103 protein-coding genes, 1 other RNA gene and 1 riboswitch (1 of these 105 running past the window's edge) are annotated in these 115343 nt (G+C 35.0%); of the genes, 67 read left to right on the top strand and 37 right to left on the bottom strand.

Annotated elements, in window-relative coordinates:
* Nucleotides 1-418: the 3' portion of a GNAT family N-acetyltransferase gene (locus LACWKB10_RS04635; protein ID WP_034979478.1), read on the top strand. 5 nt of this gene lie to the left of the window's left edge; only the last 418 of its 423 coding nucleotides appear in the window; its start codon lies off the left edge, out of view; its stop codon occupies nucleotides 416-418.
* Nucleotides 419-503: 85 nt separating this feature from the next.
* Here LACWKB10_RS04635 and LACWKB10_RS04630 read toward each other — a convergent pair whose 3' ends face one another.
* From LACWKB10_RS04630 to def, 4 genes are all read right to left on the bottom strand, one after another.
* The gene (locus LACWKB10_RS04630) at nucleotides 504-1454 is read right to left on the bottom strand and encodes a diacylglycerol kinase family protein (protein WP_034979347.1); all 951 of its coding nucleotides are present in this window, start codon (nucleotides 1452-1454) and stop codon (nucleotides 504-506) included.
* Between the two features lie 44 nt (nucleotides 1455-1498).
* A complete protein-coding gene (gene rnjA, locus LACWKB10_RS04625) occupies nucleotides 1499-3178 on the bottom strand; it encodes a ribonuclease J1 (protein WP_034979344.1) in 1680 nt (559 codons plus the stop codon).
* Nucleotides 3179-3183: 5 nt separating this feature from the next.
* The gene (locus LACWKB10_RS04620; protein WP_034979341.1) at nucleotides 3184-3408 is read right to left on the bottom strand and encodes a DNA-dependent RNA polymerase subunit epsilon; all 225 of its coding nucleotides are present in this window, start codon (nucleotides 3406-3408) and stop codon (nucleotides 3184-3186) included.
* Nucleotides 3409-3585: 177 nt separating this feature from the next.
* Entirely contained in the window at nucleotides 3586-4140 is a 555-nt protein-coding gene (def, locus tag LACWKB10_RS04615) for a peptide deformylase (RefSeq protein WP_034979338.1), read from the bottom strand.
* Between the two features lie 254 nt (nucleotides 4141-4394).
* Between def and typA the strand changes: the two genes are divergently transcribed.
* The 9 genes from typA to holA all read left to right on the top strand — a co-directional run bounded on the left by typA (nucleotide 4395) and on the right by holA (nucleotide 13969).
* Nucleotides 4395-6236 (top strand): translational GTPase TypA, encoded by a 1842-nt coding sequence (gene typA / locus LACWKB10_RS04610; protein WP_034979335.1) that lies wholly within the window; start codon nucleotides 4395-4397, stop codon nucleotides 6234-6236.
* Nucleotides 6237-6337: 101 nt separating this feature from the next.
* Complete coding sequence (locus LACWKB10_RS04605) at nucleotides 6338-7525, top strand: FtsW/RodA/SpoVE family cell cycle protein (protein ID WP_034979333.1); 1188 nt, start codon at nucleotides 6338-6340, stop codon at nucleotides 7523-7525.
* Nucleotides 7515-7856, top strand: coding sequence for a YlbG family protein (locus LACWKB10_RS04600; protein ID WP_034979330.1), 342 nt, complete (start codon nucleotides 7515-7517; stop codon nucleotides 7854-7856). The genes LACWKB10_RS04605 and LACWKB10_RS04600 overlap by 11 nt, the downstream gene beginning before the upstream one ends.
* Nucleotides 7853-8404 carry a 16S rRNA (guanine(966)-N(2))-methyltransferase RsmD gene (rsmD, locus tag LACWKB10_RS04595; RefSeq protein WP_034979327.1) on the top strand — a complete coding sequence of 184 codons (552 nt, stop codon included), beginning with the start codon at nucleotides 7853-7855 and terminating at the stop codon, nucleotides 8402-8404. Before LACWKB10_RS04600 ends, rsmD begins: the two co-directional genes overlap by 4 nt.
* Nucleotides 8404-8898 carry a pantetheine-phosphate adenylyltransferase gene (gene coaD / locus LACWKB10_RS04590; RefSeq protein ID WP_034979324.1) on the top strand — a complete coding sequence of 165 codons (495 nt, stop codon included), beginning with the start codon at nucleotides 8404-8406 and terminating at the stop codon, nucleotides 8896-8898. The genes rsmD and coaD overlap by 1 nt, the downstream gene beginning before the upstream one ends.
* A complete protein-coding gene (locus LACWKB10_RS04585; RefSeq protein WP_034979321.1) occupies nucleotides 8891-9937 on the top strand; it encodes a SepM family pheromone-processing serine protease in 1047 nt (348 codons plus the stop codon). The genes coaD and LACWKB10_RS04585 overlap by 8 nt, the downstream gene beginning before the upstream one ends.
* Before the next feature lie 66 nt (nucleotides 9938-10003).
* Complete coding sequence (locus LACWKB10_RS04580; protein ID WP_034979318.1) at nucleotides 10004-10729, top strand: helix-hairpin-helix domain-containing protein; 726 nt, start codon at nucleotides 10004-10006, stop codon at nucleotides 10727-10729.
* Entirely contained in the window at nucleotides 10683-12986 is a 2304-nt protein-coding gene (locus LACWKB10_RS04575) for a DNA internalization-related competence protein ComEC/Rec2 (RefSeq protein ID WP_369792484.1), read from the top strand. Before LACWKB10_RS04580 ends, LACWKB10_RS04575 begins: the two co-directional genes overlap by 47 nt.
* A complete protein-coding gene (gene holA / locus LACWKB10_RS04570) occupies nucleotides 12983-13969 on the top strand; it encodes a DNA polymerase III subunit delta (protein ID WP_034979312.1) in 987 nt (328 codons plus the stop codon). Before LACWKB10_RS04575 ends, holA begins: the two co-directional genes overlap by 4 nt.
* A gap of 70 nt (nucleotides 13970-14039) precedes the next feature.
* On the opposite strand, the gene rpsT is transcribed toward holA, so the two are convergent.
* A complete protein-coding gene (gene rpsT, locus LACWKB10_RS04565) occupies nucleotides 14040-14291 on the bottom strand; it encodes a 30S ribosomal protein S20 (RefSeq protein ID WP_034979307.1) in 252 nt (83 codons plus the stop codon).
* Nucleotides 14292-14491: 200 nt separating this feature from the next.
* Between rpsT and rpsO the strand changes: the two genes are divergently transcribed.
* The 7 genes from rpsO to yihA all read left to right on the top strand — a co-directional run bounded on the left by rpsO (nucleotide 14492) and on the right by yihA (nucleotide 22356).
* On the top strand, nucleotides 14492-14761 hold the full coding sequence (gene rpsO, locus LACWKB10_RS04560; RefSeq protein ID WP_034979304.1) for a 30S ribosomal protein S15: 270 nt from the start codon (nucleotides 14492-14494) through the stop codon (nucleotides 14759-14761).
* Nucleotides 14762-14920: 159 nt separating this feature from the next.
* Nucleotides 14921-16702, top strand: coding sequence for a ribonuclease J (locus tag LACWKB10_RS04555; protein ID WP_081945342.1), 1782 nt, complete (start codon nucleotides 14921-14923; stop codon nucleotides 16700-16702).
* Nucleotides 16703-16704: 2 nt separating this feature from the next.
* Entirely contained in the window at nucleotides 16705-17538 is an 834-nt protein-coding gene (locus LACWKB10_RS04550) for a tetratricopeptide repeat protein (RefSeq protein WP_034979301.1), read from the top strand.
* Between the two features lie 185 nt (nucleotides 17539-17723).
* Nucleotides 17724-18914 carry an elongation factor Tu gene (gene tuf, locus LACWKB10_RS04545; RefSeq protein ID WP_034979299.1) on the top strand — a complete coding sequence of 397 codons (1191 nt, stop codon included), beginning with the start codon at nucleotides 17724-17726 and terminating at the stop codon, nucleotides 18912-18914.
* Between the two features lie 143 nt (nucleotides 18915-19057).
* Entirely contained in the window at nucleotides 19058-20383 is a 1326-nt protein-coding gene (tig, locus tag LACWKB10_RS04540; RefSeq protein ID WP_034979295.1) for a trigger factor, read from the top strand.
* A gap of 121 nt (nucleotides 20384-20504) precedes the next feature.
* The gene (clpX, locus tag LACWKB10_RS04535) at nucleotides 20505-21782 is read left to right on the top strand and encodes an ATP-dependent Clp protease ATP-binding subunit ClpX (RefSeq protein WP_034979292.1); all 1278 of its coding nucleotides are present in this window, start codon (nucleotides 20505-20507) and stop codon (nucleotides 21780-21782) included.
* On the top strand, nucleotides 21772-22356 hold the full coding sequence (gene yihA, locus LACWKB10_RS04530; protein WP_034979289.1) for a ribosome biogenesis GTP-binding protein YihA/YsxC: 585 nt from the start codon (nucleotides 21772-21774) through the stop codon (nucleotides 22354-22356). Before clpX ends, yihA begins: the two co-directional genes overlap by 11 nt.
* Before the next feature lie 38 nt (nucleotides 22357-22394).
* Here yihA and LACWKB10_RS10340 read toward each other — a convergent pair whose 3' ends face one another.
* Nucleotides 22395-22523: an SPJ_0845 family protein gene (locus LACWKB10_RS10340; protein WP_255358038.1), complete on the bottom strand. Its 129-nt coding sequence runs from the start codon at nucleotides 22521-22523 to the stop codon at nucleotides 22395-22397.
* Between the two features lie 212 nt (nucleotides 22524-22735).
* Here LACWKB10_RS10340 and uvrC point away from each other — a divergent pair, with 212 nt between their 5' ends.
* The 8 genes from uvrC to LACWKB10_RS04490 all read left to right on the top strand — a co-directional run bounded on the left by uvrC (nucleotide 22736) and on the right by LACWKB10_RS04490 (nucleotide 31758).
* Complete coding sequence (gene uvrC / locus LACWKB10_RS04525; protein ID WP_034979286.1) at nucleotides 22736-24538, top strand: excinuclease ABC subunit UvrC; 1803 nt, start codon at nucleotides 22736-22738, stop codon at nucleotides 24536-24538.
* 77 nt (nucleotides 24539-24615) lie between these two features.
* The gene (gene obgE, locus LACWKB10_RS04520) at nucleotides 24616-25920 is read left to right on the top strand and encodes a GTPase ObgE (protein ID WP_034979284.1); all 1305 of its coding nucleotides are present in this window, start codon (nucleotides 24616-24618) and stop codon (nucleotides 25918-25920) included.
* Nucleotides 25921-25941: 21 nt separating this feature from the next.
* Nucleotides 25942-27861: an acyltransferase family protein gene (locus LACWKB10_RS04515; RefSeq protein WP_034979282.1), complete on the top strand. Its 1920-nt coding sequence runs from the start codon at nucleotides 25942-25944 to the stop codon at nucleotides 27859-27861.
* 11 nt (nucleotides 27862-27872) lie between these two features.
* On the top strand, nucleotides 27873-28814 hold the full coding sequence (gene rnz / locus LACWKB10_RS04510) for a ribonuclease Z (RefSeq protein WP_034979280.1): 942 nt from the start codon (nucleotides 27873-27875) through the stop codon (nucleotides 28812-28814).
* Nucleotides 28807-29601, top strand: a complete 795-nt coding sequence (locus LACWKB10_RS04505; RefSeq protein ID WP_034979278.1) for an SDR family oxidoreductase — start codon at nucleotides 28807-28809, stop codon at nucleotides 29599-29601. Before rnz ends, LACWKB10_RS04505 begins: the two co-directional genes overlap by 8 nt.
* Before the next feature lie 8 nt (nucleotides 29602-29609).
* Entirely contained in the window at nucleotides 29610-29831 is a 222-nt protein-coding gene (locus LACWKB10_RS04500) for a lipopolysaccharide assembly protein LapA domain-containing protein (RefSeq protein ID WP_034979276.1), read from the top strand.
* A 109-nt stretch (nucleotides 29832-29940) separates the two neighbouring features.
* On the top strand, nucleotides 29941-30132 hold the full coding sequence (rpmF, locus tag LACWKB10_RS04495; RefSeq protein WP_034979275.1) for a 50S ribosomal protein L32: 192 nt from the start codon (nucleotides 29941-29943) through the stop codon (nucleotides 30130-30132).
* Between the two features lie 78 nt (nucleotides 30133-30210).
* Nucleotides 30211-31758 (top strand): bifunctional UDP-sugar hydrolase/5'-nucleotidase, encoded by a 1548-nt coding sequence (locus LACWKB10_RS04490; protein WP_034979273.1) that lies wholly within the window; start codon nucleotides 30211-30213, stop codon nucleotides 31756-31758.
* 37 nt (nucleotides 31759-31795) lie between these two features.
* On the opposite strand, the gene LACWKB10_RS04485 is transcribed toward LACWKB10_RS04490, so the two are convergent.
* The gene (locus tag LACWKB10_RS04485; RefSeq protein ID WP_034979269.1) at nucleotides 31796-32002 is read right to left on the bottom strand and encodes a YjzD family protein; all 207 of its coding nucleotides are present in this window, start codon (nucleotides 32000-32002) and stop codon (nucleotides 31796-31798) included.
* 106 nt (nucleotides 32003-32108) lie between these two features.
* On the opposite strand from LACWKB10_RS04485, the gene LACWKB10_RS04480 reads away from it, so the two are divergent.
* The 16 genes from LACWKB10_RS04480 (at nucleotide 32109) to LACWKB10_RS04405 (ending at nucleotide 49217) form a co-directional block, all read left to right on the top strand.
* Nucleotides 32109-35249 (top strand): DNA polymerase III subunit alpha, encoded by a 3141-nt coding sequence (locus LACWKB10_RS04480; RefSeq protein WP_034979267.1) that lies wholly within the window; start codon nucleotides 32109-32111, stop codon nucleotides 35247-35249.
* A 164-nt stretch (nucleotides 35250-35413) separates the two neighbouring features.
* Entirely contained in the window at nucleotides 35414-36373 is a 960-nt protein-coding gene (pfkA, locus tag LACWKB10_RS04475; protein WP_034979264.1) for a 6-phosphofructokinase, read from the top strand.
* Between the two features lie 29 nt (nucleotides 36374-36402).
* A complete protein-coding gene (pyk, locus tag LACWKB10_RS04470; protein WP_034979262.1) occupies nucleotides 36403-38172 on the top strand; it encodes a pyruvate kinase in 1770 nt (589 codons plus the stop codon).
* A 162-nt stretch (nucleotides 38173-38334) separates the two neighbouring features.
* Complete coding sequence (locus LACWKB10_RS04465) at nucleotides 38335-39222, top strand: S1 RNA-binding domain-containing protein (RefSeq protein WP_034979260.1); 888 nt, start codon at nucleotides 38335-38337, stop codon at nucleotides 39220-39222.
* Nucleotides 39215-40114 carry a site-specific tyrosine recombinase XerD gene (xerD, locus tag LACWKB10_RS04460; protein WP_034979258.1) on the top strand — a complete coding sequence of 300 codons (900 nt, stop codon included), beginning with the start codon at nucleotides 39215-39217 and terminating at the stop codon, nucleotides 40112-40114. Before LACWKB10_RS04465 ends, xerD begins: the two co-directional genes overlap by 8 nt.
* 9 nt (nucleotides 40115-40123) lie before the next feature.
* Nucleotides 40124-40483, top strand: coding sequence for a hypothetical protein (locus tag LACWKB10_RS04455; protein ID WP_034979255.1), 360 nt, complete (start codon nucleotides 40124-40126; stop codon nucleotides 40481-40483).
* Nucleotides 40480-41217: a ScpA family protein gene (locus LACWKB10_RS04450; protein ID WP_034979251.1), complete on the top strand. Its 738-nt coding sequence runs from the start codon at nucleotides 40480-40482 to the stop codon at nucleotides 41215-41217. Before LACWKB10_RS04455 ends, LACWKB10_RS04450 begins: the two co-directional genes overlap by 4 nt.
* Nucleotides 41207-41815 carry an SMC-Scp complex subunit ScpB gene (scpB, locus tag LACWKB10_RS04445; protein ID WP_034979248.1) on the top strand — a complete coding sequence of 203 codons (609 nt, stop codon included), beginning with the start codon at nucleotides 41207-41209 and terminating at the stop codon, nucleotides 41813-41815. The genes LACWKB10_RS04450 and scpB overlap by 11 nt, the downstream gene beginning before the upstream one ends.
* On the top strand, nucleotides 41815-42534 hold the full coding sequence (locus LACWKB10_RS04440; RefSeq protein WP_034979244.1) for a pseudouridine synthase: 720 nt from the start codon (nucleotides 41815-41817) through the stop codon (nucleotides 42532-42534). Before scpB ends, LACWKB10_RS04440 begins: the two co-directional genes overlap by 1 nt.
* Before the next feature lie 29 nt (nucleotides 42535-42563).
* Nucleotides 42564-42678, top strand: a riboswitch (FMN riboswitch).
* Between the two features lie 82 nt (nucleotides 42679-42760).
* Nucleotides 42761-43447: an ECF transporter S component gene (locus LACWKB10_RS04435; RefSeq protein WP_034979471.1), complete on the top strand. Its 687-nt coding sequence runs from the start codon at nucleotides 42761-42763 to the stop codon at nucleotides 43445-43447.
* A gap of 104 nt (nucleotides 43448-43551) precedes the next feature.
* On the top strand, nucleotides 43552-44019 hold the full coding sequence (locus LACWKB10_RS04430; RefSeq protein WP_034979241.1) for a LysM domain-containing protein: 468 nt from the start codon (nucleotides 43552-43554) through the stop codon (nucleotides 44017-44019).
* 39 nt (nucleotides 44020-44058) lie between these two features.
* Entirely contained in the window at nucleotides 44059-44733 is a 675-nt protein-coding gene (cmk, locus tag LACWKB10_RS04425; protein ID WP_034979238.1) for a (d)CMP kinase, read from the top strand.
* Nucleotides 44734-44805: 72 nt separating this feature from the next.
* The gene (rpsA, locus tag LACWKB10_RS04420; RefSeq protein ID WP_034979236.1) at nucleotides 44806-46011 is read left to right on the top strand and encodes a 30S ribosomal protein S1; all 1206 of its coding nucleotides are present in this window, start codon (nucleotides 44806-44808) and stop codon (nucleotides 46009-46011) included.
* Between the two features lie 60 nt (nucleotides 46012-46071).
* Nucleotides 46072-47382 carry a ribosome biogenesis GTPase Der gene (gene der / locus LACWKB10_RS04415; protein ID WP_034979233.1) on the top strand — a complete coding sequence of 437 codons (1311 nt, stop codon included), beginning with the start codon at nucleotides 46072-46074 and terminating at the stop codon, nucleotides 47380-47382.
* A 184-nt stretch (nucleotides 47383-47566) separates the two neighbouring features.
* Nucleotides 47567-47842, top strand: coding sequence for an HU family DNA-binding protein (locus LACWKB10_RS04410; RefSeq protein WP_034979230.1), 276 nt, complete (start codon nucleotides 47567-47569; stop codon nucleotides 47840-47842).
* Nucleotides 47843-47963: 121 nt separating this feature from the next.
* Nucleotides 47964-49217 carry a tetratricopeptide repeat protein gene (locus LACWKB10_RS04405; protein ID WP_034979227.1) on the top strand — a complete coding sequence of 418 codons (1254 nt, stop codon included), beginning with the start codon at nucleotides 47964-47966 and terminating at the stop codon, nucleotides 49215-49217.
* Between the two features lie 147 nt (nucleotides 49218-49364).
* Here the strand turns inward: LACWKB10_RS04405 and LACWKB10_RS04400 are convergent, their stop codons facing one another.
* Nucleotides 49365-50252: a YitT family protein gene (locus tag LACWKB10_RS04400; protein WP_034979223.1), complete on the bottom strand. Its 888-nt coding sequence runs from the start codon at nucleotides 50250-50252 to the stop codon at nucleotides 49365-49367.
* Nucleotides 50253-50339: 87 nt separating this feature from the next.
* On the opposite strand from LACWKB10_RS04400, the gene LACWKB10_RS04395 reads away from it, so the two are divergent.
* Nucleotides 50340-51539 (top strand): CCA tRNA nucleotidyltransferase, encoded by a 1200-nt coding sequence (locus LACWKB10_RS04395; protein WP_034979220.1) that lies wholly within the window; start codon nucleotides 50340-50342, stop codon nucleotides 51537-51539.
* Between the two features lies 1 nt (nucleotide 51540).
* Here the strand turns inward: LACWKB10_RS04395 and LACWKB10_RS04390 are convergent, their stop codons facing one another.
* A complete protein-coding gene (locus LACWKB10_RS04390) occupies nucleotides 51541-52206 on the bottom strand; it encodes a hemolysin III family protein (protein ID WP_034979468.1) in 666 nt (221 codons plus the stop codon).
* Between the two features lie 121 nt (nucleotides 52207-52327).
* Here LACWKB10_RS04390 and LACWKB10_RS04385 point away from each other — a divergent pair, with 121 nt between their 5' ends.
* The 11 genes from LACWKB10_RS04385 to LACWKB10_RS04335 all read left to right on the top strand — a co-directional run bounded on the left by LACWKB10_RS04385 (nucleotide 52328) and on the right by LACWKB10_RS04335 (nucleotide 63336).
* The gene (locus tag LACWKB10_RS04385) at nucleotides 52328-53188 is read left to right on the top strand and encodes a DegV family protein (protein WP_034979218.1); all 861 of its coding nucleotides are present in this window, start codon (nucleotides 52328-52330) and stop codon (nucleotides 53186-53188) included.
* A gap of 3 nt (nucleotides 53189-53191) precedes the next feature.
* Nucleotides 53192-53422, top strand: coding sequence for a YozE family protein (locus LACWKB10_RS04380; RefSeq protein ID WP_034979215.1), 231 nt, complete (start codon nucleotides 53192-53194; stop codon nucleotides 53420-53422).
* A gap of 51 nt (nucleotides 53423-53473) precedes the next feature.
* Nucleotides 53474-54313 carry a ribosome biogenesis GTPase YlqF gene (gene ylqF, locus LACWKB10_RS04375; RefSeq protein ID WP_034979213.1) on the top strand — a complete coding sequence of 280 codons (840 nt, stop codon included), beginning with the start codon at nucleotides 53474-53476 and terminating at the stop codon, nucleotides 54311-54313.
* Nucleotides 54310-55065: a ribonuclease HII gene (locus LACWKB10_RS04370; protein WP_034979210.1), complete on the top strand. Its 756-nt coding sequence runs from the start codon at nucleotides 54310-54312 to the stop codon at nucleotides 55063-55065. The genes ylqF and LACWKB10_RS04370 overlap by 4 nt, the downstream gene beginning before the upstream one ends.
* A 44-nt stretch (nucleotides 55066-55109) precedes the next feature.
* Entirely contained in the window at nucleotides 55110-55961 is an 852-nt protein-coding gene (dprA, locus tag LACWKB10_RS04365) for a DNA-processing protein DprA (RefSeq protein WP_034979209.1), read from the top strand.
* 59 nt (nucleotides 55962-56020) lie between these two features.
* Nucleotides 56021-58132, top strand: coding sequence for a type I DNA topoisomerase (topA, locus tag LACWKB10_RS04360; protein WP_034979206.1), 2112 nt, complete (start codon nucleotides 56021-56023; stop codon nucleotides 58130-58132).
* Nucleotides 58133-58227: 95 nt separating this feature from the next.
* The gene (gene trmFO, locus LACWKB10_RS04355; RefSeq protein WP_034979203.1) at nucleotides 58228-59544 is read left to right on the top strand and encodes a methylenetetrahydrofolate--tRNA-(uracil(54)-C(5))-methyltransferase (FADH(2)-oxidizing) TrmFO; all 1317 of its coding nucleotides are present in this window, start codon (nucleotides 58228-58230) and stop codon (nucleotides 59542-59544) included.
* A 1-nt stretch (nucleotide 59545) separates the two neighbouring features.
* The gene (gene xerC, locus LACWKB10_RS04350) at nucleotides 59546-60475 is read left to right on the top strand and encodes a tyrosine recombinase XerC (RefSeq protein WP_034979201.1); all 930 of its coding nucleotides are present in this window, start codon (nucleotides 59546-59548) and stop codon (nucleotides 60473-60475) included.
* Complete coding sequence (hslV, locus tag LACWKB10_RS04345; protein ID WP_034979198.1) at nucleotides 60472-60996, top strand: HslVU peptidase proteolytic subunit; 525 nt, start codon at nucleotides 60472-60474, stop codon at nucleotides 60994-60996. Before xerC ends, hslV begins: the two co-directional genes overlap by 4 nt.
* A 21-nt stretch (nucleotides 60997-61017) precedes the next feature.
* Nucleotides 61018-62427 carry an ATP-dependent protease ATPase subunit HslU gene (gene hslU / locus LACWKB10_RS04340; protein WP_034979196.1) on the top strand — a complete coding sequence of 470 codons (1410 nt, stop codon included), beginning with the start codon at nucleotides 61018-61020 and terminating at the stop codon, nucleotides 62425-62427.
* Between the two features lie 18 nt (nucleotides 62428-62445).
* Entirely contained in the window at nucleotides 62446-63336 is an 891-nt protein-coding gene (locus tag LACWKB10_RS04335; RefSeq protein WP_034979193.1) for an aldose 1-epimerase family protein, read from the top strand.
* A gap of 160 nt (nucleotides 63337-63496) precedes the next feature.
* Here LACWKB10_RS04335 and plsY read toward each other — a convergent pair whose 3' ends face one another.
* The gene (plsY, locus tag LACWKB10_RS04330; RefSeq protein ID WP_034979190.1) at nucleotides 63497-64132 is read right to left on the bottom strand and encodes a glycerol-3-phosphate 1-O-acyltransferase PlsY; all 636 of its coding nucleotides are present in this window, start codon (nucleotides 64130-64132) and stop codon (nucleotides 63497-63499) included.
* A gap of 96 nt (nucleotides 64133-64228) precedes the next feature.
* Here plsY and parE point away from each other — a divergent pair, with 96 nt between their 5' ends.
* From parE to LACWKB10_RS04310, 4 genes are all read left to right on the top strand, one after another.
* On the top strand, nucleotides 64229-66187 hold the full coding sequence (gene parE / locus LACWKB10_RS04325) for a DNA topoisomerase IV subunit B (protein WP_034979187.1): 1959 nt from the start codon (nucleotides 64229-64231) through the stop codon (nucleotides 66185-66187).
* Between the two features lie 15 nt (nucleotides 66188-66202).
* A complete protein-coding gene (gene parC, locus LACWKB10_RS04320) occupies nucleotides 66203-68656 on the top strand; it encodes a DNA topoisomerase IV subunit A (protein ID WP_034979184.1) in 2454 nt (817 codons plus the stop codon).
* Nucleotides 68657-68796: 140 nt separating this feature from the next.
* Complete coding sequence (locus LACWKB10_RS04315; protein WP_034979181.1) at nucleotides 68797-69732, top strand: LysR family transcriptional regulator; 936 nt, start codon at nucleotides 68797-68799, stop codon at nucleotides 69730-69732.
* A 128-nt stretch (nucleotides 69733-69860) separates the two neighbouring features.
* Complete coding sequence (locus tag LACWKB10_RS04310; RefSeq protein WP_034979178.1) at nucleotides 69861-70790, top strand: manganese-dependent inorganic pyrophosphatase; 930 nt, start codon at nucleotides 69861-69863, stop codon at nucleotides 70788-70790.
* Between the two features lie 41 nt (nucleotides 70791-70831).
* Here the strand turns inward: LACWKB10_RS04310 and LACWKB10_RS04305 are convergent, their stop codons facing one another.
* Entirely contained in the window at nucleotides 70832-71191 is a 360-nt protein-coding gene (locus LACWKB10_RS04305; RefSeq protein ID WP_034979176.1) for a helix-turn-helix domain-containing protein, read from the bottom strand.
* Between the two features lie 1392 nt (nucleotides 71192-72583).
* Between LACWKB10_RS04305 and xerS the strand changes: the two genes are divergently transcribed.
* Complete coding sequence (gene xerS / locus LACWKB10_RS04300; protein ID WP_034979173.1) at nucleotides 72584-73672, top strand: tyrosine recombinase XerS; 1089 nt, start codon at nucleotides 72584-72586, stop codon at nucleotides 73670-73672.
* A 14-nt stretch (nucleotides 73673-73686) separates the two neighbouring features.
* On the opposite strand, the gene LACWKB10_RS04295 is transcribed toward xerS, so the two are convergent.
* From LACWKB10_RS04295 to LACWKB10_RS04285, 3 genes are all read right to left on the bottom strand, one after another.
* Complete coding sequence (locus LACWKB10_RS04295; protein ID WP_034979171.1) at nucleotides 73687-74325, bottom strand: NUDIX hydrolase N-terminal domain-containing protein; 639 nt, start codon at nucleotides 74323-74325, stop codon at nucleotides 73687-73689.
* A gap of 52 nt (nucleotides 74326-74377) precedes the next feature.
* The gene (locus tag LACWKB10_RS04290) at nucleotides 74378-75256 is read right to left on the bottom strand and encodes a DegV family protein (RefSeq protein ID WP_034979168.1); all 879 of its coding nucleotides are present in this window, start codon (nucleotides 75254-75256) and stop codon (nucleotides 74378-74380) included.
* Nucleotides 75257-75331: 75 nt separating this feature from the next.
* Complete coding sequence (locus LACWKB10_RS04285; protein ID WP_034979165.1) at nucleotides 75332-75745, bottom strand: MarR family winged helix-turn-helix transcriptional regulator; 414 nt, start codon at nucleotides 75743-75745, stop codon at nucleotides 75332-75334.
* Between the two features lie 356 nt (nucleotides 75746-76101).
* On the opposite strand from LACWKB10_RS04285, the gene LACWKB10_RS04280 reads away from it, so the two are divergent.
* Nucleotides 76102-77790: an NFACT family protein gene (locus LACWKB10_RS04280; protein ID WP_034979162.1), complete on the top strand. Its 1689-nt coding sequence runs from the start codon at nucleotides 76102-76104 to the stop codon at nucleotides 77788-77790.
* A gap of 46 nt (nucleotides 77791-77836) precedes the next feature.
* Here the strand turns inward: LACWKB10_RS04280 and LACWKB10_RS04275 are convergent, their stop codons facing one another.
* From LACWKB10_RS04275 to LACWKB10_RS04230, 11 genes are all read right to left on the bottom strand, one after another.
* Nucleotides 77837-81013, bottom strand: a complete 3177-nt coding sequence (locus tag LACWKB10_RS04275) for a carbamoyl phosphate synthase large subunit (protein ID WP_034979159.1) — start codon at nucleotides 81011-81013, stop codon at nucleotides 77837-77839.
* A gap of 2 nt (nucleotides 81014-81015) precedes the next feature.
* Nucleotides 81016-82071: a carbamoyl phosphate synthase small subunit gene (locus tag LACWKB10_RS04270; RefSeq protein ID WP_034979157.1), complete on the bottom strand. Its 1056-nt coding sequence runs from the start codon at nucleotides 82069-82071 to the stop codon at nucleotides 81016-81018.
* Nucleotides 82072-82983, bottom strand: a complete 912-nt coding sequence (locus LACWKB10_RS04265) for an RluA family pseudouridine synthase (RefSeq protein WP_034979466.1) — start codon at nucleotides 82981-82983, stop codon at nucleotides 82072-82074.
* The gene (lspA, locus tag LACWKB10_RS04260) at nucleotides 82976-83440 is read right to left on the bottom strand and encodes a signal peptidase II (RefSeq protein ID WP_034979154.1); all 465 of its coding nucleotides are present in this window, start codon (nucleotides 83438-83440) and stop codon (nucleotides 82976-82978) included. The genes LACWKB10_RS04265 and lspA overlap by 8 nt, the downstream gene beginning before the upstream one ends.
* An 8-nt stretch (nucleotides 83441-83448) precedes the next feature.
* Nucleotides 83449-85125, bottom strand: a complete 1677-nt coding sequence (locus LACWKB10_RS04255) for a formate--tetrahydrofolate ligase (RefSeq protein WP_034979152.1) — start codon at nucleotides 85123-85125, stop codon at nucleotides 83449-83451.
* Between the two features lie 216 nt (nucleotides 85126-85341).
* Nucleotides 85342-85674 carry a hypothetical protein gene (locus LACWKB10_RS04250; RefSeq protein ID WP_034979149.1) on the bottom strand — a complete coding sequence of 111 codons (333 nt, stop codon included), beginning with the start codon at nucleotides 85672-85674 and terminating at the stop codon, nucleotides 85342-85344.
* A gap of 11 nt (nucleotides 85675-85685) precedes the next feature.
* Nucleotides 85686-86915, bottom strand: coding sequence for a metallophosphoesterase (locus tag LACWKB10_RS04245; RefSeq protein WP_034979146.1), 1230 nt, complete (start codon nucleotides 86913-86915; stop codon nucleotides 85686-85688).
* Nucleotides 86912-88036, bottom strand: a complete 1125-nt coding sequence (locus LACWKB10_RS04240) for a class I SAM-dependent RNA methyltransferase (RefSeq protein WP_034979143.1) — start codon at nucleotides 88034-88036, stop codon at nucleotides 86912-86914. Before LACWKB10_RS04240 ends, LACWKB10_RS04245 begins: the two co-directional genes overlap by 4 nt.
* A 68-nt stretch (nucleotides 88037-88104) precedes the next feature.
* Nucleotides 88105-88474, bottom strand: an RNA gene (gene rnpB / locus LACWKB10_RS09975) — RNase P RNA component class B.
* Between the two features lie 26 nt (nucleotides 88475-88500).
* Complete coding sequence (locus LACWKB10_RS04235; RefSeq protein ID WP_034979140.1) at nucleotides 88501-88941, bottom strand: DivIVA domain-containing protein; 441 nt, start codon at nucleotides 88939-88941, stop codon at nucleotides 88501-88503.
* A 91-nt stretch (nucleotides 88942-89032) separates the two neighbouring features.
* Nucleotides 89033-89599, bottom strand: coding sequence for a DUF1273 domain-containing protein (locus tag LACWKB10_RS04230; RefSeq protein WP_034979137.1), 567 nt, complete (start codon nucleotides 89597-89599; stop codon nucleotides 89033-89035).
* Nucleotides 89600-89668: 69 nt separating this feature from the next.
* On the opposite strand from LACWKB10_RS04230, the gene recU reads away from it, so the two are divergent.
* On the top strand, nucleotides 89669-90301 hold the full coding sequence (gene recU / locus LACWKB10_RS04225; RefSeq protein WP_034979134.1) for a Holliday junction resolvase RecU: 633 nt from the start codon (nucleotides 89669-89671) through the stop codon (nucleotides 90299-90301).
* On the top strand, nucleotides 90291-92657 hold the full coding sequence (locus LACWKB10_RS04220; protein ID WP_052060283.1) for a transglycosylase domain-containing protein: 2367 nt from the start codon (nucleotides 90291-90293) through the stop codon (nucleotides 92655-92657). Before recU ends, LACWKB10_RS04220 begins: the two co-directional genes overlap by 11 nt.
* Before the next feature lie 33 nt (nucleotides 92658-92690).
* Here LACWKB10_RS04220 and LACWKB10_RS04215 read toward each other — a convergent pair whose 3' ends face one another.
* The 8 genes from LACWKB10_RS04215 to LACWKB10_RS04180 form a co-directional block, all read right to left on the bottom strand.
* On the bottom strand, nucleotides 92691-92900 hold the full coding sequence (locus LACWKB10_RS04215; protein WP_046332109.1) for a DUF3923 family protein: 210 nt from the start codon (nucleotides 92898-92900) through the stop codon (nucleotides 92691-92693).
* Nucleotides 92901-92963: 63 nt separating this feature from the next.
* Complete coding sequence (gene nth, locus LACWKB10_RS04210; protein ID WP_034979130.1) at nucleotides 92964-93593, bottom strand: endonuclease III; 630 nt, start codon at nucleotides 93591-93593, stop codon at nucleotides 92964-92966.
* Nucleotides 93594-94235 carry a DnaD domain protein gene (locus LACWKB10_RS04205; RefSeq protein ID WP_034979127.1) on the bottom strand — a complete coding sequence of 214 codons (642 nt, stop codon included), beginning with the start codon at nucleotides 94233-94235 and terminating at the stop codon, nucleotides 93594-93596.
* A gap of 74 nt (nucleotides 94236-94309) precedes the next feature.
* The gene (gene asnS, locus LACWKB10_RS04200; RefSeq protein WP_034979125.1) at nucleotides 94310-95608 is read right to left on the bottom strand and encodes an asparagine--tRNA ligase; all 1299 of its coding nucleotides are present in this window, start codon (nucleotides 95606-95608) and stop codon (nucleotides 94310-94312) included.
* A gap of 67 nt (nucleotides 95609-95675) precedes the next feature.
* Nucleotides 95676-96158 (bottom strand): hypothetical protein, encoded by a 483-nt coding sequence (locus tag LACWKB10_RS04195; RefSeq protein WP_034979122.1) that lies wholly within the window; start codon nucleotides 96156-96158, stop codon nucleotides 95676-95678.
* Nucleotides 96145-98934, bottom strand: coding sequence for a helicase C-terminal domain-containing protein (locus tag LACWKB10_RS04190; protein ID WP_034979119.1), 2790 nt, complete (start codon nucleotides 98932-98934; stop codon nucleotides 96145-96147). Before LACWKB10_RS04190 ends, LACWKB10_RS04195 begins: the two co-directional genes overlap by 14 nt.
* Nucleotides 98935-98956: 22 nt before the next feature.
* On the bottom strand, nucleotides 98957-102604 hold the full coding sequence (addA, locus tag LACWKB10_RS04185; RefSeq protein ID WP_034979117.1) for a helicase-exonuclease AddAB subunit AddA: 3648 nt from the start codon (nucleotides 102602-102604) through the stop codon (nucleotides 98957-98959).
* A gap of 2 nt (nucleotides 102605-102606) precedes the next feature.
* The gene (locus LACWKB10_RS04180; RefSeq protein ID WP_034979114.1) at nucleotides 102607-106080 is read right to left on the bottom strand and encodes a PD-(D/E)XK nuclease family protein; all 3474 of its coding nucleotides are present in this window, start codon (nucleotides 106078-106080) and stop codon (nucleotides 102607-102609) included.
* Between the two features lie 75 nt (nucleotides 106081-106155).
* Between LACWKB10_RS04180 and mvk the strand changes: the two genes are divergently transcribed.
* Genes mvk through fni form a run of 4 tightly spaced genes read left to right on the top strand, consistent with a single transcriptional unit; the run spans nucleotide 106156 to nucleotide 110182 of the window.
* Nucleotides 106156-107064 carry a mevalonate kinase gene (mvk, locus tag LACWKB10_RS04175; RefSeq protein ID WP_034979111.1) on the top strand — a complete coding sequence of 303 codons (909 nt, stop codon included), beginning with the start codon at nucleotides 106156-106158 and terminating at the stop codon, nucleotides 107062-107064.
* Nucleotides 107065-107069: 5 nt separating this feature from the next.
* Nucleotides 107070-108029 carry a diphosphomevalonate decarboxylase gene (gene mvaD / locus LACWKB10_RS04170; RefSeq protein ID WP_034979108.1) on the top strand — a complete coding sequence of 320 codons (960 nt, stop codon included), beginning with the start codon at nucleotides 107070-107072 and terminating at the stop codon, nucleotides 108027-108029.
* A gap of 36 nt (nucleotides 108030-108065) precedes the next feature.
* Nucleotides 108066-109148, top strand: a complete 1083-nt coding sequence (locus LACWKB10_RS04165) for a phosphomevalonate kinase (protein WP_034979105.1) — start codon at nucleotides 108066-108068, stop codon at nucleotides 109146-109148.
* Between the two features lie 17 nt (nucleotides 109149-109165).
* Complete coding sequence (gene fni / locus LACWKB10_RS04160) at nucleotides 109166-110182, top strand: type 2 isopentenyl-diphosphate Delta-isomerase (RefSeq protein ID WP_034979102.1); 1017 nt, start codon at nucleotides 109166-109168, stop codon at nucleotides 110180-110182.
* 58 nt (nucleotides 110183-110240) lie between these two features.
* Here the strand turns inward: fni and LACWKB10_RS04155 are convergent, their stop codons facing one another.
* Genes LACWKB10_RS04155 through LACWKB10_RS04140 form a run of 4 tightly spaced genes read right to left on the bottom strand, consistent with a single transcriptional unit; the run spans nucleotide 110241 to nucleotide 114123 of the window.
* Nucleotides 110241-111026, bottom strand: a complete 786-nt coding sequence (locus tag LACWKB10_RS04155) for a Cof-type HAD-IIB family hydrolase (RefSeq protein WP_034979098.1) — start codon at nucleotides 111024-111026, stop codon at nucleotides 110241-110243.
* Between the two features lie 14 nt (nucleotides 111027-111040).
* Nucleotides 111041-112423 (bottom strand): RsmF rRNA methyltransferase first C-terminal domain-containing protein, encoded by a 1383-nt coding sequence (locus LACWKB10_RS04150; RefSeq protein WP_034979094.1) that lies wholly within the window; start codon nucleotides 112421-112423, stop codon nucleotides 111041-111043.
* Nucleotides 112407-113381, bottom strand: a complete 975-nt coding sequence (locus tag LACWKB10_RS04145; protein WP_034979091.1) for a hypothetical protein — start codon at nucleotides 113379-113381, stop codon at nucleotides 112407-112409. The genes LACWKB10_RS04150 and LACWKB10_RS04145 overlap by 17 nt, the downstream gene beginning before the upstream one ends.
* Nucleotides 113371-114123, bottom strand: coding sequence for a hypothetical protein (locus LACWKB10_RS04140; RefSeq protein ID WP_034979090.1), 753 nt, complete (start codon nucleotides 114121-114123; stop codon nucleotides 113371-113373). Before LACWKB10_RS04140 ends, LACWKB10_RS04145 begins: the two co-directional genes overlap by 11 nt.
* Before the next feature lie 85 nt (nucleotides 114124-114208).
* On the opposite strand from LACWKB10_RS04140, the gene lepB reads away from it, so the two are divergent.
* A complete protein-coding gene (lepB, locus tag LACWKB10_RS04135) occupies nucleotides 114209-114787 on the top strand; it encodes a signal peptidase I (RefSeq protein ID WP_034979074.1) in 579 nt (192 codons plus the stop codon).
* A gap of 56 nt (nucleotides 114788-114843) precedes the next feature.
* On the top strand, nucleotides 114844-115035 hold the full coding sequence (locus tag LACWKB10_RS04130) for an LBP_cg2779 family protein (RefSeq protein ID WP_034979071.1): 192 nt from the start codon (nucleotides 114844-114846) through the stop codon (nucleotides 115033-115035).
* Nucleotides 115036-115343 lie beyond the last annotated feature (308 nt).

Below are 115343 nucleotides of genomic sequence, written 5' to 3'. Positions count from 1 at the left end.
TTTGCAAAAAAGAGTTAATTTGCAAGCAGTCTATGACCATGATAAATTTATTGGGTTAATTTTTTGGACATATGCCGAAAAGATTATTTATATTGGTTATTTGGCTGTTGACCCAGTTTGGCGTGGAATGGGCTACGGCAGTCAAATTCTAAATTCGATGAAACAACGTTATTCTGAAAAAGCAATAGTTTTAGATATTGAGCCAGTTATTAAAACAGCAAAGAATTATTCTCAAAGATTTAACAGGTTATCATTTTACAAGCACAATGGCTTTAGACTAACTAAAAGTAATTTGGTTGATGAGGGTGGACATTACTCGATACTGAGTTCTGATGGAAGCTTTAAAAAGCGTAATTTAAGTCAATTACTGCAGCAAATGAGTTTCAATTGCTATAAGTTTAAAATTGTTTCCAGATAAGATATAAAAAAGCAAACACTTATTTTGGTATTAATCCCAAAATAAGTGTTTGCTTTTTATTTGTAAAATATTACATTTAAAAGCTTTAACGCAATAAGTTAAAACATGAGACAGAAAACTCAATATTAAAATAATTTCTTTTTATCTCTTCGCCATCAACTTGAGCGAATTCTTTTTTTGCAGTAGTAACTTTAATTTTGTCGGCTTCAAAATAGTGAAACTGTGGATCATTAACGTGTGATCCGTTTTTAAGAAGATTGATAAATAACTTTACTAGTTTTGCCAGGCTAAATTTTTCTACTACAACAGTATCAATTTTGTGACTGTCTATTTTAGCACTGGGTAGAAGAGGAAGACCGCCACCCAAGTATGGATGATTAGTAGTAGTAACCATAAAAGCATCATCAAAATGAATTTTGTGACCTTCTCGTTCAATTTCAACACCAAATGTGTCCTGTTTCGTAACAGTTGCTAGAATATTATAACCGTATATTAGTTTTCCTTCGTTAAGCCGATTTAATATTTTTTTAAGTTTAGATATATTACTATTGTGATTTACAAATGCATCAAAACCGATACCAAAACTATTTGCAAAATAATATTTTTTATCAATAGAGATATTTGGAAAAATAAAAGAACCGCAATCAATTAAATCTGGTTTAAAACCTTTTTTGAAATGCTCTAAAAGAATTTTGGGATCATCAGTTAAACTAGCTGCACGAGCGAAATCATTGCCAGTTCCAGCCGGTAAATAGGCAATAGGTGTATCTGGATTGCTTGACCACTTAATACCGTTAAGAACCTCATTGAGCGATCCGTCACCGCCAATAACTAAAAGAACTTCGTTTGGCAAATGTCTTTGATTACCATAATCCTGTGCTATACGAATTGCTTCTCCTGCATAATTGCTTTTTTTAAGGTCAAAATTAATATTTTCTTTAATGAGTATAGATTTTGTTTGCTCAAGAACTTTTTTACCATGACCATTACCAGCTACTTCATTAACTAAAAGATGTATTTTTAATTTATTATTCATATATACTATTCATTATATAAAAAGCCCTCAAGAAGGGCTTTTGTTTATTTTTTCTCAACTATCATTGGTAAAATCATCGGCCGTCTTTTAGTTTTAGAATACAGGAAATCAGAAAGATTAGCAATAATTGCATTGCGAATTACGCTGTCTTTAGGGTGATCCACTTTGTTCATTTCCGATTTTATAATATGATAAATATGTTTCTGAGCCTGATTGATTAGTTCAGTAGATTCGCGCATATAGACAAATCCCCGACTTAAGACATCAGGCCCTGCTAAGACGCGCTTGTGCTTGTAATCGACTGTAGCGACAACGACAACAAGTCCATCTTCAGATAAAACCTGGCGATCATGAACAACTACATTACCAACATCAGCAGTACCTGAAGTGTCAACATAAACATCGCCCGCAGGAATGTGACCGGCTATTCTTGATCCTTCAGGACCAAAACAAACTACTTCGCCGTTTTCAAGGACAAAAGTATTTTCTGCGGGAACACCGGCTGCCTGTGCTAATTCAGTATGAATTACTTGCATCCGGTATTCGCCGTGAACAGGAATCATGTACTTGGGTTTGGTCAAACGAACCATCATTTTAAGTTCTTCCTGACCACCATGTCCAGATGTATGGACGTTATTTATTCTGCCATGAACGACATTGGCGCCGCCCTCCATTAATTTATTAATCAAATGGTTGACGCTTAAGGTATTTCCTGGAATCGGGTTAGAGGAGAAAATTACTGTATCTCCTGGTTGCAGACTTATTTGTCGGTGAGTGCCGTTAGCTATTCGAGATAAAGCCGCCAGCGGTTCACCTTGGGAACCAGTACATAAAATCATGACTTCTTCTGCCGGGGTATGGTTAATTTCGTTAGCATCAACGATCAAACCATCAGGAACATTTAAGTAACCTAAGTCAATCCCATTTTGCACGCCATTTTCCATGCTCCGTCCAAAAATGGCAACTTTACGTCCAGTATCTTTGGCTGCCTGAATAGCGGTTGAAACACGGTAAAGATTAGAGGCAAATGTGGCGAATATTATTCGACCATGAATTCCTGTAATAATGTCATGTAGCGATTTGGCTACAAAACGTTCGGACTTGGTAAATTGCGTTACTTCAGCATTAGTTGAATCCGATAGCAGTGCCAAAACTCCTTCATTGCCCAATTTAGCCATTTTTTGAAAATCCGGAGCGGGTTGGTTCATTACAGGCGTTAAATCAAATTTAAAATCTCCTGTAAATACTACTGCACCAAGTGGGGTATGTACGGCTATACCTAAAGTGTCAGGAATCGAGTGAGTCGTTCTGAAGAAAGTAACGGTCAACTTTTTAAATTTAAGAACTGTGTCTTCGTGTTCTTCATGTAATTCTGTAGTCCTCAGAATGCCGTGTTCTTCAAGTTTTCCTTTGATTAAAGCAAGTGCAAAAGGTGTGGCATATACCGGTATTTCCGGAATCTTTTCAAGTAAGAAGGGGATCCCGCCAATGTGGTCTTCGTGTCCGTGACTAACAACTAGAGCTTTAATTTTTTTGCGATTTTTTATTAAATAAGAATAATCAGAAATCACATAATTAATACCAAGAAGGTCATCCTCCGGGAACTTTATTCCACAATCCATGATGATGATCTCGTCTTGATATTGTACACAGTACATATTTTTGCCAATTTCGTGCAACCCCCCGATTGCAACTACAGCAACTTCATTATTTTTAATACGCACAGAGACTACTTCTTACTCTCAAAAGTGGTTAATTTAAAATCGGCGTGCTCTTTTTCGTAAGTTAACGAATTGCCAGCCAATTCTTGGATGAGTTCAATATTATAGGGGGTATTTTCCTCAACCATTGTTCTTGCGGCCACCATGTTGTCGGCCTCAAGATAAAGAGTTTGGGTTGTTTCCCGTCTAGGATTAACAACCTTGTCTTTTTGATACAAAACTTTGTAGATCATATTTGTATTCTCCTTATTCAGTTAATAAAACGTTCTAATTTTGGATAACATAAAGTATCCAATAGCTAGTAAAATTCTACCATACATGCAAAAACAAGTATAGAATCAAGTTTTGACGGCTTTATTAAAAAAACCGTCAAAGCAATAAAATGACGGCTAAAAATCTTTTTAATTAAATTAATAAATGACTATAGTATCTTCAGCTAATTTAAATGGATCTTGCTTGTTGATACGGTCATAAAAAAGATGTCCCCGTAAATGTTCGATTTCATGGGATGCAACAATTGCTGGGTAGTCTTTTAAGTGAATAGTTTTTTCTTCTCCAGCTACAGTATAGTAATGAATTTTTAATTTATCAGGACGAGGCACATAACCATCTATTACCTTGTCTACACTCAGGCATCCTTCACCTTCACTTAAGCAAGCTTGTCTCACGGATTCGGATAAAATTTCAGGATTGACAAAAGTTTCCTTAAAAACAATATCGCCCTTGTCATTTGGTACCAGTAACGAGGCCATTTGAACGCTTTCACCAACCTGTGGGGCAGCTAGACCTACGCCAGCACGCAATTGATGTTTTTCTGCAATTTTTGGATCTTGCGAATTAACTAGATATTCCATCATTTCTTTAGCCAAATTTTGATAGTGTTCGCTTAACGGAAAAGTTAGTGGTTTAGCTACTTTGCGCAATACTGGGTTACCGTCACGGGTAATATCTTTCATTAAAATCAATTAAATTCACTCTTTCATAAAAGTTTATAGTTATATTTGTAACATAAAATAAACTAATTTGTCTGCTTTTTATTCTATACTAAATTTTTAATTTGAAAAAGAGGGATAAACGTTGACCCTTAAACAGTTAGGTGGTAAAATCAATGAGCGTAAATATACAGATATGAAACACTTCGATCAGCATGTTTTTGACGTGCCGCCGAAACTGTGACCACGTCACAGTTTTTTTATTGAGGAGTGGAGGAGGAATACTTTTGTCAGAAAAAAGAAGAAACGATATTAGAAATATAGCTATCATAGCGCACGTTGACCATGGTAAAACTACTTTGGTTAACCAATTGTTGAAACAATCCGACACTCTCCCTGAACACATGGCTTTGGAAGATCGTGCAATGGATTCAAATGATATTGAACGTGAGCGTGGTATAACTATTTTATCTAAAAACACTGCGGTTAAATATGGTGATACTACTATTAATATTTTGGACACTCCGGGACATGCCGATTTCGGTGGCGAAGTTGAGAGAATCATGCATATGGTCGATGGTGCTTTATTATTGGTTGATGCTTATGAAGGCACTATGCCACAAACTCGTTTCGTACTTAAAAAGGCATTAGAAGCCGGAGTGAAGCCAATTGTAGTCATCAATAAAATTGATCGTCCTGGCGCACGTCCTAAAGAGGTTCTTGACGAAGTTCTCGAATTATTTATTGAATTAGGAGCAAACGATGAGCAGCTTGACTTCCCAGTTGTTTACGCTTCAGCTTTAAATGGTACTTCTTCTTATGATCCTGATCCGTCAAAACAGGAAGAAACTATGAATCCTATTTTTGACACGATTATTAAATCTATTCCTGCACCAATTGATAATTCTGATGATCCTTTGCAATTTCAAATTACAATGCTTGACTGGGATGACTATGTTGGCCGTATAGGTGTTGGTCGTATTTATCGTGGACGAGTTAAAGTTGGCGATAATATCACTGTTATGAAACGTGATGGTTCTACTCAGAACTTTAGAGTTACTAAACTGTTCGGTTTCTTTGGGTTGAAGCGTAATGAAATCACAGAAGCTAAAGCAGGCGATATTATTGCTATTAGCGGAATTAACGATATTTTTGTTGGTGAAACTATTGCTTCGGCTGAAAATCCAGAGGCTTTACCTCTTCTTAAGATTGATCCACCTACACTGCAAATGGATTTTGTCGCTAATGACTCACCATTTTCCGGTCGTGAAGGTGACAAAGTAACACCAAAGAAATTGGAAGATCGTTTAATTAAGCAAACCCGGACTGATGTTTCACTACGTGTTGAACCTACTGATCAGTTAAATGCTTGGACAGTTTCGGGTCGTGGTGAACTTCACCTTTCAATTTTGGTTGAAGAAATGCGTCGTGAAGGTTTTGAATTGCAATTATCAAGACCAAAGGTTATCTACCGTGAAATTGATGGTAAAATGTGCGAACCATTTGAAGCCGTTCAAGTAGATACCCCTGATGAATACGTTGGTTCTGTCATTGATTCACTTTCTCAGAGAAAAGGAGAGATGAAGAATATGGCATCCACAGGTAACAATCAAACTCGGCTTGACTTTTTAGTTCCTTCACGTGGACTTATTGGTTATAACAATGAATTTATGTCCCAAACTGGAGGATACGGCATTATGAACCATAGTTTTGATTCGTATAAACCCGTTGTTAAGAATTGGGAACCGGGTCGTCAAAATGGTGCTTTAGTTTCCATTAGTCAGGGCAAATCAACCACGTATTCTTTGCAAACAGTTGAGCAACGTGGTGAATTGTTTATTGGTGCAGGTGTTGAAGTTTATGAGGGAATGATTGTAGGTCAGTCATCGAGAGATCGTGATATTGCCGTTAACGTTATCAAAGGTAAAAACTTAACCAATACACGTGCTGCTGGGAAAGATCACGCTGCTGCAATTAGAACTCCTAAGACTTTGACCCTTGAAGAAGCCATTGAATTCTTAAATGATGATGAATATTGTGAAGTAACTCCTGATTCAATCAGATTAAGAAAGAAAATTTTAAATACTTCTGAGAGACAAAAAGCCGATAAAAGACGTAATAAGAAATAAATAATTTTTTTAAGAAGGGCACTCACTGATGAAGTGGTGCTCTTTTTGTTTTATAATGCTTATAATAAAGGTTAATTTATTACAGAAGGAGAGGTAGGCTTGTGCGGCAAAAACTTCACCATTTAAATTACAATATTTTTTTGCCCTATATCTTGTTAGTGGTCTTTGGAATAGTGATGGTCTATTCTGCTAGCTCAGATATCTTGCTTGTGAATGGGTTTAATCCGGCAGTTTACGGTATTCGGCAAGCCTTGTACGCTTTTTTTGCCGTTTTTATTTTTGGCACTCTCTGTTTTTTTTTAAAACTCGATATTTTCAAAAGCCGTAAGTTTGTTGTTTGGTTTCTGGGGATCAGCATTTTATTACTTTTTTATCTGATTTGCTTGAAAATTTTCAAGGGCTCCGCTGCTGCCGTCAATGGTTCGGTGGGTTGGATTGATTTAAAAGTAATAAAGATACAGCCTCTGGAAATTGCCAAATTATCCCTAATAATTTATTTAGCTTATTTTTTAGATCGACATGATGGGTCTTTTAAAAAAGGGCAAATTATTCAAAACCTATCCAGACCAGCAATTTTAGCTGCCTTTATGATGTTTTTGGTAATTCTCGAACCTGATTTTGGTGGTACAGCAGTTTTGGCAATGATTGTCATTGTTATGTTTTCAGTTTCTGGTGTGCCAGCGAAAAATGCAGTTTTATGTCTTATTGGAATTGCAGTAGGTGTATACCTGCTCGTTTTCCTGATTATTAAATGGAATCCTGAATTTTTGCAAAATAAGTACCAATACCGTCGTTTTCTTTCTTTCCTTCATCCGTTTGAATTGGAGCAAAAAGGCGGAGCACAACTGGTTAATTCATATTATGCTATTCATAATGGTGGCTTATTTGGTGTTGGGCTGGGCAATAGTATGCAAAAAAGAGGGTATCTGCCTGAACCTTACACAGACTTCATTTTAGCAGTAATTGCAGAAGAAATAGGGGTTATTGGTGCTCTAGTTGTGATAGGTCTAATTTTTTATTTAATATGGAGTATCATGGAAGTTGGTATTCATGCCAGTTCACAATTTAATGCCTTAGTCTGCTTTGGAGTGGCTACAATTATTTTTACACAGACAGTTTTTAATGTGGGTGCAGTGCTTGGATTATTGCCTATAACAGGGGTCACGCTACCATTTATTTCTTACGGTGGATCATCTTTAATAATTTTGTCGGCAGCTATTGGCATCGTTTTGAATATTTCAGCAAATGAACGAATTAAAAATGAAGAAAGGTTTGCAAATGAGCATTGAACGGGATTTAGCAAATAAAAATATTATTCAAAGACAGAGTCTTATTGTTTTTTTAAATTCAATTAGTGATCAGTACAAATTGAGACGATATGGCGATATTGTTTATTTTTCAAAGAAATTTGCCTACTGTATTATGTATGTAAATAAAAAAGAAATTGAACAAGTTTGCCACGACTTGAATTCACTTGATTTTGTCGAAAAAGTAGAAAAATCAAATTGGAATCAAATTGATCTGTCCAGTGACCATATTGAGAATCAAATTAGAGATTTAGCCAAAAAAGCCGAAAAAAAATTACAGGAACGTCAGGAAGATACAGAACAAATATTATGAGAATTATTTCCGGAAAATACGCCAAACGCAATTTATTTACGTTGAAAAGCCAGAAAACAAGACCAACTAGTGATAAGGTTAAAGAATCGCTCTTTAATTCATTAGGTCAATTTTTTAATGGTGGTGAAGTTTTAGATTTATACGGGGGAAGTGGCGCACTGGCAATTGAGGCTGTTTCTCGGGGATGCTCTCACGCAGCAATAGTAGACATTAATTATCAGGCTGTTAACATTATTCATAAAAACGTTGCTTTGACAAAAGAGCCTGAACTTTTTTCAGTATATAAAATGTCTAGCAATGCAGCTTTAAGTAAATTTGCCGAAGAAAAACAAAAATTTGATCTTGTTTTCTTAGATCCACCTTATGCTAAACAAAAAATTACAGATGATATGGCAAAAATGGTTGACCTAGAACTGTTAAACAGTGATGCAGTAGTGGTGGCTGAAACTAATGATCAAACAAATTTAAAAACAAGTAGTAGCTTTCAGCTAATTAAGGAAAAACATTTAGGTAAAACTATTGTTCGTTTTTATCGAAAGGAATATTAATGAGTGTCGCAATATTTCCAGGAAGTTTTGATCCCATTACAAATGGTCACGTTGATATAATTAATCAGGCTGCTGCGATATTTGATAAAGTTTACGTAGTGGTGATGGTTAATACGGCTAAAAAATATCTTTTCACAAATGAAGAAAGAGAAGACTTGATTAATGATGCTGTTAAAGATCTGAAAAATGTTCAAGTATTGCTAAAGCCTAACCAGCTTACTATTAACGTTGCACGCGATTTGGGTGCAAATACAATTGTGCGTGGCGTAAGAAATACTACAGATTTTTTATTTGAACAGCAGATTGCAGAAATGAATAAAAAAATGGCAAATGATATAAGTACCGTCTTGCTTTTTACTGAGCCAGAAAATAGTTTTGTTGCGTCAAGTATTATAAAAGAAATTGCACAATTTAATGGTAATTTTGCCAGCTTTTTGCCGACTAAAGCAGCACAGGCTTTAAAAGAAAAAATAGGTTATAACAAACATGAATAATGAAAAGAAACCACTCCAGAAGTTTTCAAAAGTTCGAAAATGGCTATTTATTATTTTGACATTTTTTCTGGTTTTTATTGGCTTAAACTGGCCAACCAATTATTATATTGAAATGCCAGGCAGTGCTGTTTCAATTGGCCAATTTGTAAAAAGTAAGGTTAAACCACCAAGTAACTTTTATTTAGTGACTGTTAGTGAAACGAGTCAGCCGGCAACAGTATGGGAATATCTTTTTAGTTTTACCCAAAAACATGCTAGTCGTATACCAAAAAATGAATTGTTAGGTGGATCAAGCAGTAGTCAATACCAAGAATTACAAAATTGGTATATGCAAACTAGTCAACAAAATGCTATATATTATGCGGCCAAAAAGGCAGGACTAAAACCTAAACTTCACTATAAAGGTGTTTACGTTATGCAGGTACTAAAGGGTTCAAGCTTTAAAGGCAAATTGCAAATCGGGGATACAGTTTTAGGTGCTGATGGTCATAAATTTCACTCAACAGAAGAAATGATCAGTTATTTTCAAAAAAAGCAGTTAGGTTCTAAAACTGTAATTAATGTTGTGCGAGAACAGAAAAAAATCAATTTTAAAGGAAAAATTGTCAAGGTCAAAGGTACAGGCAAACCCGGCATCGGAATACAGTTGGTGGAGCATGTACAGGTCGAAACTAAGCCAAAAGTTACAATTAATGCTGGTGCAATAGGAGGACCATCTGCCGGGTTAATGTTCTCTTTGACAAGTTATGAAGTTTTTTCCGGCAAGCATTTAGCTGAAGGTCATAAAATTGCCGGAACTGGGACAATTAGTCCGTCAGGAAAAGTAGGTATGATTGGTGGTGTTGATAAAAAAGTTGTGGCTGCTGACAAAGCTGGAGCTGAGGTCTTTTTTGCACCTACTGATACGACAGGAATGAAAAAAAGTGCAAGTAATTATTTGGTTGCTAAAAAAACTGCCAAGCAGATAGGAACAAAAATGAAAATTGTTCCTGTACGCACATTTGATGATGCACTCCATTATTTACAAGAAAAATATTAATAGATATTAATAAAAGTCCAAAAGTTTTTGGGCTTTTTTGCGTACTTAAAAATAGGAGTTGAGAAAATGGATTGGGAAAAAATAAAAACTTTTATTGATGAGCACAAAAAGTATTTTTTCATTGGATTGGCGTGTCTAATGGCAGTTTTTTTAATTGAGCTTAAGAAGTCAGGATCCAACGAAAATTTAAGTGATTTCGATGATGAAAACACTGAGTTTTTGCAAAGTAAAAAAGACAACACTGACAACTTGACTGGTAAAACGAACTCAAATGAAATAAAAACAGAAGAAATTGCTGCAGATAAGCCTAAAAATGTCACGTGTGACATTTCAGGTGCGGTTAATTATCAAGGAGTATACACACTAAAAAATGGAGCACGATTGAATGAGCTGATTGCCGCAGCAGGAGGTATTAAAGGCAATGCTCAGCTAAAAAGGGTTAACCGGGCTTTGATATTGAAAGATCAGGATAAGATTCATATTCCTTATAAAGGAGAAAAAATAAAGGCAGAGCAAGTGGTGGAATCGGTTTCATCTAATTCATCTGACTCGGTTTCTAGTGAATTTAATAGCAACAATAGTGGTCAAACGACTGTAGGCAATAAAGTAAACATCAATACTGCAAATGCACAACAACTACAACAGCTTAATGGTATTGGAGAGAAAAAAGCACAGCAAATTATTGCTTATCGTCAAAAGAGTGGCCAATTTAAATCCATAGAAGAACTGAAGCAGGTATCTGGAATTGGAGAAAAAACATTTGTGGCACTTAAAGACCAATTGGAAGTTTGATGTCTTAAAACCAGGTTTCCTTCTTGTATTAGCATTATTACTGATTGATTTAAGTTTTTTATACTATCAATGTGATACCTTAATTCAAAAGTTATGTTCTTTTTTAATAGCCGCTTATCTCTCATATTTGCTTTTTTATAAGTTTAATTCTTTAAGATGGTTTTCTCTTGTAATACTTTTTATAGCATTTTTTGCAACTTGCTTCGATAAAAAGCAAACTGACTTTGTAATCAGTCCAAGATCTCAAATAGTTTTTTACCCTGATCAAATTGATATTTTTGACGATTGGTTCACAGTTGATGGTCAAGTAGAAAAAGGCAAAGTAAAAGTTTCTGGGAGAATAAACTCAAGACAGATACAACAAATAAAATCAGGGTACAGAGTTAAACTTTATTGTTTATCTGGTGATGTAAATCCGATTGAACCGGCTTCTAACTATGGACAATTTGACTTGCAAAAATTTTATCGATATAAAAATATTTCTCAAGAAGTTAAACTAACAAGCTATAGAATTAAAATTGACAAGAGTGGCATTTGGAACTATTTGCATTTTTTGCGATTCCATTTTAAAAAATTTTTTCAGCAAATGCCACCAATTTTATCTTTTTTTAGTAGTGAACTGATCCTAGGTGAAAATCCAAGTCGAAGATTTCAAACAATTCTGAATAATTATCGTGACCTTGGCGTAATTCATATTTTGAGTATTTCTGGTCTGCATGTTGGTATTTATACCTTACTAATCAGTAAATTTTGTTATTTTTTAAAATTAACAGAGGGCGAGACATTTGTTTTTTGTTTGATTATTTTGCTTGTAGGGATTTTTCTCAGTAATAGTCAAGTTGGTTTTATCAGAGCAAGTTTGACCTATATTTTGGGTCAACTCTTCTCTATAAATAAATTGCAAATTAACAAAAGTGATTTACTTGGACTTACTGCAATCTTGCATTTAATAATCAATCCTCGTTTAATGATGAGTACTGGCGCAGTTCTAAGCTATATTTTAGCCCTGGGTTTAGAAATGACTAATCACATGACTAAATTTAAGCAGTCATTTTCTTTAAATAATCTCTTACTGCCATTGCTTTTATTTTACTTTTTTCAATTTAATATACTAACTGTTTTTTTTAATCTGTTAATTGTGCCATATTTCAACTGGGTAGTAATGCCTTTAACCTTTTTAAACTTGTTGATCTTTAGAATTAATCCAAAATGCAGTATTTTATTTGAAAGGATACTTGAACTTGGAGAAAAGCAAATTGCACAAATTTCTAACAGTAAAATCGGCCTTTTAACATTTGGCAAAATAAACTGGTGGCAATGTCTTTTTTTATTAATTCTGACGTCTATTATATTGATTTGGATAAATGAAAAACCAAACTGTAAAAAAATGATAAAAAGATTTATAGTATGTCTTTTATTTATATATGGATTAGTTTTTTTGACAATTCATTTCCCACTTCAAGGTCAAGTAACTTTCATTGACGTTGGCCAAGGAGACAGCATTTTTATTTCTACTCCGATTTTTAGAAAAGTTTATTTAATAGATGTCGGCGGAAAACTTAATTTTAATGGCAAAAAAATAAATCCGCAGGTTAACAAAATTACTCTCCCATTTTTGAAAGCACAGGGTATAAGCAAAATTAACGGGATATTTATTACACACCAAGATGCAGATCATGTAGGTGATTTGAAGCCACTTTTGAATCAAATCAAAGTAGAAAAATTATATGTGGCACGAGGACTAATTCAAAATCCTTCTTTTCAAAAAAGAATCACTGGAAAAATCAAGAAAGACCAAATTGTACAATTGTTAGCAGGGAATGAAGTTAATGATTCTCAACTATCTTTTCAGACTGTTTATCCTTTTAAGCCAGGCATAGGAAAAAATGAAGATTCTCTTTCTTTAACATTTAAACTGGCCGGCAAAAGATGGCTTTTTACTGGCGATTTAGGTCAAGAAGGTGAGTTGGAGATCATGAATCAGTATCATTTGCATGTTAATTACTTCAAGCTAGGTCATCATGGTAGTCGTACTGCTTCAAATAAAGAATTCCTAAAAGCTTTACATCCAGAAAGAGTTTTTATTTCTGCTGGTCGCAGAAATCGCTTTGGTCATCCCCATCCTGAGACCATAGAAACTTTGCAGACTCAACATATTCCGTGGGCATCGACACAAGACTGTGGTATGATTACTTGGACTTATGGTGCTTTTGTAAAGCCTAAATTCAAAAGATTTTTACCGGTGATTAAGAAATGACATTACTTTCATTATTTAAAGACTCTAATAAGAAAACTGCTCATACTCTGATTAATGGCGCTGACGCTTTCTTAAACGAATATATTGCTGATTCATATATTCATGAGGAAGAATTGTCAGAATATGAGAAAATTTCTGTTGATTGCGATTCAGAAGGGTTAGATGAATTAATTGCTGATCTCACTGAATCGAGTCTTTTCAGTCAGAAAAAGGTAATAACAATTAAAAATCCATTTTTTCTAACAGCAAAAGTCCCTAAGAAATTTCAAAAGCAAATTTCAAAACTGCAAAATATTTTTGAGAATATTACGCAACTGGATGATATTTTAGTAATTGTTTCTTCATATGAAAAAATTGATCGGCGAAAGAAAATAACAAAGCTCATTACGAATCATTTTAATGTTGTTGAAACTGAAATTCGACCCTATGAATTGAGTAAATTTATCAGAAATTTGATTTCTATGGAGGGGTATCAAATTACTAGCTCTGCTTTAAATCTTTTATTAGAACGCAGCGATCAAGTGGTAGATACTGTTTTGAGTAATTATAATAAGTTGAAAATGATTACGGATAACAGAAAAATTACAACTGAATTAGTTGAAAAAAATGTTGATTTGTCATTAGCACAAAATATTTTTGCCATATTGGATTCAGCGTTAAATGGCAATTACCAGGAAGCTTTGGCAAGACTAAGTAATCAATTGCACAATTGCAACAATCCAATACAGATTCTTGCCGTATTTGAAAATCAGTTAGAAATGAGTTTGATTGTTAAGGTTCTTAAAGAGAGAGGACGCAGTGAACCTGAAATTGTAAAAACGCTGGGTGTTCATCCATACCGAGTTAAATTAGCTCTAAAAAATAGAGTATCGCCAGATAAGATAGCAAGATTATTAAAGCAGGCAATTAAGTTGGATTTTAATTATAAGAGTGGTCAATACAGAGAAGACAATTTCTTAAAACTTTTTATTCTCAGTGTTTGAATTTTGGTAGAAATAAAAAGACAGAAATGATTTCATTTCTGTCTTTTTATTTATTAATCAAGCAAGATCGTTATTTTGCAAGTTTTGCTAAACGGCTTTTATCACGGTTAGCTTTATTCTTATGAATAAGACCTTTAGAAGCAGCTTTATCTAATGCACGAGCAGCAGCTACGTGTAATTCGGAGGCATTTTCAGCACCGGCAGCTTGAGCAGTCTTAAACTTTTTAACTGCAGTCCTTAACTGATTCATTTGAGCAGCATTACGCTTTCTTGTAGCATCTTGAGTCTTAACACGCTTAATAGCTGATTTGATTTGTGGCATAAATTTCACCTCCATTGATCGTAATTCTACTTTATAGATTATACTGAAAGATAAATGCAGATGCAAGATAAATAATACTTGCTTTTTAAAAAATTTGTCTGTATTATACTATTGTTGTGAACCGTTAACGCTGTTTGCGCGCTCACACCTGACGGTTAACGTTGTTAACGGCAATTATTCTAGTGAAAGGTGAAAATAATATGGCAATTTCAAAAGCAGAAAAAGATGAAATAATTCAAAAATTTGCGACTCACGAGGGTGATACAGGTTCAACTGAGGTTCAGGTAGCTATCTTGACTACAGATATTAACAACCTGACTGAACATATGCGGAATCATTCACATGACCATCATTCATATGTTGGCTTGTTGAAGAAAATAGGTCACCGTCGTAACTTACTTCGTTATTTACAAAATAAGGATATTAATCGTTATCGTGAATTAATCAAGAAGTTAGGTTTGCGTCGTTAATTAGTTGAAATGTCAGAAAAGCTGATTCAATTAGGAATCGGCTTTTTTATTTTTGTCAAAATACCATTTTATGCTAGAATAAAAAAAGATACTTTTTACGTTGTGATCATATGATCCATAAATAACAACTGAATAGCAAATTAAGGAAAAGGAAATATAATGACTGATCAAGTTAAAATTATGATTTTGAGCGGCGTTCGTGAACAAGGAAAAGACATGTTCGCTGTTCAAGTTAATGATGAAATTTTTGTTCTTGATGCTGGTCTTAAATATCCTGACAGCACATTGTTTGGAATTGATCTGGTTATTCCAGATTTAGACTTTTTTGAGCAATATGCTGATCAGGTTGTCGGCATCTTTTTAACACATGGACATGCAGACTCTATAGGAGCTTTGCCGTATATTTTGAGAAAGTATGATATACCAGTTTTTGGGTCACAGCTCACAATAGAACTGGCAAAAATAACAGTTAAACGGGAAAATAAGCGCTGTAAAAACACTCTTTTTCATGTTATTGATGCTGAAACAGAGATTGATTTTAAAAATGCTAATATATCATTTTTCCCGACTACTCATTCTATTCCAGATTCGCTGGGAATAGATGTGCATACTCCTGCAGGAGAAGTTGTTTATACCGGAGATTTTAAGTTTGATCCTTCTGCAGCCCCTAAGTACCGTACGGATTTAGACCGTTTAGCAGAAATTGGACAAAAGAAAGTTTTAGCACTTTTAAGTGACTCTTCAAATGCTGAAGCATCTTTGCCCAATGTTGCCGAGCAGGAGATTGGGGACTATGTAACAAATGTTTTTCGGAATGCCAAGGGCAGAGTAATCGTCGCTGCCAAAGCATCTAATCTGATTAGAATTCAGGAAGTCTTAAATGCCGCTCATAAAACTGGCAGACGCGTTTTGCTGACGGGCAGAGATTTAGCTAAAATAGTCCGTACTGCCATGAATCTTGGTTATTTGAATGTTCCTAAAGGCTTGTTGATGCGTGTTAAAGATTTAAAAGAAACTCCTGATGAAAAAACGGTTATTCTTGAAACCGGCCAAATGGGTGAGCCTTTAAACTCTTTACAAAAAATGGCAAAAAAACGTCACAGTATGATAACGATTCATAAGGGAGACTTGGTTTTTATTGCTACAACGCCTTCTCATTCAGTAGAGACTATTGTGGCTCAAACAAGTGATATGGTTTATCGTGCTGGTGGTACTGTAATTCAACTAGGTAAAGCAAAACATACCAGTGGACATGCGACGGGCCGTGATTTACAACTGCTTATTGACATTATAAAGCCACAATTTTTAATTCCAGTAATAGGTGAATATCGGTTACTGGAAATTCACAAAGATTTGGCAATCAGAGCTGGACTTAAAAAAGATGATATTTTTATCACTAAAAATGGTGATTGCTTAAGCTATGATTTTAATCAAAAACGACTTTATTTGACGGATCCTGTTCCTGGAGAGGACACAATGATTGATGGGTCTGGAATTGGTGATGTGGGCAATATTGTTTTACGCGATCGCGAAGTTTTGTCCGATGATGGCATCTTTATTGCAGTAGTTACTATTGATCGTCGCAAGAAAAAAATTGTTGCTCAACCGCAGGTTACAAGCAGAGGATTTGTATATATTAAGGCAAATCAGCAGTTAATGCGTGACAGCATTGAGCTTATTAAAAAGACAATAACTAATAATTTCGAACACAAAAAATTTGACTGGACTGAAATTAAACAGGATGTTCGTAATGACTTGGAAAAATTTCTTTACCGCAAAACCAATAGACGCCCGGTAGTTTTGCCAGTTGTAATGGAAGTTAACCAAAACAGACATCGAGCAATGCAAAAAAGAAATAGCAAAAATGATATGCCAAAAAAGGAAACTCATCACCCAGTTGATGTTAATAAGACCGGTCAAAGAATTATCAAGAAAGATTAACTATGACTTCACTCAGTCAAAAAAATTTAATTAATCTGGCAAAAAGAAATGAAGCAAATGGTGATTTGGCTCAGGCTATTCAAAATTTAGAAGAAGCTCTAAGGGATGGTCACAGCGACGAGGTTGTTCTTAATTTATGTGAGCTATATATTAAGAACAAGCAGAGTTATTCTGCTTATGAATTAATTAAAGAAGAAAAGGATCTTTTCACTAATTCTAAAATTTTTGCTGAATATAGTAAAATTCTTAAAAAAAACAATTTTTTTATTGAAGCCTTAGAAATTAAGAATGTCACTAAATATGAATTGTCAGATTCGGTAGAACCTGTTAGTTCAGAATTGCAACAAAAAATAATGGTTGCTTTTAGGAAAAAATCCAAACCGACAAAATATGACTATGAGCAGCTATTTAAACTCGACTTATCGAATTTTAAAAATTTTGCACAAAGCTTATTGATCGATCCGAGTTTAAATTTCGCAGTTCGCCTAGTTTTATGTGAGGATTTGTTTCGTCTTGGTCTCAGCAGTAAATTTAAAGTGCTAGTATTAGGGCAGAAAGAGGAATTTATTCCAAAGAAAATCAATTTGCTTGAAAAGGATCCGGTTTATCGTGAAGTGGTTTCAGGCATTGGCTCACGATACTACCATAGGCCTAGTCAAATTCCAGCTGTATTAGGTGAAGTTAATTTGATTTTAGGAAGTCTTTATCCTAAACTAAATAAGTATGTTGATGATCCCGACAGTTTTGCCAGTGATATTGCTTCTTATATTGATAATCATGATGGCAGAAGCAATCAGAAGCTGTTTGAGAAAATCGATAATAATATATCCGAATAAAATTGGATAAAATGCCTTTACTTTTTCAAAGTATTTAGTATAATAGCAAAGGACGTTTTCATTAGGCATGGCTCTATGCATTAAAATACTAGGCATTTGCCAATGAAAGTAGTACAATATTCAACAGAGAACTATCCGTTACTTACTCAACGGACTTCTTGCAAATTTACAGGAGGGTCATTTTAATGGCAGAAAAAGAACATTACGTAAGAACAAAGCCACACGTAAACATTGGTACTATCGGTCACGTTGACCATGGTAAGACCACTTTAACGGCGGCTATTACTAAAGTTTTATCAGAAAAGGGCTTGGCTAAAGCAGAGGATTACTCAGAGATCGATGCAGCCCCAGAGGAAAAGGAACGTGGTATTACTATTAATACCGCTCACGTAGAGTACGAAACTGAAAATCGTCACTACGCTCACATGGATGCCCCAGGTCACGCCGACTACATTAAGAACATGATTACCGGTGCTGCCCAAATGGATGGAGCTATCTTGGTTGTTGCCGCAACTGATGGTCCTATGCCACAAACTCGTGAACACATTTTACTTGCTCGTCAAGTTGGTGTTAACTACATCGTTGTTTTCTTGAACAAGACTGATTTAGTTGACGACCCAGAATTGATTGACTTAGTTGAGATGGAAGTTCGTGACTTGTTAACTGAATACGATTACCCTGGTGATGATATTCCAGTTATCCGTGGTTCAGCTTTGAAAGCTTTACAAGGAGACAAGGAACAAGAAGAAGTTATCATGAAGTTGATGGACACAGTTGATGAATATATTCCAACTCCTGAACGTCAAACTGATAAACCATTCTTGATGCCAGTTGAAGATGTCTTCACAATCACAGGTCGTGGTACCGTTGCTTCAGGTCGTATTGATCGTGGTACAGTTAAGATTGGTGATGAAGTTGAAATTGTCGGCTTGGTAGATAAAGTTCTTAAATCAGTTGTTACTGGTTTGGAAATGTTCCACAAGACTTTGGACACAGGTGAAGCCGGAGATAACGTTGGTGTGTTACTTCGTGGTATTGACCGTGATCAAGTCGTTCGTGGACAAGTTTTAGCTGCACCTGGCTCAATTCAGACTCACCACGAATTTAAAGGACAAGTTTACGTTTTGAAGAAAGAGGAAGGCGGACGTCATACCCCATTCTTCTCAGACTACCGTCCACAATTCTATTTCCACACTACTGATATTACTGGTGAAATTGAATTACCAGAAGGTACTGAGATGGTTATGCCTGGTGATAACACAGAGTTTACTGTTAAATTAATTAAACCAGCAGCCATTGAAAAGGGTACTAAGTTCACTATCCGTGAAGGTGGTCGTACTGTTGGTGCTGGTCAAGTTACTGAAATTCTTGATTAGTTCGTTAAAAACAGTTTAAAAAGATGTACTTCTTCATAGAAGTACATCTTTTTTTGCCTAAGTTTGTTTTTTGCGACCGTTTAATGTAAGATAATTTAGTATGTAAAGATGCAATTTAACTTGACATTGGAGGTATTTAATTAATGTCTGTAAAATGGAATAAAACCGATAAAACTACCGGTGAACTTACTTTTGATATTCCCCAAGCTGATGTAAAGCGTGGGCTAGATCAAGCATTTAGAAGGGTAAAGAACAGCTTACGTGTTCCTGGCTTTAGAAAAGGACATGTTTCTCGTGTGATCTTTGATCAATATTATGGTGAAGAATCATTATATGAAAATGCATTGAATATTGTTCTACCAGATGCGTATGAAGCAGCAATTAAGGAAGCTGATATTGCGGCTGTGGGTCAACCACAAATTTTGCCGGTTTCAATGGAAAAGGGTAAAGATTGGCAAATGAAAGCCACTGTTACTGTTCAACCTGAGGTAAAACTTGGCGAATATAAGGGAGTTGAAGTTCCTAAACAAAACACTCGTGTATATGCCAAAGATGTTGATGCCAAATTAAAAGAAGAGCGTGAAAAGAACGCTGAGTTAGTACTGAAGAAGAGTGCTGCAGCTAAAGGTGACACAGTTACCATTGATTATAAAGGAACAGTAGATGGGAAGGCCTTTGATGGTGGTTCAGCGGATGATTATTCACTTGAATTAGGTTCTAATACATTTATTCCTGGCTTTGAAGACCAATTAATAGGTCACAAGGCAGGAGACGATGTAGACGTAGTCGTAACTTTTCCGGAAGATTATGGTGCAAAAGATTTAGCAGGTAAGGAAGCTCATTTTGCTACCAAAATTCATGAAGTTAAATCGAAGCAGCTACCTAAATTAGATGATGAATTTGCTAAAGATGTTGATGATTCCGTTGATACTCTTGATGATTTAAAAGAAAAGATTAAGAGGGATCTTAAGGCGAAGAAAGAAGAAGCTGCACAAGACGAAATTGAGCAAGCCGCAATTGAAAGTGCTGTTGCCAATGCTACTATTGATGATATTCCGGATGCTATGATTCAGGAAGACATTAATACTCAAATGAATCAATATCTGGGTAATATGCAACGTCAAGGAATCAGTCCTGAGACATATTACAAGATAACTAATACTACAGAAGATCAATTACGCTCACAATTTGCTAAGGATGCTGAAGAGAGAGTTAAAACTAACCTGGTACTTGAAGCAATTGTCAAAAAAGAAGGCATTAAAGCTACCAAAGAAGAAATTGACAAAGAGATAAAAGACTTAGCTAGTGAATATAATATGGATGAAAAAACTGTCCGTAACACTCTGACTGATGACATGCTTTCACATGACATTAATGTCCGTAAGGCTATTAATATTGTCGCTGACAACGCAAAACAAGTTTCTAAATCTAAGACTAAAAAAGACGAAAAAAAGTCTGACAAAAAGTAGAGTTTTAAATTCTGAGTAAAAAGGTGGTGTTGTACTGCCTTTTTATTTTTACAAGCATATAATTCATATACCACCCGTATTTTATGCTAATCTTAGACTTGTAGATACAAGGAGGAATAGAATGGCTTCACAATTTACGGATCAAGAGGTAATTAAATGTTCCTTTTGTGATAAAACACAAGACCAAGTTAAAAAGATGATTGCTGGCAACGGGGTTTATATTTGTAATGAGTGTGTAGATCTGTCAAAAAGAATTATTGACGATGAGTTAAAATCTGATTCTTTAAAAAAGGCACAGGATTTGCCTAAGCCAATGGAAATCAAAAAGCAACTTGATCAGTATGTTATTGGTCAAGAGCGAGCAAAGAAGATTTTGTCAGTTGCAGTTTATAATCATTATAAACGTGTTACGCAAATGGATGTAGATTCTTCAACTGAGTTGCAAAAATCAAATATTGCTCTGATTGGCCCAACAGGTTCAGGTAAAACATACTTGGCTCAAACTTTGGCCCGCATTTTAGATGTGCCATTTGCGATAGCTGATGCAACTACCTTAACTGAGGCAGGATATGTTGGAGAAGATGTTGAAAACATTTTACTTAAACTGTTACAAAATGCAGATTACGACATAGAACGTGCAGAGCGAGGAATCATTTACATTGATGAAATAGATAAAATATCTAAAAAATCTGAAAATGTTTCAATTACCAGGGATGTTTCTGGAGAAGGCGTTCAGCAGTCATTATTAAAAATTTTGGAAGGTACTATTGCTTCCGTTCCACCGCAAGGTGGTCGTAAACACCCTCAGCAAGAATTAATACAGATAGATACCACCAACATTTTGTTTATAGTTGGTGGAGCTTTTGATGGTATCGAACAAATTGTCAAAAGCCGTTTAGGTAAAAAAGTAATTGGTTTTAGTGCTGAAAACGAGCTTAATAAAGTGCAAGATGATTCTTGGACTAAGCATTTAACGACAGGAGATTTGGTCAAGTTTGGGCTGATTCCAGAGTTTATTGGTCGTATTCCTATCATTGCTACCTTAGATAAGTTAGATAGAAATGATTTAGTTAGAATTTTAACCGAACCTAAGAACGCGCTGGTAAAGCAATATAAAAAATTGATGTCGCTTGATCAGGTTAACTTAGAATTTACCCCAGATGCTTTAAAAGCCATTGCAGATTTAGCCATCGAACGAAATATGGGAGCACGTGGCTTGCGGACAATAATTGAAAATGCGATGATGGGCATCATGTATAAAACTCCTAGTGAGCCTGATATTGAAAACGTTAAAGTTACTGAAGATGTCATTGAAAAAAATGGCGAACCAAAGGTAACAAGACGTAAAGAGGATGATCAGGAAAATAATGAAGAAATAAAGGCAGCTAATGATCATTAATGATAGTTCGTATGCAATCAGTGCTGTACGCGAGGATCAATATCCAACTGATAATTTGCCCGAAGTAGCACTTTCTGGTCGCTCTAATGTGGGCAAGTCGAGTTTAATAAATACATTATTGAATCGCAAAAACTTGGCGCGAACCTCTGCACAACCAGGAAAAACGCAAACCCTTAATTTCTATCTAGTAAATCATGCTTTTTATTTAGTAGATGTACCAGGGTATGGCTACGCCAAAGTTTCACAAAAAAAACGTGAACAGTTTGGTACTATGATTCAAGATTATCTTGAAACCAGGGCAAACTTACAAGGACTAATTATACTAGTGGATGGTAGACATGAGCCTACTAAAAATGATATAGCTATGTATAATTATGCATTATATCTTAATATACCTATTTTGGTAGTTTGTACTAAAATTGATAAAGTTAAGAAAAGTCAGCAAAACCAAGTGCTTGCTATATTGAAACGAAAACTTGATTTAAATCATGATAATGTTGATGTTCTTACTTTTAGTTCTGTCCAAAAGTTACATGTTCAGGAAGTATGGCAATGGATTGAACAAAATCTGTAAATTTGCAAGAAAAAATGGTTCTCCAATGAGAACCATTTTTAATTGTCTTTATCTTTCACTACTTTATCCTTGGTTTTAGCAAATTTTTTCTTTTTGTCATCAGGGACAGTAGCAAATTTGTCAAATAGTTTTTCTAATTCGTCTTGTTTTTTAAAAGTCAAACCCATAATAATTTTTCCTTTCTGATTTTATTATAATAAAAAATAAAACTTCAAGCCAGAAAATACAATAATTTGTTGGCTTTAAATAAATATAATTATGTAAAATTATTATTTTGTAATTTTAACTTTTTAAAAATCAAGTGATAACTAAGCAAAAGCAAATTTAAAACTATGAATTGTATGTTAAAATATGATAGCGAATTTGGGGGAGTGATTTTTTGGCAACTCAGCTGATTGAAAATAAATTAAAACTTTTACCAGCTAAACCAGGCTGTTACTTAATGAAAGATGTGAACGGCAAGGTTATTTATGTTGGCAAGTCGAAAAATCTCAGGAGTCGAGTACGTTCCTATTTCAAAAGTACCCAAGTTGGCAGAAGAGCTGAATTAGTTGAAGATATTCGAGATTATGATATCATCACCGTTTCAACTGATAAAGAAGCTTTTTTGCTTGAAGTTACACTTATTAAAAAATATCAGCCATATTACAATGTGCAGTTAAAACAAGGAACGGGCTATCCATATATTGAAATTACTAATGAACGTGATCCACAAACCAAATTAACCAGTATCATTAGAAAAGATGGTGGTTATTATTTTGGACCTTATCCTAATGTTTATGCTGCACAGGCTACCCTTAAGTTTATTCAAAAAGTTTTTCCTCTGAGGCGCTGCCATGGCAAGCAGGGTAGACCTTGTTTGTATTATCATATGGGACAATGCTTAGGAGCATGTTTTAAAACGGTCCCTAAGTCAGTCTATGAAGCTCAAATAAAAAAGATTAAGAGTTTTTTAAATGGTGATATAGGCTGGGTAAAAAAAGATCTTAACGAAAAAATGACAGTTGCATCTAAAAACCTTGAGTTTGAGCGGGCAGCTGAAATTCGTGATCAGCTTAATTACATTGAAGAAACCGTTGAAAAGCAAAAAATCATCTCGAATGACAATACTCAGCGTGATATATTTAATTTTTATGTTGATAAATCATGGATAGCTATTCAAATTTTCTTTTTACGGCAAGCAAAATTGCTTAGAAGTGAGACTAGAATGTATCCACTGACAGATACTAATGATCCAGAGGATACTTTTGCATCCTTTATTGTTCAATTTTACGGGCAAAAGAATAGAATACTGCCAAAAGAAGTTTTAATACCTGCCAAAATTGACAATGAGGCACTGAGTGAAGTTTTGCATGTGCCTGTGAGAACACCAAAAAGAGGTCAAAAACGTTCTTTATTAAATATGGCAAAAGACAATGCAAAGCTCAAACTTGATGAGAAGTTTCGGTTATTAGAATTAGGAAATAGAAAAACAAAGGGTGCACAGAAAGAAATTTTTGATTCCTTAGGTTTGCCTTATGGTCATGTTATTGAAAGTTTTGACCATTCCCATATTCAAGGAGCTGATCCGGTTTCAGCTTTGGTCGTTTTTAAAGATGGTGAACCAGATAAAAACTCTTATCGTAAGTATAAACTAAAGGGTGAAGTTGAGCATCAGAATGGTGGCGATGAGGTTCGTAATACCCGTGAAGTTGTTCGTAGAAGATATAGCAGACTACTTAAGGAACATAAACCAATGCCAGATCTAATTTTGATGGATGGTGGTCAAATTCAAGTAGATGCTTGTGAAGATATTTTACGCAATGAGCTGAACCTTAATATTCCAGTAGCTGGTATGGTCAAGGATAATAAACACAGAACCAACCACCTTTTATATGGAGATCCAATTAATGGTGTTCCATTGAAACTAATACCGTTGAATCCAAAATCTCAAGGTTTCTATTTAATGACGAGAATTCAAGATGAAGTACACCGCTTTGCAATTACCTTTCATAGAAGGACTCATGCTAAAAATGCTTTATCAAGCAAGCTAGATTCAATTAAAGGGATCGGACCAAAAAGCAGAAATAAGCTTTTACGAAAATTTGGCTCTTTGAAAAAAATTAAAGAGGCCTCAATTGATGAATTACGTTCTGCAGGTTTGACCTTGCCTCAGGCTCAGACAGTTAAGTTGACCTTGTAAATATTGGTTTTTACCACAATAGTCCAAACTTTTTGTGGTATAGTAATATAGTTAAGAAAGACGGAAGGAGAATCTATATGCCTACATTTGTCGATCAAACTAAGATTGAAGTCCAAGCTGGTAAAGGCGGAGACGGCATGGTCGCTTTCCGCCATGAAAAATATGTCCCTAATGGTGGTCCTGCCGGTGGCGATGGTGGACGAGGCGGCAGTATTATATTTGTTGCTGATAGCGGCTTGAGAACATTAATGGACTTTCGGTATCGCCGTAAATTCAAGGCAGAAAATGGTGAAGATGGTCGCATAAAATCTCAATATGGTCGAGGAGCTAAGGATTTATATCTTAAAGTTCCAATAGGGACGACTGTATATGACTTTGATACCAATGAAGAAATTGGTGATCTAACTGAAAATAAACAAGAATTGGTTGTAGCACATGGCGGTAAAGGTGGACGAGGCAATATTCACTTTGCAACGAGTGTTAATACCGCACCTGAAATTGCTGAAAATGGTGAACCTGGTGAAGACCGAGTATTACGACTAGAACTAAAGGTTTTAGCAGATGTTGGTCTTGTGGGTTTTCCTTCCGTTGGTAAGTCAACATTGTTATCAGTTGTCACGAAAGCCAAGCCCAAGATAGCTGCTTATTCTTTTACGACTTTAACGCCAAATTTGGGTATGGTTATTTTACCCGATGGTCGTGACTTTTCAATGGCTGATTTGCCTGGTTTGATTGAGGGAGCAAGTCATGGCGTAGGTCTTGGTATACAATTTTTACGTCATATTGAAAGAACAAAGGTGATTTTGCATTTGGTGGCGATGGATCCTGCTAATGGCCGGGATGCGCTTCGAGATTACCAGACAATTCGTCAAGAACTGTTAACTTATGATAAAAATCTAAAAGATAGAAAAGAAATAATTGTCGCAACTCAAATGGATATTTCCGGTGCAAATGAAAAATTAAAACAATTCAAGAAAGATTTGAAAACGGAAAAAATCCAAGCGCCTGTTTATGCTATTTCAAGTGTGACACATGAAGGAATTGAACAATTGATGCAGCATACTGCAACCGTAGTTGAGCAAGTAGAAAAAGAACGAGCATTGCAGAAGCCTGAACCTGTTCAAGAAGTAAAAGAGTATAAATATCAGGCAAATCAAAAGAATGATTTTACTATCACCAAACTAGAAGATCATGTTTTTGAGATTAAAGGTGAAAACCTGGAAAGATTAGTGGAGCGAACCAATCTTGATTATCAGGATGGTGTTATGAGATTAGCTCGAAAGCTTAAGAATCTGGGAGTGGATGATGCTCTACGTAAAAAAGGAGCCGTTGACGGCGATGATGTAATAATTGGCTCATTCAACTTTGAATTTGTCCAATAATAAATAGAAAAGTTTTGAAACATGACAAAAAATCGATATATCACAGGATATTCTGGACTTAGAGCTTTGGCAGTAATTGGAGTGATTCTTTATCACTTCGATCCTAATACTTTTGTTGGTGGATATCTTGGCGTACCGATTTTTTTTGTTTTGTCAGGTTACCTGGTTACATGCCAAATACTCAAGGCGTATGATGAAAATGGGTTTTATAATACAAAAAAGTTTTATTGGAGTAGAATTAAAAAAATATATCCGCCATTAATTGCAGTATTGTGGGTTTCTGCAGCGTATATAGTTTTATTTCAGCGGAATTTACTTGCCAAACTAAGTCAAATAGTTGTGGCAAACTTGCTTAATATCTATAATTTTTGGCAAATTTTAAATGGGCAGAGCTACTTTGAACGTTTTGCCGCTAACGAATCTCCATTTGTCCATTTATGGACAATGTCAATTAACGGGCAATTTTATATACTGTGGCCATTAGTTATTTTCCTATTAGTAAAATATGGCAAAAAGAGAAAAAATATTTTTAGCATTTTACTAATTTTATCAGTACTTTCAGCAATTGAAATGGCAATAATGTTTACCACTGGTGTTGATATTAATCGTATTTATTATGGTACGGATACTAGATTTTTTTCTTTAGGCTTAGGGGCTGCACTGGCTGTCATTTGGCCATTGAATAAATTGAAAAGCAATATCAAACACAATGATTCCATTCTATTAGACATTATTGGTCTGATTTCTTTTTGTGGATTGATATTTTTATTTCTTTCTCCAATAATGAATGCAGAGAGTGCATTTTCCTATGTGGGCGGTATGTTTTTGTTCACATTGTGTACAACGATATTAGTCGGTGCGATCGCTCACCCGGGGAGCCACTGGAATAAATGGTTAACTAATCCTGTTTTTAATTGGATTGGCTCAAGAAGTTATGAAATTTATCTTTACCAGTTTCCAGTAATGATTTTTTTTGAAGATAAAGTTTCCAATATGGCAGATCACGTTTTGCTTTATCGCTTTATTGAACTAATTTTGATAGTCATTTTAAGTGAGTTTGCATACAGAGCTGTGGAAAAACCATTGGGCAAAATAACTTTACAAAAAGCAAAAAATTATTTGCAGCAACTTCGCGATAAGAATTCAAAAAATTATTTTCAAAAAGTGAAGGCTATTCTTATAGGCTTGATTTTTTTAACTGGTAGCATTGCAATTTTAATTTCTCCTGCTGCACAGGCCCAAAATTTCAATCAAAGTCAATTGGCACGCAGAATTAGAGCAAATCGTAAACAACAAAAAAAAGATAATAATGCTTTAATCAAGGAATACCAAAAAATTAGTCCCAGAGAACAAAAAAAGGCTAAACTTATAAAAGAAGCTAAACAAGCAGCGAAGAAACATCCAATAAAAAAATCTTTTGAGCAATTTGGTATTTCACAAATTGAGATTCAATTGGCACGTAAAATTGATTTAACGGCTATTGGCGATTCAGTTATGGCCGGTTCTAGCAATGATTTAAAAGATTTGATGCCTAAGGCTGTGATTGATGCGGCTATTTCACGTCAACTGAATGTTTCGTTCGATTTATTAAAACATTATCAGAATGAGAAAGTTTTAGGAAAGAATGTATTAATAGGTTTGGGTACTAATGGTCCATTTAAAATGTCTGATATAGATAATTTAATGAAGCAGTTAGGACATAAAAGACAGGTATTTTGGATAAACACATATGTACCGGCGAAGCCTTGGCAAAATGATGTTAATAATTTATTAAATGAGGCAGCGAAAAAATATCATAATTTTATGGTGATTAATTGGTACTCATATGCAAAGAATCATCCAAATTGGTTTTATGAAGATAAAACTCATCCAACACCAATAGGATCAAAGCACTACAGCGCTTTAATTGTTAAAAAAATAGTTGAAAATGCTAAGTATTAGATAGGTAGAGTATGGAGTTACAATTTTTAGGAACTGGAGCAGGACAACCTTCAAAGAAACGTAATGTATCAAGCATCGCTTTAAAAATGCTTGATGAAATCAATGAAATTTGGTTATTTGATGTGGGAGAAGCCACACAGCATCAAATTTTACGAACAAATATTAGATTGCGTAAAGTTACAAAAATATTTATTTCCCACAATCATGGTGATCATATTTTCGGCTTGCCAGGATTACTGGCAACACGGTCATTTCAAGGAGATGTGGGTCCAATTACTATATACGGACCGGCTGGCTTAGAGCAGTTTGTTAGGACAGCTTTAAAAATTTCACGAACAAAAATTAGCTATCCTATTAAATTCGTTGTCTTAGAAGATGGTGGATTAATTTTTAATGGGAATGGTTTTAAGGTATACGCAGAAAAATTGGCTCATAGAGTACCTAGTTTTGGTTATCGAGTAGTCGAGGATGACCGACCGGGAGAACTTTTAATGGACAAATTAGCGCAATATAGTGTACCTAATGGGCCATTACTTGGTAAACTTAAAAATGGTGAAAAAATCGTTCTAGATAATGGTACTATATTAGATGGTAATGACTTTTTGGGTCCTAACAAAAAAGGCAGAATTATTACTATTATTTATGATACGCGTGCAACTCCTGCAATAGCACAATTAGCACAGAATGCGGATGTTTTGGTACATGAATCTACTTTTGCCGGTAATGAGGCAGATTTAGCTCATTCATATTATCATTCTACAGCAGTTGAAGCAGCAAAGATTGCGCGTGATAATAATGTTAAGCGTTTATATTTAAATCATATTTCTGCTAGATATTTAGGTGCTAAAGCCAAAAAATTGGAAAACCAGGCACAGAAAATATTTGCGAATACTAGATTAGCTAATGATTTCGATCGAATTGTAATTCCTATGAAAGGAGAAAAAGATGAGTGATTCTCTAAGAAATAAAGTTGTCGTAATAACAGGTGCTTCAAGTGGAATAGGTCATTCTATTGCACTGGAAAGTGCTGGCAGGGGAGCAACAGTTATTTTGATAGCCAGAAATAAAGCAAAGTTAGAAAAGGTAGCGTCTGAGGCGCACGAACTTTCGGGGGCCAACTCTTACATAATAGTGGCTGATATGAGTCAAAGTGATCAGATAGATGCTGCTTTTACTAAAATTATTAATTTAACTAAGCATGTTGACTATTTAGTTAATTGCGCAGGTTTTGGCAAATTTGAAAACTTTGTAGAATCAAACCGTCGTGAAGTTACAGCCATGTTTCAAGTTAATGTTTTAGGATTAATGTATTTTAGCCGCTTAGTTGGTCGACTAATGATGGAACAAAAATCTGGGCAAATTATTAATATTGGTTCAATTGCAGGTAAAGTTCCTACTGTAAAATCTGCAGCTTACAGTGCATCAAAAGCAGCTGTTATTCAATTTTCGAATGTTTTGCGTTTGGAACTAAAACCATTTGGAGTTAAGGTCATGACGGTTAATCCCGGACCGGTTTATACAAATTTCTTTAATATTGCTGATAAGAGTGGGCATTATGCTGAAAGCGTACAAAAATTTGTCCTGGATCCGGATGATGTTGCCTGGCAAGTGGTTCATTTCTTTGGTAGTAATAAACGTGAGCTCAATTTACCAGTTAGTTTAGCAATTTTGGCTAAATTATATAACCTGTTCCCAACGATAGGTGATGAATTATCGCTGAAGTTTGCCTCAAGAAAGTAGTGCAGAGTATGAAAAGTAAAACAAAACAGATTAAGCTCATCTTTACATTGATTTTAACCTTACTGGCTGTAATTTTCGTTGTTTTAAATACGAATAATGTCGCCATTAATTTTGGCTTATTTCAGTTCAAATTGCCTTTGATCATTATTTTAGTATTGATGATAATCATCGGAGTTCTAATTGGTTATTTTTGGGGTTCTTATGGTCATAATCAAGACAAGAATAACTAATATAGCTTGATTTATTTGGGATACAATAGTATCATTAACAAACGTGAAGTATTTTGGGTACTTTTAAGTAACCTAAAATCGTAATTCTACAAAAAAGGAGATCAGTTAAATGGCAGTTCCTAAAAGACATACTTCTAAGCAAAAGAAACGTTCACGTCGTGGTCATATTAAGTTAACTGTACCAGCAATGCATTATGATGCAACCACTGGTGAATATCGCTTAAGCCACCGCGTTTCACCTAAAGGATATTACAAGGGTCGTCAAGTTGTTAGTCAAACTAACTCAAATGACAATCAATAATTAAAAGACACCAAAAACGGGTGTCTTTTTTATTTTAAAAATTAGGCAATTCCCCATCTAGGAAGAGGAAAAGGTGAAATGAAACTCGTATTCTTACATTCAAGTGATATTCATGGCTTTATTTTTCCCACGGACTATCAAGAAAAAAATAGTTATGCTGCTCCTTTTGGATTAAGCAGACTGAGTAGCATAATAAAACAGCAGCGAGATAAATATGGTGCTGAAAATGTAATTGTGACTGATTCAGGTGACTTTCTTCAGGGCTCGCCTTTAGCGGCTTATGTACATGAGTCGAATAGTGATGCCAATTTAAAAGCATTTGCAGATTGCTATAATCTCATCGAGTATGATGTCAGATGTTTAGGTAATCATGACTTTAATTTTGGATTAAGCTATTTAAAAAAATATTTAGCTTATAGTAAGGCTACTTTTTTAAATAGCAATATATTAGCTGAAAAAAATGATTTGCCGGCCTTTGGACAAGATTATATCATTATCAATAAAAACGGTATAAAGGTGGGAATTATTGGTATTACTACACAACGGGTACCGTTTTGGGAGCCAGCAGACCACGTTGAGGGATTAAAATTTAAATCTGCTTTTGAGCAGGTTAAGCAAATAACAGCTTTTTTAAGGCCTAAAGTCGATGTCTTGGCTGTCCTTTATCATGGCGGTTTTGAAGCAGATCTTCACAATGGAACACGCAAGGAGCCACAAACAGGAGAAAATGAAGGATATCGTATTTTACAGGAAATTCCTGATATTGATGTAATGCTGACAGGGCATCAGCATCGAAGACTAAATATCGTAGACCATGAAACTGCCATTGTACAACCAGGTTATCGCGGAGAATCTATTGGTAAAATAGTGTTGGATATCGACCAGCGAAGCAAGGAAATAAAAGCAATGTCTCCTGAATTGATTGACGCTCAAAACTATGAATCTGATTGTGAAATTACTGCTTCCAGTTTGTCACTGGAACAGAAGGCACAAAAATGGCTTGACCAACCAATTGCTTATTTAGATGAACCTGCTCTTATTTTAAATGCAGATGAAGCTAGAATTAAGGGTTCACCGTTTATTAATTTATTGCAGGATATGCAACTGTATTTTACAAAGGCTGATGTCTCAGCAACAGCTTTGATGAGTGAAACAGCTCAAGGATTTAATAAAAATGTTTCAATGCGTGATATTTTGCTAAATTATCCTTTTGCTAATCAATTATGTATAGTTAAAGTAACCGGGAAAGAACTACGCAATATTGTCGAATATTCACTAAAATTTTTAATTAAGGATAAAAGGGGCAAAATTATGTTTGACCCTCAGTATCGCAATCAGCTTTTTAACTTTGATGTTTTTTACCCGCTTAATTATGAAGCGGATGTTCTGAGACCTGTTGGGAGTCGCTTAACTAAGTTTGAATTAAACGGGCAACCAATTTTAGAGCAAAAAAAGTATCGTTTGGCCGTTAATAATTATCGTGCTATGGGCGGTGGCTTCTACCCTGATTACAATATTAACAAGATTGAAAAAATTCTGGATAAAGATTATGTGGAAATGTTCAAAGAATTTTTGACTAAAAATCATCCACAGATTAATTTGTCACACAATTATAGTTTCAAGTAAATAAAAAAGTCATTAGGTGAGAGCTAATGACTTTTTTTTACTTAAGTTTAGAATACTTACTTTTGTCTTTATGAGAATGTGCCGTGATTGTGGGGATAATGGCTGCAAATAACAGACCAAAAATCAAACCAACAATAGCAGCTTCACTTAGATTAAAAACATGTTGGGTTAGAGGAGCGGCAATAAAACCTACAATTAACATGTAAACAACGCTCCAGCAAATAGTTACGATATAACGACCCATAGCGTTTCCTTCTTTCATACCCTAGAATTTTAACAAATATTATGCAGGTTTTCAATCCAAAAGATAGCTTTTTGGTATACTTATTTATATGGAAGGTGAACTGAATATGAAATACGCTGCATTGCAAAACCTTAGCTCTTTTACCCTTTTAGACAGTCCGACAAAAATCAAAGATTTGCTGACTACTGCAAAGGAATTAGGTTATGAAGCTGTAGGCTTAACTGATATTAACGTAACCTATGGATTAGTTAATTTTTTTGAAGTGGCCCAAAAAGTTGGGATTAAACCACTTTTAGGGATGCAGTTAAGGTTAAGTGGATTAATTGACAGTGCTCACCGATATGATCTTATTGCTTTAGCAAAGACTGATGAGGGTTATCGAAATATCTTGCGTTTATCAAGTAGAATCAACCTTTTGACAGATAATGGCAATAAGCAAAAAATTTTAACTATAGCAGATTTAACCAAGGATTTAAATGATTTGATATTTATTATACCGGCAAATTTGCATAGTGAGTTATTAAACTTGCAGATGCAGAATGAAAATTTAGGAACAGATTTTTTGCGTCAGTTAATTAGCATAATACCTAAATCTAGTTCCTTATATATAGGAGTTTATGGCAGTGAAAAGCAAAAAAATTATATACAATATGTCAGAGCGTTATCAAAACAGTTTGATTTACCATTAGTTAGCGTTGAAGATACCTGTTATTTAAAACCTCGCGATCAGTTTTTACGTAAAACTTTACAAGCTATAAAAAAAGGTGAGGTTTTGGAAGATATCACAGATTTAGCTAAACAATCTGGTTCTCATTACTTGCCTTCTATTGAGGAATTGAGCGAACGCTACCATAAACTAGGGTTAGATGAGGCTTTAGAAAATACAGAAAAAATCGCTTCTATCTGCAATGCTAAAATTATATTTCAAACTCCAGTTTTGCCGAAATATAAGCAGGATCAATATTCAACTTCCAAGGATTTTCTACAATTTTTGGCTAAAAAGGGTTTACAAAATCGTTTTGGTCAACGTAAAGTTCCCTCTGATTATCAAAAACAGCTAAATTATGAATTACAAGTAATAGATCAAATGGGCTTTAACGATTACTTTTTGATTGTTTGGGATGTTGTAAACTATTGCCATCGTGTTGGAATTGCGATGGGTCCCGGCAGAGGATCAGCTTGTGGCTCGTTAGTTTCCTATTCTTTAAATATCACTGAGGTTGATCCAATTAAATATAACTTGCTATTTGAGCGTTTTTTAAATCCTGCCAGACACGAAATGCCAGATATTGATTTGGATATACCAGATAATCGTCGTGATGATGTCATAAAATATATGTTTAATAAATACGGCATGGATCATGCTGCTCAGATTCTCACATTTGGGACTTTAGCAGCTAAGCAAGTTTTGCGTGATACTGGCAGAGTATTTGGTCTTCAAGAAATGCAATTAAGTGAGTGGTCTAAAAGCGTACCTTTCGCAAAAGGCAAAATAAGTCTGGCTCAGGCTTATAAAGAATCCAAAAAAATGCAAATGCTGGTGAATGCAAATGACATGAACAAGTTGCTTTATGAAACGGCAAGTGGATTAGAAGGCCTGCCACGCCACTATTCAATCCATGCTGCTGGTTTAGTTCTTAGCGATAATTCTATTGCTGCCATTGCCGGCTTGCAATCAGGACAATTGGGAATACCGATAACTCAGCAAACAAAAAAATATGTAGAATCACTAGGATTATTAAAGATAGATTTTTTAGGCTTAAGAAATTTAACTATTCTTGGTGATACGGAGAAAATGATTCGCGAGCAAGGAAAAAAGATCGATGTTAATCAGATTCCCCTAGATGATCCTGCTACTTTAAGTATTTTTCAAAAGGGTGAGACGGAACTCGTCTTTCAATTTGAATCAGGTGGAATTCGCAATGTTCTGCGTGAATTGCATCCAGATAATTTTGAAGATTTGGTAGCAGTCAATGCACTTTATCGTCCAGGTCCGATGCAGAATATCAAAACTTTTATTGCACGCAAGAAGGGCATACAGAAAGTCACTTACCCTGATCCCAGCTTAAAACCAATTTTGTCTTCAACATATGGTGTTTTGGTTTACCAAGAACAAGTCATGCAAACTGCCCGAGTTCTGGCTGGCTTCTCTTTAGGAGAAGCCGACATTTTACGCAGGGCAATGTCAAAAAAAGATCAAAAGGTTATTGAACAGGAAAAATCTAAATTTATCAACGGTGCAGTAAAAAACGGCAGGACTGTTCAGGTTGCAACCCGTGTATATGACTATATTGAACAATTTGCCAATTATGGTTTCAACCGTTCACATGCCGTTGCGTATACAATGATCGCATTTTGGCTCGCATACTTACAAGTTCATTATCCAGCTGAATTTTATGCCTCTATGCTTAATTCTAATATTGGCAATCAAAATAAGGCGAATGAATATATAATGCGCGCTCAAGAGGATGGCGTAAAAATTTTGCCACCTGACATTAACAAAAGTGATTTAGCTTATCAGGTAATTGATGGGCGGATTTTGGTTGGTCTACGAGCAATTAAAGGGGTTAGAATAGATTTTCTTAAAGAAATAATTGCAAAGCGTCAAGCGAAACCTTTTGATTCTCTTAGCAACTTTTTACGTCAGATTGATGTCAAATATATTAAAGCTAATAGCATTACAAATGTAGTTGAATCTTTAATCAAATCTGGTTGTTTTGACCAACTTAACAAAAACCGGAACGAATTGTTACAGAATTGTCCTGAAATAATTGAAAATGTTAAATTGACGGGGGAAAATCTCGCTTTGTCAGAAGGGCTAGGTGGCGTTCCTATTAAGCCCGCTAAAGAACCTAACAAACAAGAATTGGCTTTGATGGAAGAAAAAACTTTAGGTTTTTCTACACTCACTTCTCCATTAATTACAGTTCAAAAATATGCTCAGAAGTTTAATGCTAAACCATTAAATGAGTTTCAAATTCATGACGGTGGAATAGCTGTTGGCAAACTGATGTCATTAAAACTTGTGAGGACCAAAAAGGGTCAAACAATGGCTTTTGGCAGTTTTGCTGACACAACCAGTAAGCAGGATATTGTAATTTTTCCTCATGTTTATGATAAAATTCAATCGAATTTAAAGGAGGGTAATATTTATTTATTAGGCGTTAAAGTTCAGAATGATCGTTTCGACTCAAGTAAAAAACAATATATTTTAACTAATTTAAAAGTTGTAAATTTAAAAGAGTAGAGTTTTTTGAGTAAGCGTGAACAAATTGCTGATGTTAACGCTAACATCGAAAAAGACTGTCAAATCAAGAACTTTAATCATTTTTTGTGAGATTTTTTCGTGAAAGAATGTTAAAATTTAGTGGATGTGAGAAATTACACAATAAATCTTGATGAGGTGAATTCATGAAGCGAATTGGAATTTTAACGAGCGGTGGCGATGCTCCTGGCATGAATGCAGCTGTTAGGGCTGTTACAAAAACTGCTATTCATCACGGACTTGGCGTTGTTGGTATTCGTTATGGTTATGCCGGGCTTGTAGCAGGTGACTTTGTTACTTTGACTGCTGAAAATGTTGATCATATGATCAACATGGGCGGTACTTTTCTTTATAGTGCCCGTTACCCTGAGTTTGCACAAAAAGAAGTGCAAGAAAAAGGGGTTGAGCAATTAAAAAAGCATGATATTGATACTGTAATTGTTATAGGCGGTGATGGTTCTTATCATGGTGCACTGGCATTGACTCGTTTAGGGATTAACTCTATTGGTTTGCCAGGAACAATTGATAATGATATTCCATACACTGATTATACCATCGGACTTGACACTGCCTGCAATACGGCAATGCAAGCCATTGATAGAATTCGTGATACTGCCAGCAGTCATCATCGTGTTTTTGTCGTTAATGTTATGGGTCGTAATTGTGGCGACATTGCTATGCGTGTTGGTTTGGCAAGTGGTGCTGATGCAATTGTTGTTCCAGAAAGAAGTTATGACATTAAAGCAATTGCTGAAAGATTAAAGCGCGGTTTTAAAGATGGCAAAGATAATGGTATTATCATATTGGCTGAAGGTGTCATGGATGCCGCTGATTTTAGAACAGAACTTCTAAAATACGGCGAATTCGATTGCAGGGCTAATGTAATTGGTCACATGCAGCGCGGTGGCGCGCCAACGGTTACTGATAGGATTAATGCTACAAAAATGGGAAATTATGCGGTTAAGTTACTTCTTGATGGTAAAGGCGGTTTAGCTGTCGGCATGGAGAATGGACAATTAGAAACCCATGATATTCTTGATCTTTTTGATGAAAAGCATGCCAGTGAAGAATCGTTAATTGATATTAATGAAGAAATGACTAAATAATTAGTCGATTTTGGGGAGATTTTTAAATAATGAAGAAAACTAAAATTGTTAGTACCTTAGGGCCAGCTTCAAATGATATTGAAACTATTACAGCTTTGGCCAAGTCAGGCGTAAATGTATTTCGTTTCAACTTTTCACATGGTGACCATGCTGAGCATCTTTCACGGATGAAAATGGTTCGTCAAGTTGAAAAAGAAACTGGCTTAGTACTTGGTATTGCATTGGATACCAAAGGTGCTGAGATTAGAACCACTGATCAAGAAGGTGGCAAATTTACCATTAATACTGGAGACCAAATTCGTGTGTCGATGGATGATTCTAAGCCTGGTAACAAGGACATGATTCACGTTACTTACGAAGGTCTTTATGGTGATACTCACGTTGGTGGTCACGTTTTAATTGATGATGGTTTAGTTGACTTATTAATTAAAGAAAAAGACGAAGAAAAGAAAGAATTAGTTTGTGAAGCTCAGAATACGGGTGTTATCGGTTCTAAGAAGGGTGTTAATGCACCCGGTGTCGAAATTCGCCTCCCAGGAATTACTGAAAAAGACACTGATGACATCAAGTTTGGTTTAGCTCACGGCATTAACTTTATCTTTGCTTCGTTTGCACGTAAGGCGCAAGACATTCTTGATATTCGTAAGCTTTGTGAAGATGCTGGCTGTGATTATGTTAAGATTTATCCTAAGATCGAATCACAAGAAGGTATTGATAATGCAGATGAAATCTTACAAGTTTCAGATGGTTTAATGGTAGCCCGTGGTGACATGGGTGTCGAAATTCCGTTTATTGATGTGCCATTTGTTCAAAAAGATTTAATCAAGAGGGCAAACGCACTTGGTAAGCCTGTTATTACTGCTACTCAAATGCTTGACTCAATGCAAGAAAATCCTCGCCCAACTCGTGCTGAAGTTTCCGATGTTGCTAATGCAGTTCTCGATGGTACTGATGCAACTATGCTTTCTGGTGAATCAGCTAATGGTTTGTACCCAGTTAAAGCTGTTTCTGCTATGGCCGAAATTGATGAAAGAACTGAACAAGAGCTTCTTAAGCGTAATACTCTAGCTCTTCAAAGATTTGAAGAATATAAGGGCTCGAATGTTACTGAAGCTATTGGTGAATCTGTTGTACGGACAGCCCAAGAATTAGGAGTTAAGACTATTATTACGGCTACTAATTCTGGTTATACTGCTAGAATGATTTCTAAGTACCGTCCAAACGCAAACATCTTGGCATTAACTTTTGATGAAAAGATCCAACATTCACTTGGTATTTCTTGGGGTGTTCAGCCCATGCTGACTGATAAACCAGCTTCTACTGATGATATGTTTGATGTAGCAGCTAGAGTTGCTAAAGAACAAGGTTATGTTAAAGATGGCGATTTGGTCATTATCGTTGCTGGTGTTCCTGTTGGTGATTCAGGTACAACTAACTTAATGAAACTACAGATCATCGGTAGCAAATTGGCTCAGGGACTTGGTGTTGGCAATGGTTCTGTTGTCGGTAAGACAGTTGTTGTTAATAGTGCCGAAGAAGCTATTAGCAAAGCCAAAGAAGGCGACATTTTAGTTGCTAAGACCACTGATCCTGATTACATGCCGGCAATTAAGAAGGCATCAGGTTTAGTTGTTGAAGCCTCGGGCTTAACTTCACACGCGGCTGTTGTCGGTTTGTCATTAGGAATTCCAGTTGTAGTTGGAGTTACTGATGCAACTGAAAAGATTGGCAGTGGTATTACTATTACTGTTGATGCTCGTCGTGGTGCTATTTATCAAGGCGAAGTTTCAAATCTTTAATTAAAAGCAAGAATTAAAATAGCCAGTGCTTATTACTGGCTATTTTTGTTTGGTTTAGAATTTAGAGAGATCAGAAGTAAATTTAGATTGACTAATGTCAATTTATTCCTTTAAAATGATATACTTGTTATCAGATCCCATTCTAGATTTAGGAGAAAAATCATGCTTGGCACAATTGCAACTGGAAAAATAATAGACCAAAACGAAGAATCTTTTTTTGTTCAAATTGACGGTATTACTTATGAACTGAAAAGAAAAGAAATCACACAAGAAGAAAAGCCACAGCTCGGAGATCAAATTAAGGGATTTTTATACGATGATAAGCAACATAATCGTGAAATGACGCAATTTTTACCCTTTGTTCAACAAGACCAATATGGCTGGAGCAAAGTTACCGAAGTTAAATATAACCTAGGTGTCTTCGTCGATATTGGCTTGCCAGATAAAGATGTCGTAATTTCAATGGATGACTTACCTTATGACAAAGAGCGTTGGCCCCAACCTGAAGATCAGCTTTTGGTTCACCTTGAAACAGATGAAAAAAATCGTATTTGGGCAAAATTGGCGGATGAAAATATTTTTGAACAGTTGGCAGCTCATTTTCCTGGTGATATGAAGAATAAAGATATTTTTGGTACTGTATATTCTGCTCGTGAAGTAGGTGCATTTATAATCACCAAGGAGTATTATTTAGGCTTCGTTCATCCATCACAAATGGCACGTCCTTTACGGTTGGGGGAACAATTCAGAGGCAGGGTGGTTGGCATCAGCCAATATGGTCGCTTGAATCTGAGTACTTTGCCACGAGCTTTTGAGGAAATTGATGATGATGCACAAATGATTTTAATGAGCTTGCGCAGGAAAAAAGATAAGACTTTGCCTTTTTACGATAAATCTGACGCACAGGATATTAAAAATTATTTTGGTATTTCTAAATCAGCTTTTAAGAGAGCTTTAGGACACTTGCTTAAAGCTAAATACATAAAGGAAGACAAAAATGCTGGTTCCATCTCATTATTAAAAGATCCAGAAGATGCCCAAAATGACTAATTTATCAGAACAAGTTGAAGATTATTTAAGATATAGTCAGGTTGAACGTGGTCTGAGTAATAACACAATTACAGCATACAGGCAGGATTTAACTTCTTTTATAAGTTTTCTTCAAAAAGAAAATTTAACTTCCTGGCCTACACAAGCTGTTGACATCGATGCTTTTTTGGCAGAACAACGCGATCAAAAAAAGGCCACAAGTTCTATTAGCCGCTTAATTACTAGTTTGCGAAAGTTCTACCAGTGGCTGGTAAGACAGAATATTCAGAAACTAAATCCAATGCTTGAAATAGACTCACCAAAAAAGCGTCGTACTTTGCCAGTCGCTTTGACAGTTAATGAAGTTAATAATTTGCTTGAGCAACCTGATACAAAAAAGAAATTAGGTTTACGTGATAGAGCCTTACTTGAAACTTTGTATGCAACTGGAATTAGAGTAAGCGAATTAATTAATCTCAAATTTACTGATTTGCATGAAGAACTGAAACTGGTCAAAGTTTTTGGGAAGGGATCAAAAGAGCGATTGATTCCAATTAGTGAAGTGGCTTTAAGTTGGATAGACAGCTATAAGGAAAAAGTTCGTGATCCATTAATATTAAAAATTGGCAAAAATACCGATTTTATTTTTCTAAATAGTAGGGGAAGCTCTTTAACAAGACAAGCCGTTTGGCAAATTATTAAGCATTATTGTAAAATGGCAGGTATTCAGAAAAATGTTACACCACATACTTTAAGACATACTTTTGCAACACATTTATTGGAAAATGGGGCAGATTTACGTGTTGTCCAAGAAATTTTGGGACATTCAGATATTAGTACAACTCAAATTTATACAAATTTGTCTCAAAAACATATTTTACAAGTTTATGAAAAAACGCATCCTCGAACATAAGGTGATTAAATGCTAATTGAATGTAAAAATGATAAGGAAAAGGTAGCTATGGGCTTATTATCTTATCTCTCTGATTTTAAAAATCTGGCTAATCTAAAGGATGAAATTCAATTAAATAAAAGTAGTGCCGAGTTTTGCTTATATCTCTATCGTTCAAAGGCTCCTAATTTTATAGGGGTGGTAGGTACACAATCAAGTAAACATTTTGTAATCATTCGTTATATTTCTTTTGCTCCTGATTATCGTAAAGCTAAGTACGAAGCTAAAGCAGTTCAAGAGTTGGCACAAAATAATCCCAGCAAAGTTATTACGGCTGTTCCTGAATATATTTATTTAATTAAGTATTTAAAAAAGGATAAAGAAAAATGAGTGATAATCTTACCCTTGAACTGCCTAACTTTGAAGGCCCTTTGGATCTGCTATTACATTTAATAAAAGTGCAAAAAATTGACATTTATGACATTCCAATAGCTCAAATTACAAGCCAATATCTAGCTTATTTGCACCAAATGCAAAAACTTAATTTAAAAATTGCAGGAGAATATTTTGTTATGTCATCGATGCTTTTGCGAATTAAGTCTCAATCTCTTCTTCCGCAAAATGATTTTACTGAAGAAAATGATGAACAGGAAGATCCAAGGGATGAATTAGTGCAACAGCTTATCACTTATTCGGTTTTTAAAAAGGTTTCAGCATACTTCAAAAAGCGTAATGAGGAAGTCCCGATCACTGCGGCTAAAGAGGAGAGCGCACCAGAAAGCAAAAAAATTCAGCCTTTGCCAAAAGGACAAATTACTTCTACTGAATTAGCTAATACTTTTATTATTATTTTACAAAGACTGAAAATCAGACAGCCTGATATTGTTTCAGTTGAAGTAAAGGAAACTTCTGTCAAAGAAATGAGTACTTTCTTGCAAGAGGAATTGGCGCGAAACAAGCAGTTAAGCTTTTTTGCCTGTTGTCAAAAAATGAAAACTTTATCTGATGTTATTGGTTTGTTCCTAGCACTGCTTGAACTTTGTAAAAAACAGGAAATTCGGGTAAAACAAAAGAGGATGTTTGGTGACCTGAACTTGGAAAGAGTTGGTAGTAATGATAAGTAAAATGGCGCAGTTAGAAGCGTTATTATATGTTGCCGGCGATAATGGCATTGAAAGCAGCAACTTATGTGAACTTTTGCAGGTTGGTAAACCTGCATTGCGCGAACTAAGCAAAAATTTGCAAGAAAAACTACAAGAAAATCCTGATTCAGGATTACAAATACAACATCTCAATGATATTTACAAATTAACAACTAGACCAGAAGTTAGTAGAATAATCGAAAATTTTTTTCAAAAAGATTTATCAAAGAGCTTAAGTCAATCGGCGTTGGAAATACTATCTATTATTGCTTATCGGCAGCCAATTACACGTGTAGAAATAGATGACATCAGAGGTGTTAATTCATCTGGGGCTTTGCAAACATTAATCTGGCGTGGATTAGTTAAAATTAATGGTAAAAAAGATGCTCCGGGTCATCCTAATTTGTACGTAACGAGTGAGTATTTTTTGCAATACTTTGGGTACCAAAGTCTGGCTGATTTACCATTAATAGAAGATTTCGAAGATGATAGCATCAATAGTGAAGGCGAAATAGATTTGTTTGCAGCTAAAGGTCAAGCAGATAAAAATATTGCAAAAACTCAAAAAGGAGCAAAATAATGGTTTTAGAACGGTTGCAAAAGGTAATTGCTGAGGCAGGAATTGCCTCACGGCGCAAGGCTGAAAAAATGATTTCTGAAGGTCGAGTCACTGTTGATGGCAATGTAGTAACTAAACTTGGTACTAAAGTGGATACTTTTAGTAATATTACGGTTGATGGTGAGCCCATTGAAAGAGAAAGTTTGCATACTTATCTCTTTTACAAGCCTAGAGGAGTGGTCTCAACTGCAAATGATGATAAGGGGAGAAAAACAGTTGTCGATTATTTTAAAGATTTGCCTTATCGCCTATATCCAATCGGCAGACTAGACTATGATACTTCTGGTTTGCTTTTAATGACTAATGATGGTGAACTGGCCAATTTATTGATGCATCCGAGAAATAATGTAGCCAAGGTTTATGTAGCTAAGATTTCTGGAATTCTCACCCCAGATGAAATGAGTCAGCTAAAGCATGGAGTCAAAATTGATCGACATCGCTGTGCTCCTGCAAAGGTCAAGGTCATTAGAAGCGACCGTAAGAAAAACACCCAAATAGTGCAATTAACAATTCATGAAGGTCAATATCATCAAGTAAAAAGAATGTTCAAGGCAGTTCACCATCAAGTGAAGAAATTAGCTCGTGAAAAATATGCTTTTCTTACACTTGACTCTCTTATCTCAGGAACATACCGAGAATTATCTCATGAAGAAGTTGACAGATTAAAGAACGTAGATTAGTATAGTATGTGAAATTTAATAAATAAGTTTGTTGTCTTCATGGCAGGGTGTAAGTCCCGACCGGTGGTGTAAGTCCACGACCCACGAAAGTGGTGGAATCTATTGAGATACCGATAGTTAGAGTCTAGATGAAAGAAGACAGACTAAACTAAAAGCCAAGATCTAAAGCTTACTTTTACTCGGTCTGTTGCTAGGAGCAACAGACCGAGTTTTTTTGGAGGTAAGAATTTTGCAGAAAAAAAGCAGAAACAATTTAGTTAATATTTTGGCTTATACTTTAATTGGTACAATTGCCTACGTATTAATGCTTTTGGAAATACCATTGCCGGTAACTAGTTTCTTAAAGTTTGACTTCTCGGATGTCGTAATTACAATTGGGACATTTTTATTCGGACCAGGACCTGGTATTTTTATTGCATTTGTCAGAATGCTGATTAATTTAATTTATAAAGGTTTTGCCTTACCTAGTTTGGTAGGACAGTCAGCAGCTTTTTTAGCTTCAATATCTTTTGCTTTACCATTTTATTATTTAACAAAGAATATTAGCAAGGATGAGAAAAATTTTTCTAAAAAATATTTAAAACCAATTTTAGGTATTGTTCTCGGTATTATAGCTATGGCATTTGTACTTTCTGTACTGAATGCATTGGTTTTAACGCCTTTTTATGCAGTAACTACTGTACCTAATTTACCGACAATACATGGATATTCTGGTTTACTTTCTTTTACTGAAAAGGTTTACTTGGGTAAACTGCTACATATTCCATCAATGAGTGCATACATTTTTGGCATTATAGTTCCATTTAACTTGTTAAAAGGAACAATCAACGGTGTCGTAGTTTATTTACTATTTGAAACCGTTTTGAGAACTTTCAAACCTTTTGTAAGGAAAAATTTTAATCTTAAAAATTAAATCTTAAAAATATTGTAAATCGGTCTAGTAAATGACCGTTTTTTTTGTCCACTTAAATGTTAAATATGCTAAAATTAAACAGGTTAGGTAAGGAGGTTTTTCAGATGAATAATAATTCAAAAGGGCCATATCAGCATTATAAGCGTCCAAAAAAGTCGAGAGTAGAAACTTATTCTTCCGTATCAAAAGGCTGGATTGCTTTGATAATTCTGATTGTAGTTATTCTTATCGGTCTTGTTCCTGTGGTTCATAATTTGGCATCAAACAATGGTTCAAATGAAAAAGCAGTTGAAGTACGTAAAGCTGCCAAAAAAGAAGATACTAAGAAAAAAGCTAAGGTTCAGCCTGTAAAAAGTAAAGAAACCAAAGCCAAGGCTAAAACAAAGACAAAATCATCTAAAAAAACTCCTAAAAAGAAACATGTTGTGATTAAACAATATGTCGTACAAGAAGGGGATTCCTTGACTAGTATTGCCCGCCACTTTAACATTTCAGTTGGTCAATTGGCAGAGTTGAATCAACTTGATCCCAATAGCCAGGTGGATACAGGACAAACTTTAAGAATTAGATAATTTAGAAAGGACAGGGACTTAAGTCCCTTTTTTATTGGAATGCAAATAGCAATTGATGGTCCAGCTTCAGCTGGAAAAAGTACTGTAGCAAAAATTATCGCCCATAAGCTTAATTTTACATATATTGATACTGGGGCAATGTATCGGGCTTCGACTTGGATTGCACGAGAAAATAACATTGATTACGGCGATGAAAGAGGTATTTTAACTGCCATTGACGAGGAAAAAATTGAATTTAGATTTAAAAATGGTCAGCAAAAAATATATGCCGGTAATAAAGATATTACTCAAGAAATACGTACTCCTGACATTTCTGCCAATGTTTCTCAAGTTTCGGCATTAGCCGGAATCAGGGAAAAAATGGTTAGTCTGCAAAGGCAAATGGCCGGCGAAATGAACGTTGTGATGGATGGACGTGATATTGGAACGACTGTTTTGCCCAATGCTGCAGTAAAAATATTTTTGGTCGCTTCAGTTCACTCTCGCGCTGAAAGAAGAATGCTAGATTTTAAAGAAAGAGGGATTAAAACTAATCAGTCTCTTGAAGAAATTGAGCACGACATTTCAGAAAGAGATTACAAAGACTCACACCGAAAAATTTCACCATTAAAAAAAGCCCAAGATGCTATTGAAATAGACACTACTTCTATGAGTGTTGATCAAGTCGTAAATGCAATTTTATCAGAAATTAAAAAAAGTCAAAAAAAACTATAAAAAAGGGTATAAAACAGTAGAAAAATATCAAACTTTCATTTAAAATTAGAGTATGATATTGGGAGGTAAATAATGTCAGAAAACAGTAATCAATTTTTAGATGCATTAAAGCAAATGCAAGGAGTTGAGGTCGGAGATATTGTAGATGTTGAAGTATTAGACGTTGAAGAAGGTCAAATCGATGTTGGTGTTGAAAATGCCGGTATTGAAGGTGTAATTCCTCGTCGTGAATACACTTCGGATCGCAACGTTGACCTACGTGAGGCAGTTAAGCCTGGAGATAAGCTTAAAGCTTTAGTTTTAAGAAAAGCCGGCGGTGACAAAGAAAATGGTGAATTTTTCTTCTCAGTTACTCGCTTAAAGGAAAGAGAAGCTTACGATGAATTGCAAAAGGACTTTGAAGAAGGCAAGACAATTGAAGGTACAGTAACTTCTTCAGTTCGTGGCGGTTTATTAGTTGATGTGGGTACAAGAGGATTTCTACCTGCTTCATTGATTTCAAATCGTTATGTTTCAGACCTTAAGCCATTCATTGGTAAAACGATGAAACTCAAGATTACGGAGATTGATCCAAGTAAGAACCGTTTGATTCTCTCTCACAAGGACTTAATTGAAGAAGAACGTGAAGAAGCTTTTGATAATGTTGCATCACAATTAGTTGTGGGTGACGTTGTTGAAGGTAAGGTTTCTCGTCTGACTAACTTTGGTGCTTTTGTTGATGTAGGTGGTGTGGACGGTTTAGTTCATATATCCGAGATTTCATATAAACATGTTGACAAGCCAAGCGATGTTTTAAAGGCAGGTCAAGATGTAAAAGTTAAAGTAATTGGTATTGATGATGATAGACATCGCATCTCCCTTTCAATTAAGCAAACTGAACCTTCTCCATTCGAACAAGCTACAGCTGACTTACACGAAGGCGATGTATTTGAAGGTGAAGTTAAGTCTTTAACTAACTTCGGAGCTTTTGTTGAAGTTGCTGATGGTATTCAAGGTTTAGTTCATGTTTCAGAAATATCATATAAACACGTGGACAAGCCTAGTGATGTTTTAAAAGTTGGTCAAAAAGTTAAAGTAAAAGTTTTAAATATTGACCCTAATGAACGTCGCATTTCACTTTCTATGAAAGCTGCTGAACCTAAGAACTCTGATGGCGATGGAAATCGCTCACATAATTCTTACAATCACAATTCAGTTAACAAGAAGTATATGAATAATGATGACAGTGGCTTTGCTTTAGGTGACATCATTGGTGATCAATTAAAGGATCGTCATTAAATTTAATAAAAAAGCCGACTTTAGAGTCGGTTTTTTTATTTGTAAAAAGGAGGCTGAAAAATGGTTTTACCTGTAGTTGCAATTGTAGGACAGCCTAATGTTGGTAAATCAACGCTTTTCAACCGTATTATTAATCAACGTTTAGCAATAGTGGAAGATAAACCTGGGGTTACCAGAGATCGTAATTATGCTCCAGCTGAGTGGTTAGGTCATAAATTTGATTTAATAGATACTGGTGGAATTACCTGGGAAGATAGTAATATTGAAGAAGAAATCAGAGCACAGGCAGAAATAGCAATTGAAGAAGCCGACGTCATCGTATTTTTAACTAATGTTACAAATCATGTTACTAACCTCGATGAACGGATAGCTCAGATGCTTTATCAAACTAAAAAACCGGTAATTTTAGCGGTTAACAAAGCAGATAATCCTGAACAGCGTATGGACATTTATGACTTTTATAGTTTAGGTTTTGGTGACCCAATTCCAATTTCGAGTGTGCATGGTACAGGTATTGGAGATTTGCTGGATCAAATAGTGGCCAGCTTGCCCAAAGACATAAGCTTGAATAATAATGAGCAAATATCATTTAGTGTTATTGGTCGACCAAATGTAGGTAAATCCTCAATTGTCAATCGTCTAGTAGGCGAAAAAAGAGTGATCGTAAATAACGAAGAAGGAACTACACGAGATGCAGTCGATACTCCATTTAAGACCCAGGATGGCACGAAATTCAGAATTGTAGATACTGCTGGCATAAGACGTAGAGGAAAAGTTTACGAAAAAACTGAAAAATATTCTGTAATGAGAGCAATGGGTGCCATTGAGCATTCTAATGTTGTATGTTTGGTACTTGACGCAAGTACAGGCATTAGGGAACAAGATAAACATGTTGCAGGATATGCTCATGATGCTGGACGAGGCATCATTATTTTGGTCAATAAATGGGATTTACCAAGAAAAACCAGTAATAGCGGCAAGGACTTTGAACAAACTATTCGAACTGAATTTCAGTATCTTGACTATGCTCCAATCTTATTTGTTTCTGCTAAAACTGGTCAAAATATAGAAAAGATTCCGAAACTAGTACAAAAAGTTTATCGAAATCAACAACAAAGAATTAAGTCCAGTGTATTAAACGATTTATTATTAGAAGCAAGCAAATTGGTTCCAACACCAATGATTAAAGGCAAGAGATTACGAGTTTATTATATGACCCAAGTATCTACTAATCCGCCGACATTTGTAGTTTTCGTAAATGATCCTGAATTAATGCACTTTTCTTATCAACGCTTTTTGATCAATCAGCTACGTGAAAATTTTGATTTTGATGGAACCCCCATTAAGATAATTGCACGAAAAAGAAAATAGTTTGTATCTACCAAATGCATAAAAATCACATTTTTAGTTTAAATTGCTTGTTGTATCAGGGGTTTTGTGCTATTTTGAAATCAAGGAAATAGTGATTTAAATAATCATTTATTCCTTGTTTCTCAATTGAGGAATTAATTAGGAATCTTAAAATAAGATTCAAGTTTCAGGAGGTGATTTCCCAATGGCAAATAAGGCAGAATTAGTCACTGAAGTTGCATCAAAGACAAAATTAACTAAAAAGGATGCAGCTGCAGCAGTCGATGCAATTTTTAGTTCTATCCAAGATGACCTTTCTAAAGGTAAGAAAGTACAATTAATTGGTTTTGGAACTTTTGAAGTGCGTAAGCGTGCAGCCCGTAAAGGACGTAATCCACAAACTGGCAAAGAAATTCAAATTCCAGCAAGTGTTGTACCAGCATTTAGACCCGGTAAAGCTCTTAAAGAAGCTGTTAAATAGCTTAATAGTTTTATCTAAAAAGATGGTGGCTAATTCGCCATCATCTTTTTGTGTGTTATCATTTAAACTGATTAATCGCCACAGTTGGTTAATATAGATAGTTAGTAATGGAGGAATGAGAATGAGCTACTCTGAAAAGCTTCTTGATGCAATTGAGCAGCAGGATTTTTCTCAAGAAAAAATATTATTAGAAAAAGCTTTAGAAAAGGATAAACCTGAAATATTAGCCTCATTGGCAGAAAATCTAGTAGGATTGGGTTTTTCAGATCTGGCAAAAGAAATATATCGCAGTTTAATTGCTCGTTTTCCCCGAGAGGACATTTTCAAAATATATTTAGCAGAGATTTTATTAAATGACGGTAAAGATGAAGATGGTCTTACTTTGCTTTATAATATTGCTCCTGATTCTTCCTCTTATCTTGACAGCTTATTAGTTCAAGCTGATTATTATCAAACCAATGGGTTGATTGAAACAGCCTATAAAAAACTGCTAGAGGCAGAAAAAATTGCCCCAGATGAGGATGTTGTAAAGTTCGGTTTGGCTGAACTCGATTATCTCAGTGGTAACTACAAACAGGCTTTTAACAGATATCAAGATTTGATAAAACGACATAAAACTTTTAGTGAAGTAAATTTAAACGATCGTCTTTTTCAAACCCTTGCAAAATTAGGACGGTATGAAGAGGCCGGCGAAGTTATTGCCAAAAATGGCAATGATATTCTTGACATTGATAGTAAGTATCAGGCTGCATTAGTCATGTTAGCATTGAACAAAGACGATCAGGCAATTAAATATTTGAATGAAGTAATTGATCAGAGTCCCGATTATGTAAATGCATACCGTTTACTTACTACAGCTTACGAGCATAAAAACAATAATGAGCAAGAATTACGTTCTGCTCAGGCAGGTATTGCATACAATGAGTTAGATCCTGTTTTGTACAAAAAGGGTGCGCAGGCAGCAGTTAAATTGAACGAATTGGATACTGCTGAAAACTTGCTAAAAAAAGGTATTAAAAATATTCCTGAAAGTTTAGATTTACGCACACAGTTGTCTAATCTTTATGTTAAAGAAAATAAAAATGATGAAAATATTGCACTTTTTGCCAAAGTTGATGATGAGGATCTGGAAGCTCAAGTTCACTGGAATTTAGCTCTTTCTTACCAAAATTTAGATCAGAGCGCAAAAGCCAAAAGTGAATTTTTACTGGCTTATCCTGAATTTAAGAATAATAGTGCTTTTTTAAAACAAATGATTCGTTTCTTCAATACTGAGCCAAACTCTAAAGATATCGTCAAAGAATTATTAAACTCTTATTTGAAACTCGAACCTGAGGATACTGAAATGCAGGAGTTGAATAATGAATTGTTATAATGATTAAAACAATATATACTTTGATGAAAAAGAAAGTTTTTACGCTTCATTTTTATTATTTATAAGTTTAACAGGGTAATAAATCAAATTAGATTTATTACCCTGTTGTTTTTATCAGCTCTCACCAAATTAGCTTGATATTAAGAATCATTTTCTAATCAAAAGGTGATGGCTTTTTTGTTTATAAGTAAAACCCTCTCCTAAGACTTCATGGACTTCGATAACGCTAACAAAAGCATGAGGATCTTCTGCAGCAATCAATTCTTTTACTAATGGAATTTCTCTTGGTGAAACAACAAGATAGATTACAGGCCGTTTGGTTTTTTTATAACCACCGCGAGCTTCAAGATAAGTAAAGCCACGATCTAATTTCAAATCTATCATTTTAGCAATTTGTTGATAATTATCAGAGATAATAAGCAAACCACGTGCAGAATAGGCTCCTTGCTGGACGGCATCCATAACTTTAGAAAGAATAAAAGCTGCTACTAAAGTATACATAATATGCTTGAGGTCTAAATATGATAAGGATGATAATAAAATAATCGTGTCGCAGAACAATAAAACTTTGCCAGAAGACATGCCATACTTCATTTGCATAATGCGGGCAATAATATCTGTGCCACCAGAAGTGCCATTATACCGAAAAACTAAACCCAGGCCAATACCAGAAAGGGTTCCAGCAAGTATGGCAGATAAGAAGAGGTCGTGTTCTAAGTTCAATTGATATATAATAGGGGTTAAGCGCCAGAACCACAAGAAAAATGACAGCCAAAGCGTTCCCCAGATAGTATAGGCTAAAAGTCTTTTACCCATAAAACGATATCCTAGAATTATCAAAGGAATATTTAATAGCAAAGACGACAAACCCATGTTAATGCCCCAGAAGTGTCTCAAAAGCAAAGTAATGCCACTAATGCCACCATCTGTAAGCCTATTTGGTGCAGAGACCACGTCAAGGCTGAAGCCATAAATTCCACAGCCAATCATGATCATTATAAGTTCAAAAATATTTCTTTTGTTAATCTTTTTCATGATAATAAAACTTTCTTTATATAAATTGATACTTTAAAATTACCATAAATTAAAAATAAAAACACAGATAAATGAGTTGAGATAATAATGATAAAAATAGACAATTTACCACCAATTTTTACAGCCGCTTTTCCCGTGCTCAAGCAGTTAGAGCAAGCTGGTTATGAAGCATATTTTGTAGGAGGATCGATTCGTGATTTGATTTTAAAAAGACCAATTCACGACATAGATATAGCTACCAGTGCATATCCCGCAGAAGTAAAAAGAATTTTTCCAAAAACTATTGATACAGGAATTAAACATGGTACTGTTACTGTTTTAAATGATGGCGCTAGTTATGAAATTACCACATTTAGAACAGAATCGGGTTATCAAGACTTTCGCCGACCGGATCATGTCACTTTTGTACAAAATCTAGCTGAAGATTTAAAAAGACGTGATTTTACCATCAATGCATTGGCAATGAACAGAACAGGGGAAATAATTGATCTTTTCAATGGCTTGGGGGATTTGCAAAAACATCTTATTAAAGCCGTAGGAGATCCTATGAAAAGATTTCATGAAGATGCTTTGCGTATGATGAGAGCGGTACGCTTCATGAGCCAGCTTAATTTTGACCTTGAATCTCAGACTAAAGAAGCAGTAAGTAATTTACATCAATTACTGTCCAAAATTTCTGTCGAAAGAATCCGTGATGAATTTGTCAAGATGGGCACTGGAACAAATTCGCGAGCTGCCTTCAAAATCTTTTTACAAACGAAGTTAAGTGAAAGCGTGCCTGATTTTGCTGGTAAAAGTGATTTACTGGCCATTTATCCTAAGTTAAAATTTAACCCCAGTTTGGAAACCAGTCTTTGGTCTATAATTATTATTTTGTTAAAAATTTCAGATAACCAAATAGCCCGCTTTATGCGTGATTGGAAAAATTCAAATGCTATGACAGAAAAAGTCAAAAAAATTGTGGCTCTGTTTGATTTGATTTCTGAAAAATCGCCTTCTGATCTTGAGCTGTTTAATGCCGGCAAAGATATTTTGCTTAACACAATAGACGTGGCGCATATTTTAGGACAGCCGATCAATTCCGAAGCACTGGTTGATCGTTATACAGCTTTGCCAATTAAGTCAATGTCAGAATTGGCTATTGACGGGCAATTCTTAATTGCAAACGGCATAAAGCCTGGACCAAAATTGGGTCAAATTCTTAATCAGATTAAACAAAAGGTAATTTCAGGAGAGTTAGATAATTCTGAGGATGAAATCCAGGATTATTTGCAACAAATAGATTAACCTAGACGTAAAGTAGAACAGAAAAAAACATTAAAGTTGATCCTAAAATAACAAACAGGTGCCAAATCACATGAATAAAGGGGATCCTTTTCATTGTGTACAAAAGTGCACCAACAGTATAAGCTACACCTCCGCTAACTAGTAGCCAAAATCCAACGGGGCTGAGTCGCACATACAAATAGTTACCGGCTAAAATCACGAGCCAGCCCATAGCAACGTATAAAATAGTGTCTAATATAACGTGTTTGCCACGATTAAAAATGTAGTAGATGATGCCAAATATCGCAATTATCCAGACCAGAGTAAATAGCATTATGCCCCATTTGCCACCTATTGCTACAAGGGAAAAGGGAGTATACGATCCTGCAATCAGCAAAAAAATTGATGAATGATCAAAAATTTGAAAAACATTGCGAGCCCGAGTGAAGATGAGACTATGAAAAAGCGTAGAGAAAAGATAAAGCAGAAGCAAACAAGAGCCATAAATAGTGAAAGTAACTATTCTTAATGTACTATGTGTTGAAACAGCTTTGATAATTAAAAGTACTAATCCGGCAACTGCCAGGCAAAAACCAATACCGTGCGTGACAGCACTGAGTATATTATCTACTATGTAATAAGTTTTGGATCTTTGTTCAGGTTCTTGCCAGATTTTTTGCAATTTCATCATGAAACAGTTTGTTCGCTTTCTTTTTTTTGCTAGTTTTTTTGCTATAATAATTTATAATTAATACAGTTCACATTCTATCATAAATGAGAACATCAAATCAGAATTGAGGGCGAGTACTTTGTCAGAAATAAAAATTTTGACTGATTCTTCCGCGCAGTTAACGCCGGAAGAAATTAAAAAATATCATATTACTGTTGTGCCTTTATCGGTCACAATCGATGGTGATACCTATCTTGACGGAGTGGAAATAACCAGACAGCAATTTGTCCAAAAAATGAGTGAATCTAAAAAGTTGCCAACTACGAGCCAACCACCTATAGGAACCATGGTTGATACGATTAATGAATTAACTAAAGATGGTAGCGAAGTCATTGGCATATTTTTGGCGAAGGTATTAAGCGGCACGATTGATGCAGCTCGTCAGGCAGTTAAGCTAACCGGTAAATCAGATCTGGTGCATATAGTTGACTCAGAATTAACTGATCGTTCTGAAGGATTTCAGGTTTTGGCAGCTGCACGAGATATTGCCGCTGGCAAAAGTATTCCTGAAATTTTGGCTCATATTGAAAAAATTAAAAAAACTCAGCGTTTGCATTTACTTATTGTCAATTTAGAAAATGTGGTTAAAGGTGGACGCCTAGGTCCTTTAGCTGGTAAAATTGTCAACATGCTTAATATACACATTGAATTGCAAATGCCGAATGGTCATTTGAAAATTGCAAAAAAAGGCAGAGGCAAAAAGTTTTCTTTAGCTTTTGATAAACGCATTTTAGATGAAATTGAGGCCAACAAAGAAAAAATCAAGGAAGTCGGTATCTCATACGTTGCAACGGGCAGCACACCGCAAAAGCTACTCGATTTTGCCCAAAAAATTAAAGATATTAATTCTAAAATTGATGTTTTAGTGCGAGAAACCAGTCCTATTATTGCAACGCATGCAGGGATGGGAGCATACGCAGTTTTGTATTACACGGAGTAAAAATTGGCATATAGAGAAAGCTTTTATCGCTATTTAATGACACAGCGTAATGCTGATTCAAATGATGAAGTTGCGCAGTTTGCAAATAATGCACAAAATGATCAGACTTTTCCCAAGCAAGAGCAGAATTATGAAAAACTATCAGATTATCTTGAACTTAATGGTGGTTACCTGCCAAGCATGAGTATTTTTGATAAAGCTTATCAAATGTACCGTGAAAAGATGACGTATTAAACTAGGGCTCCCAAGTGATATGGAGCCCTTTTGGTGTAAGAAAGGCAAAAAATGGTTAATATTCAGTGGTATCCCGGGCATATGAATAAGGCTCGGAATCAGCTTGAGGATAAAATGAATTTAATTGATGTCATTGTAGAAGTTTTAGATGCACGAATTCCTCAATCATCACGTAACCCAATGATCGAAAAACTTGTAGGCAGTAAACCACATTTGATTATTCTGAATAAAGCTGATTTGGCAGATCCAGTGATGACTAAAAGGTGGCAAAAAAAATTTACGACTAAGGGCAAGTTTGTGATGGCCATGGATTCTCTTCATAATACTAACATGCAAGTGTTAGTGAAGATGATTAAAAAAGCTGCTGAAGCTAAAATAAATAAATTACAACAAAAAGGTGCATCAAGCCCTGTTATCAGAGTTGCGATTGCTGGTATCCCCAATTGCGGCAAGTCCACAATTATTAATCGTCTTGTTGGTCGCAATGTCACTCAGGTTGGTAATAAACCGGGAGTAACCAAGGGGCAAAATTGGCTCAAAACTGCGGATAATATTCAAATTTTAGATACACCTGGCATTTTGTGGCCTAAATTTGAGGATCAAACAGTTGGATTAAAGCTTGCTGCGCTTGGGGCAATTAAAGATACTGTTTTTAGCGCTGATGATGTTGCCTTATTTTTATTAGCAAAGTTACGCAAGCACTATTTGAATGATTTAATCAAATTTGCCCGAACTACTAAAGATGAAATTGAACATATTAATGATACTGATTTGTTATTGGCACTGACTGAAGAATATGGCATGCGTGACGATTATGATCGTTTCTCTATGTACTTACTGCAACGTTTACGTAAAGGAAAAATAGGAAGGATTACTTTGGATCGGATATGACAATTGGTGAAATAAAAAAATTTCTTTCAAAAGGCTCGGTCAATCCAGAAGATTTGAGTATTTTAGAAAACGATACTCGTGTAGGTGTCCAAAAACTCTTACTTAGTTACCATAATCGCCAGCAAAAATTAGCCAAGAAAAAGGCTGCATTTACAAAAAGGTTTGCTTATGAGAAAACTTTTTGGGTCAAACAGGAGATCGTTGCAGGGGTAGATGAAGTTGGCAGAGGACCATTAGCTGGTCCTGTTGTGACAGCTGCTGTAATTATTGATGACAATTTTGATTTGACAGATGTCAATGACTCTAAAAAATTAAGTGTCAAGCGCCGTCAGGATCTATATCCTTTAATTTTAAAGGAAGCAGTTAGTGTGGCAATTGGCATAAAAAGTCCGCAAGTGATTGATAAAATAAATATTTATGAAGCAGACCGTTTAGCAATGGCTGAAGCTGTAAAGAATTTAGACGTCAAACCTGACGCTTTGCTGGTTGATGCTATGCAAGTACCAGTTAAATTGCCCCAGGTCCGATTAATAAAGGGTGACTCAAAATCCAATTCTATTGCCGCTGCTTCAATTGTTGCCAAAGTATTCAGGGATAAATTGATGGCGGACTACGCTAAAATTTACCCTGAATATCATTTTGATGAAAATGCTGGCTATGGCACTCAAGCTCATCTTCAAGCACTTGAAAAATTTGGTCCAACGCCAATTCATCGTAAAACTTTTGCACCAGTGAATTCTTTTTATAAATAAAAAATATGCCTCCTTTTTACGTATTTGTATTTAGGAGGTTTTTTATGAAGACTACCAGTTTTCTCTTGCGCTTGAAATTACAAAAAGGCATCGGATATGTTAAGATGTTACGTGTTGCTAGTCAATTAAAAGTTGCTGATGTTGACATTCAGACTATTAAAAACTTAAATTTGACGAGTAATTTGATAAAAGTCTGTCTAAATGCTTATAATGATATTTATGCGGATAAAATGATCAGAAGAATAGAGAAACAATGTCAGGTTATCAGTTTTTTTGATACAGAATATCCCGAAAAACTACGTCAAATTTATCAGCCACCTTTAATTTTATTTTTACAAGGAAATCTGAAATTACTTCAGAAAAGAATTGTTACAATTGTAGGTTCACGTCAAGCCACTGGTTACAGTGGCTTAGTTTTGAACAAAATTGTGCCCAAATTAATAAAAGATGACTTTATTATTGCCAGTGGATTGGCTAAGGGTGTCGATGTTATGGCACATAAGGCGGCACTGAAATTTAATGGACAAACAATTGCAGTGGTGGGTAATGGTTTAAATTATTTTTATCCTTCGATAAATCAGCAGGTGCAGGAAGAAATTGCTCAAAAAGGCTTACTAGTGAGTGAATATCTACCTGACACTCCACCAAGACCTTATAGATTTCCCCAACGAAACAGAATTTTGGCTGGAATAGCTGAAAGTGTAATTGTTACTGAAGCTAAACAAAAATCGGGTTCTCTGATTACAGCAAACTTAGCTTTACAAGAGAATCGTGACATTTATGCTTTACCTGGTCCAATTACCAGTGAGCTGTCTCAAGGACCCAATGAACTTATTCAAGCAGGTGCTTATCCAATCACTGATTTTGATTTGCGACTTGAAAGATTTGACAATTAGCAGTTAAATATTCTATTCTCAATGAGTATTTAAAAAAGAATTTAATGAGGAGGCTTTTGATGCCTACTAAATCAAAGCCAAAGAAACGTAAGAAGACACTAGTAATAGTTGAGTCTCCGGCTAAGGCTAAAACAATTGAAAAATATTTAGGACGTAATTACCGAGTAATTGCTTCAAAGGGTCATATTCGTGACTTGCCAAAGTCACAAATGGGAATCGATTTTGACAATAACTATAAGCCAAAATATATTTCTATTAGAGGTAAAGGCGACACTATTAAGGAACTAAAGTCTGAGGCTAAAAAAGCTAAGGATGTATATTTAGCGTCTGACCCGGATCGTGAAGGTGAAGCAATTGCTTGGCATGTTGCTCATGTACTTGATTTGGATCAAAAAGACAAAAATCGGGTTACATTTAATGAGGTAACAAAAGACGCTGTCAAAAATAGCTTTAAAAATCCGAGAACAATTGATATGGACACTGTCAATGCTCAACAAGCTCGCCGTATTCTGGACAGAATTGTTGGTTATTCACTATCTCCAATTTTATGGGAAAAAGTGAAAAAGGGATTGAGTGCTGGACGTGTTCAGTCAGTCGCATTAAAGCTGGTAATTGATCGCGAAAAGGAAATTAAGAACTTTAAGCCACAGGAATATTGGACAATTGACGCGGAATTTAAAAAACTAAAAAAGACTTTTAATGGTCAGTTTTGGGGTATTAATGGCAAGAAAACTGATTTGCCTGATAATGATTCTGTCCAAAAGATCCTGGCTAAAATTGATAAAAAGAAGAGTTTCGCAGTTGAAAATGTCATTAAACGTGAGCGCAGGCGTCAACCAGCAGCTCCCTTTACAACTTCGACAATGCAACAGGAAGCAAATAAACGTCTGAATTATCGTACTAGAAGAACAATGAGCATTGCCCAGCAGCTTTATGAGGGTATTAGTCTGGGTAAACAGGGTACAGTCGGTTTGATTACCTATATGAGAACTGATTCTAAACGGACATCCCCAATCGCACAAGCAGAAGCCTCTAAGTTTTTAAATGAAAATTATGGCAAAGAATATGCCGCTAAAGGAGCACGCCATTTCAAAAACCAAGAGGATGCACAAGATGCACATGAAGCTATTAGACCAACCAGTGTTTATCGAACTCCAGAGTCTCTCAAATCTGTTTTAACTACTGAACAATATCGTTTGTATAAATTGATTTGGTCCAGATTTTTAGCCAGTGAAATGACTCCGGCTGTTTATGACACAGTAAGAGCAGACATTACGCAAAATGGAGTAGTATTCAGAACTACAGGCTCAAAAATGAAATTTGCCGGGTTTACAAAAGTTTATGATAATCAACAGGAAAAAAATGTTGAATTACCTGAATTAAACGAGGGAGATAAAGTTAAGTTAGCCAAGTCTGATAATAAACAGCATTTCACTATGCCACCTGCAAGATATACTGAAGCCAGCTTAGTTCATTCATTAGAGGAAAATGGTGTTGGTCGTCCTTCAACCTATGCACCGACAATTGATACTATCCAGCGACGCTACTACGTTAAATTAGGTGGTAAATCTATTGTGCCTACAGAGCTAGGCGAAATTGTCGATAATTTGATCGAAAAATTTTTCCCTGATATTGTCAACATCGACTTTACAGCGCAACTGGAAAATGATCTTGACGGAATTGAAGAGGGCAAGAAAAATTGGGTCAAAGTGATTGATGATTATTACCATCCCTTTAAAAAAGAACTGGATAAAGCCGATGCTGATATCAAAAAGGTGCAAATTAAAGATGAGCCTGCCGGTTTCAATTGTGATATCTGTGGTGCACCCATGGTCATTAAAATGGGACGCTATGGTAAATTTTACGCCTGCTCACGTTTCCCAGATTGTCGCAATACAAAGGCAATTGTAAAAAAGGTTGGCGTTATTTGTCCGAAGTGTGGCAAAGGTGACGTGATTGAGAAAAAATCAAAGCGTAACCGCAAGTTTTATGGCTGTTCACGTTATCCTGATTGTGACTTTGTTTCTTGGGACAAGCCTATTAACCGAAATTGTCCTAACTGTGGCCATTTTCTAGTTGAAAAAAGAAATAAAAAAGGACCTGTTGTTCTTTGTCCAAATGGCGACTATAAAGAAGAAACAAGTGCCGAAAAAGATACTGTAGAAAGTTAAATTTATGTTAATATCATCAGATCATTCATGATTTGATGATATTCTTGTATATAAAGTAAAAAAGTAAAATATTTTTAGTAAAGGAATATGATCATATGCCTGAAAGAGTATCTGTAATTGGTGGCGGCCTGGCCGGAAGTGAGGCAGCCTGGCAACTAGCAAAGCGTGGAATCGCTGTCGATTTTTACGAAATGCGACCTAAAAAAATGACTCCGGCGCATAAAACAGACAAGCTGGCTGAATTGGTGTGCACAAACTCAATGCGTTCAAATCAGTTATCTAATGCTGTAGGTTTATTAAAAGAAGAAATGCGTCAGCTTGATTCGCTTATTATGGCAGCTGCTGATCATTCCCAGGTACCTGCTGGTGGAGCATTAGCTGTTGACAGAGAGCAATTCAGTGATTATGTGACCAGTAAGCTTCATGCAATGTCAAATATTAATTTTCATAATGAAGAGATTACACAGATTCCGCAAGATTGTATTGCAATTATTGCTACTGGTCCCTTGACGAGTGACAAACTGGCTGAAGAGATACAAAAGTTTTCAGGCAATGAAAGCCTGAATTTTTTTGATGCAGCGGCACCTATAATTGCGGCTGATTCGATTGATATGGATATCGTCTATAAAAAATCTCGATATGACAAAGGTGAAGCTGCATACCTAAATTGTCCTATGACAAAGGAAGAATATGAAAGATTTGCTCAGGAATTAGTTAGTGCGGAGACTGCAGAAGTTCACAGCTTTGAAAACAGTGACGTTTTTGAAGGCTGTATGCCGATTGAAGTTATGGCTGAAAGAGGTATGAAAACTATGCTTTTTGGTCCACTTAAACCAGTAGGATTGGAAAATCCTGCTACTGGAAAAACTCCCTACGCTGTTGTTCAGCTTAGACAAGATAATGCCGTAGCTTCAATGTATAACATTGTTGGCTTTCAGACCCACCTAAAGTATGGTGAACAAAAACGTGTTTTTTCTATGATTCCTGGCTTGGCTCAAGCCCGTTTTATCAGATATGGCAAAATGCACCGCAACACTTATATGGCTTCTCCAGCTGTATTATCTGCCACATATGAAGCAAAAAAGCAACCAGGTCTATTCTTTGCAGGACAAGTGACTGGAGTCGAAGGATATGTTGAAAGTGCTGGCAGTGGTTTGGTTTCAGGGATTAACGCTGCTAGAAGAGCAATTGGACAAGAAACGGTTGCTTTTCCTAAACTAACAGCTTTAGGATCAATGGCTAATTACGTAACTACTGCTGATATCAAGCATTTTCAACCTATGAATGCCAGTTTTGCATTAATTCCGGGACTTGAAGGTTCTAAAGTGCGCAACAAGAAAGAGCGCCACTTAAAAATCAGCCAACGCGGTCTAGAATGTCTTAAGGAATTTCAAAAAGAAGTGCTGAATTAAGATGGATGCTGAAAAAGACGAACTGATAAAGCTGTTTACCTCATATTTGCGTATTGAACGTCAATATAGTCCCAAAACAATACTGTCGTATCAAACTGATTTGCTTGAGGCTAAGAGATTTTGGCAGAAAAATGGCGGCTTTACTGGCTGGTCAAAAATAAATAGACGTGATGTTGAAATTTTTTTACAAAACTTAACAGAACGCAAATTGGCGCGCTCGACGCAGTCGCGTAAAATGTCTAGCCTCAGGTCGTTTTATCACTTTTTAACTAGACGAAAAATTGTTAAAATAGATCCAACGCAAACAATTGTTTTGCGCTCTAAAGAACGAAAGTTACCCCAGTTTTTTTATGCACCAGAAATGAAGCAGGTATTTGACTCTTTAAGTGGAAATGAACCCTTGACTTTACGTAATTTAGCATTAATTGAATTGTTTTATACTACTGGGATGAGGGTTAGCGAAGTAAGCAACTTAACAAGAAAGCAAGTTGATTTAGATTTAAAGATAATTCTGGTACACGGTAAAGGTAATAAAGACAGGTACGTTGCGTTTGATGATAAAACTAAAGGCGCGTTAGTTAATTATTTGGAAAACAGTCGCGATCAACTTGTAAAAGATGATGACAGTTCAGATTATGTCTTTTTAAATAATAAAGGCAAACCATTAACAGAACGTGGCATTGAGTATATTATGCAAAGGGTTTTTAATAAGGCTGGCATTAATGGTAAGGTACACCCGCACGAATTGCGACATTCATTTGCTACGGCAATGTTGAATAATGGAGCAGATTTACGCAGTGTACAAGAAATTTTGGGTCATGACAATTTATCTACCACACAAATATATACTCACGTGACTATGAGCCACTTACAGGCAAATTATGAAAAATACTTCACTCGCAATGATAAGAAAGATGAGGCAAAAAAATGACAACAATATGTTCAGTAAAATTTAATGGTAAAACCGCAATTGCTGGCGATGGACAGGTAACTCTGGGTGAAAAAGTAATTGCAAAATCTACCGCTAAAAAGATTAGACGAATTTATCACGATCAAGTAGTAATTGGTTTTGCGGGAGGCGTAGCCGATGCAGTCAGTTTGCAAGATATGCTTGAAGGTAAACTGGAAGCATTTGGGGGTGACTTGCGCAGAGCTGCTGTGGAAATGGCTCAAGCTTGGCGCAAAGATGCCACCCTGCAAAAACTGGAGGCAATGCTTATTGCTTTTAATGAAAAAGATCTTTTATTAATTTCTGGCAATGGTGAAGTGCTTGAACCAGATGAAAATGTAGTTGCAATTGGTTCTGGTGGGAACTTTGCGCAGGCTGCAGCAATAGCAATGACCAGACATTCCTCCAGTATGAGTGCCAGCGAAATTGCTCATGAAGCTGTTGAAATAGCTTCCGGAATTGATATTTTTACTGATAATCAGATTATCACTGACGAATTGTAAAAAACGAGGCAGATAAATAATATGGAAACAAAAACACCAAAGCAAATTGTTAATTTACTTAATGAATACATTATAGGTCAAGATGAAGCAAAAAAAGCAGTTGCTGTGGCCCTTTATAATCGTTATCGCAGAATGCAGCTGCCAAAAAAAATGCAGGAAGATATCACACCTAAAAACTTGTTAATGGCAGGCCCCACAGGTGTTGGTAAAACCGAAATTGCCAGAAGATTAGCAGCGATTGTTAATGCGCCATTTGTAAAAGTGGAAGCTACAAAATTTACTGAAGTGGGTTATGTTGGTCGTGACGTTGAATCAATGGTACGCGATTTGGTAAATGAAGCAGTGCGCATGGAAGAAAAAGATCAATTTGACCGTGTTCGCACTCAAGCAACTAAAGAAGCCAATAAAATTTTAGTACGTTTGCTTGTTCCCGGAATCAAGCAGGACAAAAGAAAAAATCAGATGCAGGAATGGCAAGATATGATGTCAATGCTCATGTCAGGAGGTCAGAACAATGATCAATCTTCTGACGCAGACCAGGAAGAAATAACCGATGATGTCCGCAATCAGCGTCTTACAGTATCTGAGCAGTTAAACAAAGGCCTGCTTGAAAATCGAGAGGTCACTATCAATGTTGAGCAAGCTCCTAAAGTCAATCCAATGGGTGATATGATGGGCCAAATGGGAATCGATATGAGTTCAATGCTTAACGATTTGGTTCCTAAAAAGAAAATTAAGCGTACACTGGAAGTAAAAGACGCACGTGAAGTTTTAATTCAACAAGAGTCTCGCAAGTTGATTGATTATGACTCTCTTTATCAAAAAGCTATTGAGCGTACGGCAAACAACGGTATTATTTTTATTGATGAAATTGATAAAATTACTGCTGGCAATAAGAAAACTTCAGGTGAAGTATCACGTGAAGGCGTGCAAAGAGATATTTTGCCAATTGTAGAGGGTTCTACTGTTCAAACTAAATATGGTCCAGTAGCAACTGACCACATTCTCTTTATTGCCGCTGGAGCATTTTCTGAATCCAAGCCGAGTGATTTAATTCCTGAATTGCAAGGTCGTTTTCCAATTAGGGTCGAACTCAATGCTTTAACAAAAGACGATTTTGTCAAGATTCTCAAGGATCCTGAAGATTCACTTTTAGAACAATATGTAGCCTTGATGAAAGCTGACGGAATCAAATTAGTCTTTACGCAAGAAGCAGTTGATCGGATTGCTCAAATTGCATATGACGTAAACCAGGGAACTGATAACATTGGTGCCAGAAGATTGTCAACAATTCTTGAGAAGTTACTGGAAGATGTTTTGTATGAAGGTCCAGATATGTCTATGGGCGAAATTACGGTTACTGAAGCATACGTTAATGAAAAACTTAGTGATATAATAACAAATAAAGATTTAACTAAGTTCATTCTTTAACAAAGGTGATGATTAAGCATGGATTACACTATCAAAAATAGCATCTTACAGGTCAAAATTGCCAGTAAAGGTGCTGAAGTTCAAAGTGTGAAAAGTTTACATAGCGGGTATGAATATATTTGGCAGGCTGATCCTGAAGTTTGGAATAGACATGCTCCTGTACTTTTTCCTATTGTTGGGAAACTTAAAGATGATGAATATACTTATCAGGGCAAAACATACCATTTGACCCAACATGGTTTTGCGCGTGATTTAGAGTTTAAAGTTGAACGACATACAGAGGAAAGCATCACTTTTTTACTGACGGATTCTGCAGAAACCAGGGAAGTTTATCCATTCAAATTTGAATTGCGTGTGAACTATAACTTGCTTAATAATCTGCTGGAAGAGAATTTTTCTGTCATTAATAAGTCAGATGGTGAAATGATTTTTGGCATTGGTGGACATCCCGGCTTTAACATTCCCACAAGTAAGACTTTGTCTAAGGAAGATTTTTACTTCAGTACTAAGCCTTCTCGTGCCCGAGTTCGTATTCCTCTTAAAGGAGCATTTTTAGACTGGCCTAATCGGTCGCTGGCCTCGACCAATAGTTTGATTACCCTGAGTGATCATTTGTTTAAAGATGATGCTTTGATTTTTCAAATGCGTGGACACGACAACCGTGTATCTTTAAGAACAGATGCCAATAATTTTCATGTAAATGTTTGGTTAAGGGATGCTCCTTTTGTAGGTGTGTGGTCCCAATATCCTAAGTCTGCAGATTATGTCTGTATTGAACCCTGGTGGGGCATAGCTGACCGCAGTGACACTAATCAAAAATTAGAAGAAAAATACGGCATGAATCACCTTGAAGCTAGTGGCACTTTTACAGCTGGTTTTAGTATGGCTTTTCATGATCAAGATGAATGAGTATAAAAATAAATTATTTAGGTTGAAAAGAAAGCCTCAAGGCTTTCTTTTTTTACAGTTCCCTATTTACTCAAGCAAAAACCTTCTTGCGAACTAATGTTCTTATGTCTATAATAAAATAGCTAGCTAAACTCGCTAGCCATACTTATTTGATATACAATCATAATTTATGATGTCTTTTCTTATACCAGTACCATAAACCAAAGGGAATGATATTCTCTTGATGGTGCAATAATCGTTTAATATTGCTTCTGTGACGAATAAATAAGATAATCATGATGCAGCCCACGATAATTTCAAGATAAATATCGTGAAAGAAGAAAGTTACAATGAATATTAAGACAACTGCAATTAAACTGGACAGACTGACATAAGACGTAATAAAAACCAATGGCAGGAAAATGAGAGCACAGACGCCAAAAAATTTTAGGTTATAGCCCAAGAAAAGCCCGGCACTGGTTGCTACAGCTTTACCACCTTTAAATTTTAGAAAGATGGAACATGTGTGTCCCAGGATGGCTAATCCCCCTGAAATTAACAAAAAATATTTAGGGGCATTGATATGAAAGATTCTAGGCAAATTTGTGGCTAACGTTCCCTTGAGGACATCAACAATCAAAACCAGACTACCTGCCAGTGGTCCAAAAACGCGAAAAGAGTTAGTGGTTCCGATATTGCCAGAGCCATAATTTCTAATATCTTCTGCAAAAAACACCTTGCCGACGATCACGCCAGTAGGAAACGAACCTATTAAATATGCTAGAATAAATATCAGAATTAAATTTAAATTTATCATGTATATCCTGCTCTCTTAAAGTCTAATGCTATTTTATCAGAGTTTACAAAGTATGAGGATTAAAATAATAAATGATTTTTAACTGGAGGAGTCTATTTGACTAAAACAAGTAAAAAAATAAATTCTTATGATGACTCATCAATTCAGATTCTTCATGGCCTGGAAGCTGTACGGAAAAGGCCGGGTATGTATATTGGATCAACTGATGTTCATGGTCTTAATCAGCTAGTCTATGAAATTGTAGATAACTCAGTAGATGAGGCAATGGCCGGATTTGGTAAAGAAATTGACGTAACGATTCATAAAGATAACAGTGTGACGGTACGTGATTTTGGTCGTGGGATGCCTACAGGCATGCATAAATCTGGCAAGCCTACAATTGAAGTTATCTTAACTGTCTTGCATGCTGGTGGTAAATTTACCGAGCAAAATTATAAAACTTCCGGCGGACTTCATGGAGTAGGCTCCTCTGTCGTTAATGCTCTTTCCAGTTATATGGATGTTAAAGTTATACGGGATGGAATTGAATATGAAGAAGAATTTAAAGATGGCGGTCATCCCGTTGGCACATTGAAGCGCTTAGGTAAAACAAAGGAACCTACAGGTACCACCATTACTTTTAAACCAGATGAAAAAATTTTTTCGACTATTAAATATAAATATGAAACTATTCAGGAACGCATACGTGAGTCGGCTTTTTTGCTTAAAGGTGTGCGCTTTGTCTTAGTAGATGAGCGTGATCCCCAACATCATGATGATTTTAAATATGATGAAGGAATAAAGGCTTTTGTATCCTATCTGAATGAAGGTAAAGATACTTTAAGCGATATTTTTTATTTTTCCGGTAAACAGGACGAAATTGAAGTTGAATTTAGTGGCCAATATAGTGACAGTTATTCCGAAAACCTGGTTTCTTTTGTAAATAATGTGCGTACATCAGATGGTGGCAGTCATGAAGTAGGTGCACGAAGTGGCTTTACTCGTGCTTTTAATGATTATGCCAAAAAACAAGGTCTGTTAGGTAAGAAAGACAAAAATATTGATGGGTCTGATTACCGTGAAGGTTTAAGCGCTGTTTTATCAGTTAAAATTCCAGAAGAGCTATTAGAGTTTGAAGGGCAGACCAAGGGCAAACTGGGAACTCCTCAAGCTAGATCAGTTGTTGATGCAATTGTTTATGAAAAAATGTCTTATTACCTGATGGAAAAAGGTGAACTGGCACAAGAGCTGGTGAAAAAAGCACAAAGAGCAAGAGATGCTCGTGAAGCTGCGAAAAAGGCTCGTAACGAGAGTAGAAATGGCAAAAAACGCCATAAAAAAGAAGTCCTGTCTGGTAAACTAACACCGGCGCAATCACGTAATCCAAAAAAGAATGAACTTTTTCTAGTTGAGGGGGATTCTGCCGGCGGTTCCGCAAAGCAGGGACGAGATCGTAAGTTCCAGGCAATTTTGCCTTTACGTGGAAAAGTTTTAAATACTCAAAAAGCAAGATTGCAGGATATATTTAAAAATGAAGAAATTAACACCATGATTTACACTATTGGTGCTGGTGTTGGTACTGAATTTAATGTAGAAGATTCAAATTACGATAAAGTAATCATTATGACGGATGCCGATGATGATGGTGCCCATATTCAGATTTTATTGTTAACCTTTTTCTACCGGTATATGAGACCAATGATTGAACACGGCAAAGTCTATATTGCTTTACCTCCTCTTTATCGCTTGCAAAAAGGTCGCGGCAAAAAGGCTCAGGTAAAGTACTCCTGGACTGATGAAGAACTTGCTGCCGATGAAAAGAAAATGGGTCATGGTTATGCTTTACAACGATTCAAAGGTCTGGGAGAGATGAATGCTGAACAGTTGTGGAGAACAACAATGGATCCAGAAACAAGGCTGCTTATTCGGGTAAAAATTGATGATGCTGCCTTGGCTGAACGCCGTGTGACTACACTAATGGGTGACAAAGCAGATGCAAGGCGAAAGTGGATTGAAGAAAACGTTAAGTTCAGACTAGGGGATAATGTTTCAATCCTAGAAGAAGAAAATGAATAAAGAGGTTTTTAATTAATGGCTACAAAAGAACGAATTCGTGAAATGCCCCTTGAGCAAGTCATGGGTGAGCGATTTGGCAGATATTCAAAGTATATTATCCAAGAGCGTGCCTTGCCAGATATTCGTGATGGTTTAAAACCAGTGCAAAGAAGAATTCTTTACGCTATGTTTCAAGATAATAATACATATGACAAGCCATTCAAAAAGGCGGCTAAAGCAGTGGGTAATATCATGGGTAATTTTCATCCCCATGGTGACAGTTCCATTTACGGTGCCCTAGTTCACCTTTCTCAAGACTGGAAAATGCGAGAACCTCTGATTGAAATGCACGGTAACAATGGTTCAATGGATGGCGATGGTCCCGCTGCAATGCGTTATACCGAATCACGTTTAAGCAAGATTTCCAATATGTTGTTACAAGATATTGATAAAGACACTGTCAACATGGTCTTGAACTTTGATGATACTGAGTATGAGCCAACGGTTTTACCTGTTCGGTTTCCTAATTTACTAGTTAATGGCTCTACAGGTATTTCGGCTGGTTACGCTACCGAGATTCCACCGCATAACTTGGCAGAAGTAATTGATGCTACTATTTATTTACTTAAAAATCCTGATGCAAGTCTTGATGATTTAATGCATTTTGTTAAAGGTCCTGATTTTCCTACAGGTGCCATTGTTTTAGGACAAAAAGGATTACGGGAAGCTTATGAAACTGGACGTGGCCGCATTCAGGTAAGAGCAAAAAGTTCAATTCAGGAAATTAGAGGGCATCGCGAAGAAATTGTCATTACTGAGATTCCTTTTGCTGTTAATAAAGCTTTGTTAGTTAAAAAGATGGATGAAATTCGTCTTAACAGGGAGATTGATGGTATAGCAGAAGTGCGTGATGAAACTGATCGTCATGGTTTATCAATTGTAGTAGAGTTAAAAAAGGGTGCTGATGCACAAAATATTCTAAATTATTTATTCAAGAATACTGAATTGCAAGTTTCCTATAACTTTAATATGGTTGCCATTGATCATATGACTCCCATGCAAGTTGGTTTAAAGCATATATTGTCTTCGTACTTAGAACATGAAAAAGATGTAGTAATCAAGAGAACCAAATTTGATTTAAATAAAGCAGAAGAGCGTCTTGAAATTATTCAGGGTTTGATTCATGCCATGGATATTTTAGACAAGCTAATTAAGGTAATTCGAGCATCTAAAAATAAAGCAGAGGCAAAGAAAAATATATCAGATAAGTTCAAGTTTACTGCCCGGCAAGCAGAAGCAATTGTGTCTTTACAGCTGTATAGGTTAACTAACACTGATGTTGATGCTTTGGTTAAAGAGCAAAGCGAACTAAATGAAAAAATAGCTCGTTTTAAAGAACTTTTGTCTAATAAAAAAATCTTAGATAAAGAAATAATTAAGGAACTAACGACCGTCAAAAAGGAATTTGGTAATCCTCGACGCACTGAGATTTCTTCCGAAACCGCCAAGATTCAAATTGATGAAAAAGCACTAGTAGCGGATGAACAAGTACGTGTTTTAATCAGTCGTGATGGTTACTTAAAGAGGTCATCTATTCGTTCCTGGCAATCTAGTGATGATGAGGATAATGGTTTGCCGAGTGGGGATGACGTTGTATTCGAAAAGACTTTGTCAACGTTAACTAATTTATATTTATTCACTGACCGTGGTAATGTCATTTATAGACCAGTTAATGAACTAGTCGAAACGAAGTGGAAAGAAACCGGTCAGCATTTGTCTCAGGAAATTGGCTTAAACGAGAATGAGAATATCATTCGTGTCTTTGATTTTGAACAATTAAATCAAAAACTAAACTTTTTAATTGCAACTAATGATGGTTATATAAAACAGTTGGAACTATGTAATCTCCAGCCTACGAGAACTTATCGTTCACGCGCAATTACTGCAATGAAAATGAAACAAACGGACAGTAAGGTTGTTCGTGTTGATATAGTAAAACCTGAAAGTAATAAAGAGATTATTTTATTTACGCATAAGGCTTATGCTGTCCGCTATGATTTGAGCGAAATTCCTGCATCTGGTGCCAAATCATTCGGAGTTAAATCTGTGAATTTAAAGGATGAAGATTATGTAGTTTCGTATATAGTCATAAATCCTGATTATCTTGACTTAATTCGGATAGGCATTATTACTCAAAGAGGAGCTTTTAAGCAGTTTAAGGCTGGGTTAGTCAATAAGGTATCCCGTGCCAAACGAGGAGTATTAGTTTTAAGGGAACTTAAAACTAAGCCGCACCGTGTCGCTGCTGTTGCTTCGTATGGCCAAGACCATATCCTTCTGATAACAACAACAAGCAAACGGCATATTAAGATTTCTACATGTGATTATCCTTTGGGTGACAGATATTCTAATGGTTCTTTTGTATTAGATACGACAAGTGATGGTCATCCAGTTAATATAAAACTGGGGAGGCCTTTAAGTACAGAATAAATTTTTATTTATTTAATGATATTAATAATTTATGGAAGGGCTTCAACAGATTTAAATATTACTTTGACACAAAAGGGTTTTTGATTGATAATAGCATATAAACAGAGCCATATTATTGTTAAGATAGAAGGAATAATCTTATGCCTAAAACAGATACAATACTCTCAACCAAATCCCTACATTATTTTTTGCAATTAATTGATACCATGAACTACACTCAAGCTGCTCAAATCCTTGGTATTACTCAACCGGCTTTAACTCAGCAGATAAAGAAAATTGAACATGCAATCGGAACACCACTGTTTGGACAAATGGGAAAAAAGCTTTATTTGACTGAAGCTGGTAAGCAGTTGCAAACGGGGGCAATTAAGCTACTCGGGACTATTAACTCTGTTGTTAGCGATATACAAGAGTTTACTCAGGCTGATAAAGGCAATATTGCAATTGGTGTTTTAGAAAGCGTCAATTCTGATCTTCTTAGAAAATTTTTGGTTGAATTTAATAAAAACTATCCCAATATAACTATCAGTGTTTCTTATTTCAATCGTAAAGATCTTTGGTATAATCTTGATAATAATTTGGTTGATTTAGCAATGCTTTATCTTCCTGAAACTACTAAAAAGAGTCAGACGAATTTACAAAATCAATACGAATTAATGAAAGTTACTCAAGATAAATTAACTATCTTAACTCATGATAGAAGTGTTGAAGCAGGGAAGTCCTATCCAGTTTCTAAGTTTTTAGGAAAAAAATGGGTTCTTTATCCAGATAGCTTTTATTTAACTCAGATACTTAAAGGCAAGCTAGGCAGTAAGGTGAATGCAAGAAATGGTCTGAACGTTCCTTTAACTTTTACTTCTACCAAGGAGATGGTTGAGACAGCGCAGGACACTGGCTATGATACAATTGTAAGTGACTCTTATTACCGCCTAAATCAAAGTGAAATTAATTTGGTACCTGTATTTTTAAAAGGCATTAAAAAGTTCACAATTTCACTTATTTATCGAAAGGGTAAAAAAGAAGTTCCACGTATACAAAACTTTTTGAAAGAATTTAAAAAGTTTTTGGAAGACTGATTTTGCCACATAATCTTGTAAGTTTTTTGAGGTAAGACAAAAATTTATAATTTGTTCTGTCAAGAATAGCCTTTATTAGGTAAACTAATTATATAAGTAAAATTTTAAAAAGAAAAAGAGGAAATCTAATGGAAAAAGAATTGGTCTTTGGTCACCAAAATCCTGACACAGATGCAATTGGTACAGCTATAGCTTATTCATATTTGCAGAATAAGCTGGGTTACAACACAGAGGCGGTTGCTTTAGGCGAACCTAATGATGAAACAGCTTTTGCATTAAAGAAGTTTGGTTTTGAAGCGCCAAGAGTGATCAAAACAGCAGCAAATGAAGTTAAAGAAGTAATGCTTGTTGATCATAATGAACCACAGCAAAGTGTATCAGACATTGATCAGGTTACTGTAACTCATGTTGTTGATCACCACAGAATTATGAATTTCAATACCAGTATGCCTTTATTTTATCTTGCTGAACCGGTAGGTTGTACCAGTACAATTATGTTTGGTCTCTATAAGCATTTTAAAGTTGAAATTCCTAAGAATATTGCTGGTATTATGCTTTCTGCCATTATTTCTGACACATTATTGCTAAAATCGCCAACAACTACTGATAGAGATAAAAAAGCCGTTAAGGAACTTGCCGAAATTGCTGGCGTAGATTACGAAAAATATGGCTTGGAAGAATTAAAAGCTGGAACTAATATAGCAAGTAAATCAGAAGAAGAACTAATCGATTTAGATGCCAAATCATTTGAATTAAATGGCAAAAATGTACGAGTAGCTCAAATTAATGTGGTTGACTTGCCAGAAGCATTAGAACGCAAAGAAGCCTTCCTGAAAACTATGAAAGATTCAGCAAATTCAGAGGGCTATGATTTGTTTATGCTGCTTATAACTAATGTACTCGATTCAGACTCAACTGCATTAGTTATAGGTTCAGACGAAGCTTTGGCTTCGTTTGAAAAGGCATTTGGGGAAGTTAAAGATTCAGAAATCAGTTTACCTGGTGTTGTTTCAAGGAAGAAACAGGTTGTTCCACCATTAACTGAAGCATTTAAGTAATTTAAAAAGCACGAAATAGTAAAATCTATTTCGTGCTTTTTTTAATCTTTGTTAATTTCCTTAGCCAAAATAATGAATGATTTACATACTCTTTCAGCTTTGTCAGGTGACATTTTTCTAAGTTCATTAAGAACCTTCTTAATAAATACAGGAGTATTATCTTGATGATTTTCTACCTTAACTTCCTTAAAACGGTAAGCATTCATGATAATATCTGGTGTAGTTGTATTTAAAGCTCTGGCAATTGAGTCAAGCTTTTGAATACTGATGTTTTGATTCTTTGTTCTTTCCAAACGAGAAATAAAGTTAACCGATAAGTCACTTAATTCAGCAAGATCCTCCTGGGTCAACTTTTGTTCGCGCCGCCTACGACATATTTCTTTTCCTAAATTTATACTCATGGAATAAATTCAACCCTTTCAAAAAAATAATTCCATATTCTATAATAACAGATTAATTATAGAATTGAACAATAAAACAAAAATAATAATGAATAAAACACTTGCTTTTGGCAAAATTATACTCAAACTAAATGTTTTAAACTATACCCCACATAGTATTGTAAGCTATTTTTTGGAAAAATAAAATAAAAAGGCACCAACTAATTAAACTTAAAGTGAAAAAGGAAAGAGTGGCAAATATTATATCAAAGCGTGCATTCGCTTGCTAGAGGGGCAAGTAGAAAAGCGCTTAAGTAAAAAATCAAAATCCAATTGTTTTTATATAGTTATCAATTATAGAAAGCGCTTTTATTTATATTTTTACACTTATAACGTGAAAACTTTAAATAAATCAATTAATATTGGATATGATAAAAAGGGTTTAGTAATTATTTAATTTACAAATTTCACAATCAATAAGTTTTATTTTGTATAATGTAAAATAAAATCTTTTCTTGCTAAAATTATGGATTTTTTATACAACAAAAATTTTTGTTCAAAAGCAAATTTAATGACAATAGAAATAAAAAGCTGGTTTTGCTAGTTAGTAGTTTAATTTAATAATCAGATATACTTTGATGAAAAGAGAGTAGTGTCAAAGACAAAGGTAACTGCTTTTATCAATATAACTTCGTATAATATATATTATGTAAAGTAAAACAAAAAAATTGAAAGAGAACGTATGAGATTGAGACTGCATTTGACTTACACAAAATAATTTTACTTTGAGATTGTCACAGGTCAATTCAGAGCTCGTTAAAATCAAAATGAATGCATAATTAATTTATCAATTGGTCATCGAGTTGCCTTTGAGTCTCATCAGAAACGACTTGAATTTTTATTAATAAAAGTGTTTTGTTAATTAATATTGAAAGTCTATAAAATTGCGTTGATATATTTTAATTAAGTTAATTAAGAATTGCTTTGATAACAGTTGAGTAATAATGGTTAAAATCTCAATTTTAAGTATAAAAAGTCTGCTTGCATAATTTTTTTAACTTCTAAATGTGCTAACTATTAAATAATTTTATAGTTGCTTTCATTAAAACTATAATTTTAATGAAAGATATTAAAACAATAAACAAGCTCAGTTATTTTGTATTCGTTGAATGCTTTTAGCAAAGCTGAATATGATTTTTTAGATTAATTTCAATTAAAGGCGAAATTTCAATTCAAACTTTTAAAAGATTTATCTTTAAAATACCAAAGCAGTATTTTGTTTCATCAAATGTAATTTTCGCCTTTCCCTCTCCTCTATTCCATAATAAGTATACACGATACAAACATACATTCTAGTTTTGTTTTATAATAAATCATGTAACTAAATAATTGAAGCTAGGAGAAATTTATTACGTGGAAACAAAGAAATATTTAGATCTAATTGATGAAGAATTAAATAAAATGCCTGATTTTGTTAAAGAATACAATTTTGGCACAAGTCACTCTTTAGCTACATCCTATCAGTATCTAACAGAAATCAGAAGATTTTTTGACTGGCTCCGTCATGAAGGCATTTCAAAAGCTGAAAATAACAAAAGTATTGAAACTCAAACTTTAGCTCACCTGCAACGCAATGACATTATGCTTTACATTAATTATTTAGGTCATACTAAAAATAAGCAAGGCAACTTGAATTCGCCTACAACAATAAATCGGTCTATTAATGCCTTGAGATCTCTTTTCAAGTTTTTAACCATTACTGCTGACAATATAAATGGCAAACCCTACTTTGAACGCAATGTCATGCTCAAAATTGATTCTCTTAATAACACAAAAACTTTAAACTATCGGGCCCATGTTCTTGAATCACACATGTACACAGGAAAATTAAAATACCAATTTTTGGATTTTATTGAAAATAATTATGAATTTAAATGCAATAAGCATGCTTTACCAGGATTTAAAGCAAATAAAGAGCGCGACATGGCAATTATTGCTTTAATTTTAGGAACTGGAATCAGAGTTTCTGAATGTGCAGGAATTGATCTGCCAGACATTAATTTTAAAAAGGCTACATTGGACGTAACCCGCAAAGGTGGCCAACGAGACAGCGTGCCAATTGCTGAATGGACGTTGGTTTACATCAGAGAGTATAAGAAAATAAGAAAGCAACGTTATTTGGCAGTCAAAAGCGATTCAGCATTTTTCCTGACTCGCTGGCATAATAAAACACGTCGGATCACTACGAGCGCTATCGAGAAAATGGTCAATAAATATTCAGCTGCTTTTGGGCACCCCCTCACTCCTCATAAATTACGTCACACAGTGGCTTCTGAACTATATGGTGTAACCAAAGACCAAGTGTTGGTGGCTCAGCAACTGGGCCAAAAAGGAACTTCAGCAACCGATTTATATACTCATGTTGATCAAAAAAAGCAGCGTGCTGCATTAAATGAGATTTCAGAGGCAGATAAAAAGAACAGTGATCACAAACAAGCTTGATACAGAGCCTGTTTTTATTCAAATTTTGTTTGCCAGTTAGGATTTTGATTCGCTTCAAAACACATTTTTATTTCTGCTAAAGAATTTCGTGGCAATGACAAAGGTGGTAAATTATCGAGTTCAAAAAATGAACATTTATCAGTCTCGGTATTTTTTGAAAATTTCCCACCCAAGTCTTTACATAAAAAGATGACATTACAAACATTAATAGCTCTTTTAATTCGCTTTTTACCATAAATATTAGTTGAATGGTTATTCACTGCAATAATTTGTTCAACTTCAATTTTATGCCCAGATTCCTCTTCGGCTTCTTTTATACAATTTTCTTTAACAGTTATATTTGGTTCACACCAACCACCAGGCATTGACCATAAATTATCTGTAGTCTCTTTAACCAGTAAGATTTTTTGTTTACTAAAAATTGCAGCTCTAGTAGAAACTTTAGGTGTTTGGTACCCATCATCACTACTGAACAAGCCTTTAACAACATTTATTGATAGTCCAGTTTTTGCTGCCATCATTTCGGTAGCAATTTTTCTTACTTGTTCGTAGCGCTCCCGATCAAAACGATCATAACCATATTCTATACCGTTTTGAGCAATACTCTGTAACTCTACAGCCCATTTTGTTATTTGATCCATTTGATTTTTCATACGTATCCTCACATTTCTGTAACAAAAAAAGCAATCTTACAAAAGGTTGCTTTTATTTAGTCAAATCGATTTTATCAATATCAATCATCCATCCAATGGCAAAAGACTTTTCTCCTAGATGCGTGGCAATAACAGGGCTAAATTTCGTAACGGAAATGTTTTGCTCTGGAAATTTTTCTGTTAAAAATGCTTTAGCTTCGTCTACCTGACTGCTGTCATTGGAGTCAATAATAAAGAGCTTGATTTTATCTTTATAAGGCAATTGATCTATTTTCTTTACCGTTAATTTTTTAATTTTTATAAAAGCTCGTTTCATAGAACGAATTTTGTCAAAAGCTACTATATTGCCGTCTTTAAAAGTAAGCAGCGGCTTGATATTTAGCATTGAGCCGATAAAAGCACCGGCATTGCTTAAGCGCCCTCCTCTACTTAAATTATTTAAATCATTAACCACGAATATTTCATCAATAGTTGAACGGATCTTTTCGAGTCGAGTTAAAATTGTATCCAGATCAAGACCATTTTTTATCATTTTGGCTGCTGCCAAAACCAAATTTCCTTGTAAGCGAACAGTCATTCTTGTATCAATTGCATGTAAATTATATTTTGGATGATTTTCAGCAATATTACATAATGTTTGATAAAAACCAGAAATCCCGCTGGAAAGTGTAATAGCAATAATAGCTTCATAACCTTTATCATTTAGGCTATCAAAAAGACGAATTAAATCGCCGGTACTTGGCTGAGAAGTTTTAGGGAAATCTAATCCCTCTCTCTGCATTTTAAAAAGCTGATCAGAAGTTATATCGACATTTTCCAAATACTCTTTTTTACCTATAATTATTGGAATTGAAACAACAATAATGTTATTTTTTTCTGCCTCTTGTTTTGTTATGGCGCTAGTACTATCAGTAACTAAAGCAATCTTCATCTAATTTACCTTTCGCTTTTGTGTGTACAACATACAAGAATTATAGCATAAAAAAATAAGTGTTTCGACTATCAACTATAGTGAAATTGTTCTTTCTGTTTTCTGCACGAGTTTAGCAAAAGTTTGGTCAAATGCTTTTATTTCTTGCTCTGATAAACCATGCAAAAGTGATGCTTCTATTTCTTTTAAAACATTTCTCAATTCAGAAATTTTTTCCAAACCCTGATCATTTAACAGAACTGTTTTGCTTGAGTCACTTTCTGACCTTCTAATTGTTACAAAACTCATGGTTTTCTTTTGCTGCAATTGTCTGCTTAATGTTGAAAGTGATATTTTTAATTTTTCAGCTAAATCTCCCATTTTTAAAGCAGTATTACCATTATGGTAAAAATAAAGCAAAATTCTGGTTTGCGAAAGATTTAACCCACACTTTTTATTTATTTCGTTTTTAATATTTCCAGCAATTGTGCTAAAAGATAAAACGTCCATTTAACTACCTTTTCTGATTAAAACAAAACATAAAAATATTTTATAAACTTAAATTTAAGCAATATTAAAAGCATGAAAATGCATAAAAAGCTAAACGAAAAGTTGTGAAACATTCATGCTTAATTGTATAGTAATATTTGTTACTATTATTTTTAGCTTATAAATATTTATACTGATAACTTTAAATCTATATTACCAGTATATCAGTTTTTTGCAATGATTTCTTTAGTTATTTCAAAAATGATTACTATATAATTAGTGGTACTCTATTTTAAGATTATAAATAAAATATATTTTAAACAAGCACTTATCGCCTAATACTTGGTATAATAGAAAGCGTGTTTTGAGGTGATATTATGGCTTTTGATGGTTTGTTTATACATAGCCTGCTAAATGATGTTAAACCAAAAATAGAAAGTGGCAGGCTTTCCAAAATTTATCAACCATTTGAACAAGATCTAGTGCTAACTTTTAGAAAAGACAGAAAAAATATACAATTACTATTATCTGCCAACGCTCAGTATCCACGTTTTTATATTACTGAGCAAACTATTGCTAATCCTGATAAGGCACCAACTTTTGTTATGGTGTTACGTAAATATTTAGAAGGCTCAATTCTACAGTCAATTGACCAACTAGGAGTTGACCGTATTGTCAATTTTTATTTTAGTAATCGTAATGAGCTTGGAGATCAAGTTCAGTTAGTCTTATCGTTGGAGCTAATGGGCAGACATAGCAATGTTATTCTTTATCACCAGAAAAATGGACGTATAATTGATTTGCTCAAAAGAATTAATCCTGATGAAAATAGAGTGCGGTTGCTCTTACCTAAAGCTAAATATGAGTTACCTCCTCTTATATCTGGTATTGATGGTTTCAAGATGACGGAAACAGAGTTTAATAAAAGGGCTTCGAATTCCGATCCTGAAAAATTCGCCGGTCAGATTGGGGGGATTGATCGAGACGATCGTCAAGAGCTTGCAGGTTATTTGGAAGACGATTTTTCTTATTCGTCTTTTAAAACGTTTATGGGTCAGTTTAATAAAAAAGGTGCTTTTATTCTGAAAACACCAAATAATAAGCGAAAGATTTTTCCTTATTTGCCTTACCATCTTAACCTAACTAAAGAAAGTTCTGATCCAGATATTAATCATGCTTTAGACAGTTTTTATCAATATCAATCAAATCAGGATTGGGTAAGACAAAAGTCAAGTCAAATTGAACGAGTTGTAAAAAATGAGCATAAAAAATTAGCCAAAAAAATAGTTAAGCTCCAAAAGCAATTGGATCAAGCTGAAAATTCTGAAGGATATAGAATTAGAGGTGAAATTCTTAATGCAAATTTGTCCCAAGTTAAACCGGGAATGACTGAAATTGACCTGCCTAATTATTATGATAATAATCAACCACTAAAAATTAAGCTTGATGCGGCACTCTCTCCTGCTCGAAATGGTCAAAAATATTTCACCAAGTATAAAAAGCTGCGCGATTCAATTAAACACGTTAAAGAACAAATAAAAATAGCTCAAGACAATTTAAATTATTTTGATACTATTCAAACCGCGATCGATAATGCTGAACCACAAGATATCGATCAAATTAACGAAGAATTAATGAATCAAGGCTACATTAAAAAACCTCAGAAACCTAAACGTAAAAAGAAAATCACTGAGAAAAACCTCAATAAATTTCGCATTTCATCTGGTAAAACTGTTTTAGTTGGTAAAAATAATTTACAAAATGATTGGCTCACCTTAAAAAAAGCTAATAAAACTGATATTTGGTTTCATGTAAAAAATATTCCTGGTTCGCATGTCATTTTGCAATCTGATCAACCAACAGAAAAAGATATTTTAGAAACTGCGGAAATTGCGGCCTATTTTTCTAAAGCTAAAAATTCAGCTCATGTACAGGTTGACTATGTGCAGGATAAAAGAGTAAAAAAACCTAATGGCGCAAAACCTGGTTTCGTAATTTATACTGGACAAAATTCAATTGAAGTAACCCCCGAAAAAGAACGAGTATTAAGCAAAAGAATAAACTAAAAAACGAGGATGATTTATTCATCCTCGTTTCATTTTCGCTTTATTGTCAAATTGGCTGTGTAGTTAACGCCAGCGATTCTAGAACACCCAAAATAAGTTCTGTGGTTTCGATGCTTGAAAAAACAGGTATATTCTGATTCAAAGCTTCATCACGTATTCTGGTTGCATCGTCACTAGCAGAATCAGATAAGTTAGTAATGTTAATCACCATATCAATTTTGTGTTGTCGTATTTTATCTAACAGACTGTGAGAACCATGACTAATTTTGGAAACAATTCCTGTGGTTATTCCAGCTTCTGCTAGGCCATTAGCAGTACCTTCAGTAGCAATTATTTTGAAACCCAGACGATAAAAACGTTGAGCCAATGACGTAACTTTTTCTTTGTCTTCATCACGAACAGAAATAAAAATTGTACCAAAGTTAGGTATTTTTAGTCCACTGGCTTCATAGCCTTTGTATAAAGCTTTTGCAAGCTCAGTATCTCGCCCCATGACGGATCCAGATGACTTCATTTTTGAATCAAACGTATTTTCACTTTGGTAATCAATATATGAGAAAACTGGCATTTTGACAAAAATAAAATTATTTGAATGCCATAAACCGTTTTTATAGCCTAAATCAGGTAAATTCTTGCCAATAAGGACTTCCGTTGCACAATTTGTAATATCTTTTCCAATTGCCTTAGAAAGAAAAGCAATATTGTGACCAGCATATGGCTTAATTTGCAGTAAAAAGATTTTCTTTGCAACAATCAAAAAATGTAACGTGAATATACCACGCATATTTATGCGTTTGACTAACTCAATAGCATATTCAGTAAGTAACTTTTTGCCTGTTTTTGTTAAATTTTGTGGCTTAAAAACAGCTATTGAATCTGACGCATGAGATCCTGTTTGCTCCAAATGCTCAATAATACCAGGAATTGTGACATTTTTACCATCTGAAATGGCAGTAATTTCATATTTATTTCCTTCAATAAAATGAGATAAACTGACCTTGGATAATTGATTTTCCTTTAAATATTTCTTTAAAGCTGGCAAATCATAGACAACAGCAGATTTTTGCTTAACGCCCATATTATTAAATCCGCCAATGAGAATTGGAAATCCATGTTCATTGATAAAATTTTTAGCCTCTGTCTTATCAACTGTTGTTAAAAGTTTATTTTGACCTAAACTTTTTAATGGTTTAGTTAAAACCTGCTCAATCCGATCTTTCGGATTAATGTTTTTACTGCCTAATATATTTAAACCATTTTCTATTAGTTTTTTACATAAAGCATTCATTTCTTTGCCAGAGAACTGAACTAAAACATCTTTTATTTGCTCTTTTTTAGCAATATGTAAGATACTTTCAAGAGTTATAGGTTCTAAATAAACCTTATCTGCCCTTTTATAGCTAATTGCTACAGATTCATCATTATTTGATAATAAAACAGTGGCATAATTATTATTATGTAAAGTATCTATTGCATGACTAATCATGTAGTCAAATTCGCTTGTAACTGAAACTTGCGAGGGTAACATACCGATTACTAGCACTTTTTTAGCTGCAGATAACACTTGGCTTTCATCATGAACTCCATATGAGCCATAGTATGCCTTAACCAACGGCTTAATTGTTCCCGCTGATCCATCTATTTGCTGATAAGCCGGCTTCAAATGTAATCTTATAAGCCTCTTTTCGATCGCATTAATATCAGTATCAGAAAGATCAGAAATTAACGCGTTGCGAAATCCTCTCTTTTTCGCTTCAATCAATAATTCATCTGTTAGATTTCCAGCTGCTAATTTTTGTCCTATCTCCACAATATGCGCCAGTTTTTGAAAATAAACTGGATGAATATGAATAATTCTTTGCAGATCATGATAACTGAAACCTTTAGATATTGCAGCTAAAAGCTTAATTAAATGTGACTCATCGGGATGCTCTAAATCACTTGCTATTTCGTTTTTTTCTTTCGCTTTTTCAGTTTTAAAAATCTTAAGTGACATTTTTAGGTTAACTGTTGATGCAAGACCTTTTAAAAAAGCGGATTCAAAATTCGTTCCTATTCCGATTGCTTCACCACTGGCTTGCATTTTGGCACCTAATAAATAATGGTTGCTGCCGGATTGTGTTAATGACCAGAAAGGCATTCTAACTGCAACTTTATCTAAGGTTGGCTCAACAGCAGCATTGAGACCTGATAAGGGATCTGTTATTTCATCTAAACGGTAGCCAATAGCTACTTTACATACAATATAACCTAAGCTGTACAATCCCACTCTTTTTGACCAAATTGCACTGCGTGTTAACCTCGGTTTTATTGATAAAATTTTTACAGAGAACTTTGTTCCCTCATGTTTGACAGCAAAATGAATATTTAATATTCCAACGATTTTTAATTTGTTGGCAATTACTTTAGCAATTGCACGAATTTTTTGTACTTGGTCGTTGTTCAGCGTTAAAGCTGGCATTACTGTAGCAGAATCTCCTGCATTAATAGCTACGGATTCAACAGTATCAGCTAAATTGGTAAAGAGGATATTTCCAGAGCTATCACGAATTATGTTTGCAATGACTTCTTCCCAAGAGGAAAGATCTTCAGACAAATGATAATTGCCAAAGGAAAAACTTTCTGATTGTCTTTCTTTTGTTAGATACTCGTTCAAATCGGAAACGTTGTCAAAAATAATTTGTGTATTTTTGGCTGAAGTATTTTCTTTAATAAGCATTACTGGAAACTGAACTTTTTCAGATAGCTGTTTCTGAATATCAACAGCACTAAAATCAGTTAAATTCCAATATTTATTAGCCTCAATTTGATTTTCAGCCAAAAAAGCATTCATTTTTTGATGATTATCCATTGTGAGAGTTTGTTTGTTCAAGGTCAGCAGGCTAACTCCCATTTTTTGCAATATACCATCCTGAACTAGTTCTCGTGTAACTTTTAATCCTGTAGTTGAGCCATAAGCAGAAATAATAGCACTTGGTTCTTCCATGCGAATTATTCTTTTTAGAAATTCCAGTGTCATTGGTTCAAGATAAACAGTTAGCCCAGATTTTTTGTCAGTAGAAATAGTTGCAGGATTGGGATTAACTAAAACAACTTGAATATCTTCTTCAGAAAGTGCTTGAATTGCATCTTCAACTAGTAAATCAGTTTCAGATACTTTACCAACCAAGGTTGGGCCAGATCCAATGATTAAAACTTTATCTAAGTCATTCTCTAAAGGCATTTTTACACCATCATCTTTACAAAACTATCAAAAATAGGAAGAGCATCTAGACTTCCAGGAGCACCTTCAGCATTAAAAGCTGTACCAATTACCTTATTGGCTTTATTACTGTAACCAGCTAATAACTCACTGTGGAGATCGTATAATTCTTTTTCCATTTCAAATTGGACGCTGTTTGGCAGTACTAATTGATCTATATTCATCGCCACTTGCCAAATCTCATTCGTATTTTGGTCAATAACAGGATAATTAATGCCATTATATGATTGAGGCAAAGCAACTAATTCAAAATTAAGAAATTCACTTAAGGCTAAAAAGCCCAGACCAATTCCCCAAAGAGGAATTTTCCTATAAAATGCTGCCAAAATAGGATTAAGATTCTCTTTGAGTTCATCCACTTTTCCTGGACCACCCGAAATAATAATTCCTTGCGGTCGCAGATTTTTAATATCAGGTACTGAGACGTTATAAGGTAAAACGGTAGCGTTGACTTTTCGTAAAGACAATTCTCTAAGCATAGAATGCTTTAATCCCAGATCGATAATAGCTACAGTTTTACCCACATTAGGTACCGCATAGGCATTTTTAGTTGAAACAGTAGCAGACTTGTTTTTAGGCAGAACTAAAGCTTTGATTTGATCAAAAGCATGTTCGTCATTTGTGTCCATGATTGAGGCTTTTATGGTTTTCTCTTTATTTAAAAGATGAACTAAAGCCCTGGTGTCAACGTTATAAATAGCCGGTATGTTTTTTTCCTTTAAAAAGGAAGCTAAATCTTGAAAGTTATTACTATCTGAAATATTTTGAGCTACATCATTTGCAATAATTCCTTTTACAGTTGGATTAATACTTTCATAATCTATTGCGTTAATGCCATTGCCACCGATCATAGGAGCAGTAAAAACTAAAATTTTACCAGTGTTTGTTGGATCAGTTAAAGCTTCCTGATAACCAAAATTACCAGTTTGAATTGCTAATTCACCTGTAGAAATTATTGAAGCTCCCAATCCCTCTCCCGGAAATGATTGACCATTTTCCAGAATTAAATATCGTTTCATTTAATCACTTTTTTCTCTTAAGTCAGCCAATTGTTGCAAAAAAATTTGTGGAGGCTGAATTTCAAATTCCAGCCACTTGCCTGAATGTGGTTGTTCGAATCCCAAAACTTGAGCATGCAAAAATTGACCATTACCTTTTAAGGTATGATGTGGTCCGTATAATGGATCCCCTGCAACGGGATGCCCAATATACGCAAGGTGTACCCTAATCTGGTGTGTACGCCCTGTTTCAAGCTGACATCTTATTAAACTATATTTTTGAAACTGTTCTAGGACAGTAAAATGAGTGACTGCATTTTTACCTTTCTCAACTACAGCCATTTTTTTACGATCATAATGATCACGTCCGATCGGAGCTTCAATTGTTCCAGATTTTTCAGAAAAATTCCCATGTACAATTGCTAAATAAAGCCTTTTGTTAGTCTTTTGTGCTAACTGTTTCTCTAAGTTTTCACGCGCAAAAGCATTTTTGGCCACCATCAATAAACCAGATGTGTCTTTATCAATTCGATGCACAATTCCCGGCCGAAAGCCTTCAGGACTTTCGGCTAAATTTTTTGTATGAAACAGCAAAGCATTGACAAGAGTGTGATCTGGATGTCCAGCAGCCGGATGAACCACCATACCTTGAGGTTTGTTAACAACTATTACATCTTGATCTTCATAAATAATATCAAGCGGTATATCTTCTGGAACTACTGCCAAAGGTTTTAACTTCGGTACACTAACTGAAATCAAATCATTTTTTTGTACCTTATAAGAAGTTTTAACTGCCTTGCTGTTGACTAAAATATTTTTATCTTGCACTAAATCTTGGATCCTTGAGCGTGATAAAGATGGAATTTTGGTCGCGAGCACTTTATCGATTCTACCTTTTTCCTCCTGAATTACGAATTGATATTTATCAGGCATTATTTTTTTCGCTTTCATCAAAAAACAGAAGATAAATAAAAACGAGTATTATTCCTACTGTTATTGCAGAATCGGCAATGTTAAAAATATTGAATTGAATAAAATCGACTTGGATCATATCAATGACGTACTTTAGATGAATCCGGTCAATTAAATTACCTATTATTCCCCCAAGAACTAATGCAACTCCAGTACTGAAAAGCTTACTATGAAATTTTTTAATAAACAGATAATATAAACATACTATGATGGCAATAATGCTAATTAAATAAAAAAGTCCCATTTGACCAGGAAGAATATTCCAAGCAGCACCTTCGTTTTGCACGTAGGTAAATGAAAAAATATGAGGAAGAACCTGGTGTGATTCACCAAGTCTATAGTTACCAGCAATAAAAGACTTTAAAGCCTGATCGAAGATCACTATTAATAACGAAATAATTAAATATAAAAATTGCATTGCTACTTTTAAAATAAGCCACTAATTTTGCCGTTGTTATCAACATCAATATCTAATGCAGCAGGATGCTTAGGTAACCCAGGCATGTCTAAAACATGTCCGGTGGTTATGACAATGAAGCCTGCTCCATTTTTTAAACTGGCACCTTTAACATGCAAGGTAAAATCATTTGGAGCACCTAACAATTTTTGATTATCAGTGAATGAATATTGTGTCTTGGCAATAATTACAGGCAACTTATCCTTCCCCATTTTTTCCAGTTCTTGAATATCTTTTTCCGCTTTTTCACTATATTCTACTCGTGCGGCATGATATATTTTTTGCGCAACTTTTGCAATTTTAGTTTTAACGTCATCATCTTTTTGGTAAGTCGGAATAAGATGACCACTTTGAGAATTTGCCAAATCAAGGACTGCTTTTGCTGCTTCTATGCCACCTTTTGATCCCTGTTCATGATAATCTACCACAACAGAGTCAATTCCTTGTTCCTTGATCAATTTCTGTAAAAGATTAAGCTCATTTTCAGTGTCTGTAGTGAAGTGATTAATTAAAACAATAACTGGGAGACCATAATTACGCATATTATTCATATGCCTCTTAAGATTTTCAAAACCGTCGCGTAAAGCAGACAGATTTTCCTTACTTAAGTTCTCAGTAGTTCCTTCAGCTTGATATTTTAAGGCACGGACAGTAGCCACAACTACACTGGCATCTGGTTTTTTATCGAGATGTTCAGAAACAAAGTCCATGAATTTCTGACCACCCAGATCACTACCAAATCCCGCTTCAGTCAATACATAGTCGCTTAGGTGTAAGGCTAAATTCGTTGCCATGACTGTGTTTGCACCATGAGCAATATTGGCAAATGGGCCACCATGCACTAAAGCAGGAGTATGCTCAATAGTTTGTACAAGGTTGGGCTTTAAGGCGTTGGAAAGAAGAGCAGCAATTGCACCTTCAAAACCAAGATCCTTAACGAAAACAGGCTGATCATCAATGGTATAACCAACGAGCATTAATCCAATTCTCTTTTTTAAATCGTTGATGTCAGTCGACAAACACAGAATCGCCATTAATTCGTTAGCAACTGTGATTGCAAAACTTGATTTATGCTCAACACCATTAAACTTTGAACCCTGTCCAACAGTAATATTTCTTAAACTGCGATCATTCACATCAATTCCGCGTTTTAAGAGGATTCTGTCAGGATCTAGCTTAAGTTCATTTCCTTGATAGATATAATTGTCTACTAGTGCTGCCAAAGTATCAATAGCGGCGGTTAAAGCGTGCATATCTCCGGTAAAATGGAGATTAATGTCTTCCATTGGAATTACCTGTGCCTGACCTCCTCCAGTTGCTCCGCCCTTTAAGCCAAAAACTGGCCCCATTGACGGTTCTCTTAAAGCAATCATGGTTCTTTGATGTAACTGATTGTTTATGGCATCTCCTAAACCAATCGTCATAGTTGACTTGCCTTCTCCAGCAGGAGTAGGTGAAATAGATGTAACCAAAATAAGTTTACCAAGGTGTTGGTTTGCCATGGTACGTTTTATTGCCTGCCAGTTAATTTTAGCCTTGTCGTTACCATAAGGTTCAATGTCAGTATCTCTTAAGCCAACCTTTGCGGCTATTTCATTAATAGGTAATGCGTGAGCTTCTTGTGCAATTTGAATATCTGATTTCATTGCGCATGCCTCTTTCTATAAATGTAAATTGTTAAATCTAACTCTTCATTTTAAGTAATATCCTTTTCATATTAGAATTTAGGTCCCACCTTTTGTTTAATCAATTGTCATTATAACAAATATTGATCAATTTTTATGCATTGCCAGTCACAAATTAAGAATTACGCTAAATTTACTTTTTAACTGATGTAAAAAACAGGCAGAGGTCTGCCTGCTTTACTTTTCAAATCTTAATAAGTAATACTGACCAAATTCAGCAATTCTGATTTTATAAATTTTTAGCAGCTGCCAGTCGAAAATAATTGCTGGTTCAGATGTCAATTTTGCTTTAGCACGAAATGGCAACTTAAATATTTCATTGTTCCAATAAGAATTAAAGTAAGTATGAACTAATAATATCAAGAATAATAAGGCACAAATTAAAGCCGGCCAGTTGAAAATTTTTGTACTTTCATATAAGAAAATAAGACATAAAAAAAGAACTATTAATACCCAGCTGAAATAAATTAATCCACTGCGACCTAAAATAATGAAATGTTTTTTTCTCATAAGGCTCCTTTTCAATACCAAATTTCTGTTTCAAGATTGCTATGATCAGTCGTATCGAATAAAGTTTTCATGTAGTTGCTAAAACGAGGTCTTTGATTGACTAAAATTTTAAATTCTGGAGAAGAATATAATTTTTTTAATTGCTCCTTTTCGATATGATTGTGACCAGTAAAATACTGATAATTCATCTCTATAAACAAATGATTTACCTTTTGCAGAAGCTCAGATTGTTCATTACTAAAATTATCTTTCTTATTCGAATTTCCTTTTAAATTTTTTATTTGAATTTCCTTCAAATAATGGTGAAAATGAGCTAAATTTTGATCTTCCAGCTCTTTTTTATTCAAAAATGGTTTCATGTTAAATGTATGACGCTGATATTTAATGTTATCTGGTCTTACCTTGATTACCCCATATCCCTGGTCATATGAACAAAAACTTGAGGTGACCACTTCTATCGTATGTGTTCTTTCTAGTGGTCCAATTATATTTTGAGCATGTATATGACCAGAAAAGGCAACTTTAATGTTGAAATCCTCACACAGACGACGTAAAAGTTGAGCATTATTTAGTACAAAGCCACGATTTACTGCCGGATTATGAGCATACAGATTATGATGCATAAATAGAAGGGGTCTCAGATGATTTCTTTTAGCATTTTCCAACTGTTTTTCTAGCCAGATAATTTGTTCCTCATTTATTTGTCCTTCAGTAGCAGGGGCACCATTTGCCTCATGTTTACCATAAATATTGGAATCCAGCAGTATTAAAAGGTAACGCTGATTTAATTGAACACTGTAAGCTAGCGAACCAGGATCAATGCTCAGTGCGCAGTCATATGAGCTTTTAAATATTTCCTGCCAGTCCCTTGGGCTTATTTGATGAGCAAAAAGTTGATTTGGACCTTTAAAAGCACGCGCCCAACCATCATATATATCATGATTCCCAGGTAAAACCAATAGTTTTGTTGCTTTTAAACGAGAAAATATTTCCGCAAATTTTTGTGCAGAAATAAGTTCTCCGTTAAAAGTTACGTCTCCAGTAACGATGATAGCGGCTGGTTTCTTTTTATTAGCAAAATCAGTAAAAGCGCGAAGAGCTATTTCTTGGTAAGCAAGATCTTTACCTTGACTAGTATTTTGAATAAGTTGAAATGCATGGCCATTATCATGCAAACTATCAGCAATTAGGTGAGTGTCTGTAATAACCCAAAACTCTGTATTTGATTTTTCAGTAATCATTTTTTTCTTGCCCAATATTGGTAAAAATCTACTCTTAAATTGCCATTAAATAGTTTTCGCTTTTTTGTAGCTTTTTTACCAAAAAATTTTTCAAAAGCAGGATCTCCAACTAAATAATACTGACTGAAACTATCATATTTTAGAAGTGAGTCGCCCATCTGTTTATAAAGATTTTCGGCAGATTCTCGATCTTTCAGCCTTTTACCATATGGTGGATTTGCAATTATAACTCCATTTTGTAAATCCGTAGCAAAATCTTTTACCGCAACCTGTTTAAAATAAATATCTTGTAACACACCTGCGTTATTCGCATTTAATTTTGCAATTTCTAAAATAGACTGGTCAATGTCACATGCCCATATAGGTTGTTCAAGTGGTTTGATTTTATTCTTTGCTTCTGCAACCAATTCATTATGAATAGTGCTGTCAAACCAATCAAAGCCATCAAAAGCAAATTGGCGCCAAATTCCTGGAGCAATATTTTTTCCTATTAAGGCTGCTTCAATAGCAAGAGTACCAGAACCAGTCATTGGATCTATTAAGGGATGACTGCCATCATATGGAGTTAGTTTTAATAATCCTGCCGCAAAGTTTTCTTTCAGAGGAGCCCCTCCATGTTCAATGCGATAACCCCTTTTAAATAAACTGGGCCCAGTTGTATCTAATGAAAGCCTTGCAATATCTTTGTTTATATGAATATCAAGAGGATATTCATTACCGTTTTCAGGCAAGAAGCCGCGACGATGATACTGATCGGACATTTTATTAACAATCGCTTTTTTTACGATTGATTGAATGCCTGGCTCAGAATGTAATTTAGACCTGACTGATCTGCCTTTCACAGGAAATTTAGCGTCAACAGGTAGTAACTCTGCCCAATCAATTTCATATACTTGGTTAAAAAGAGTATCAAAATCCGTGGCTTTAAATTCCTTCAATAAAATTTTAACTCGGTCTGCTGTTCTTAACCAGAGATTGGTTTTGACAATATCAGTTTCATTACCGGTAAAAAAGACTCTCCCGTTTTCAGTGTGTGTTTTATAGCCCATTGCCTGCAGTTCTTTGGCAACAACGCTTTCAAACCCAACGCCCATAGTTGTATATAGTTTATATTTTCCCATCTTTATTCTTTCTTTTCTTTAAAAAAAGCGTTGAGCCCTTTGAAAAGCTCAACGCTGCCAATGCAAATTTCTGTAAGCCACGTTCTGTTCAGGTATTTGTGGCATAAATACCTTCAGCAGCCATCTATCTTTGCTAAATATTAGCAATCCAATCTTTAGTTCATTTCCTTAGATTGAAACGCCCCCACCAAGTTTGGGTTGCACGCTCGCAGGGTTTACCTCGTTCCACCAGAAGCGTTTCCGCCTCTGCTTCGTCACTGTGGCACTTTTCAGAATATTCATGCATGTCATAATAGTGATTTAGCACTTTTTTCGCCGTAATTGTAAATTCTTTAGCTTATTGGGCTAAATACGAACACTACAAGCATCGCAGCTCGTGCGTGCGTGGACTTTCCTCAGCCTGACCTTTTCAAGATCAAACCGCGACTGCTCAAAATTTGCACCATTAAAAATTATATCAAAGCTTACTCTTTTTGTAACCCATAAACTCGCTGTTCCAAATTATATACCTTCCGTTCAAGAGTCGAAATGCGTTGAATGATAGCCATATTAGTAGAATTTTCTTTTTGCGAATCTGCCTCATTTGTTGGACTGAAACTCTGAGTGGAACGTTCTTGGGTCGGTGTATAAGTCCGCACTGATTCTTGAGTAGCAGCTGGACTGACTCTTCTGGTCTTTTGCTCTTGAATAGAATCTTCTTTATGTCGATCGTCCATCAACTCTCCCTGAAGCTTGCCAATCTGACCATAAAGATCTTCAATAATTTGTTCAAATGTATCGTAATCAGCAATTACTTTGTCTAAAAAGGCATCAACCTCATCTGGATCCAAACCTTTAACCTTTGTTCTAAATTGTTTTTTTAAAATATCCTGAGTGGATAGTTGAATATCATTTAAATCTGCCATGATAATATACAACTCCTTTTTATATCACTTTTATTCTAGCAAAAACTGGACTGGCTTAAAACTAAAATGTTAATTTTAAAACAAAGTTATCTTATTCTTGATATTCGTCATCTTGATTTTCCTGAAATTCTTCTGCTTCATCCTGCAGATCATAAAAATCAATTAATTCTAATGGATATTCTGTCGTTTCTTGGTATTTTTTGATTAAATTATAGTCAAACTTGGGCTTTCCAGGATTTTCTGGGTCATAGATCATCAGGGCTCTATCTGTATGCATAAGCATGAAGTTTTGATAATTGCGCAGTTGAACAGGATTTTGGTAAGTTTCTTTTGAAGTGGAAGCAAAAAAATCAACTTGCTGTTTTAAAGAGAGATACTTTTCCTGATTATTTTCATTCCATCTGCTGGCAAATTCCTCATAAGGAACAATGATAGAAACCCTTAAAGAATATTTTTGTCGCAAGTCGATTGCGACCTCACTTGCCCACTGCTCTACACCCAAATTAGCTCCAGTTATTAGCCAGTCAAGTTGGTTATTTTCTATTAGGCTTATCATATGTTTTTTTAGAACCATTTTAATAATTTTTATCTTGGGGTCTTTGTCTCCAAATGTATTAAGCTCATAATTACGGTATCCAGTTACCCACAATCTTTGCATAATGAAACAGATAGCTCCTTGTTCAAAAACTTTTTCTTTATTGCTATAATGCTAGCAGGAGTGATATTTATGGTCAAATATCCAACAGGCAGTTCTGCCGCTTTTCGCAAATCAAATTATACTTCTCAAGCCAAGCACCAAAAAAGAAGACACAAAAATATTAATTTTTCTGACCGGGGGATGAACCTTGAGCAGATGATTAATGAATCTAATAAATATTATCGTACAAAAGAAATTGCAGTGGTGCATAAAAAGCCAACGCCAGTTCAAATCGTTAAGGTAGACTACCCTAAAAGGTCACGTGCAGTAATAAAAGAGGCCTATTTTCGCCAAGAATCCACTACGGATTATAATGGGGTTTATAAAGGTTATTACCTGGACTTTGAAGCGAAAGAGACCAAAAATAAAACCAATTTTCCTTTAAAAAATTTTCACGAGCATCAAATAATTCACTTGGCAGAATGCTTGAAGCAAAAAGGAATATGCTTTACAATAATAGGATTTACAAGCTTAAACCGCTATTTTGTAACTCCGGCAAGTGCAATAATAAAAGCTTGGTGGACTAAAGATAAAAGTTCATTAACGTTAAAAGAAGTCGAGGATTGGTCAATAGAGATTAAGAGTGGCTTTCAACCTACTCTGCCATACCTGAAAGCTATAGATTCTTTTATCTCGGATAGGAAAATACACGATGACAAATAAAAATTCAAACTCAAATAATGGACGTGAATCACGTAAGAATTACCGGCAAAGTTTGCCTAAACCATTGTGGCGTCGAATACTTAAGTGGACATTTTTAGGTGTTTTTTTAATTTTGGTAGCTGGCGTAGGTTTGTTTGCCTATTATGCTAAAGATGCTCCAAACATTAGTCGAGCTGATCTTGAAAGTGGTGGTTCGTCAGGATTATACAATACAAATGGCAAATTTATCATGTCCCTTGGTACTGAAAAAAGATTATACGTCAAGGACAGCAAGGATTTGCAACTGCTAAAAGATGCTATTGTATCAGTTGAAGACAAGCGCTTCTACAGAGACAAGCTGGGAATTGATCCTATTCGAATTGCGGGTTCAATGTTAACTAATGCTAAAAGCAAAAGCATTTCTGCAGGTGGTTCTACAATAACCCAGCAATTAGTTAAACTGACAAAATTTTCAACTGCTGCTTCCCAAAGAACTTTACGCAGAAAGGCTCAGGAAGCATGGCTGGCTATGAGAGTCCAAAGAGAATACAGTCATGATGAAATTTTAGAATTTTACATCAATAAGGTATATATGAATTATGGTAATACCGGAATTGGCACTGCTGCTAACTATTACTATGGCAAAAAGATCGGAGACCTGGACTTAGCGCAAACAGCCATGCTTGCGGGAATGCCTAATAGACCAACCGTATATAACCCTTATACCTACCCAGAATATGCAAAATATAGGCGTAATATTGTTCTAAAAGCAATGTTAAACAATAAAAAAATATCTCAGGAACAATATGATGAAGCTAGGAAAGAAAGCATAAAAAAGGGTTTAAAACCTCATAATCAGCGTAAGCAATCTAACTTACGCAAAATTAATGATCCCTATGTGAAGGAAGCAATTGCTGAAGTCAGAGCTAAAGGCTTTGATCCTTTTCGTGACAATTTAAAGATTACCATTAATATGGATCAAAAGGCTCAAAAGAAACTTTATCAATTGGCTAACAGTGGTCAGGTTCCTTTTACTAATGACAAAATGCAAATAGGAGCATCAGTGGTTGATCCAAGTAATGGTCACGTAGTAGCTATACTTGGTGGAAGGCACCTGCCCTCTTCAGTTCAATTGGGTTTAGATCGTGCAGTACAAACCACTCGATCAACGGGTTCTTCGATAAAACCAGTTTTAGACTATGGTCCGGCAATTGAATATCTCAATTGGTCAACAGCAAAAATGTTAGATGATAGCAAGTATGTTTATCCAGGAACGAATGTCCAGCTCTACGACTGGGATAATAAATATGACGGTATGATGACTATGAGGCATGCTTTGGAACAGTCACGTAATGTTCCTGCAGTCAAAACTTTGAGAGAAGTTGGCGTTAAACGAGCAGCAAAATTTGCTGGGAAAATGGATATCAATGTTCCTAAGGACTCAGGTTTGTCAGTGGCAATTGGTGCAAATGCGTCAAGCTTGCAGATGGCCGGTGCTTTTAGTGCATTTGCTACGATGGGAATCTATCATAAACCGCAATTTGTTTCTAAAATCGAAACTCCTGATGGACTTACCAGAAATTATGACTCTGAAGGCATTCGAGTGATGAGCAAGGCTACTGCCTATATGATTACAGACATGTTGAAAGGAGTAATTAAACACGGCTCTGGAACCAACGCACAGATTAGAGGTTTATATCATGCGGGGAAAACTGGTTCTGTTAAATATTCAGAACAGGATTTGGCACGATACCCAGCATACGCTGCAACACCTAAAGACTCTTGGTTTGTGGGTTACACCCCTAGCTATTCAATTGGTGTTTGGACGGGCTATGATAATCTGAAAGATGGTACTATTTCTGGTGTTGGTCAACAATCTGCACAGCTTTTTTATAAGAACATGATGACTTATTTAATGAGAAATAAAGAAAATGTTGATTGGCAAAAACCTGACTCTGTGATTCGGGCTAAAATCGCTAAAAACTCAAATCCACCAGAGGTATCATCTACAGGTGAATGGCAGTTGTTTGTTCGTGGCCATTCTCCTATTGGTATTGTTGATGACAGCAGCGATTATGATGAAGATGATGAAAAAACTAACACTAATGATTCATCTTCAACTAATACTCAGGGAAGATATTCTGTTCATCACAATCAAAATGGCTCAACTAGGCAACCTGATAAAAATCAAAGAAAAGCGAAAAATTCAAAAGACAAGAATAAAAACAATACTAGTGAAAATAATTCACAAAATTCAGGTCAAAATAATGAATCTGGCAATTCTGATTCAGGTACCAGTTCTGATCAAGAGCAAAGACCTAACAAACCTGGAGGAGAAAGCAACAATTCAACCAATAATGAAAATAATGAACATTAACTAATAAAAACGTCGAAAAATCTTTCGACGTTTTTATTTTTTATTGTTTTTCAGTATAAGGTAAAAAATGAATTCTATTAAAAAAATAAAGGCAAAAAATATTGTTAAAACAGTTAAGGAAATCAATTTTACATACATAGTATTAGGAACGCCAGTTCCATCATATGGACGAAGCCATAAGAATAAAGCAAAACCCAAAAATAAAATTGCTAAAATAAAATTAGTCGTTTGCCAACCACTCATAGTATAGTCTCCTTTAATATTATTTTGATAAAGAAATTATACTAAACTTTTATTTTTTAAACACTATTTTTCTATTAAATAACTGTAAGGATCATTTTTATCACGCGCTGTCATGGAATAGCGACCAAATAAAATCATTGCGTGATGTGTATGAATCCATTCGTCTTTTGGTAAGATATCTTCTAACCTTTTTTCTACTTCAAGAGGTTTGGCATTTTGAGGCACTATATGAAATCGTTTAGAAATTCGTGACACATGTGTATCGACTGCTATCGCAGGAATTCCAAATCCCTCTGCTAAAACAACATTAGCAGTTTTCTCACCGACTCCCGGCAAAGAAATTAATTTATTTTTATCTTTTGGAATTTTACCATCATATTTTGAAACTAGAATTTCCGCAGTTTCTTTTAAGTGCTTAGCTTTTGAATGATAAAGCCCAATTTGGGAAATATGATTTTCTATTTCTGGAATTGTTGCCATGGCCAAATTCTTAGGTTCAGGATAATCCTTCATAAATTTTGGCATTACTCGATTTACCATCTTGTCTGTTGTTTGAGCACTCATTAAGACAGCACATAACAAATGAAAATTATTGTCCCAAACTAATTCACTTTTGGCATCAGGATACATTCGGTTGATACACTCTAACACTTTTCTGGCTTCATTTTTACTAAGTAATTTTTCTGCTTTCATTTAGCGGTTCCTCCTCAAAAACTTTTGAACTTCACTACTTGTTCTTAAGTTATGTCTTTGCCAATTCAGCAAAATACGGTCAACGTATTTTAGGCTATATGCTTGAGATAAGACAGCTTCGCGCAAGGCCAACTTAATAATAGCTGGATCGTAGTGATCTACATTGAGCCAGGCAGAAATTTCTTCTCGTTCTATTGGGCTTAAATAACGACCAAATTCAATTTCAAACTGCCTTACTAATTGATTTAACGGAGTGTTATCAACAGCAGTTTCCGCTTTTTTAGCAGTCATTTTTTTATTGACAGACAAAGTTTTATTCTCCAACAGTTGGTCCAGTTTATCATATAACTGGTTAAGGTTATATTTGTTTCCAATCATGCCACTCTTGTCAGTTATTTGGTCAATTACAATTAAATTTTTTTCAATTAATTTTTGAATTAAAGCAGTGATTTCTGTAACAGAAAAATTAGTATTAGCCGCAATCTGTTCATTGGTAGGAAAATAATTGTTTTTTTGGGCAAACATTTCCAATTGGATAATGACCATCATTTCTGCATCGTCAATATTAAGTTGTGGATAATAAGCAAGTAACCCGTTTGATAAAGTAGTGAAACCAAAGAAGCGGTAATCATTATAGCGCATATTAATCTCTCCCTTTAAAAAAGTTGAACTAAATATTTTTTAGTTCAACTTTTAACTATACTATTAACTTTAATTTAAGGTTCTAGACGATTAATCATTCTCGGGAATGGAATAGCTTCACGGACATGATCTAATTTGCAGATCCAAGCAATAACACGTTCAAAGCCCATACCGAAGCCGGAATGAGGCACACTGCCGTATTTACGCAAATCTAAATACCAGCTGTAATCATTCTCATTCAAGCCGGCCTCATGAATTTGTTTGAGCAATGTTTCATAATCACTTTCGCGTTCAGAACCACCCATGATTTCGCCATAACCTTCTGGTGCTAAAACATCTGCACATAGATATTCCTTAGGATTATCAGGATTTTTCTTCATGTAAAATGGTTTAATACTTGTCGGGTAATTAACAATGAAAAATGGACGATCAAATTTTTCGGAAATAAAAGCTTCGTCGGGAGCACCAAAATCATCACCCCATTTGAAGTCGCGTCCATCGTCTTGCAATATCTTTACTGCATCGTCATATGACAAGCGTGTAAAGTTACCCTGTGCTGCAGGCTCTAATTTTTGGGGATCACGACCTAAAATTTCTAATTCATATTGACAATGCTTGAGAACTTGACCAGTCACATATGACAAAAAACGTTCTTGCAAATCAAGAGATTCATCCTGATGCATCCAAGCCATTTCTGGCTCCATCATCCAAAATTCAGTTAAATGACGGCGCGTTTTTGATTCTTCAGCTCTAAAAGTTGGACCGAATGTAAAAATTTTACCGAATGCTTCTGCTCCAACTTCACCATATAGTTGTCCGGATTGTGATAGATAAGCATCTCCTCCAAAGTATTCCGTGTGAAATAATTCGGTAGTTCCTTCAGGTGCAGAATGCATAAAGATAGGAGCATCAAATTTTACAAAGCCTTCATTTTCAAAAAAGTCAACTGTAGCTTTGAAAATAGTATTTCTGATGCGCATAATTGCAAAAGGACGTTTGCTTCTAAGCCATAAATGTCTATGGTCAAGCAAAAATTCAATCCCATGTTCTTTGTTACCGATGGGATAACCTTCGTTGTTAGTAATTAGCTTTAAGTCGGAAATTTGAATTTCATAACCAAAATGGGAGCGCTCATCTTGGTGTACAGTTCCCTTAATATAAAAACTTGCTTCTTGATGCAAAGATTTTGCAATTTCAAACACTTCATCAGAAACTGCATTTTTACGAACTACTCCCTGAAAAAAGGCAGTACCATCACGTAATTGTAAAAACACTATTTTGCCGCTTGAACGTTTGTCAGTCAACCAAACGTGCATCCGTACTTCTTGGTCAACATGCTTGCGACAATCTTCTATTGAAATTAATTCTGTCATAAACTTTTATTCCACTTTCCTTATCGTAATCAAATTAATGATACCAAAGTTTGATCAATTTAGCGACTTAACCTACTAATTTTCCATCTTTAAAATTATAAAGCTGATAATGATATTCACCAGCTATATTTTTAGAACTTACTTCCCAGACGGGTTTATTTTTATACCAGCCCAGATTTACTTCAGTAATTTTTTCATTAGGTTCTTTTGCAATATATTTATTACGTATGAGTCCTTCATTTACACCTCTACGTGCTGAATAAAGATATGCTTTTTTAGATCCTGGCAAGTAGATAAAATAGTATGTCTTATGGTCCTTAGTTAGACCCTTAAGCGCATAACTATTAACACCACGATTTAAATGATAGTTTTTTTCTGTATATTTGATAGGAGTCTTTTCGATTGCTATTCTGTTGAGTTCACGAGTTTCTGACCGTTCTGGATTACCTGCTTTATAAAAAATAACAATGAAGGCAAAGTATAAAAAGATCAAAATTATAAATACCCATGCTAAAAATTTAAATGTTTGTTTTGTATCATCTTGTATCATAGTTTGTTAACTTTTCCTGTAAATTACTTAAAGATGTTTTTTTTACTTTAACTGGAACGGCTGCCAGAAAAACTGAACCATAATCTTTAGACCAGATTCTTGAATCTAGTATTAAAAACTGGCCCTTATCTTGCTCTCCACGAATCAGCCTGCCCATCCCCTGCTTAAAGCGAATAATTGCCCGCGGCATTGTATCAGAGTTAAAAACATCTATACCTTTGTCAACAAGTTGTCTTTGGCGCAACTTAACTTCCGGTAAATCAGGAGATTCAAAAGGCAATTTAGTTGCTATTACCAAATCAACACCACATTCATGAAAATCAATTCCTTCCCAAAAACTATCTGCTCCTAAAATAAGTGCTTGTTTGGCAATTGCAAATCTTTTAATAATCCGGTTATTTGAACCAGAGACACCTTGTGCCAAAATTTCATAATCACGTAAGCTGGGAGAATTTATAATAGCACTAAAAACATTTTTTATTTGTTCAAGATTTGTCATAAGAACTAAAACATGACTTTTATTTGTCAGATCTTTTTCCAAAATCTGAGTTAGATTTTTCTCATACTTTGGATCGTTAATATCAGGAAAGTCAGTCACAGACAATACTTCAAGATGTTTACTCAACTTAAATGTGCTTGTTCCTATATACTTTTGTGGTGCTAAATCAGTTAAGCCAAGAAGCTTAGTGATAAAATCGAACCCTTTTCCACTGGTTAAGGTAGCACTGACAAATGAAATATGGTTGAAGCGATCATATATTTTATGAAGTTCTGGCGTTGCATCAAGCATTAGCCAGCTTAAATTGGCACTTAAAGGATCTTGCGGATTAGTTAAAGTAATGATAAACCCTTCTAAATTGACATAGACTTTTTTTCGAAGTAAATCCGATAATTGATAGCTTTTGGTGATATAGTCATCAAGTTGATCTATTTGATCAGAAATTTCACTTAAAATAGCATCCCTATCGATATTCGAGCTGTCAGTTTCATTGTAAAGCTTAAATAAGATTTGATTTGTGTTCTGTCTGATGCTTTCTAATTTTCGTTGTAATTCCGCCAATTTAGTTAAAAATTGACTATTCTTGGGAAAAAGATCCATGCCCCTGAAACTGAGAAGCAAGTTGCCATTGGCTAAAGTATTTTGACTGACAGCTTTTTTCTTTTTTGAACAGAGCAAACGTTGCAAATGATTAATAACTTTGATCAAATCAAGTATTGCCGGATCTAATTTCTCTAAGAGAAAATTAAACTGTACATCATTGCCATATTGGTTAAATACACTGTCATCAGCATAATAAAGTAAATTACGCAGATGATTAAGAACTCCCCACAATGATTCAAATTGAAATGAATCATTCCTTGAAGTGATCACATTGTCAACAAAACGATGAGCTTCGTCAATAACGAGGTAGGGATTTTGACCCCAAATTGTATCATTATAGTGGTTCGCTAAATAAGCATGATTCGTAACTAAAATGTCAGCCTGCTCCTGCCTTTGTCTTGCCAAATTCCAGAAATCAACATCAGCAAAAATACTGCCGACACGAGCATCTCCAGGGTGAGCAATTTGGGCAAATAAGGGAGCACGATAATTGGTCAGTTGCAATTCATCTAGATCACCTGTCTGAGTTTCAGTTAACCAAACCAAAATGCGCATCTGTAACACCAAAGTTAGTTTATTTGGAGTTCCCTGATACAAACTTTGGTAAAAACCATCTAAGTCAAGGTAATGGCTGCTGGCTTTTACTTCTTCTGCTTTTAAATCCAACTTGGTTACATTCAGTAATTGTGGAATTTCCTGATCTATTATTTGTCTTTGCAGTACTTTGGTTGGCGTGGCAATTACCAATTTTCTGTTTGTATATAATCGATAGGAATATGAAAACAAGTAAGAAAAGGTTTTACCAGTACCATTAGGTGCTTCTATCAATAGTGCTTTCTGTTTAGGGTTACTCAAAAACTGCTCAATTCGATTGATGAGGTCTACCTGAGGCTGGCGGTAATTAATTTTATTTTTAAATAATCTCTTTTTGTCCGTATCACTTTTCGGAAAAACATTTGACTGTTGATGTTCAACATTATTAAGTTTTTCTTGTTTTCGTAAAATTATTTGTCGTACTTGCTGATAATGTGAAGATAACGGCCTTTTTTCCTTGCGTGCGTTATCAGCAATGGTAGTGAAAATCCATGAAGTGTCACGTATTAAACCGTGAGCCAAAGAGCTTAGCGTATTTAAAGTAGCTTGAGGAAGATTTTCAAGTCGTTCAATTATTTTTATTAATAAAACAGCGGTGCCGTAGGCATCAGAATCTGCTTTATGAGGGTTTAAATGTCTAATCTGCAGGCGAGTTGTCAAATCGCTTAACTTGTATGATGGTTCAGTAGGAAATGCAATTTTTGCCAGCTCTACCGTATCTATTGCGCGATTAGTTAGTGGTTCATAGCCGTGCTGCACTAATTCAAAATTTAAAAATGGCAAATCAAAATTAACATTATGAGCTACAAAGACAGTATTTTTCAAGATTTTGACAATCTTGGGTGCATAATAAGCAAAATCTTTTTCTTGAGCTACATCTTTGTTGTGTATATGGGTTAAATTTTGCACCGCTATCGGAATTTCGCGGTGAGGATTAATCATAAAAGAGTAAGTCTTGACAACTTTCATATTCTTAATAATAGCGCAGCCAAACTGAATGATATGATTATTTTCTTCCCGTTGTGTTCCCGTAGTTTCTAAATCCACTACAGCAAAAACGGTATGCTCGAATGATTTCATTTTGCAATTACCCTCCTTTCTGTTAATTTAATTCAACAATTTTGCATGCATCTAACAAAACCAAGTATTTTGCTTTAACTTTTTTGTCGGCAAAGGAATTAAGAGCTCTTTCATAAAGGCGCAGCTGACCTAAATATTTCTGCTTTATGTTTTTGATAGCTAATTGCAAATGAGTTTGATCAATATGATCGGTTTTATAATCAAATAATATTATGCCATCTTTTTCGGTAAAATAACCGTCTATTGTACCATGAATTAAAATTTTTGCGTCTGCATCACTGAAATTATCAAATAGACTATCGGCTGGCAACAGACTAGAAAATTCAATTTCACGGTGCAAGTTTTCTGGCTTTTGCCAAAATTTCTTTGCAAAATCACTATGAACAAACCAATTTATTTTTTCTAAATCTAAACTGGAAACAATATTGTTATTAAGTTTATTTTGCTTAACTAGTTCCTGTACTTCTTCTTTAACCTGGTCGATGTTTCCCGATCCATGATAATCGTAGTATTGCAGGATCAGGTGCATTGCAGTACCAATTTCTGCTCCTGTAAACCGTGTTTTAAACAGGAAATCAGGTTTAGTATCTATTGGCTGCAAGTAACGATTAGTTGAAGAAATTAGGTGCGCATTTTCCAGTTCGGTATCAAGAGGATCGTTAAACGCCTTTTTAATTTCAGATACTGATTGATAAGCAGTTGTCTGACTGGCATCTTGAAAAGGATAACTAAAATTAAATAGTTTTTTTGTATATTCTTCTAATGATGAAATGTTCTCAGTTTTGTTCTCCTCTTGACTAGCATCTTCTTGAGGATAAACCTTTTCATCTTGGTACTGGATATAAAGCAGTTCCTGACTTGTTTCCAAGGCTGAATTTATATCATTAATTTTTTGGCTTAAAAGCTTGTCCCATTTGACTGATGGACCAATCAAACTCATAGGATTTGAAGCGTTAAGCTTACTGCTCAACGTGAGACGTCCATTTTGATCAGCTTCATTTTCCCAATTTTCAATTGTTCGAGGCAGATTTTTTAAATCAGCTACCAAAATTAACTTTTGCTTTGCTCGGGTCATCCCTACATATAAAATGCGAGCTTCTTCTTCTAAAAGCTGCTTTTTTTTGGATATATTGGCGATAGATTTAACAAGGGTATCAGCACGATAATGTTTTTGCTTGATAGTTAAACCTACAGAACCTGAATTTATAATGTAATTGCCACTTAAATCCCGCTTTTGAAATTGATGTTGCAAGCCTAAGTAAAAAACAATGGGAAATTCCAGGCCCTTGGAACTATGTACAGTCATTAAGCGCACAGAGTTGCCAGCCTCTTTAGTTAAAAGGGGTTGCGCCAAGTCTTTTTGGCTGCGTCTCATTCGCTCGATAAAATTGATAAATTGATACAGGCCCTTAAAACCAGCGCTTTCATATGAAGCAGCTCTTTCATATAAAGCCTCTAAGTTGACTCTTCGCTGTTTGCCATTAGGTAGTGAGGTCATAATTTCAAGCAGGCTGGTTTTTTCATAGATGCTCCAAATCAATTCTGAAATTCTATGTGTTGCAGCAAATTTACGCAATTCTTCGAGTTGATTCAAAAAATCTTTTACTTTTTGACTAAGTTCGTCACCCACGGCAACATAAGAAGTTAAAGCGTTGTAAAAACTGGCATTCTGAGTATGAATTCTAATCGTACTGAGTTCAGGTTCTGTAAAATTAAAAAGAGGTGACCTTAATACAGCAACAAGAGGAATGTCCTGATCTGGATTGTCAATGATCCTCAAGTAGTTCATGATTATAGTTAATTCTAAAGTTTGAAAATAATTTTTCGCATCGGTAACCATTATCGGAATATGACTTTTGGCAAACTCTTGCATAATTTCAAGATTATTGCTGCGACTTCTGGTTAAAATAACAATATCACTGTACTTAAAAGGTCTTAAATGACTGCTATTTTGCGAATTTTTGTCATAAATTAACAAATTTTCCTCTGCGAATTTTTTAATACGGTTAATAACCATAGCAATTTCAGCTGAGTCAATATCGTCAGGATCATCTTCTTGAGGGTTAGTTTGGTCACTATTTTTTTCATGAATTAGTATTTCGGTTGCATCAGGAAGATTTGAAGGATAATATTTGGCACCATAAGTCAGCTGACTCTCCTTATTATAATCAATGCCTCCAAAATCATCCGTCAAAATATTTTTAAATACTTGATTAACAATAGAAATAACTGGCTTAGAAGAACGGAAATTGTCCGACAATAAAATTCTTTCTTCTTTTGCTTGATTTTCTTTAAGGGCTGCTTCTTGATACTTGTGTAAAAACAAACTTGGTTCAGCTTGCCTAAAGCCATAAATTGATTGTTTAACGTCACCAACCATAAAAAGATTGTTTTGACCATCTTTTTTAATTAATTGCAAGATATTTTCTTGTAGCGGGTTGATGTCCTGATACTCGTCGACCAAAATCTCATTAAATTTATTTTGATAAAAGGTTCGTGCCATTTGGGATGCGGAAGTGTCTTGGCTGAGAATTTGGTATGCTAATTGCTCCATGTCACTAAAATCAAGCAGGTTTTCTGCTCTTTTTAACTGATTAAAACGGTCAATCAGTGCCAGTTCTGCTTTTACAATTGCAGCCATTATTTGCTGGCCTTTTTGCATCATAGACAATTGCTCTTTTTCGTCAGTAGCATAAAAAGAAACAAAAGTAGTTAAAATCTGCTCTCTTGCTTCGTTTTTAAAATCACAGCACTCATCATAAAAAGCAACAATAACTTCGTCCCAATTTTTTGATCTGCGCATACCGCTTTTGAAAACACAGGCACGCAATCTTTCTCGTTGCTCATCATATGGACTATCATTTTCCAGATCATGCAAATAGCTGCTAAGACACTTTTCAAACAGGTCAAAAGTTTCTTTTGTTTTGTGCAGATCCTTAGTTTCCATTACCGTACTTTGACAAAAATGCTCTAGCTTATCAGCAAGATTTTGGAAAAGATTGACTAAATAAGGTTTAATTTCTTTCTGCCACAAAGAAGATTTGATTACTTCTTCTCCCACTTGATATTTTTGAGGTAGGCCTTGCAGCCATTTTCGATAATCGGGCTTAGCCATTGCGTAATTATATAAGTCTAACAATAAATTTTGCGGAGATGCAGCATCCCTGTCACCTGCAAAATTATCATAAAAAGCTATAAAGTCCCTGTCTTTTTTCTCTAGGAATTCTCCTTCAACTTCTTTTAATGCTCTTTCACGCATTAATTCCGCTTGAGAATCATCAGTTAGGATACTGAAACTGGGATCTATGTCGATTACATAATAAAAACGATGGATTACATCCAAACAAAAGGCATCAATCGTAGAAATATTAGCAGAATCAATTAGATTTAACTGTTGTCTCAAATATGATTTTTTTGAAGACTTCTGCATTTCATTTGATAATACTTCTTTAATTCGTTTTTTCATTTCAGCTGCAGCTGCTTTTGTAAATGTGACTACTAAAAGATGATCAACACTGACGCCAGAAAGAATTTCTTTCATTAAGCGCTGTACAAGAACGGTGGTTTTTCCACTACCTGCGGAAGCCGATACTAGTATGTCGCGGCCATGATCATTTATAGCTTTTTCTTGAACGGCTGTAAATGGAGTTTTTCTTTTTTCTTGAACCATCTTTAATTTCCTTCCTTTAGCCGTTTTTTAATCTTTTCCAGTAGATCATCCCTTTTCAGGCTCCCTACTTGATGATACTTATTTTCTTTCAACATGGCGTCAAAAAAGAAAATATCACGAAAGTCTGAATAAGTTAATGCATTATTTGCATTCCCATATTTATAGGGATTCAGCTTTATTTTTCCCGCTAAAATTTGACTGGAGGCATCTTTAATAAGCTCTTCGTCATATTTCAGCAATAATTCAAGTTCATCACTATTGAAATAACTGCCACCAAACTTTAAAGATCCATCTTTCGTAGAACTGACTCCGGCATAAATGGAAGAAGTACTACGTGGTTTATTTAAGTCAGGTTCAGCCGCGAGCATTAATAGCTGGTCATCATTAATTAAACCAGTATATTTAAGTTTAATCTGGCCATCTAAGTAAGCTTCTTTTATCTGCAAATTATTGTTGTACAATTTTTTGTTATTTAGCTTCTCTGTTTGCCTTGTAACTGTTTGATAAAAAGCACCTAAAAGTGAAAGTGGGTCAGATCCAGCAAAGAATTTGTGGTTTTGCATTAACACATCTAGATATGAAACCATTTGTAAAGAAATACCTTGGTAAAATAACCCCAGGTCAAATTTTTTAGCGGAGGACTTATAATCAATTACTTGAGCAATTAATCCGTTTTGATCAGGAACATGAGCCAAATCAACTCGATCTATTTTTCCTCTTAAATTAACGTAATGATTACCTTCTATGCCTGGCACTTTAAAGTTAAGTCCTTGCACCTGTTCACCTTTTCCAAAACTTAACTCTGAATATTTAGCACGCAGAGGAGTTTTTGAAACTGCATGATGCCAATTACTTGCTACTTTACTAGTAGTTTTATCAAGACACTTAAATAAAAACTCATTAAATGGGTCATTTAATAATTGCTGATATCTGGCCTCATTTTTCATTTTTGTACGTGCAATTGTAAGTAACTGATTTAGTGTTTCGTCATCAATTTCTTTCAAATCAAGTGAGCGGTCATTTAACTCCTTAACTAAACGGTCAAAGGTTTCGTGGAAATAATTGCCAGCTTGTATAGCATCCAATTCATTTTCAAATCTTTTATGAAGGTGTAAACCATATGTCAAAAAATATTCGTATGAATTTTCATAAAAAGTTTCCAGCTGAGAAACAGAAGAATTGAGGTTTGAACCATATAATTTTTGTGCCAAGTCAGGACCTATATTTTGAGGTTCGTTTATAAAATTGCTTCCTGCTATAACTTTAGCTGTTTTTTGCGGTAAAAGCTCAGCCGTTAGCTTTAACAATTCTTTAACATCAATATTCTTTTCTGCCCGATTAAGATAGCTTAGATATCCTAAACTTGCCTGTGGATTGGTTATAAAAGATAATAACTGACTAAGTTCTTCAGGTAAATTGTGTTGTGAAAATTCTGGTGCACCCGCAGTTTTAAACCTTTCATAATAAATTGAAGGCTGTACTGTACTACCCTCATCAGTCGCTAAACAATACGACAAATAAACTTTGTCCTGTGCTAAAGCCAAACAATTACCAAATTGGTAGTTTTGATCCCAGTTACTTAGCTGCTGCCTATCTTCAATATAAGAGTCTTCGCCAAAATCTTTTTTTAATTCAGCAAGATTTTCTGTACTTAAAAAGCCGGGAGTATTCTGTATTTGTGGTAAGCCGTTAACCGTTGCCCCCATAATAAAAACCTGCTTGTAGCCACTGACTTGAACAATACCCATTTCGGATAAATTTACAGCATCCAAAGTGGCTGGAATTTGAGAAAAGGTAGCTTCCTTAAAACCGTTAATCAGTACTGCAAAAAAGCCTGCTGGATCAAAATTATCAGGGTTAATTAACAAATAATCATGTAGCAGATTAATTAAAAGATCCCAAACCTGTTCTGACTGCCGGGCTTCTTGTAAAGCACCATCTTCTTGGGCATCAGCACGCCATTTTTCTAATACTTCATTGACTCCATTGTTAGTTAAAAAATTAAAAAATATCGTAATAGCTTTTTGGCTATCCTTTTCTTCTTTTAAACTATTAAAAAGCTGCGTAATTTGTTTGATAAAATATTCTTTTAATTTTTCTATTTTATTTACTTCTTCGGGAATTTTGTCTAATCCTATGACCTCTGCTGCCATATAATCCGCAAAGTTTCTCTGCCATAAATTATGGTTTATGCCATGAGCGAGAACAAAATTTTCCAATTGGTCAACATCATATACATAAGCCGTTTCGTCTTGATACCAGTCAGGTATTATTAAACGGGTCTTCATTATGGCCAGCAAATTTTGGGTCTGAAAAGGTCTCGACAATAACTGAGCGATGTTTTCAATTAAGACCACTAAAGGATGATACTTCATTTCTTGTTGTAAATCATTAAAGAAAGGAATTTGATTCTGTCTTAAAATTGGGGTTAAATATGTCTCGTATTCATGCAGATTTGGTGCCAGAACTAAGAAATCGCGGTAGCGATAGTGTCTTAATGCAACCTGCTGGTAAATGGTGTGAGCTACGTAATATGCCTCCGCATATCTGTTATCTGCACGCACGAGTTGGACTTGATTAAGATCACCAATGTTGCTTACGTCTCCAGTCCAAAATTCATTGAGCAACTCTCTTTTAGTTGGTCTGGGACTAACATTTGTAGTTAATATTTGATGTGGCAAATTATGAACTTTAATATATTGTAATAGTTTATTGATAGTAGTTTGAATGACATAATCGTAATCTCCTGGCTCAGCTTTTGGGTTAATCTCACCCAGCTGCGTTTTAAAAGCCAATGTGACGCTATGGGCTTTGGCCATCAATAATTTGACGGTTAGACATTCCTGAAGAGAAAAATGAGAAAAATCGCTAAAGTAAAAGTCTGCTTGATCTAAATTTTTTTGTGTAGCTAAAAATTCATTTAACTGCAACTGTATCTCGTTTGAGGTAGAAAATTTGCCTGTAATGGCTTCAATGAACGCTGAATAAATAATTTTAAGATCAGAAATCTTATTTTTGGTTTCAAGCTCAAGAGCATCTTGATCGATATCATCAAGATTCAAATTGCCTTCGCGAATTTGCAGAATTGTATCATATAATTGCTTTATTAAGCCTGGATTCAAGTTAGTAGTCTGAAAAAGGTGCAGCTGATCTTTCTTTTGATCAACAATTTTTGCAAGAAGCATTGCTGCAGCTGCATTATCAAGTTCAGTTGGCAAGCCCTTTTTTGCATCTTTTAAGAAAAACCAGGCCAAACGTGAAAAAGATAAAACTTGCAGGTTTTTGACAGATTGCTCAGTACGGTTTTGACTGGTAGCCAACCTATTTATTGCTCTGACTTCTGTGGTAAACTTAATGTGGTTGGGAACGATGACAAAAGTTTTATGATCAGGGAAAGTCCGATAATTTTGTACTGCTTCCTGTAAAATTTTTTCCTGCATGGGATCGGTTTGCCGACCGACTAGAATTTTGATCATCTGTTCTCTTCTCCTTTGTCATTATTTTAGCATAGGAACCAAATTTTTTTACAAACAATAAGGATCTTAAATAAAATGAAATCAAGTTTTTTAGCACACGGAAAAGTTATTCTTATCGGTGAACATTCAGTAGTTTATGGCTATGATGCATTAGCATTGCCAATCAAATCATTGCATATTAAAACGACTGTTGAACCGGCAGAGCAAATGTGGATGGATACGGCTCATTATCAAGGGCCTTTTTTTATGTCTCCATCTGAATATGACGGACTAAAATATGTTGTTAAAACTATGCTGACAAAAGCTGCCAGTAATGAAACTCTGAAAATAACTTATACAGGAGAGATTCCAATAGAACGTGGTCTAGGTTCAAGCGCCACAGTTGCTCTTGCTACAACAAGAGCAATGAATGCTTATTTCAAACTTAATTTAACTGAAGAAGAAATAATTGGAATTACTAACCATGCTGAAATGATTAATCACGGTAAAGCATCAGGTCTTGATGCAGCAACTGTTAATTCAGATTATCTGATCTTTTTTAATCAAAAAGATGGCCCGAAGTCGCTAAAAGCTAAACTAGACGCAACTTTGCTTATAATGGATACTGGTGAATTAGGCAGTACTAAAAAAGCAGTTAGTCAAGTTCAAGGTTTGATGGCAAAAGTCCCCGGTGTAAAAGAAAATATCAAGGAATTAGGCAAATTGGCTGATGAAACTAAATCAGCATGGTTAAAAAAAGACGCTGAAAAGGTAGGTTCATATTTTAATCGGGCACAAGAGATACTCCATTCATTTAATCTTTCAACCGCAAAAATTGGTCATTTGCAAAAAATTGCTCTTGCAAATGGTGCATTAGGTTTTAAATTATCTGGTAGCGGACTCGGCGGAATTGTAATTGCCTTGTGTCAAAATCATGAAGATGCTGTCAAAATAGCAGATAAATGTCAAAAAATAGCTACGAATAGTTGGATTGAGGAAATATAATTTTTATGGAAAAAACAGTTCGTGCCCATACAAATATTGCGTTGATCAAATATTGGGGCAAAGCAGATTCAGGTTTACGTTTACCTTTGATGTCTAGCTTGTCAATGACACTTGATAAATTTTATACTGACACCAAGATTTCAGATAGTTTAGAAAATCAATTTTGGTTAAATGGCGTCAAACAAAATGGACAAAGCAGCAGCCGTGTTTTTTCTTTTTTAAAATTACTGCAAAAAAAATTTGCTGTGACCGGCAAATTAAAAGTTGAATCATATAATCATGTTCCGACAGCTGCAGGATTAGCTTCTTCTAGTTCAGCTTTTGCGGCTTTAGCAGGAGCTTTTTGCCTACATTATGGTTTTAATTTGTCCCCTGTTGAACTTTCCCGTTTGGCTCGTTTAGGTTCAGGATCAGCCAGCAGGTCAATTTATGGTGGTTTTGCTATTTGGCGAAAAGGACACGATGATGAATCATCTTATGCCTATGCTTTAGATGAAAAGCCTGACATAGATTTGCGATTACTTGTGGTTGAGCTGAATAACCAGCAAAAAGATTTGTCTTCCACTCAAGGGATGAAGCAGGCGCAAACTTCGCCATTTTTTATGCCTTGGATTGCGCGTAATCAAACAGAATTAAAACAAATGATTAGCGCTATTAAAGCAAATGATTTTTCAACTATTGGCAGTTTGGCAGAACTGAACGCTTGTGAAATGCATGCAGTCAATTTAAGTGCACAACCAGGTTTCACCTATTTTGAACCCGCAACTATTAAAGCAATCAAACTTGTATCTGATTTACGTCGACTTGGTATAGAATGTTACTTTACAATAGATGCCGGACCTAATATAAAAATCTTAAGTCAATTAAAAAATGTAAAAGATATTACTAATAGGTTTGTATCCGAATTTGATAATGTTAACATAATAAATGCAAGTTTTGGTCCAGGTATTTCATGTCTGAACTAATTAATATAAATTAATTGATTAGGAGATTTAATTCTTTTGATAACAGAACAAGCACCCGGTAAATTATACATAGCTGGCGAATACGCCGTATTAGAACAAGATTGTCCCGCTATCTTGGTGGCAGTTAATCAATTTATTCGTGTTTCAATTATTAAGTCAAAATCAGGAACTGGTTTAATTCATTCTAAACAGTATTCTCAAAGTTCCATTCACTGGATAAGACGAGGAGCAAAAATGGTTATTGACAACCGTGATAATCCTTTTGAGTATATTTTGGCCGCAATTTCTTACACGGAACGTTTTTGTTTAGAACAAAAAGTCAAGATGAAGGTTTATGATTTATATGTTAATTCTGATCTAGATTCTTCTGATGGCAAAAAGTATGGTTTAGGCTCTAGTGCGGCAGTGACTGTAGCCACAGTTAAAGCAATACTCCGTTTTTACGACGTGCCTTTCAGTAACGAATTAGTTTATAAACTATCAGCCATTTCACATTATTCTGTGCAAGGTAATGGTTCAGCCGGTGACATTGCTGCAAGTGTTTATGGTGGTTGGATTGCTTTTCAAACTTTTGATAAGCAATGGCTTGCTGATGAATTAGCACACAAATCTTTATCTGAAGTACTGAACGAGGCTTGGCCTGGACTTAAAATTCAGCTTCTGACCCCTCCTGCCGGTTTAAAATTAATGATTGGCTGGAGTCAAAAGCCAGCATCAACCTCAAGGCTGGTTGATGAAACTAACGCAAATAAAGCTGCTTTAAACGGTCAATACCAGGAGTTTCTTAGGCTTTCACGCAAATGCGTTCTCAAAATGATTGCTGGCTTTGAACATAATGATATTCAGCTAATTAAAAAACAAATTCGTGTCAATCGTAAATTGTTGCAGCACTTTGCGCAAATAAATCAAATTGCCATTGAGATACCACGACTTTCTAAACTAATTAACATTGCGGAATCATTTGGTGGAGCAGCTAAGACTTCAGGTGCCGGTAATGGTGATTGTGGCATTGTAATTGCAGACAGGAATACAGATACTGCTTTTCTTGAAGATAAATGGCGTCAAAACGGGATAATGCCTTTGGACTTTCGTGTACACCAAATTCGAGTTGCTGATTAGAAGAACAGAGGAAAATTATGTCAATCAGATCTAATCGTAAAGAGGAACATTTAGTTTTGGCACAAAAATTTTATCAAAATGAAAAAACAAATAGTTTTGATAAAATGCACTTAGTACGCCCTGCATTACCAGAAACTAAAGTTGATCACCGAACCATACAAACTACAATGTTTGGTAAAAAAGTTGCAGCCCCCTTTTTTATTAATGCTATGACTGGTGGATCTCACAGATCTTATCTGATTAATAAAGAATTAGGTCGAATAGCCGAAAAAACAAATATTGCATTAGCATTAGGTTCTGCCAGTATTTTAACTAAAGAACCTGATTTACTAGATAGCTTTTTGATTGCAAGACAACAAGATCCTGATGGCGCTTTAATAGCAAATGTTAATGCAAAGACTTCAGCCGAACAAGCTGAAAAGATTGTGACAGAGCTAAAAGCTGATGCATTGCAAATACACCTAAATGTGGTACAGGAAATAGCTATGCCAGAGGGTGATCGAGATTTTTATTGGCTTGATAACTTAAAAGAGCTGCGTCAGAAAGTAACAGTTCCAATTATTATAAAAGAAGTCGGTTTTGGATTAGACAGAGAGACAATTCGTTCATTAAAAAATGAAGGCTTTAGATTTTATGACGTTGCAGGAAGTGGCGGAACTAATTTTGCTCAGATAGAAAATGCACGTAATACTAATAATGTTTCTTATTTAAATAATATTGGCTTACCCACCGTTGTTTCGAGTTTAATGGCAGCCAAAGAGCAAGTTGAATTTACTGTTTCTGGTGGTGTGCGTAATCCGTTAGATGTTTTTAAGGGGCTTTGCTTAGGTGGAAAATTTGTGGGAATTTCTAATGTATTTTTACAGGCATTACTTAAGCATGATGCAGATTACCTGCAAAACCTTATTGAAGAATGGCAATATGAACTTGCTTGTCTTCTTGCAATTTACGGTCAAAACGATCTCTCTGGTCTAACCAAGATTGATAAATATTATGACTTTTCACTAAAAACTATTATCGATCAGTTATTATAAATAAAAATGAGTACGAAAATTTTAAAAATCTTGGTACTCATTTTTATTTGACAATAATTTACTTTAATAAACGCCATATTTCCTTTTGAACAGCACTATCATTACTAGAACCTATGATGTGGTTGGCAGCTTTTTTGGCACTCGGAAGAGCTGTTCCAGTAGCATAACTACTGCCTGCATATTTTAACATTCCCACATCGTTGCCACTATCGCCAAAAGAAACCATTTCCTTTGGACTAATCTTGTATTTGCTGCCCAAATATTGCAAACCTCGTGCTTTATTCATGCCTTTTGTCGACATATCTATTGATGTCGCTGAACCGGAAACAAAACCAATTTGCGGATATTTCCGCTTAAGTTCTTCTAAAAGTTTAACCATTCTATTTTCTGGAACGTCAAAAGTGACCTTAAAAACTTGATCATCCAGATGATTAAAATTCTCAACAACTGTCAGTTTTTCATAATATTTTTTCAAATCTTCTGCATATTCAGGACCATCACTTTTTAAAATATATGCACTTGCAAGACCAGAAACCGTTACTTTTTCATCATATTCTTGGATGATTTGTAAAATCGTGAGCCAGTCTTCTTCAGAAAGGCACTCAACATGAATTACTTGCCTGCCTTGAGCTACGAGTGCCCCATTATCAGCAATGTAATAAAGCTGATTAGCCACTTGGGGAAATCGGGAGTACAAATTTTCAAATTGGTTTCCACTTGCAACTACAAATTTTATTCCTCTTTTTTGCATTATTTGGAATTCTTGCAAAAATAACTCTCGATCATAAGTTTTTTGGTCAGTTAGCCAAGTTCCGTCCATATCAGTAGCGATTAATTTAATCATTCTTTTTTCTTTCTCTAAATTCGTAATCCTTTGGGATAATAGTTTTTAATAATATGATTGCTTACTTTGCCAAAGCCTAAAATAAAATGTTTAAAGCTGACAAGAATAAATCCAGTTTCATCTGAATCAGTTCTGATAGCTTCTCCATGCAAATATTTGAAATAATTACTGCTACTTAAGTCAATTACCCTATTCTGCTCTTGTGCTGCTAAGACCATAGCCAGTTGATGTCCAGGTTCAAAGCGTTTTTTCTTTAGAATACCCAACTCAATACCATTGGATAAAATTTTAAGATGGGAAGCAGAATTAGTGCTTAGTGCGGGAATAAAAACGTGATTATTGTGAACTTGACATTTAAACTGCCAGTTCTCAATTGCAGATGGTAAATTAAATCTATCTAGCACGCTTGAAATCAAATGCATATCAGATTTGGTTAAAGCACTTTTAAGTTGCTTCTTATGATCTGACTTCTTACTTGTCGAACCAAAAGATTGAGCATTCTTTTTTCCTTCTAACCTTAACTTTGCTACATACTGTCCCTCTCCAATATTGGCAGTAGGCCAAAATCGTGCAGTTTTAGCCAACTCAATATTATTATCTGACCATTCTGGATGACCATGGTCAATATATTGTTCATCTATTTTTAGTGGCAATATTGTAAAACCAAAAGTTTTAGTTAACCAAGAAACTATTTGTTCATTTTCTTCTGGAGAAAAAGTACAAGTTGAATAAATTAGTTTCCCACCTGGTTTAAGCATTTGAACTGCAAAAGACAGAATTTCTTTTTGCCGTTGCTGACAAAAAAGCACGTAATCCTGTGACCAATATTCAATAGCTTTAGGGTCTTTGCGAAACATACCTTCACCACTGCATGGAGCATCAACCAATATTTTATCAAAATACTGTGAAAAATATTTTGTTAATTTTTCTGGTTTTTCACTTGTGATTAGTGCATTTGTTATTCCCCAACGTTCAAGATTTTCACGTAAAATTTTTGCTCGACTAAGCGAAATTTCATTTGCAAGCAAGAATCCTTGGCCTTTTAGTTGTACGCCAATCGCAGTGCTTTTCCCACCAGGGGCAGCACATAAGTCTAAAATCTTTTCCCCAGGCTGGGCTTCAAGAAAAAAAGCAGGAAACATTGCAGCAGGTTCTTGTGAATACACTGTCCCACTCACCCAATCAGGATCTTTTCCACTTATTTTGCCATAATAGGCATTTGGTATTAGCGGAATTTTTTCATTATGATCATAAGAAAGGGTTTGATTTTCTTTTAATGAATTGATTCGATAAGCATTTTTAGAATTTTCATTTATTGCTTTAAAAAGATGGTCAGCTTTACTCTTACCTAATAGCTTTGTATATTTTTTGATGAAATCTTCAGGCAGTTTTGGCATTATTTTTTTCCTTTCGTAATAAGTGCAGAATGCTTAAGGCGTAAAAAATAGAAATTATTACCCAACTTGTCATTAAAAGCCAAATTAAGTGTTGTGGCTTGGAAACGAATTTTCGCGAGATCAAAAAGAAATATGCACCAAAAGTAACTACAAGTTCTACAAGCAAAATTCTAATTCCATGATTGATTAACCAATTGTGTAGCAGACTGCCCTTCAAATTTGTCTGCTGAACTGTTTTCCAATCCATAAATGCCAAAATTATATTACTTGCTGAAGCAATTAACAAAAAAATTAAGATAAATAAAATTTCACGAATAATTGAAAACTGATGTATTTGATGATTTTTGACAAAAACTGGTGTTTTTGCTTTTACTCCATAATGCTTAGCGATTTGTTGAATTACTTTATTTGAACTGTCGATTATGATCTGATAATCACGCAGTTTAAATTTGCCAGTTGGTTGTTTCGGACTAGCAGTCAAATAATAGCCGTTTTGCTTCATTTGACGATAATGCTTTAAAGTTCCTATAACCGTATAATATTTTTTGTTTATGTAAACATACTCGTTTCCTTGCGCCTTTAAAGTCGGAACTTTTGCGTTTAAACCAAGTACAGCAAAAGAAACTTGACCTTTAAAGTCATCTTTTGTGAAGTACCTTCCTGATTCAGTCGGTAGTTTTAGCACATTATGATTTGACCACACGAGAGTTTGATTTTTCTTGGCTTTGGATGTCATATGAACTTGAATTTTATTATGAGAATATCTTTTTTTCAAATAGGTCAAGAAAGTTCTAACTTCTTGATTGTTTTTGACTTCAATATAGCGAGTATTGTTGCTTAAACCATATGCCTCAAGCAGTTGGTTCGCTTCACGAGACTGAACATTTGACAACATACTGCCTATACCTAAAAAAGATAAAAATATAATAATAATTAAAATGATTTTTTTAAATTTCATGTGTTATCTCAAAAATGTGTTCATTAATAAAATCAAAACTGTGAAAAGTTTGATTAATCTGTTTTAATTCTGGGGAATGATGTATTAATCCTTTTTGCCAAAAAGCTGCTGAATTGGTCGCTCCGCCTTTTTCTCCTATGAAGAGCAGACGGCTTGTTGTATTCATTTTTTGCCATGTTGAAACAACATTTGTGTCGCTATTGCCAAAATTGGGAGCCCAGGAGCATATTATTAGATCGACATTGTCAAATATCTTAACGGCCTTAGTAGCTTCAAAATTTCTGACTGTCATAAATTGTCTTGAGCCAGTGCTTGAAGTTTTTGACCAATCTAAGTTATCTGTGACTGTCATTTCAACGCCTACATCAGAGAGAGCTTTGCTCCAATATGCATTGCCTGCCATAATTTCCAAACCGGTTTTAATATTTAAACTTTCTTTAATTGCATTAGCTGTCTGCAAATTAGGAAGTGACCAAACACCAAAATTAATTGCCAAAAATTGTCTTAAATTGTTGATTAACTGATTAGCAGACTTAAATTTCTTAATATCAGTTTGCGAAAGACCAGCACATATTTCTTCAGATTTATCTGGCAAAAAGCCCAGTTTCTCTGGAGCTTTCCTTAAAACTTGCTTTTGGCTCACAACAGAAACAATATCGTTAATTTCCTTTACTTGATGATGTATGGGGTCAATATTAAGCTCTTGATCTAACTGGTTAATTTTACTTAAAAAATTTGTCATTATCAAATACCTATAATGATTTTAACATTCAAACTGAAGGATTTCAGTTATAATAAAAGGTAACATAATAAAGGAGAAAAATTTTATGGCGAAAAAAGTAACAAAAAAGCAAGACGAAGAGGAAGAAAGCTTAGGTAAATTTATTCTTGATGTTGTCATAATGATGGCAGTTATTTTAGGTGTGTTCTATGTTTTATTCCATTTTGTACTTTCTAATGATAGAGTTTCTGGACCGTCTATGCAACCGACTTTTGAAGATAATGATCGTTTGATTGCTGTGCGTAATTTTACTCCTAAGCGTAATGATGTTGTTGTTTTGCTCGCACCCAAGGCAGCAAATGATGTCCCAGGGGCATACTACATCAAGCGAATAATTGGTCTTCCTGGTGATAAACTTGTTTCAAAAAATGATAAAATGTATGTTAACGGGAAGCTTTTACCTGAGCCATATCTTGAAAATCATTTCAAAAAGGATAATAATGCTCAAGGACAGACCTATACAACAAATTTCACCTATAAGGTTCCAAAAGGCTATTATTGGGTAATGGGCGATCACCGTGATATTTCTAAGGATTCACATATTTTTGGTCCTGTAAAGCGACAAAATTTAATTGGTAAAGTCAAATTCAGATACTGGCCATTTAATAAAATTCAGGGTTTTTAATTTCCTTTGAATTTTAATATTTTTCCGCTAAAATAAATTGTAAAGGAGAATTTATTATGAATCAGCAATTAGAAGAATTATCCGATGCAATTATCGATTTTCAAGTAAAACATCATGTTACTGATACGGATTTGGCTTTTGCAAGTCACTTATCAGTTGAAAAAATTCACTCAATGAAAACTGGCGATGGTGAATTCACTCCTGAAGAAATTAATCAGTTGTACGATTACCTTGCTGCAAATCATTAAAAAGTTATTTATAAGTTTAGCCTGCAATGCATCTTATTTCATTGCGGGTTTTTATTTTCGTTGATTTTAGAAAATGTTAGTCATAGAAATTATCTTGCTTTTGACCAGTTTAATAGCTCATATCATTTCAAGAAAAAGCAAAAATCTTAAAGCTGAGAAAATTTCTGCTTTGACTTTCATTGCCTTTTGTCTTTTATTTGCATTGGTATTTTTTTGTTTGTTGAAGTGCTCCATAATAGTTAGACATTAATCTGACTATTAGGAGCACTTTTTTCATGACTAAATATTCAACTACTTTGAAAATGGAA

It is taken from the genome of Lactobacillus sp. wkB10, from assembly GCF_000760615.1.
GTDB lineage: Bacteria > Bacillota > Bacilli > Lactobacillales > Lactobacillaceae > Lactobacillus > Lactobacillus huangpiensis.
This window is presented reverse-complemented; position numbering and strand designations above follow the sequence as displayed.

What these genes read in the sequence shown, in the direction of transcription:
- LACWKB10_RS04630 (WP_034979347.1), bottom strand. Translation starts at nt 1,454, where the DNA reads ATGAATAATAAATTAAAAATACATCTTTTAGTTAATGAAGTAGCTGGT.
- LACWKB10_RS04620 (WP_034979341.1), bottom strand. Translation starts at nt 3,408, where the DNA reads ATGATCTACAAAGTTTTGTATCAAAAAGACAAGGTTGTTAATCCTAGA.
- LACWKB10_RS04600 (WP_034979330.1), top strand. Translation starts at nt 7,515, where the DNA reads ATGAGCATTGAACGGGATTTAGCAAATAAAAATATTATTCAAAGACAG.
- rsmD (WP_034979327.1), top strand. Translation starts at nt 7,853, where the DNA reads ATGAGAATTATTTCCGGAAAATACGCCAAACGCAATTTATTTACGTTG.
- coaD (WP_034979324.1), top strand. Translation starts at nt 8,404, where the DNA reads ATGAGTGTCGCAATATTTCCAGGAAGTTTTGATCCCATTACAAATGGT.
- LACWKB10_RS04585 (WP_034979321.1), top strand. Translation starts at nt 8,891, where the DNA reads ATGAATAATGAAAAGAAACCACTCCAGAAGTTTTCAAAAGTTCGAAAA.
- LACWKB10_RS04580 (WP_034979318.1), top strand. Translation starts at nt 10,004, where the DNA reads ATGGATTGGGAAAAAATAAAAACTTTTATTGATGAGCACAAAAAGTAT.
- holA (WP_034979312.1), top strand. Translation starts at nt 12,983, where the DNA reads ATGACATTACTTTCATTATTTAAAGACTCTAATAAGAAAACTGCTCAT.
- rpsT (WP_034979307.1), bottom strand. Translation starts at nt 14,291, where the DNA reads ATGCCACAAATCAAATCAGCTATTAAGCGTGTTAAGACTCAAGATGCT.
- rpsO (WP_034979304.1), top strand. Translation starts at nt 14,492, where the DNA reads ATGGCAATTTCAAAAGCAGAAAAAGATGAAATAATTCAAAAATTTGCG.
- LACWKB10_RS04555 (WP_081945342.1), top strand. Translation starts at nt 14,921, where the DNA reads ATGACTGATCAAGTTAAAATTATGATTTTGAGCGGCGTTCGTGAACAA.
- LACWKB10_RS04550 (WP_034979301.1), top strand. Translation starts at nt 16,705, where the DNA reads ATGACTTCACTCAGTCAAAAAAATTTAATTAATCTGGCAAAAAGAAAT.
- tuf (WP_034979299.1), top strand. Translation starts at nt 17,724, where the DNA reads ATGGCAGAAAAAGAACATTACGTAAGAACAAAGCCACACGTAAACATT.
- tig (WP_034979295.1), top strand. Translation starts at nt 19,058, where the DNA reads ATGTCTGTAAAATGGAATAAAACCGATAAAACTACCGGTGAACTTACT.
- clpX (WP_034979292.1), top strand. Translation starts at nt 20,505, where the DNA reads ATGGCTTCACAATTTACGGATCAAGAGGTAATTAAATGTTCCTTTTGT.
- yihA (WP_034979289.1), top strand. Translation starts at nt 21,772, where the DNA reads ATGATCATTAATGATAGTTCGTATGCAATCAGTGCTGTACGCGAGGAT.
- LACWKB10_RS10340 (WP_255358038.1), bottom strand. Translation starts at nt 22,523, where the DNA reads ATGGGTTTGACTTTTAAAAAACAAGACGAATTAGAAAAACTATTTGAC.
- obgE (WP_034979284.1), top strand. Translation starts at nt 24,616, where the DNA reads ATGCCTACATTTGTCGATCAAACTAAGATTGAAGTCCAAGCTGGTAAA.
- LACWKB10_RS04515 (WP_034979282.1), top strand. Translation starts at nt 25,942, where the DNA reads ATGACAAAAAATCGATATATCACAGGATATTCTGGACTTAGAGCTTTG.
- rnz (WP_034979280.1), top strand. Translation starts at nt 27,873, where the DNA reads ATGGAGTTACAATTTTTAGGAACTGGAGCAGGACAACCTTCAAAGAAA.
- LACWKB10_RS04505 (WP_034979278.1), top strand. Translation starts at nt 28,807, where the DNA reads ATGAGTGATTCTCTAAGAAATAAAGTTGTCGTAATAACAGGTGCTTCA.
- LACWKB10_RS04500 (WP_034979276.1), top strand. Translation starts at nt 29,610, where the DNA reads ATGAAAAGTAAAACAAAACAGATTAAGCTCATCTTTACATTGATTTTA.
- rpmF (WP_034979275.1), top strand. Translation starts at nt 29,941, where the DNA reads ATGGCAGTTCCTAAAAGACATACTTCTAAGCAAAAGAAACGTTCACGT.
- LACWKB10_RS04490 (WP_034979273.1), top strand. Translation starts at nt 30,211, where the DNA reads ATGAAACTCGTATTCTTACATTCAAGTGATATTCATGGCTTTATTTTT.
- LACWKB10_RS04485 (WP_034979269.1), bottom strand. Translation starts at nt 32,002, where the DNA reads ATGGGTCGTTATATCGTAACTATTTGCTGGAGCGTTGTTTACATGTTA.
- LACWKB10_RS04480 (WP_034979267.1), top strand. Translation starts at nt 32,109, where the DNA reads ATGAAATACGCTGCATTGCAAAACCTTAGCTCTTTTACCCTTTTAGAC.
- pfkA (WP_034979264.1), top strand. Translation starts at nt 35,414, where the DNA reads ATGAAGCGAATTGGAATTTTAACGAGCGGTGGCGATGCTCCTGGCATG.
- pyk (WP_034979262.1), top strand. Translation starts at nt 36,403, where the DNA reads ATGAAGAAAACTAAAATTGTTAGTACCTTAGGGCCAGCTTCAAATGAT.
- LACWKB10_RS04465 (WP_034979260.1), top strand. Translation starts at nt 38,335, where the DNA reads ATGCTTGGCACAATTGCAACTGGAAAAATAATAGACCAAAACGAAGAA.
- xerD (WP_034979258.1), top strand. Translation starts at nt 39,215, where the DNA reads ATGACTAATTTATCAGAACAAGTTGAAGATTATTTAAGATATAGTCAG.
- LACWKB10_RS04455 (WP_034979255.1), top strand. Translation starts at nt 40,124, where the DNA reads ATGCTAATTGAATGTAAAAATGATAAGGAAAAGGTAGCTATGGGCTTA.
- LACWKB10_RS04450 (WP_034979251.1), top strand. Translation starts at nt 40,480, where the DNA reads ATGAGTGATAATCTTACCCTTGAACTGCCTAACTTTGAAGGCCCTTTG.
- scpB (WP_034979248.1), top strand. Translation starts at nt 41,207, where the DNA reads ATGATAAGTAAAATGGCGCAGTTAGAAGCGTTATTATATGTTGCCGGC.
- LACWKB10_RS04440 (WP_034979244.1), top strand. Translation starts at nt 41,815, where the DNA reads ATGGTTTTAGAACGGTTGCAAAAGGTAATTGCTGAGGCAGGAATTGCC.
- LACWKB10_RS04430 (WP_034979241.1), top strand. Translation starts at nt 43,552, where the DNA reads ATGAATAATAATTCAAAAGGGCCATATCAGCATTATAAGCGTCCAAAA.
- cmk (WP_034979238.1), top strand. Translation starts at nt 44,059, where the DNA reads ATGCAAATAGCAATTGATGGTCCAGCTTCAGCTGGAAAAAGTACTGTA.
- rpsA (WP_034979236.1), top strand. Translation starts at nt 44,806, where the DNA reads ATGTCAGAAAACAGTAATCAATTTTTAGATGCATTAAAGCAAATGCAA.
- der (WP_034979233.1), top strand. Translation starts at nt 46,072, where the DNA reads ATGGTTTTACCTGTAGTTGCAATTGTAGGACAGCCTAATGTTGGTAAA.
- LACWKB10_RS04410 (WP_034979230.1), top strand. Translation starts at nt 47,567, where the DNA reads ATGGCAAATAAGGCAGAATTAGTCACTGAAGTTGCATCAAAGACAAAA.
- LACWKB10_RS04405 (WP_034979227.1), top strand. Translation starts at nt 47,964, where the DNA reads ATGAGCTACTCTGAAAAGCTTCTTGATGCAATTGAGCAGCAGGATTTT.
- LACWKB10_RS04400 (WP_034979223.1), bottom strand. Translation starts at nt 50,252, where the DNA reads ATGAAAAAGATTAACAAAAGAAATATTTTTGAACTTATAATGATCATG.
- LACWKB10_RS04395 (WP_034979220.1), top strand. Translation starts at nt 50,340, where the DNA reads ATGATAAAAATAGACAATTTACCACCAATTTTTACAGCCGCTTTTCCC.
- LACWKB10_RS04390 (WP_034979468.1), bottom strand. Translation starts at nt 52,206, where the DNA reads ATGAAATTGCAAAAAATCTGGCAAGAACCTGAACAAAGATCCAAAACT.
- ylqF (WP_034979213.1), top strand. Translation starts at nt 53,474, where the DNA reads ATGGTTAATATTCAGTGGTATCCCGGGCATATGAATAAGGCTCGGAAT.
- LACWKB10_RS04370 (WP_034979210.1), top strand. Translation starts at nt 54,310, where the DNA reads ATGACAATTGGTGAAATAAAAAAATTTCTTTCAAAAGGCTCGGTCAAT.
- dprA (WP_034979209.1), top strand. Translation starts at nt 55,110, where the DNA reads ATGAAGACTACCAGTTTTCTCTTGCGCTTGAAATTACAAAAAGGCATC.
- topA (WP_034979206.1), top strand. Translation starts at nt 56,021, where the DNA reads ATGCCTACTAAATCAAAGCCAAAGAAACGTAAGAAGACACTAGTAATA.
- trmFO (WP_034979203.1), top strand. Translation starts at nt 58,228, where the DNA reads ATGCCTGAAAGAGTATCTGTAATTGGTGGCGGCCTGGCCGGAAGTGAG.
- xerC (WP_034979201.1), top strand. Translation starts at nt 59,546, where the DNA reads ATGGATGCTGAAAAAGACGAACTGATAAAGCTGTTTACCTCATATTTG.
- hslV (WP_034979198.1), top strand. Translation starts at nt 60,472, where the DNA reads ATGACAACAATATGTTCAGTAAAATTTAATGGTAAAACCGCAATTGCT.
- hslU (WP_034979196.1), top strand. Translation starts at nt 61,018, where the DNA reads ATGGAAACAAAAACACCAAAGCAAATTGTTAATTTACTTAATGAATAC.
- LACWKB10_RS04335 (WP_034979193.1), top strand. Translation starts at nt 62,446, where the DNA reads ATGGATTACACTATCAAAAATAGCATCTTACAGGTCAAAATTGCCAGT.
- plsY (WP_034979190.1), bottom strand. Translation starts at nt 64,132, where the DNA reads ATGATAAATTTAAATTTAATTCTGATATTTATTCTAGCATATTTAATA.
- parC (WP_034979184.1), top strand. Translation starts at nt 66,203, where the DNA reads ATGGCTACAAAAGAACGAATTCGTGAAATGCCCCTTGAGCAAGTCATG.
- LACWKB10_RS04315 (WP_034979181.1), top strand. Translation starts at nt 68,797, where the DNA reads ATGCCTAAAACAGATACAATACTCTCAACCAAATCCCTACATTATTTT.
- LACWKB10_RS04310 (WP_034979178.1), top strand. Translation starts at nt 69,861, where the DNA reads ATGGAAAAAGAATTGGTCTTTGGTCACCAAAATCCTGACACAGATGCA.
- LACWKB10_RS04305 (WP_034979176.1), bottom strand. Translation starts at nt 71,191, where the DNA reads ATGAGTATAAATTTAGGAAAAGAAATATGTCGTAGGCGGCGCGAACAA.
- LACWKB10_RS04295 (WP_034979171.1), bottom strand. Translation starts at nt 74,325, where the DNA reads ATGAAAAATCAAATGGATCAAATAACAAAATGGGCTGTAGAGTTACAG.
- LACWKB10_RS04290 (WP_034979168.1), bottom strand. Translation starts at nt 75,256, where the DNA reads ATGAAGATTGCTTTAGTTACTGATAGTACTAGCGCCATAACAAAACAA.
- LACWKB10_RS04285 (WP_034979165.1), bottom strand. Translation starts at nt 75,745, where the DNA reads ATGGACGTTTTATCTTTTAGCACAATTGCTGGAAATATTAAAAACGAA.
- LACWKB10_RS04280 (WP_034979162.1), top strand. Translation starts at nt 76,102, where the DNA reads ATGGCTTTTGATGGTTTGTTTATACATAGCCTGCTAAATGATGTTAAA.
- LACWKB10_RS04275 (WP_034979159.1), bottom strand. Translation starts at nt 81,013, where the DNA reads ATGCCTTTAGAGAATGACTTAGATAAAGTTTTAATCATTGGATCTGGC.
- LACWKB10_RS04270 (WP_034979157.1), bottom strand. Translation starts at nt 82,071, where the DNA reads ATGAAACGATATTTAATTCTGGAAAATGGTCAATCATTTCCGGGAGAG.
- LACWKB10_RS04265 (WP_034979466.1), bottom strand. Translation starts at nt 82,983, where the DNA reads ATGCCTGATAAATATCAATTCGTAATTCAGGAGGAAAAAGGTAGAATC.
- lspA (WP_034979154.1), bottom strand. Translation starts at nt 83,440, where the DNA reads ATGCAATTTTTATATTTAATTATTTCGTTATTAATAGTGATCTTCGAT.
- LACWKB10_RS04255 (WP_034979152.1), bottom strand. Translation starts at nt 85,125, where the DNA reads ATGAAATCAGATATTCAAATTGCACAAGAAGCTCACGCATTACCTATT.
- LACWKB10_RS04250 (WP_034979149.1), bottom strand. Translation starts at nt 85,674, where the DNA reads ATGAGAAAAAAACATTTCATTATTTTAGGTCGCAGTGGATTAATTTAT.
- LACWKB10_RS04245 (WP_034979146.1), bottom strand. Translation starts at nt 86,915, where the DNA reads ATGATTACTGAAAAATCAAATACAGAGTTTTGGGTTATTACAGACACT.
- LACWKB10_RS04240 (WP_034979143.1), bottom strand. Translation starts at nt 88,036, where the DNA reads ATGGGAAAATATAAACTATATACAACTATGGGCGTTGGGTTTGAAAGC.
- LACWKB10_RS04235 (WP_034979140.1), bottom strand. Translation starts at nt 88,941, where the DNA reads ATGGCAGATTTAAATGATATTCAACTATCCACTCAGGATATTTTAAAA.
- LACWKB10_RS04230 (WP_034979137.1), bottom strand. Translation starts at nt 89,599, where the DNA reads ATGCAAAGATTGTGGGTAACTGGATACCGTAATTATGAGCTTAATACA.
- recU (WP_034979134.1), top strand. Translation starts at nt 89,669, where the DNA reads ATGGTCAAATATCCAACAGGCAGTTCTGCCGCTTTTCGCAAATCAAAT.
- LACWKB10_RS04220 (WP_052060283.1), top strand. Translation starts at nt 90,291, where the DNA reads ATGACAAATAAAAATTCAAACTCAAATAATGGACGTGAATCACGTAAG.
- LACWKB10_RS04215 (WP_046332109.1), bottom strand. Translation starts at nt 92,900, where the DNA reads ATGAGTGGTTGGCAAACGACTAATTTTATTTTAGCAATTTTATTTTTG.
- nth (WP_034979130.1), bottom strand. Translation starts at nt 93,593, where the DNA reads ATGAAAGCAGAAAAATTACTTAGTAAAAATGAAGCCAGAAAAGTGTTA.
- LACWKB10_RS04205 (WP_034979127.1), bottom strand. Translation starts at nt 94,235, where the DNA reads ATGCGCTATAATGATTACCGCTTCTTTGGTTTCACTACTTTATCAAAC.
- asnS (WP_034979125.1), bottom strand. Translation starts at nt 95,608, where the DNA reads ATGACAGAATTAATTTCAATAGAAGATTGTCGCAAGCATGTTGACCAA.
- LACWKB10_RS04195 (WP_034979122.1), bottom strand. Translation starts at nt 96,158, where the DNA reads ATGATACAAGATGATACAAAACAAACATTTAAATTTTTAGCATGGGTA.
- LACWKB10_RS04190 (WP_034979119.1), bottom strand. Translation starts at nt 98,934, where the DNA reads ATGAAATCATTCGAGCATACCGTTTTTGCTGTAGTGGATTTAGAAACT.
- addA (WP_034979117.1), bottom strand. Translation starts at nt 102,604, where the DNA reads ATGGTTCAAGAAAAAAGAAAAACTCCATTTACAGCCGTTCAAGAAAAA.
- LACWKB10_RS04180 (WP_034979114.1), bottom strand. Translation starts at nt 106,080, where the DNA reads ATGATCAAAATTCTAGTCGGTCGGCAAACCGATCCCATGCAGGAAAAA.
- mvk (WP_034979111.1), top strand. Translation starts at nt 106,156, where the DNA reads ATGAAATCAAGTTTTTTAGCACACGGAAAAGTTATTCTTATCGGTGAA.
- mvaD (WP_034979108.1), top strand. Translation starts at nt 107,070, where the DNA reads ATGGAAAAAACAGTTCGTGCCCATACAAATATTGCGTTGATCAAATAT.
- fni (WP_034979102.1), top strand. Translation starts at nt 109,166, where the DNA reads ATGTCAATCAGATCTAATCGTAAAGAGGAACATTTAGTTTTGGCACAA.
- LACWKB10_RS04155 (WP_034979098.1), bottom strand. Translation starts at nt 111,026, where the DNA reads ATGATTAAATTAATCGCTACTGATATGGACGGAACTTGGCTAACTGAC.
- LACWKB10_RS04150 (WP_034979094.1), bottom strand. Translation starts at nt 112,423, where the DNA reads ATGCCAAAACTGCCTGAAGATTTCATCAAAAAATATACAAAGCTATTA.
- LACWKB10_RS04145 (WP_034979091.1), bottom strand. Translation starts at nt 113,381, where the DNA reads ATGAAATTTAAAAAAATCATTTTAATTATTATTATATTTTTATCTTTT.
- LACWKB10_RS04140 (WP_034979090.1), bottom strand. Translation starts at nt 114,123, where the DNA reads ATGACAAATTTTTTAAGTAAAATTAACCAGTTAGATCAAGAGCTTAAT.
- lepB (WP_034979074.1), top strand. Translation starts at nt 114,209, where the DNA reads ATGGCGAAAAAAGTAACAAAAAAGCAAGACGAAGAGGAAGAAAGCTTA.
- LACWKB10_RS04130 (WP_034979071.1), top strand. Translation starts at nt 114,844, where the DNA reads ATGAATCAGCAATTAGAAGAATTATCCGATGCAATTATCGATTTTCAA.